The sequence below is a fragment of the Atlantibacter sp. MEI4A-1023 genome (assembly GCF_056155425.1).
The window spans coordinates 4,535,301-4,650,643 of sequence record NZ_CM149568.1 but is presented as its reverse complement, the minus strand read 5'-3'; the positions used below and the strand labels follow the sequence as shown (position 1 = coordinate 4,650,643).

The window sequence follows — 115,343 nt, the reverse complement described above, 5'->3', positions numbered from 1 at the left end:
CCATCATGCAACCAAACACACCGCGCCTTTCTGGGCCTGGTGTAAGTTGCTGTGGGAGCGAATCGATCAGGACAATATGACCACCCTGGCGGGCAACCTGGCCTATGTGTCGTTGCTCTCGCTGGTGCCGTTCGTCGCGGTGGTGTTTGCGCTGTTTGCCGCGTTTCCGATGTTTTCCGACGTCAGTATTCAGTTGCGCCACTTTATCTTCGCCAATTTTATGCCCGCCACGGGCGACATTATTCAGCGCTATATCGAGCAGTTCGTTGCCAACTCCAGCAAGATGACGGCGGTAGGTGCCTGCGGGCTGATCGTCACGGCGCTGCTGTTGATGTACGCGGTGGACAGTGCCCTGAATACCATCTGGCGCAGCAAGCGGGTCCGGCCAAAAATTTATTCGTTCGCGGTTTACTGGATGATTTTAACCCTCGGGCCATTACTGGCGGGGGCCAGCCTGGCGATCAGCTCGTATCTGCTGTCGTTGCGCTGGGTTAGCGGGTTTGATTCGCTGATCGACAACGTGTTGCGCATCTTCCCGTTGCTGCTCTCCTGGCTGTCATTCTGGCTGCTTTACAGCATTGTACCGACCACCCGCGTGCCAGCCCGGGATGCGCTGGTGGGTTCGCTGGTGGCGGCGCTGCTTTTTGAGTTGGGTAAGAAAGGTTTCGCGCTGTATATCACCATGTTCCCTTCCTATCAGCTGATTTACGGCGTGCTTGCGGTGATCCCCATTTTGTTTGTTTGGGTGTACTGGACGTGGTGTATCGTCTTGCTTGGCGCGGAAATTACTGTCACTCTCGGGGACTACCGAGCGTTAAAATTAGCGGCAGAACAAGAATCCGAAGAAGAACCATGATTGCATTAATTCAACGCGTAACGCGTGCCAGCGTCGCCGTTAACGGTGACGTGACGGGTGAAATCGGCCCAGGACTTTTGGTGTTATTAGGTGTCGAAAAGGAAGACAACGCCCAGAAGGCGAACCGGCTGTGCGAACGGGTGCTGGGTTACCGCATTTTCAGCGATGAAAACGGCAAAATGAACCTCAACGTTCAACAGGCGGGCGGCAGCGTTCTGGTGGTATCGCAGTTTACCCTGGCGGCGGATACCAACAGCGGTATGCGCCCGAGCTTTTCCAACGGCGCGGCACCTGCTCTGGCGGAAGAACTGTACGAATATTTCGTCGAGCGTTGCCGCAACCTTGGCACAGAGACACAAACCGGGCGCTTTGCCGCAGATATGCAGGTGTCCCTGGTGAACGACGGCCCCGTCACGTTCTGGCTGCAAGTATGAGCCCGTTAACGGCGCGGCCCCTGGCAACAAGAGAGAGTCCATCTATGTATCATCTTCGCGTACCCCAAACGGAAGAAGAGCTGGAAAGCTACTATCAATTTCGCTGGGAAATGTTGCGTAAACCCCTGCATCAACCTAAAGGTTCCGAGCGCGACGGTTGGGATGCGCTGGCGCATCACCAAATGGTGGTGGATGAAAGCGGCAAACCGGTGGCCGTGGGCAGGCTGTATATCAATGCCGATAATGAAGCCTCCATCCGCTTTATGGCGGTCGACCCGAACGTGCAGGACAAAGGCCTGGGCACGCTGGTGGCGATGACACTGGAATCTGTCGCCCGTCAGGAAGGGGTGAAGCGCGTGACCTGTAGCGCCCGTGAAGACGCTGTGGAATTTTTCGCCAAGCTGGGCTTTGTGAATCAGGGCGAGATCACCACGCCGCAAACCACACCGCTGCGCCACTTTTTGATGATCAAACCTATCGTGCCGCTGGATGATATTTTGCATCGCGCCGACTGGTGCGGGCAGTTGCAGCAGGCCTGGTATCAGCATATTCCGCTCAGCGAGAAGATGGGCGTACGCATTCTGCAATATACCGGGCAGAAATTTGTTACCACCATGCCGGAGGCGGGGAATCAGAATCCGCACCATACGCTGTTCGCGGGAAGCCTGTTTTCCCTTGCCACGCTGACCGGCTGGGGGCTGATTTGGCTGATGCTGCGCGAGCGCCATCTCGGCGGCACCATCATTCTTGCCGATGCGCACATTCGTTATAGCGCGCCGATAACCGGCCGCCCCAGTGCGATTGCCGATCTGGGCTCGTTAAGTGGCGATCTGGACCGGCTGGCGCGCGGGCGTAAAGCTCGGGTGCAGTTGCAGGTGGAACTGATTGGCGACGATACGCTGGGCGCAGTGTTTGAAGGGACTTACATCGTGTTGCCTGCTAAGCCGTTCGGGCCGCTGGAAGAGGGTGGCAACGAAGAGGAGTAAACCCTTCACCGCCACTGGACGGTGAAGGTGCTGCGCTACTGAAAGGGGTTCGCCTGCGGCTGTTCTGTTGTCGAAGGCGCCTCTGGCGTTACAGGCGTACCCGCTACCACGCCCGCTTGCATGGTTTGCTGAATTTGCTGGCCGTTGGCGGCGTTGATAGTCAGGGTCGCGTTCACCGTGGGTTTTAACGGTCTATCCGCGTTAAGCTGGCCCCGGGCGCTGAGCCGCATATTAGCGTCCCCTTGTAACGGCACCTGCGGCCATCCCCAGTTTTCCAGAACGTTGGCCGGTACTGCCCGGCCATTCAGGCTTAAGGCGATTTGCCGCTCTGGTTGTTGCGCAATCGAGGCGGTGGCTTCCAGCATCCCTTTCCCGGCAAAGGCGCTCAGTTCGCTGATGGTAATGTTATTGCTGTTGGCATTAAGCGCGATAGATGGCCTGCGCACATCCACCCGGTTAAAAGTAGCGGCGGCAGCGTTCAGCGTGGCGTTACCGCTCCAGATCCCCCACTGGCGGTTGCGCGCCAGCTCCAGTAAATTGCCGTAGCCGTCCAGCGCCGTAAGCTGGAACGGGAAAGCGGGATCGATATCAATAATCAGGTTGCGGCTGGCGGAGAATTTGGTCACCGTCACGCGGTTCAGCCATTCCGGCAGCGGCGTCATCCACTGCTTTTTCCAGTCCTCTGGCAGGGTATATTCCAGCCCGGCAATCGCCACATCCGCCAGCGTTAGCCCTTTATCATTGCGCGTCCACTCGCCACGGGCGCGGATCATGCCGCCTTCCCAGCGTGACGTCAGCTGGCTGATTTCCACGCCTTTACTGGATAAATTCGCGTTGGCGATAGGGTCGAAGAAATGCAGGGAACCGTAGATAAATTCAGTGGCATCAAGGGACACTCTCCCTTCTTCACTCTGCCAGTCGTTATTGCTGAAGGTGATGTCCCGCAGTGTCATATCCAGATCGGTCACTGCCCAGTTTGGTCCTTCCAGGCGCGCGTTGGTGACGTCTACCCGGCCCAGTTTCAGCGACGGCAGGCTGGTGACGGGGTAGAGCAGGTCGACAAGGCTTTTATCGCTTTGCAGACGGATATCGCTCAGGCGCAGGTTATCCACCTGCCAGCCGCCATCGGCGTTACGGCGTGCGTTGCCGGTGAGCGAGCCGCGCGCCACGTCCGCGCCGAGGGTAGTGAAATTCACTTCGTCATTATCGATATCGCCCTGGATCAGCACATTGCTGACCGGAATGCCGTTTAACGTCAGTGAACCGGCGCTGAGTTCGATTCTGGCTTTGCTGCCCAGAATGCGTCCGGCTTCCGGCAGCCAGGGCGTCAGGCCCCCATTGACCCGCTGGGCGCTGAGGTTCCACGCGCTGTTCGGGCTGTTGAATGCCATGTCGCTGAGCTGTAAACGGTCGGCCTGGAAGGGGATCGAGGCAGTATCCTGGGAAATATTTAACGTGCCTTCTCGGAGGATAATGGCATCAACATGGAAAGGATCGGTGATTTGGCGGCTGCTCAGGCCAATATCTACGCTTTGCGCCACTAACGTCGCGGGCTGGCCGTTACGTCCAAAGGTCACGTTTTTCAGCAACACGTGCGAAGGTGATGAAAAGCGGTGATCCATCTCATCAAAAGTGATGTGGTAGTCGCTGTGCGCGTTGACCCAGTCGGTGATCCAGTCCGCGCCCCAGCGGGTCTGAAGCAAAATGTACAGCCCCAGGATCGCGACCAGAACGGCGACAAGCAGCGCAACGATGAGCTTTCCAAGAAATTTCATTGTCTTCAATCCGATGAATAGCCAATGAAGGAGTTATGCACGATTTATGGCGATTGCTCAAGGCAGAATGGATGCAGAGGAGTAAAAGCCCATCGTAGGATGGGCTTTACTTATTGTATTACAGACGCTCAAACTGAATTGTCAGTGCGCTTTTTACTGCGCCGGCGGTTGCAGTCTGGCCATTAAGTTTGACCATGGCTACGTTAAAGGTATTTACCCATGATTTAGCCAGCATCGTATCTTCATTAATCTTCAGGAGCTTTTTAGTTTCCGAGTCAAAAACGCCGATACCAATGCCTTTGGCAGCGCCAGTAGAAATCTCACTATTTGACAACACGGTACCGTCTGCATCATCTGCAATGCCCATAAATTTATAAGCCAGTTTGCCTTCATCGGCCATCTGCTTACAGGCCGCCGTGCTTGAATTAGCACCGATTGAAACATCAATGCTGGCGCCTGCTTTAAAATCTTCGCCCTGCTTGACAAGGTTTGAAACATCACCAAGTAGCGCGACTGCATTTTTACTGAGGTACATAGAGCATGACTGCGCAATGCTTTGCGTTACAGCTCCAGTAATGGAGAGTGTAGCGCCTACATCTTCAGCTTGCGCGTTACCTTGAGCGCCAGCTATTAAAGATAATGCTGAAAAAAACATCGGGAGCATTTTTTTCATGTTCAATTTCCTTATTTATATTTTGCATTAAAAATGCCCATTAACATGATGGGCATAACTTTGTTAAAGACGCTCGATATCGATAGTCAGTGAACCATGGACTAAACCCGCTACAGGGGTTTGGCCATTAAGTTGAACCATGCTCAGGCCAAAGCCAATGCCTTCAGGGAGCATGACATTATGGTTGTCGTTAACGTTTATTACTTCACCATTCGCATTATAAATCCCAATGCCGACACCCTGTGCCGCATCGCTTCCGGTATGTGTATTGGCCAGCACTGTGCCGTTGGCATCTGCGGTGCCTTTTAATTGAACGCCAATTTGATTGGTATCAATTTTGTCCATGCATTCTTTGTCGCCACTTACCTGAACGGTGAAAGCTGTCGCACTGGAGACAGATTGATTTTGTAGCGGCAGAGCATCGGCTTTTCCTGACAGGGTTATTGAACTGGTAGAAGGAAATACGGTACATGAGCTTTCTGCGCCTGCAGTGACGACGCCAGTAATAGCAAGTGTAGCGGATTGATCTTCCGCCTGAGCTGTACTTACAACGAAAAGTGTAGAGACAGCAAGCCCTAGTAATGTTTTATTCATATCAAACTATCCTTTAATTTTTCCTAATGATTGAAATAATTTAATAATATTCATCTTATTAATAAAAGTGTTGTTCTTCCATATTTATTGGTGATGCTTTAAAATTATTTATAAACTTTTTGCGATGTAAATTTTATAAGAATATTAAATAGTTGTCATGATTCAATAAATATTTATTTGTCCCATTCAATTGTTCTTTAATGAACTCGTAAATATAGAATATTACTATTTACGCAAAACGATACTTAGAGTTTTCAGGGCTGTGTCATTAATTGTGAAATAATATGATTACGCGTCTGCGCTCAGAACATACGCTATAAAAGTAGAATTTGGTTAGATTGCGTTTTAAAGCCCCGGTGTTTTCATGCCAAAAAAAGTAACTCGTCGGTTTTACAAGTGATTACTACCGTGTAACACATACTGATTAATTTTACGGAGATTGCTCAGGACAGAGTAAGTGAAGGGAGGCGGCGATGGCAATTCGATGCCATCACCGTTGAAAATTATGCTTTTTCCGGCGGGAAAATCAGATTCAGGATAATCGCCGTGATGCCGCCTGCGGCAATGCCGGAGGAGAGTAGGTTTTTCAGCCAGTCCGGGGCAAATTGCAAGATCAGCGGCTGTTGGGACACGCCCATACCTACCGCTAACGACAGCGCGATAATCATGATCGCGCGGCGGTTGAGCGGCTCGCGGGACACGATACGTACACCGGATGCCGCAATGGTGCCGAACATCACGATGGTTGCGCCGCCCAGTACCGGCTCAGGGATATGCTGTACAAAACCACTCACCGCCGGGAACAGGCCCAGCGCAATCAGCATCATCGCCACCACAAAACCCACGTAGCGGCTGGCCACGCCGGTCAGTTGGATTACACCGTTATTCTGGCCAAAGCAAGAGTTAGGGAAGGTATTGAACACGGCAGAAACAAAGGAATTCAGGCCATTCGCCAGCACGCCGCCTTTCAGGCGCTTCATATACAGCGGGCCGGAAACCGGCTGTTCAGAAACGTCAGAGGTCGCGGTGATATCGCCGATGGTTTCCAGCGAGGTCACCATAAAAATCAGCATCAGCGGGATCAGCAGGTTCCAGTCAATACTCAGGCCGTAATAGAGCGGCGTCGGAACCATAATCAGCGCGTCGTTGGTCGGTGCGGTGTTTTGCGGCAGCATATCCAGCGCCCAGGCGACGACGTAACCGACAGCCATGGCGATGACCAGCGAGGCAACGCGCAGATAGGGGTTACGCTGGCGGTTAAGCAGGATAATTACCGCCAGCACTACCCCTGCCAGGAACAGATTCATTGGCGCGCCGAAGGTTTTATCGCTCATCGCGGCATAACCGCCGCCAATAGAGGTTAAACCAACCTGAATCAGCGACAGGCCGATAATCATCACCACCACGCCGGAGACCAGCGGAGTAATAATGCGGCGCGCCAGGTGCAGTACCCGGGAGAGCAGCATTTCGGTGCAACTGGCCAGCATTAATGTGCCGAACAGCGCCGCCATCATAGTCGGGATATCCGCGCCGCCATTTTTCAGCGCCAGGCCACCCATAATCAGCGGAGAAACGAAGTTAAAGCTGGTGCCCTGAATAGACAGCAGACCAGAGCCCACTGGACCCCAGGCTTTAATCTGGATAAGGGATGCCACGCCGGAGGCGAACAGCGACATGCTGATGATGTGCTGGGTGTCCTGCGCCGGTAGGCCGAGCGCCTGGCAAATTAACAGCGCGGGCGTGATGACCGCAACAAACATCGCCAGTAAATGCTGGCCAGCGGCGAACAGAGTTTGCGGTAGCGGTGGGCGATCTTCAAGGCGGTAAATCAATTCACTGTTTTGAGTCTGCGCAATCGGTTGCGCATCTTGTGACTCTACGGCGTTAACAGACATCAGAGGCAGTCCCACGGTGGAAAAGCGGGCATTTTATCGGACTGAAGGGTAAAAGCAAACGGTTGCTAACGAAAAGTCTTTGGCGAAACGCCCATCGAAAGATGGGCGTGGAGATTACAGACGTTCGATATCGATAGTAACGTAGGAATTAATATTACCACTCACTGCCTGGCTACCTGTCAGGCGCACCATCTGCAGGCCAAAAGTGGTGTCTTTTTTGACGGTCAGTAAGCCGGTATTCACTGCCACCGGTTTGTTGTCGCCATCAAACATGCCAATTGCTACGCCTTTCGCGGCGCTATCGTCGGTTAACAGGTTTGCAAGCGCGGTTCCGTCACCTTCATCCGCAACGCCAGAAAATCTGAAGGCCATTTTTCCTTCGTCAACCAGGGTTGTGCATTTTGGATCCCCGTTTACAGAGAGGTGAACAATATAAGGTGACGTCGCATTGTCGCCCTGATTAATTAAGTTTTCGGGTAGTTCCAGTAAAGAGACGGAAGTCTCGCTGGATTGTACTGAGCAGACGGTACCCGCTGGTTTGACGGTGCCATCAATTGCCACGGTCGCGGAATTATCTTGCGCCATTGCTGACCCTGTAATAAGCAGAGCGGACATGGCCAGACCTAAAACTGTTTTTTTCATAACGCTAAATCCTTTCAGATTCCAGGTAAAACGAACGTTGAATTACAGCCGTTCGATTTGCACCGTGAGGTTTGTCTGGATATTCCCTGCTGTCGCCACCTGGTTATTCAACTGAACCAGTGAAAAATAGAGCGGGAAAGAGGCCGTCGACGTGGTAGCTTTGCCATCCTGGCTGGCGCCCGGAAAATGCGCAATGGTGACATTCGGCGCAATGATATTGTTAAACATATCGGAAAGCTGCACACCGATCCCCTGAGCGGCGGAACTGCTGGTGTCCGTATTCGCCAGGGAAGTCCCCTGGCTATCATCTGTTGTGCCCAGGAATTTCAGACCAATATTTTTATAGCCTTCGTTGGCATCGCAATTTTCACCACCAAGTTGGACATAGATATGATCGTCTGCGCTTTGCTTATTTATTTGTGATCCCTGAGCAGGTAAATATCGGTCTTCATGCGACAGGTTAAGCAAATATTTACTCATCAGGACGGTACAGCCGCTTTTTGTATTTTCCAGGCGGGCATAAATTGTCATACCCTGCCCGTGGCTGATGATATCTTCAGCCATCGCTGTATTGGTGATGGTCATTAAAGCGCTACTGACCATAAACGCTAGTGCTAATTTTTTCATTGCGTTCTCTCTTTATAGATAATTGATTTATTCCTGTTACCAAAAAGCACGCCCTATTTTCACAGGGCATGCCAACGAGTGACTCAACGATAATTCATCGTTGAGTGGATTCATTTTGGTAATTAATAAGCTGGAATTATCAATTCAATTACAGACGCACCACATCCAGGGTCAATGAACTGTGGACATTACCTGCAACCACCGTTTCTCCACCCAGCGCGACCAACTGCAGTCCAAAGGAGCCCACCGCCGTGGATGGGATAATCTCAGCCACATTCACCGGAAGCGGTGAATTTGTCGTGCCATCATAAACTCCAATAGCAACACCTTTTGCGCCTGCTTCGCTGACATCGGCATTAGCCAGCACATCGGTATAAGCACTGTCTGTTGTACCATGTAACTGGATAGCAACTTTACCTACGCAAGCATTGTTACCATCTGTAGTGCTGCTGCCAATGGAGAAGGGAACATTGGTCGGGTTAGTTGCCACCTGCCCCGGGGTGATCATCTCTCCGACTTTACCCGTCAGAGAGACAGATGCCTGGGTATAAACGGTACATTCAACCGCATCGGCAGTTACCGTACCAGAAATATCCAGCGTTGCGGAATGGTCAGTGGCCTGTGCTGCGCCAATGGAAAACAAGCCAGACAGCGCTAAACCAAGTAATGTTTTTTTCATTTTCAATATCCTTTTGTTTATTCGTAGAATACGAATGCGTGAAATTACAGACGTTCAATCTGTACGGTCAGAGAACCGTTAATAGAACCGGCTTTCGCGGTCTGATTATTCAGTTTCACTACACCAAGCAGAAGCTGTGAAACATTTGAATCAGGTTTAGCGAGCATGGTGTCCTGGTTAACCTTTACGATATTGCCTTCGAGATCGTAAAGCGCGATACCCACGCCGGTTGCGCCATCAACGCCCGCATTGTTTGCCAGTGAAGTCCCGTCACCGCTGTCAGCGATGCCCAGGAATTTATAGGCAATTTTCTGCTCACGCGCGTTATCTGAGCATTCCTGATCGCCAGACAGGCTAATTTCTACAGTCTGGATACTGGCATTACTCAGGCCATTGGCGCCTTGTGCAGTCAGGCTGTCAACGTTATCACTCACATTGACAGTCGGCTTACTCAGGTTAACCATGCAGGCGTATTGATGAGTGACAGAACCGGTCACAGTTAGTGTTGCGGATACATCGTTAGGGCTGACTTCTGCCTGAGCGGCGCCAACCATAACCAGTGTTGAAATCGCTAATCCCAAAAATGACTTTTTCATAATTTAATCCCTAATGTTTTATGAATGAAATAGGTGAAAAATATTCACGAAAGTGAACATCCTTCCCTATTTCCTGGTTAAAGATAATTAATACGCAAAGTGATCTGCGCTTTAACTTTTCCAGTGGAAATTTTTCCCTGTGTTCTGGCATAACGCACGCTAAGAGGCAGGCTATATCCGCTTTGTTGTGGCAATGAAATATCCATAGGCAAACCGGGAACCATCACGTTTTGGTTATAGAGCATTTCTATTCCTACTCCGCTGGCGGGATTATCTTCAGACACATTTTTAAATATTGATGGGCTTTGTGGATCATTGGTGCCTTCAATATTAATGCTGGCTTTTTGGGTGTTCAGGCATAACAAATTTACGCTGACGGGGTGCGCAGCGGCATTACCGCGATTTTCCAGAACCGAGGAATCTACCGGCGGCAGATCGATCTGCGGATTTGGTACCTGGATCGTGCAGTGCGCTTTCGGGGTTAACACTGTCATCGCCAGGTTCACGACCAGAGAATTGTCATTGAGTGCCAGCAGTGACGGTAAATTAATGTTCACCGTGCCGCTCTGGACAATGCCGGTTTTGATCGCTTCAAGGCGTAGTTTGATATCGTCCGTCGAGACCACGGCTTTAGATAAATCCGACATCGGCTCGTTAAACGGCAGCACCCACTCTTTTCTGGGCTGGCCGGGTTTATCAAAAATAACCGTTATCCGCAGGCCCAGGCCGGGCAGTTCGGTAGCAAACACGCCCGATCCCTGTTGCGAGGCGGCGATGCGCCCACTTAACATCTTGTGGATTTTCTCAAGGCACGTGCCAGTGAGGTTGTGGTGAGAACCAGTCAGTTGCGCCAGCGACGCCTCTTTTTTATACAGAACTGTGCCTGTCGCCACATTGGCGGTGCGTAACGGCAACTGTACGGTAAGGGGCACGGTAAGGTTTTGGGCATCAGAATGCCGCGCTTTGCAGTCGCCCGGCTCTGCAGCAAAAGCGGCGGCGTTAAGCGCAAGCGCCAAAAGTAGAGCTGTGGTCAGAATAAAGAATTTGTTCATGGCATCATCACTGGCAATTCACTGAAAGCAACGCGAGGGGTAGCGTGGTATCGCTCGCCGGGATAACAAAGGGCGCAGCGCACTGCTGCTTTTCACCCCAGTCAAATGTCACCGTTCCTTTTTCCGGGGCGGCATTGAGGTAAACCTGCCCCTGGTCGCCAATGTAATAAGTGGCGTCGTTGCCTTCGATGCGGGCGCGGGCACCAAATGGCAAGAAATCACCGTTGTGTTTAACGGTCAGGACCATTTTATGGCCGGTGATCGCGGTAAATTGCGCCAGCACGACGGCGTCTTTGGTTGGTACGACCTGTGTCGCGGTACTGGTGAAATCGACCTGTTTACTGGTTTGCGTGTCAACACGTAGAGGATTGCGGTGATAGGCGCGTAAATCCGGTGCAATGGCATATCCGCGTGAATCCGTGATGGTGTGTTGACCCGAGTCCAGCACCACATCCGGCGCGCCGGGAATAGCAACCAGCGCCTGGCTGCCGCTCGAATAGCGACCCGCAGTAATGCCATGACGATGGGCAATAATGTTGCCCGACGCATTCCATGAGAGGTATTGGTTGTCCCCGGTGTACCAGGTCGCATCAATGTCGCCGTAGCGACCCTGGTAGTTCAGCCCGGCGGAGCCGCTTTTCGTATCATCTTGCCCATTCTGATGCGCATAAGAGACCTGAGTATTCCAGGTGAGATCCTGACGATCGCCGACTCGTCCGGTGATCCCGACCTGCTGGGAAACGTCGTCCTTCAGCCCTGACATGGTGGTCATATTCACCATCGGTTGTGCGTTCGGGAACATTTCGCTGAACGGGATAGATAAGGTTAGGGCAAGCTGTTTATCCCATTCCGCCGCACCATTATCGCGCGTCATACTGTAAGCCAGTGAGAAACTGGCCGATCGCCATGCGCCATTCCAACCCAGTTGCCACATCCGTGATACCGAACTGTCGGCATTTTCGCTTCGGCTTACCGTGGCGAAAAAACTGTGCTCGCTGGTGAGCGACTGGTTGATGGTCATGTTGTATTCACGCCGTTTGGTGGAGTCATCAAACAGCTCGCGTGATTCTGCCCAGTCATTGAACGACAGATAGTCATTCAGGTAATAGCGGCTATCGATCTGAATTTGCGTGTCGGTTTCCGGAATGCTGTTGCGGTAGGTCAGACGCAGCATTTCACCACTGTTTTCCTGGGATCCGCGACGGCGGCTGTTACTACGCGTGACATCCAGCGCAATCCCCCCGGCGCGTTGCAAATCAAATCCGAGGCCCAGACTGTATGCCTGGTAGCGTTCATGATACTGGCTGCCGCCATAGAGCGTGGTATTCAGCGGCAAACCCCATGACAGCGTGGCCTGCACTATGTCGGGATCTTTCTCCACGGCGTTGTCGCCAGAGAGATAGCGCCCGGCCACAAGGTTGTATTTTATCTGCCCGGTACGCAGCAACTGCGGCACATTGGAGTAAGAGATAGTGCTGTGTGACTCTGAACCGTCAGCTTCAGTGATGGTCACATCCAGCTTTCCGCCGTTAGAAACCGAAGACAGATCGCTTATCACGAACGGGCCCGGCGGAACGGATCGCTGATAAATAACATTGCCGTTTTCTCTCACGGTGACCCGGGCGTTACTTTTGGCGATACCGCGAATCAACGGGGCAAAACCCGTTAACTGATCCGGGATCATGTCATCATCGGAACTGAGCTGCGCACCCCGTACCATCACGCTATCAAAAACATCGCTGGGCGTGCTGGCATCGCCGAGGGTAAGCTCGCCTTTCAGGCTGCGAACGGCGGTTTCGACATAGTTGGTGATGTTCTTCCACCCTTCTTCTTTACTCACCGTCGAGTTGTTGCGGTAACGCCAACGCCCCAGATTGAGCCCATTGGTTAAGTTGGCGTAAATCGAGTCTGTTGTGTCGCCATGGTGCGTGATGTACTGCTGCCCGGAGAGCTGATACATGCTGATTAACGCTGGGATACCGTCATCCCACTCTTCAACAGGAACGCCAGTCAGGGTTTCGTCGCGCAATACGGTTTGGGGTAGCGAGATATCCAACTGCAGCTTTGAGAAATCAAAGTTGCTCTTTGAACCGGGCACCTGTTCTTCGATGGGCAAGCAGGTATTTTTGAGCGCGTTGTCTTCTGCTTTTGCATTAAGTTTGCTCATATCCACCCCCAGTTTCTGATAGTCCTGATAAGAAAGGCAGGCGACTAATTGCTTCTTGTTGTCTGCCTCAAACCGGACATCACTCACCATCACGCTCTGGTCATTTACATTGACATGAACCCGATAGGTCCCTGCTGGCTGAAATCCCTGACTGAGCGCACGGGTGTCAGCGATTGCCGCATTACCGTTAACCGCTTGCAAAAGGCCGGGGTCAAAGTATTCGCCCGCCAACGCGGTTTGGACGCATGCCGCCGTCACGGCCAAAGACGTTAGCCATGTTTTTGTTGGACTACCCATAGCGCCCTGTTAATTAGTCAAGGCGTTGGGTAAACGTGTTGGACGTCGTGCCAAAATCATTAATGGCATTCCATTCAACATTTGCTCCGCTTGTTGGCGTATGTTTAAACCGGTATGACTTGTTACCGAAAGGGGGGATAACCGTGTTGTTATCCACCACGGAAACAGGAACCGATTCTTTATCAGAAACGATGCTGCTCAATACCAGATAAAACGGTGAATCGTTTTTTGCCGTTAGGGTATTGCCAGAGCGTGTCCAGTGAAGGTTTTTAATCGCCTCACCGGGCTCGCCTTTTAGGCCCGTTGGGCGATAGAAAAATTTGATACGGTTATTAATCGCCAGCACCATGCGGCTTTCAACTTTTGATTCTTCATCGTTCAGACCCGGCACGCCCTTAACATCCAGCCAGAATAAACTTTCACGATCGGTCGGGAGTCCTTTTCCTAAATAAACGACACGGATAACGTTGTCACTCTTCGGGGCCAGGCGAAATAACGGCGGCGTTACGACAAAAGGCAGATTTTTTTTAACGGTGCTGTCGCCGTCATCAAGCCATGACTGAATAAGATAAGCGCGTTCTTCATCGCTGTGTACAGTTACTGACGCATCACCGTCTTTCTCGTTATAAATTAAACGATCGGCATTCAGCATTAATGCTGCATGTGACATCCCAGATAGAAAAGTGGTAGCGAGGAGCGTTGATAAAAGTAACTTTTTCATTTTTAAATCCAATAAACACCGGAGGAAAGCCCGTTGCTTTAAAAGTAACGGGCAAAGCAACAACAAAAAAGAAGATTAAAGGCGCTCGATCTGTACCGTAATCGATGAATGTACAAGCCCTGGTGCAGGCGTACTGTTGTTCATTTTCACCATGCCAGCGGAAAATAAATATTGCTGGTTCAATGCGATTACCGTGCTGGTGTTCGGTGAAATTACCGAACCATTAGCACCGTATACGCCAATGCCGATACCCTGTGCAGCTGCGCTACCGGTTACCGAGTTGGTAAAGGTGTTACCTTGCTCGGCATCGGCGATACCGATAAACTTAAGCGCCAGATCGGAGCCCGTTTTGCTCAGGCAGCCATCACCGACCAGTCTTGCGACATTGGTTGTAGCAAAATCGGCTTCGTAATGGCCCTGCGTGGGCAGAGTGCTAATATCATGGCGGCCTAAATCCATCGTGCTTCTGTCGAGTTCAACAGTGCAGTTGGCATTACTATGTATATCTCCGGTAATCGCAAGGGTTGCAGATAAATCATTATCCGTCGCGAGGGCGGCGCCGGACAGAAATAATCCGCTTGCAGCGATAACTAATCCTATTTTTTTCATTACACTATCCCTTAGTTAAATTATGCTGTACATGTTGCAGCTATTATTAATCCCTGCTTGCAGAAATTAATAATTTTTAACCCCTGACGATTGTCTTTTTGTTTTTTACCAGAGGTTTAAATCATACGTGATTATCAGGTGCTGGTGAAAATGCTGTCAATCACCCGGCGGATAGCAAAGACGATTTATCTGCGTAATTAATTGACCAAGCCCATAAATTAAAATTCATATACTTAACTTCTTCTGCGTTTAAAGAACTCATTGCGTGGTGATGCAAAAAAAACAGTTCACATAAGAACAGATTCAATTGCTTAGGTGAATTTTCATTGAATTAATATTATATGGTTATATGGATGGTGGCGTTAATGAAGGATGGTTTTATGAGTGAAAGAAATAGATTAAATATCACTTAAAAGTGTAATTGATTATTAAGCATTAGAGTATTTTTCTGTTTCTGGCATCCAGCGTTCAATTAGCGCTGCCGCTTGTTCAGGGTAGCGGTCGTGAATATGGCGCGCAATACGCTGAACTTCTGGTATCAGCGCCTGGTCGCGCAACAGATCCGCGACTCTGAATTCCGCGTTGCCGGTTTGGCGCGTACCTAACAATTCGCCCGGCCCACGAATTTCTAAATCTTTTTGCGCAATGACAAAACCGTCATTGCTGTCGCGCAACACTTGCAATCGCAGCTGCGCTGTTTTTGACAGCGGAGATTTATAGAGCAGCACGCAATGAGAGGCAATTGCACCACGCCCGACGCGGCCCCGAAGCTGGTGAAGCTGCGCAAGGCCGAGACGTTCTGGATTTTCGATAATCATCAGGCTGGCATTGGGGACATCAACGCCGACTTCAATCACCGTCGTCGCCACCAGCAGATGGAGTTCACCCTGTTTAAACGCCTGCATGATACTTTGTTTTTCCTGCGGCTTCATGCGACCGTGTACCAGGCCAACCTTTAATTCTGGCAGCGCGATTTTCAGCTCTTCCCATGTGGCTTCGGCAGCCTGCGCTTCAAGCAGATCGGACTCCTCAATCAGCGTACAAACCCAGTAGGCCTGGCGTCCTTCGTTAATACAGGCGTTACGCACCCGTTCAATAATGTCGGCGCGTCGTGTGTCGGCAATCGCCACGGTAGTCACTGGCGTACGCCCGGGGGGGAGTTCGTCAATGACGGACGTATCTAGATCGGCGTAGGCAGTCATCGCCAGGGTCCGTGGGATCGGCGTGGCGGTCATAATCAACTGGTGAGGATGAAAGCCCTGCTGTTCACCCTTTTCCCACAGCGCTAACCGTTGATGGACGCCAAAGCGATGTTGTTCGTCGATAATTACCAGCGCCAGGCCGTTAAACTGTACGTGCTCCTGGAAAATCGCATGGGTGCCAACCACCATTTGCACCTGGCCGCTGGCGATTGCTTCCTGCTGCGCAATCCGCGCTTTGCCTTTTTGTTTGCCAGCCAGCCAGCCGACCTTAATTCCCAGCGGCTCAAACCAGGCGGTAAAATTGTTGGCGTGCTGTTCGGCAAGCAATTCCGTTGGGGCCATCATCGCCACCTGTTTGCCGTTAGCGATAGCGCGTAGCGCGGCAAGCGCGGCAACCAGCGTTTTACCGGACCCTACATCCCCTTGTACCAGGCGCATCATTGGGAAATCCAGCGCCATATCATGCTCAATTTCCGCGACCACGCGCTGCTGCGCGCCAGTCGGGCTAAAGGGCAGGGCGGCGAGTAATTGCTGTTTCAGTTTATCGTTAGCGGTTAGCGGCTGCGCATGATAACGCTGCGCGCCAGCCCGCAATGCCAGCATACTCAGGTTATGAGACAGCAATTCTTCCAGGATCAGACGGTGCTGTGCGGGATGTTTACCGCTTTCCAGATCGGCTAACTGCATTGAGGGTGGTGGACGATGCAGCGTACGCAACGCTTCTGGCAGGCTCATCATGCCCTGAGCAAGTTCTGGAGGAAGGAGTTCAGCGATGGCACAGGTATCCAGCAACTCCAGTGCCTGATCGGTAAGTTTGCGCAGCGTTGCCTGTTTCACGCCTTCGGTCGTGGGATAAACCGGAGTGAGCGTTTCCTGTAACGCCGGCGCGCTCTGGTCGCCCTGAATGCGGTACTCAGGGTGGATCATCTCTGCACCGTATTTCCCGCGCTTCGCTTCTCCATAGGCCAGCACGCGGCGTCCGGTCGCCAGGCTGTTTTTCATCGCGGCGTTAAAGTTGAAAAACCGCATCGTCAGGATGCCAGTACCATCACTAATCTGACAGGTCATCATGCGACGCCCGCCAAAAGTGATATTGCTGTTCAGGACTTCGCCTTCCACCGTGGCGTAAATGCCTGGCAGAAGCTCGCCGATAGGGTAAAGCTGGGTGCGATCTTCATAGCGCAGGGGGAGATGAAGCAGCAGGTCTTGCACAGTATGCAAGCCGATCTTTGCCAGCTTGCTGCTTTGGCTTGCCCCTACGCCCGTCAGAGCGCTAAGCGGCACGGCGTCGAGCAAGCGGCCTTTCATTTACGCCAGGTCCTTGATAACGCGATGGGCGGGTTTACTACCTGCCTGCATGGTCGTCCACCATGCCTCATCGGCCTCAATCTCACCGAACTCATTCACGCGCGGATAAGGCAGCCCCTTGCGTTTAGCGACTCTCGCCAGCACAGGGTAACCGCCTTCGAACAGCAATCGCTGTTGCTCTTCATCGGCAAGCATACTGTTTTTACGCTGGTACATCCCGGCGTTCTGACGCTGGCGCTGGGCTTCGTAGAGGATTAACGCGCTGGCGACCGATACGTTCAGAGATTGCACCATCCCGATCATCGGAATGATGATGTCCTGATCCGCCAGTTCCAGCGCCTGCTGTGTGATGCCGGTTTTTTCCTGGCCCATCAGAATGCAGGTTGGCCGGGTATAGTCAATTTCGCGGAAATCGACTGCTTTGTCAGACAGATGGGTGGCAAGAATTTGCATGCCGCGGCCTTTTAACTGGCTAACGGCATCCTGAATGGTGCGATGCGTTTTCACTTCGACCCAGCTATTGCTGCCCGCTGCGGAAGAAGCCATGGTGCTCATACGGCTACCCGGCCATACCGCATGGACTTCATGCACGCCGACGGCATCGGCAGTACGAATAATCGCAGAAACGTTATGGGGCTTATGGACCTGCTCCATGCAGACCGTCAGGTCAGGCTGGCGCCTGGCGAGCATCTCCCGGATACGCGCATAACGCTGTGGATTCATAAGGTTAGTTTCGGTTACGGGTGACTTTTATCACATCGGGCATGACGCGGATCTTACGCATAATATTCGCCAGCTGGACGCGGTCACGCGCCGTCAGGCGGATAAATGCGCTGTAAACGCGCCCGTCTTTCTCTTCAGTGTTCAAACTTTGAATATTTGAACCGGCGGTGTTAATCGCCGCAGTGAGATTCGCCAGTGCGCCCTGATGATTGAACATATCGACCTTAATTTCGGTGATAAATTCCTGCTCGGTCTCTTTATCCCATTCCACCGCCATAAACTTCTCGGGCTCTTTTTGATAGCCACGGATATTACGGCAGGATTCGTGATGAATAACCAGGCCCTTGCCAGGACTGACGTGAGCGACAATCGGGTCGCCTGGAATTGGGCGGCAGCACTTAGCAAAGGTGATCAGAACGCCGTCCGCGCCTTTGATCGGTAGTGTGCTATGACCAGATGCGGCAGGCTGCGGTGCGGATGACGCATCGCCCTGGAACAGGTTTTTAGCGACAACAACGCTCATCGCATTGCCAAGACCGATTTCCGCCAGCAGATCGTCGAGCGTTGCCAGCTTCATACGTTCAAGCTCGCGCTGAATATTTTCCGGCGGGATTTCCGCCAGTTTTTTACTTCCACCCAGGGCGTGATTTAGCAGTCGGCGACCCAGGCTGACAGAGTCATCGCGCTTGAGGTTTTTCAACATCTGGCGAATTTTGGCGCGTGCTTTAGAGCTCACCACGAAGTTCAGCCAGGCGGCGTTAGGACGGGCACCCGGCGCGGTAATGATTTCTACGGTCTGGCCGCTGGACAGCGACTGCGACAGCGGATAAGGCTGGCGGTCGACACGCGCGCCGACGCAGGCATGGCCGATGTCGGTATGCACCGCATAGGCGAAATCCACCGGCGTAGCGCCAGCCGGTAATTCGACAATGCGCCCTTCCGGGGTGAAAACGTAAATCTCATCCGGGAACAGATCGGATTTTACGCTCTCGATAAATTCAAACGAACTGCCCGCGCTCTGCTGGAGTTCCAGTAGGCTTTGCATCCAGCGCTGGGCGCGGATTTGCGCGGTGGTGCTGCTTTCGCCGTGCTCTTTATAAGCCCAGTGTGCCGCGACCCCCATTTCTGCCATCTGATCCATATCCTCGGTGCGAATCTGCACTTCGACCGGCACGCCGTGCGGGCCAATCATTGAGGTATGAAGCGACTGATAGCCGTTCGCTTTAGGAATGGCGATATAATCTTTGACGCGGCCCGGACGCGGTTTATACAGACTGTGCATCTGGCCCAGTACGCGATAACAGGTGTCCATATCATGAACAATCACGCGGAAGGCGTAGATATCCATGATGGAGTGGAAACGCTGCTCTTTCAGCACCATTTTGCAGTAAATGGAATACAGGTGTTTTTCGCGACCGCTCACGCGGCAGGGGATACCTGCTTCCTGTAAGCGCCCGTCTATTTCCGCGAGGATTTTCTGGATCATCTCCTTACGGTTGCCGCGTGCAGCTTTCACCACTTCTTTAATCACGCGATAACGGTTCGGATAGAGCGCTTCAAAACCCAGTTCTTCCAGCTCGGTTTTCAGATGATGAATACCAAGACGGTGGGCTAGCGGGCTATAAATTTCCAGGGTTTCACGGGCGATGCGGCGGCGTTTATCCGGACGTAATGAGCCCAGCGTGCGCATATTGTGGGTACGGTCAGCGAGTTTGATGAGAATGACGCGGATATCCTGCACCATCGCCATAATCATCTTGCGAAAGTTTTCGGCCTGCGCCTCTTTCTTATCGCGGAACTTCAGCTTGTCAAGCTTTGACACCCCTTCGACCAGTTCAGCAACGCTTTTGCCAAACAGTTGCTCCATATCCTGGTAAGTCGCAGGGGTATCTTCAATCACATCATGCAGAAGCGCGGCCATCAGCGTTTCGTAGTCGAGTTTCATCTCGGCCAGAATACAGGCGACGGCGACTGGATGAGTGATATAGGGTTCACCGCTTGAACGTGTTTGACCCTCGTGGGCATCACGCGCAACAAGGTATGCCTGCTGCAGACGTTTGATTTGGTCTGGTGGCAGGTAGTGTTGAATCAGTTGATTCAGGCTTTCAAACAGATACAAGGGCGACCCGACAGGTTAATTAACGACGGCCTTCAGCAATAGCGGTCACAGCCTGCAGTTCGGCGGCTTCCTGCTCCTGCTGCTCCTGGCGATCGCGAACATCAAGGATCTGATTGGTGATCAGGCCTTCTTCGATTTCGCGTAGTGCAATCACGGTCGTCTTATCGTTTTCTTCCGGTACCAGCGGATCTTTGCCGCCAACCTGCATCTGACGAGCGCGACGCGCAGCGACAAGTACCAGGTCAAAACGGTTACCAATTTTCTCTACAGCGTCCTGAACAGTTACGCGTGCCATATATAAAAAGCTCCACAGATGAAGAAATGACTGGGCATGATACTGAAACTATCTTCAGTCTGCCAATAGTTTGGTGATTAAAGCGTCATGTCGCTGCTTCTGGCGGCTCATACACAGACGTTCGGCGCGCAGGATAGTTTTTAAATCCGCCAGCGCCGTATCGAAATCATCATTGATGATTAAGTAATCATACTCTGCGTAATGGCTCATCTCAGCAACGGCTTGAGCCATCCGTTTTGCAATAACCTCTTCACTATCCTGTCCACGGCCGCGCAGGCGTCTGTCCAGCTCATCTTTTGACGGCGGCAGAATAAAAATGCTACGCGCCTGCGGCATCTTCTGGCGAATTTGCTGTGCGCCTTGCCAGTCGATATCCAGAAACACATTTACGCCTGTTGATAAGACCTGCTCGATGGTTTCGCGAGAGGTGCCGTAGTAATTTCCGAAAACTTCGGCATGCTCCAGAAAAGCTTCCCGGGCAATCATTGTTCTGAATTCTTCATGGTTCACAAAAAAGTAGTGTTCACCATGCACTTCACCCGGACGTGGATTGCGGGTGGTATGTGAAACAGAAACCTGTGTGTCGTACAGCGGTTGCGTTTTCAATAAAGCCTGAATAAGGCTGGATTTTCCCGCGCCGCTGGGTGCGGAAACAATATAAAGCGTGCCTTGAGCCATGGGTGTCTTAACGATTCGGTATGCAAAAGGAAGAGTGTATACCGGCTTATTATACACGCCGATACGCAACGACGTAGCCCCCGTCACACTTTTCCCACGGTTTCGTTGCTTTTTGCGCGAAATCTCGCGCTTTCCCATGTCGGTTTGCCCTATCCATGAAATGTCCTGGAGGCTTTCTCGCAAAGGTAATTTTTGCAGTATGACGCCGCGCTCCGGCTGCTTTATATCAATGGCATTACTCAGGGGGGCGCTATGAAGGGATACCTAATTATTTTGCTGGTGTTGTTTTCGACGATGGGCTATTGCGATTGCCCTGTGTGGTCAGAAGGACGCGCATCTCAGGAAATGACCGCGCTGAAAAAACAGATAAAAGACTGGGATGACGCATATTGGCAGCAGGGCGAGAGCAAAGTAAGCGATGAAACGTATGATGCTTTGCGCGTGCAGCTGCTGCAATGGGAGGGGTGTTTTCCGCACGTGTTGGATCAGGAAAAAGCGATAACGGCTAAAGGCGGAAACACCCTTCATCCTGTGGCGCATACCGGGGTACGCAAAGCGGCAGACAAAAACGCGCTTGCCGACTGGATGCAGGGGCGCGAGGCGCTCTGGGTCCAACCGAAAGTCGATGGCGTGGCGGTGACGCTGGTCTACCGCAAAGGCAAACTGGTTCAGGCCATTAGCCGGGGCGATGGGCTAAAAGGGCAGTCATGGCTTGAGAAAGTCAACGCGATTCCGGCTATCCCAAAATCAACCACAGGCCCGCTGGCAGACAGCATTTTGCAGGGCGAAATTTTCCTTCGCCAGCCAGAGCACATTCAACAACGATCGGGCGGCGTTAACGCGCGTGCTAAGGTTGCTGGCGCAATGCTACGGCATGGAACATCACCGCTGTTGAGCGAGCTGGATATTTTCATCTGGGGATGGCCTGGCGGTCCGAACACGATGCCTGAGCGGCTACAGCGTCTGGCAGAAGGTGGGTTTCAGTTAGCTCAGCAATGGTCCTGGCCTGTGGAAACCATCAATGATATCGAGAACTGGCGTAAACGCTGGTTTACCAGCCCGTTGCCGTTTGTGACCGATGGCGTGGTGGTCCGGCAGAGCCGGGAACCGCAGGCGCAAAACTGGCAGCCGGGCCAGGGCGACTGGCTTATCGCGTGGAAATACGATCCTGAAGCCCAGACGACACGGGTTCGGGATGTTCAATTTACCGTCGGGCGCAGCGGTAAAATTTCTGTAGTGGCGCTTCTTGAACCGGTAACGGTAGATGATAAAAAGATACAACGGGTCAATATTGGCTCCGTCCGCCGCTGGCAGGAATGGGATATTGCGCCAGGCGATCAGGTACTTGTGAGCCTGGCAGGCCGGGGGATCCCGCAAGTTAAAAGCGTCGTATGGCGCGGTGTTGAGCGGCATAAACCACAACCGCCAGAACAGAACCATTACCACTCGTTAAGCTGCTTTTATGACACGCCGGACTGCCACGAGCAGTTTATATCGCGGCTGGTCTGGATAAGTTCCTCTTCGGCACTGGCAATATCCGGGGTGAATCAGGCGGGCTGGCAACAGTTGGTCGATGCCTTTCACTTTGAGCATGTTTATTCGTGGCTTGAATTGACCCAACAGCAGTTGCAGGGCACACCTGGTTTTTCAGCAAAGCGTGCTCTGGAGACGTGGCATCGGTTTAACCTGGCTCGCCAACAACCTTTTCGGCTGTGGTTGAAATCGCTTGGTCTGCCTTTGCCTGCCGCCGCGTTTACTCTTTTGCCCGATCGTCACTGGGATGAGGTTGTGAACCGGGATGAGTTGAGCTGGCAGCAATTACCAGGCGTAGGGGCGGAAAGAGCGCGTAAAATAATGCAGTTTATACGGCACCCGTACATTGCCGCGCTTGTCGATGTGCTGGCGCACCAGGGGATAACGGGATTTAGCCAGGAATAATGTCTCTGTACCGGATGCAACGGGGTTTTACATTGCAGGCAAAGAATAAACCCGGTAAATACATCTCAACAGAGTAGTTATCAGAATAATTTCAGTGGCTTCACACCAACGGTTAAATCATGCGCGAAGAAGATAAAATGTCAGACGATGTTGCTCTCTCCCCTCATTCCCATGAGCATGGCTTCTGGACCGCTGATGAAGTCGCGCTGGCGGCATCAGGAACGTGGATTCGATCTCCCGTAGAACATTGGGCTGCAACAGGGGTATCGATTTACGCGCCAGCAATGCAGCCGGGGAACATTGCCGTGGTGCGTACCGAACTTGATAAGTGCGGAATGCCTGAAGAGGCCGCGATGCAAATGCATCCTTTGCCCGCCTGTATTATGACCACCGCGCCGGAATTGCTGGGTAAACACCGCGTCCCTGTACTCCAGATTGCCGACGGCACAGAGGCGGTGCTGGGCATGGGGCGTTACGCCCGCGATCGTATACAAGGCCAGATTATTGGTGTGACGGGCAGCGCCGGGAAAACCACCTGCGTGGCAATGCTGGCTGAAGCGCTGATGCCATGGGGGGCGGTGCGCCAGAGCGCTCATAACGCCAATCTTCCGCGCGGTGTGGCCTGGAATCTGGCGTCAATGCCCTGGGACACGCCTTATGTCGTGCTGGAAATGGCCATCGGGCGTATGGCGGTCAGTTCCCGTATGGCGCGTCCGCATGTTGCTGTGTTTACCAATATCCAGCCCGCGCATTTAGGCGAAAAGGATACGCTGCATGATATTGCGGTGACCAAGAGCGCCATTTTCCTGGGTATGGCAGAAGGAAGTATCGCTGTACTTAATCGCGATATGCAGGAGTGGGATACAGTTTATCAGGCCGCTAAAAAGCGCAAACTCACAATTGTTACCTATGGCGTGCACCCGGATTGCGACTTTCAACTGCTTGATTATCAGGCACAGCAGCAGCGCGTTAAGGTACGCGCCAACGATTCGCTACTGGAATATACCCTCAGCGCAGGCGGCAAACATATCGCCCTCAACAGCCTCGCGGTTCTGGCAACGGTAGATGCGCTCAATCTTCCGCTGGAGCCCGCGCTGGACAGGCTTCATCAGTTTAGAGCGCTGGCGGGCAGGGGCGAAGAAAAAGCGCTGAACCTGAAAGGGCGTCAGATCACCATTATTGACGATGCTTACAATGCCAACCCCGGTTCGATGAGCGCCGCATTAGAAAGATTAAGCGACATAGAACCCGCCGGACGGCGCATTGCCGTGTTGGGGGAAATGGCTGAGTTAGGCTCGCATTCTGAGCACTATCATACTGAGCTGGCTGCTCTCATAAACAGATCGCATATCGATTGTGTTTTCATGGTGGGAGAGGCTTATCGGCAATGCTGGGATGCTCTGGTGCCTGAGAAAAAGAACGCGTTTGTGACTGCCCATCTGGAGTTAAGGCCCCTGCTGATTCGCGAAATCAAGGAGGGGGACGTCATCCTGTTTAAAGGATCGCACAGTACCCGTATTTACGATTTAGTGCGCTGGATAAAGGCCGTTGCGGATAGCGAGCCGCTGGCGTGACGGCTCTCGCTGGTTCTTACGCAGTACCGCTAGTGCGCTGAATGCTTGTAATGGAATACTGGTAAGCCGAGTTTGAATCGCAGAGCCAGTAACCGTGCCGTAAAACCAAACAGTAGAGTGCTGATAATAATGACGTCCTGGTTAGAGATGTAATGCTGCAACCCGATATAGAGCACCGCGGCGGCGAACGAGACGCCTGCATAAAGCTCCTTCTGGAAAACTAAAGGGATACGCTTGCAGAACATATCCCGTAGTACGCCGCCAAACACGCCGGTTACCACGGCGGCGATTGATGCGATAACTGGCCCTTCGCCCATATCGAGCGCGATTTGCGCGCCAATAATAGAAAAGACGATTAAGCCCAACGCATCAAGGATCAGAAACAGGCGGCGTAAATGCGGCATCACGGGGGCCACAATCGTGGTCAGTACGGCAGCGACGGCAACAATAACCACATATTCCGGGTTTTTTACCCAGCCTAAAGGATAATGGCCCAGTAAAATGTCTCTTACTGAACCGCCCCCAAGCGCGGTAGCCGTTGCGATGATAATGACGCCAAACGTATCCATACGACGACGTCCTGCTGCCAGCGCGCCGGTCATGGCCTCAGCGGTTATACCAATTAAATACAGAATATGAAGCAGCATGATCACCCCCGAAAATGAGGGTAAAAGAGTAGCGTTTTGTGCTCTGTGTCACGATTGAGATTTTCTAAACTGAACGCTTTCGGATTAGTTTAATTTATGATTTCTGAAGCTGAAGCTTTAGTTCGATAAGCTTTTTATCGATAGCGTCGCATAAGATATTCAGGGGCATATCGCTTATTGCTGGCGTCTCGGTGACTAATTGCACCGCGCCTGGATAGTTAGGAGCCCAAATCTTATAGCCCACCAGCCCCGTGTCTTTAAGGCGGCGGGTGTTATAAACCGCCACTAGCGGTGTATTAAACGTACAGGCCATATGCACGATAGAGGTATCCGGGCTGATCACCAGATCGGCATGCCTGACAATTTCTACAGCGGTATTAATCGTGCTGTCAGGCACAAACTCGGCATTTGCAATCCCCAGGCTTTGCAGTTTATCGCTACGGCCAATAAGCAGAATGCGTACCGCAGCATGATGCTGTTTCAACCAGTTAATTAACCCCTGCACCTGTTCCCGGGAAAAATCTTTGTCTTCCGAACCGGTAAAAGGGTTAATCGCAATAAGCAAGCCATTGGCAGGGCGAGTTAAATAATCATTAATCCCGGCGAGGGCTTTTGGATCGCTGCCCAGATAATACTGGAAGGGCGCATCGGGCAGATTAAATAAAGACAGCACCTTACGGTGCCGTTCCGTGATGTGCTTTTCGCTATTCAGCAATTTAATTTGCTGGGTATATTGCGCGCAGCCGGGCTTGTTAAAACCAATCACATGGCGAGGCGCCAGACGATAAAGCAAATTAAGCCTTTCATGGCTAAACACATCATCAAAATCGATGACGACATCAAAGCGTTGCTGGCGCAGCGGCTGTAAAGACATGCGTCTTTCATAGCGATAGACCTGTTTTACTGCATCGCAATGCTGTAGCAGGCTGGCACAGATGTTACCGGTCAGCACCGAGACTTCATAACCCTGATCGGCCAGGCGTTTAGCCGTCCCGGTGGTCACAATCATATCGCCGATTTTATCGTCCAGACGCAACAGCAGAACGCGTTTTACCTTTTCAGGCTCCCACGGCTGTGGTCGGAATGTGGCGTTCAGCCAGGCATTAAGTAGTTTTAACTTCACAGTGCGCAACGCATCGTTTTTTGCGCGGTTGAATTGTCTTAATGCCTGCATAGAGTTGGATAAACCAGGGGGATATAAAATATTGATGTTCAAGATAACAAAGACGCCCTGGCGCAGCAAGGCAGCGGGCAGGCTAAGTACGGGGTGGGAGGGAGCGAGTAAAGCCTGCATATCTGCAGGCTTTAGGGGGACGATTACTCGATATTCTGGATCTGCTCGCGCATCTGCTCGATCAGCACTTTCAATTCAATTGCGGAATTAGTGACATCGGCATTAATTGATTTTGATGCCAGTGTGTTCGATTCGCGATTGAACTCCTGCATCATAAAATCAAGACGGCGGCCCACGGCCTCTTTTTTCTTGAGGATGTTGTAGGTCTCTTTGACGTGCGCTTCAAGGCGATCCAGCTCTTCCGCCACATCAACGCGCTGCGCCAGCAACACCAGTTCCTGTTCAAGGCGGTTATTTTCTAACTGCACCTGAGCGTCTTCGAGTTTGGCGACCAGCTTGTCGCGCTGCCACTGCATAATTTCCGGCATGTGGGCGCGCACATTTTTCACTTCAGTGCTTACGCCTTCAAGGCGCTGCTCAATCAGGGCTTTTAACGCCTGGCCTTCAGTTTCACGGGCGACGATGAAATCATCCAGCGTGGCGTCCAGAGTGGCGAGGATTTCGGCGGCAATCGCATCCAGATCCTGCTCCTGGGCTGCCATCACGCCAGGCCAGCGCAGAATATCAACCGGGTTGATTTCGCCTTCATCGCTTTGCATTTTCACCCAGTTCGCCGCAGCGACCAGCTGTTTTGCCAGCTTTTCATTGAGGATCAGTTCGCCCTGGGCGCTGGAGTCGGGTTCGTAACGCAGATTACATTCGATTTTGCCACGGGTCAGGCGGCTGCGAATACGCTCGCGAACAACGGGCTCAAGGCTACGAAATTGCTCCGGCAGACGAATATAGGTTTCCAGGTAGCGCTGATTGACGGAGCGCAATTCCCAGGCGGCGCTGCCCCATTCACCCTTGGTTTCACGCCGGGCGTAGGCGGTCATACTGCGGATCATAGATGTTCCCGTTTGATGAGAATGATGAGGGGATTATAGCCACCCATAGCCTGGCAGGATAGGAATAAGCGCCTGAAGTCCGTATAATGCGCAGCCACATTCGTTCTAAGCCGGAGAAAACCCATGCGTCCAGCTGGTCGTAGCGCCAATCAGGTGCGTCCTGTCACTCTGACACGTCATTATACTAAACACGCTGAAGGTTCCGTGCTGGTCGAGTTTGGTGATACCAAAGTTCTCTGTACGGCCTCTATTGATGAAGGCGTACCGCGCTTTTTGAAAGGCCAGGGCCAGGGATGGATCACTGCGGAATACGGCATGTTGCCGCGTTCCACCCATACCCGTAACGCGCGCGAAGCGGCCAAAGGCAAGCAGGGCGGAAGGACGCTGGAAATCCAGCGGCTGATTGCCCGTTCTCTGCGTGCTGCTGTCGATCTCAAGGCGCTGGGCGAATTCACCATTACTCTCGACTGCGATGTCATCCAGGCCGATGGCGGTACCCGTACCGCGTCGATTACCGGTGCCTGCGTGGCGCTGGCGGATGCACTGAATGCGCTGGTGGCGAACGGCAAGCTGAAAAGCAACCCGCTGAAAGGCATGGTGGCTGCGGTGTCCGTTGGGATTGTTGCCGGTGAAGCGGTCTGCGATCTGGAATACGTGGAAGACTCCGCCGCAGAAACCGACATGAACGTGGTGATGACCGAAGATGGTCGCATCATTGAAGTTCAGGGTACCGCTGAAGGCGAACCCTTCACCCACGAAGAGCTGCTTGAGCTGCTGGCGTTAGCCCGTGGGGGAATCGAATCGATTGTCGCGTCGCAGAAGGCGGCGTTAGAAAATTAATCGTTAGGCGACCGGTGAGTCGCCTTTTTTTTGCCATTTATTCGTACACTCATTTGCAAGCTTTAGAAGGAGCAAATCCATGAAACCGTATCAACGCCAGTTTATTGAATTTGCGCTCAACAAACAGGTATTGAAATTTGGCGAGTTTACGCTGAAGTCTGGCCGTAAAAGCCCTTATTTCTTCAATGCCGGACTGTTTAATACTGGCCGTGATCTGGCGTTGTTAGGGCGCTTTTACGCTGAGGCGCTGGTAGATTCCGGCATCGATTTTGATTTGCTGTTTGGACCGGCTTATAAAGGCATTCCGATTGCCACCACTACGGCGGTGGCGCTCGCCGAGCACCATGACCGGGATGTGCCGTACTGCTTCAACCGTAAAGAAGCCAAAGATCACGGTGAGGGCGGAACTCTGGTGGGAAGCCCGCTGGAAGGTCGTATCATGCTGGTTGACGACGTGATTACTGCGGGTACGGCGATCCGCGAATCCATGGAAATTATTCAGGCGCATGGCGCTACGCTTGCGGGCGTGCTGATTTCCCTCGACCGCCAGGAGCGTGGACGCGCGGATATTTCTGCGATTCAGGAAGTAGAGCGCGACTACGGTTGCCAGGTTATCTCCATCATCACGCTGAAAGAGCTGATTGCGTACCTGGAGGAGCGCCCGGAAATGGCCGACCATCTGGCAGCGGTGCAGGCGTATCGCGAGGAATATGGGATTTAAAGAAGTTAAAAAGGCCGGAAACCCGGCCTTATTTACTGAAGCTGTGAAGCCAATAACGGCCAGCGCGCATCGAAATCCGCAGTTGGACTATAGCGAAACTCGCTGCGCACAAAGCGTGACAGCATACCTTCGCAAAACGCCAGTAGTTGACCAGCCAGCAGTGTCTCGTCGTTTTCGTACCCTTCGCCTTCACGCATTTTCCGCTCACGCAACACCTGACGCAACTGAGCTTCAATACGCTCGAACAACTGGTTAATACGCCCTTGCAGGCGATCCTGTTCAAACATTAACGCATGACCAGTCAGAATACGGGTGAGGCCGGGATTTTTTTCGCCGAAACCCAGAATCAACAGCATGATAAGACGCAAGCGCGACGTCGTGTCTTTCTCATCTTTGAGGATCAGGTTAATCCGGGTAATCAGGCTATCTTCGATAAACTCGATAAGGCTATCGAACATACGCGTTTTGCTGGGAAAGTGGCGATAGAGCGCCGCTTCCGAAACGCCAACCGAGGCGGCCAGCTTTGCTGTGGTAATGCGCTGACTGCCATCGCTTGATTCAAGCATTTGTGCCAGAGATTGAAGTATTTCTTCGCGACGATTCCGTTTCGCGGTTTGTTTTTCTGCCATGATCTCAAATACCCCTGAAAAAACGCAATTGTCAGGCGAGCATCCACATTATTACCGCAAGCTATTGCTCGCGGTTTTGTTTGTTATTAATGGGACACGTAACGATAGGGGCGAATTAGCTCCGCCCGGAATGACCGAAGCCGCCTTCTCCACGAAGGGTGGCGTCAAAATCTTCCACCAAATTAAATTCCGCCTGAACGACGGGGACGAAGACCATCTGTGCAACACGTTCGCCCGGCGCGATGGTAAAGCTATCCTGCCCGCGGTTCCAGACAGAGATCATCAACTGACCCTGATAATCGGAATCAATCAATCCCACCAGGTTGCCTAATACCACGCCGTGCTTATGCCCGAGACCGGAACGAGGCAGGATCACCGCCGCCAGTGAAGGGTCAGCGATATGGATAGCCAGCCCGGTCGGCAGCAGCGTGGTCGCGCCTGGCGCCAGTTCAACGGCGGCATCAAGGCAGGCGCGCAGATCAAGACCCGCAGAGCCGGAAGTGGCATAGGTCGGCAACGGGAACTCTTTGCCCACACGCGGGTCCAGGATCTTAACGTCGATTTTTTTTATCATAACGGGTAACTATCTCGTTCAGTAAACGGTGACCAAGCAGCGATTTCTGCTCAAGCGGTAACGTAATTTCGCCATCCTGCCAGAAAAGGTGCAAGGCGTTGCTGTCGCTGTTAAACCCTTGACCGCTTTGCGAGACATCATTCGCGCAAATCAAATCGAGGTTTTTACGAACGCGTTTTTGCCGCGCATATTCTTCCACATTATTCGTTTCGGCGGCAAACCCGACGACATAAGGCCGTTGGTTTTTCAGCGCGGCGACACCGGCAACGATATCCGGGTTCTTCACCATTTTAATGACCAGCTCATCACCCTGTTTTTTGATTTTTTCATCGGCAACGGCGGCGGCGCGGTAGTCCGCCACTGCGGCGCAGCCAATAAAAATCTGCTGCTGCTGCGCGCGCGCCTGCACGGCGGCTTCCATTTCCAGGGCGGTGGTAACATCAATACGCTCAACGCCCGCCGGCGTCGGCAGGGACACCGGGCCGCTCACCAGCGTGACATGGGCACCACGCGCCGCCGCTGCGGCTGCAATGGCGAAGCCCATCTTGCCGGAACTGTGGTTGGTGATGTAACGCACCGGGTCGAGCGGTTCGCGGGTCGGACCGGCGGTTATCATGATGTTCAAATGTTGCAGATCTTTGACAGGTGAAAAATGGGCAACCGCCATATCCACCAGCACCAGCGGATCGAGCATACGCCCCGGTCCAACGTCGCCGCACGCCTGGCTGCCGCTATCCGGCCCCCAAATCATCATGCCGCGCTCGGCGAGCACGTTGAGATTATGCTGGGTAGCGAGATTGCGATACATCTGTTGGTTCATTGCCGGGACGACAGCCACAGGCGCAGGCGTAGCGAGGCAAATCGTGGTGACTAAATCATTCGCCATACCCGCCGCGACGCGAGCGATTAAATCCGCCGTTGCCGGGACGAGCATGACCAAATCCGCCCATTTCCCCAGCTCAATATGGCCCATCGCCGCTTCTGCCGCCGGGTCCAGCAAACTGTCTGACACAGGGTAACCCGATACGGCTTGCAGGCTCATGGGGGTGATAAAGGCTTTAGCCGCCTCCGTCATTGCAACCCGGACATCTGCCCCACGCTCGCGAAGACGCCGCACAAGGTCTGGTGTTTTATAAGCGGCGATGCCGCCGCTTACCCCGAGAACGATTTTTTTACCGGCAATACCCGTCATGACATGTTCCTGTAGCCGTATCGGAAAGTGGCTATTTTATCACAATCCACAAAATGGCGGGCAATGCGCGAAAATGAGTTTGCGAGATGTCGCGCAACCTCATCATCGTCGCGTCGAGAGCGTATAAAAACTGTGCCATGATCCCCTGGTACGGCAAGGAGGGATGATGAGCAAAAGAAAGAAACAACCCTGGGATGGCCCACGCGAGAAGTTACAACGCTCCGGCGTGAAATCTTTGACTGACATTGAGTTGCTGGCGATTTTCCTGCGTACCGGCAAACGAGGGATGACAGTGATGGAACTGGCTGAAAAACTGTATGACCACTTTGGTTCGCTGCGGAGATTGCTGTCAGCCCCACTGGAAAGCTTTCGACCCATTGGTGGGGTCGGCGAGGCGACCTATACGCAACTGCGCGCTATTGCTGAGCTGGCGCGGCGTTATGCCGAGTCAAGGATAGAAGAAGAAAAACCGTTGCTTAGCCCAAATATGACGCGCGAGTTCCTGCAAAGCCAACTGACGGATGAAGAGCGCGAAATATTTATGGTGATCTTTATGGATAATCAGAATCGCGTGATCAAACATAGCCGGATGTTTTCCGGCACGCTCAGCCATGTTGAGGTGCATCCGCGTGAAATTGTGCGGGAAGCCATGAAGATGAACGCCGCAGCGGTGATCCTTGCCCATAACCATCCGTCTGGGTATTCAGAGCCCAGCCAGACAGATAAATCGATAACCGAACGCATCATAAAATGCTGCAATTACATGGATATTCGTGTACTTGATCATCTGGTTATTGGCCGTGGAGAGTACGTTTCGTTTGCGGAACGGGGCTGGATTTAGGTAAGTTTCGGCGATCCAATGGGATCTTTGTCTGTTCGGGACTTGAGCACCCGGCTTACACAGCGTATACTACGCCACCTTTGAGAATCTCGGGTTTGGCATTTGGGCCTGGCAATCGTGGGTTCGCTTAGAACTGCGATAACCGGGCTGTAAAGCCTGACGAGGCGCCAATACCCCATACGAAGCTCGAGCTAATTTGATTTTTGGAGAATAGACATGTCCCGAGTCTGCCAAGTTACTGGCAAGCGTCCGGTGACCGGTAACAACCGTTCCCACGCACTGAACGCGACTAAACGCCGTTTCCTGCCGAACCTGCACTCTCATCGTTTTTGGGTTGAGAGCGAGAAGCGTTTTGTCACCCTGCGCGTATCTGCTAAAGGTATGCGTGTAATCGATAAAAAAGGCATCGATACAGTTCTGTCTGAACTGCGTGCCCGTGGCGAAAAGTACTAAGTACTTAGAGGAAATAAATCATGGCTAAAGGTATTCGTGAGAAAATCAAGCTGGTTTCTTCTGCTGGTACTGGTCACTTCTATACCACTACGAAGAACAAACGTACTAAGCCGGAAAAACTGGAACTGAAAAAGTTCGATCCAGTTGTCCGTCAGCACGTGCTTTACAAAGAAGCTAAAATTAAATAATTTTAGTGCTTTGTATGAAAACCCGGCTTATGCCGGGTTTTTTGCTTTCTGTGACCGTGAAAAGGGGAAACGATGCCTGAATTACCTGAGGTGGAAACCAGCCGTCGCGGTATTGAACCGCATCTGGTCGGTGAAACTATTCTTCACGCTGTTGTGCGTAATTGCCGCCTGCGCTGGCCGGTTTCTGATGAAATCCATGCGCTCAGCGATAAGCCGGTTATCAGCGTGCAGCGGCGCGCCAAATATCTGCTCATCGAATTACCTGATGGCTGGATCATCGTTCACCTGGGCATGTCTGGTAGTCTGCGTGTGTTGCCCCATGAAATGCCCGCGGAAAAGCATGACCACGTTGACCTGTTGATGAGCAACGGTAAAGTGCTGCGTTATACCGACCCGCGTCGCTTCGGCGCATGGCTCTGGACGGCATCGCTGGAAGGGCACAACGTCTTAGCGCACCTCGGCCCGGAACCGCTGAGCGACGAATTTAACGGCGAATACCTTCATCAAAAATGCGCCCGTAAAAAGGTCGCGATTAAGCCCTGGCTGATGGATAACAAACTGGTGGTTGGCGTCGGTAATATTTACGCCAGTGAGTCGCTGTTTGCCGCCGGGATCCATCCCGATAAGCTGGCGCAGGCGCTCTCAAAAGAAGAGTGCGAACTGCTGGCGGCTGCGATAAAAGCCGTGCTGTTGCGTTCCATTGAGCAGGGCGGCACCACGCTACGTGACTTTTTACAAAGTGACGGAAAGCCGGGTTATTTTGCTCAGGAGCTACAGGTTTACGGAAGGGAAGGTGAGCCGTGCCGGGTATGCGGAACGCCAATTCAGGCCGGAAAACACGGGCAACGCCGCACGTACTGGTGCCGACATTGCCAGAAGTAATGCCGATTAGTGCCCGGCCGCCAGTTTACTGAGCAGCGCCTGGCACACTTTCTCCGGTAAAAAGTGCGTGACATCGCCATGATGGCGCGCCACTTCTTTTACCAGCGTGGACGAAATAAACGACCACTCTTTTGAGGGCATCAAAAACACGCTCTCCAGCTCGGGCATTAAATGACGATTCATATGCGCGAGCTGCATTTCATACTCAAAATCTGCCACGGCGCGTAACCCGCGAACCAATACGTTGGCCTGCTGCGCCCGGGCAAAGTTAGCCATTAAATCGCTGAACCCCACCACTTCAATATTGGTTAAATGCGCCGTCGCGTCTTTCGCTAGCGCCACGCGCTCATCAAGCGTGAACATCGGTTTTTTACTTGGGCTGGCGGCAATAGCGATAATCAGCTTATCGAACATGCCTGCAGCGCGGGTAATAATATCGATGTGACCATTGGTGATCGGGTCAAAGGTACCGGGATAAATCGCTTTTGTGCTCATATAGCGGTCTTTTGTGTATAGCCGTGATTCAGCGCCCACAGCTCGGTGTATTTGTTAAATGTGTACTGGGCATTCACCACCGCCAGTAACCACCCTTGTTTGCCGTCCAGCACGCCGCCGCGAATAATCAGGGTTTTGATAAACGCGCCCAGCGTATGGCCCATAATCCCGGCGATAGAGCAGCGTTTGCCTTTCTGATGGCGTTCCTGAGCCCATGCGGTGGCATAGTTAAGCTGCTTTTGCTGGAAGCTGGCGAAATCGCGGCAGGTCAGATGCAATAAATCGCCCTTTAACGCGATAATGTTAGCGCCGGGCGCATCCAGCGATTCGTGCACCAAATTGTCATTATAGCGGTAACGTTCACGCTGATAGAGGCGGGTGACGCGGTCAGGATACCAGCCGCTGTGACGCATAAAGCGGCCAAGGAAATAATTGCGGCGCGCCATGCTGTATACCGTGCCTTGCTGCGGGTTTTCCAGGACAGCAAGAATGGCCTGCTTTAGCTCGGGCGTTACGCGCTCATCGGTATCGATCATCAAAACATAATCACTGGTCGCCAGCGCTTGCGCACGCTGGCGCTGAATACCGTAGCCCGGCCAGTCGGTTGATGAGACAACGGTAACGCCTGCGCCACGGGCGATATCCAGCGTGTTATCGGTGCTGCCGGAATCAAGCAGGATAATTTCATCGGCAAACGCCACCGACGCCAGGCACTCCGCCAGAACATCTCCGGCGTTCTTCGCGATCATCACGACCGACAGGCGCGCAGGCATCAATGGCTCCGCTGCGGCAGATAGGGTTGCAGAAGCTGCAACAAACGCGTCAGCGCGCCCTGGTTCTGATGCAGAACTTCTACCGCATGACGGCCATACCACAAACGGTAGTCTTCATCGGTCAGCAGGGTAGAAATCTCTTTTACCAGCGCTGGCGCATCGTTGACGATAATTAAGCCTCCCGCTTCCAGCAGGCGTCCGCAAATATCTTTGAAGTTGAAAATATGCGGGCCCATCAGCACCGGGATGGCATGTGCGGCGGGTTCCAGCGGGTTATGACCGCCGCGCTCTACCAGGCTGCCGCCGACAAAGGCGAGATCGGCAATGCCGTAAAGCAGCATCAGCTCGCCCATGGTATCGCCAATCACCACCTGGGTGCTGCCGGACGGAATTTCGCCGGTACTGCGCAGGGTGAAGCTGAATCCGGCTTTGTGTACCAGATCGCGGGCATCTTTGAACCGCTCCGGATGGCGCGGCACCAGGATCAGCAATAAGTCCGGGAAGGTTTTGAGCAGCGCTTTGTGCGCCTCAAGGATAATTGCTTCTTCGCCATCGTGAGTGCTGGTGGCGATCCACACCTTACGGCGCGGCGCCCACTGGCGGCGCAGCGTGACGGCCCGGGCCGCCAGCTCTGGCGTCACGGAAATGTCGAATTTCAGGCTGCCGGTAATGGCGAGCTGGTTGCGCTTCAGGCCCAGCTCCAGAAAGCGATTGCCGTCCTCTTCATTTTGCGCAGCGATCAGCGTGATTTTATTCAACAAACGGCGCATAAAACCGCGCAGCTTTTTATAGCCGTTTGCGGAACGCTCAGACAAACGTGCGTTGGCGATCACCAGCGGGATTTTGCGCTGGTGCAGCGCGGCAATCATGTTCGGCCACAGCTCGGTTTCCATTACGATCACCAGCTTGGGGCGAACGTTGTCCAGGAAGCGATTCATGGCGCAGGGTAAATCGTAGGGCAGATAGACGTGATGCACATCTTTGCCGAAGGCAGACTGCACGCGCTCGGAACCGGTTGGCGTCATGGTCGTCACGGTGATCGGCAGCGTCGGGTAGCGATGGCGCAGGGCGCGCACCAGCGGAATAGCCGCCAGCGTCTCACCCACGGAAACGGAGTGCAGCAATATACCGTCAGGCGCCACCTTATTCCGGCAATAACCATAGCGTTCACCCCAGCGTTTACGGTACGCCGGAGCCTTACGGCTGCGAAGCAGCAACCGTACCCAGATGAAGGGCTGAATAAGATAGAGTAAAGCGGTATACAACGATTCCAAGCGAATATCCGTAATTTTCTTAATCGGCGGGCAAATTCTAAGCATTTAAGCCGGTTAAAGCTATTATTTTGGCGCCTTTCAGGCCCGCGCCATTAACTTGCCCATGACTCAGGTTACCCATTTAGCTTAAGGCGCTCTGTCTGTATGGCACCAGGATAAATGTATGAGGATGCGCCTTACGCCTTTAACGCTTTTTTAAGGCGGAAATAGCGGCGGCCCAGACGCCAGCGCAGGCGAAGATCGTGGGCGTTTTTCCAGATCAATCCCCAGATGCCGCGATCGAAAAACTCTTTGATGAGCCCTTTCTTTTTAGCGTCATCCTTCATGCAATCAATGGTATGGATTATCCCCAAGCCTTCTTTGGCGATTTGCCAGCGGCAGGCCGTGATATGCTGGGTTTTGTCGCGATAACGCTCGTTAATCGCATCCAGCATCTCGAGGATCTTCATGTAGTGATGCGCGGAGCGGATCAAGGTGTCATCGGTATCGGGCTTATGCGAAACCGAGGCGGAATGAATGTAATAATCGTAGAACTGCTGGTCGGTATATTGCACGCGTTGCGCCGCCAGCAGCACTTCCGTGGTCCAGGGAATATCCTGATGACGCAGCCCCGGCTCGAAACGGAAGCCATTCTGGTTGATAAATTCACGGCGGTAGATATTAAGCCAGGTGACGTGCAGAAACTTGCGCGAGTCCAGCGCCTGTTTAAGCCACACGTGGCCGGGTAGCACATCGGTGGACGCAAGGCGGTTGAGCGGGAAAATAGGATGGCTTTCGCGGTTTTTTTCGTACACGTAACGGCCATTGCAGGTGGCGACGTCAAGCGCGCCTTTTTCCGCCATCTCCAGCAGAGTGCGGTACATTTGCGGGTAAAGCTTGTCATCGATGTCCGGGAACGTCAGGTATTTACCGGTCGCCAGCTCGAGGCCGCTATTTCGCGCGACCGACACGCCCTGGTTCGCCTGCTGGATGATTTTCACGTTCTGCAAGCGGGGTTGCCACGCTTCCATTATGCTCTGGCTGGCATCGGTTGAGCCATCGTTAACCAAAATCAGCTCGTAGCTTTCAAGCGCCTGTTGTTCAATACATTCAAAGAACTGTGAAAGGAATTGTTCACCGTTGTACACGGCGACCACAATACTGAGTAAAGGTGTTTGACTCATAAACGATCCAGTAAAATCAAAAGGACGTATTTCCCGTCAGGATGGTGACAGCTGACGATACTGATTGCAGATAGTTTCTACGCTGAATTTTTCCAGCCGCTGTGGGTCGATTAGCGGCGGGTTATCATAAATGCTTTGCAGAGTCCGGGCCAGTGCATCGCTGTTCAGGTCTGCGAGACCGCGCGCGAATTCATCGGTGAGGATTTCCGTCACCCCGCCAGGGCAGCGGGTGCTGACCACGGGCGTACCCAGCAACAGCGCCTCCACAAGCACGTTGCCAAACCCTTCGCTGTCCGAGCTGACCACGAGCAATCGCGCATGTTTCATCCATGTCCAGGGATTGGGCTGGAAGCCTTTGAAGACCACCCGCTCACCGACGCCCAGGCGCGCCGCCAGCTCCCGCAGCTTCGCTTCCTGCTCGGGCTTACCCTGGCCGAGCAGCAGCAATGGCGCAGTAATTCCGCTCTTCGCGTAGGCTTCGATTAAACGGTCATGGCGTTTTGCCGGATGAAAACGTCCCACGTGGATCAGATAATCCTGCCCGGCCATCTTGCAGGGCGCTTGTGCGCTGGTGCGAATGGCGGCGATATCAAACGGGTTATAGATCGTTTTAAGCTGCGCAGGCGTAACCCCGCATTGCTCAACCAGGTCACGCCCAACCGCGTTAGATACGGTAATCACGTTGCGATGCTGGTAAACCCGTTTAATCTTCTGCTGCTTCTGCCAGCGGCTGAACCCGGTACGATGCCCCAGATAAGAGGCGGAAAAAACGCCGTGCAGGCAAAACCACAGATTGCGATGAGCCAGAACAGCGCTGCGGGACACGATGCGATCGGTTTTATGGAGATTAGACACCACCAGGTCAAACTGACCCTCTTTTTCCGCTTCTTTAATGGCGTCATCCAGTTGCCGGGCGCGGCGCGATAACTCGGTCATTTTACGCCAGGGCTTACGGCACCGATCGGCAATCACCCGATAGTCGAGAGTCTCCGGCAAGGCGTACTCGCAGACGTCGCGCAGTGAAAACAACGACACGCGTTCACCCTCGCGCAGGAACTGCTCCGCAAGCGTAATCACGACTTTCTCCGCGCCGCCGCCGGGTAAACCATCGATAACAAACAAAATCCGCATGGTTATCTTAATAACTCCTGATAAAAGGCGATGAGCTGCGCAGAAAGATGTTGCGCGGTGCAGCCCATAATACGCTCCCGGGCACGGGCCCCTTGCTGTGAGTCCAGCGCACGCGCGGGTAGCGCCATCACCGCCTGTTGCAGCGCGCCGATATCCAGCGCATCGCACACGTAGCCGTTACGCCCGTTTTCGATAAATTCAGCGCCGCCGCAGCCAGTGCTGGTAATCACCGGCAACCCGCAGGCCATCGCTTCAAGAATAACGTTCGGGAACGGATCGTAGAGCGTGGGCAGCAGCAGGCCGTCCGCCATCTGATAAAACGGCAGCGTTTCCTGCTGCACGCCAAAAAAGTGGACGCGATTATCGCAGTGCAGCGTTTTCGCCAGCGACTGGTAGCGTTTTTGATCCTTATCTTTGCCCACCACGAGCAGGTGGCGATCGGTAGGTGCGATAGCCCGAATTGCGGCATCCAGCCCTTTACGCTCAAAGCCGGAGCCGATGTAAATCAGGCAGGTGGCCTGAATGGGCAATTGCCACTGTTCACGCAGGGCGATAAACGTGGCCGCGTCCGGCGGTGTGAAGCGGGTGTTATCAATGGCGTTATAGATGACCCGGATTTTGCTTTCCGGCACGCCGAAGTTTTCGATGATTTCCCGTTTAATCATTTCGGCGTTACAGATAACGCCGCGTAAGGCGGAATCGGTATACATTTCCCGCTCTGCATTCATCACGTAACGATGATAGCGATCGCTTAACAGCAAACGGCTTTTCCAGCCTGGCAGGATACGGGCGCGCTGCTCAAGCCAGCGGCGATGCACGCCATCTCCGGCGCGATACAAATCGCATCCCGGTATCCGCTCATGGCTTTGCACAATATCGAACTGTTTGGTTTCCCATAGCGCCCGCGCCGCGTTAGCGAAGCCGCGCTCCCGGCTAATCCGCCCCCATTTACGCGGGTTGCAGATATGGATGTGCCAGCCAGGATTTACCGGCCCCTGCCATTCACGGGTGATGACGTTCAGGTCGATATCCTGGTCGTCCAGCGCTTCGAGCGCTCGCGACACAAAGCGTTCAGCGCCGCCGTCCGGGCGGTATTTTTGTCTGACTAACGCCAGGCGGAATTTTTTCATGCCAGTAATCTCCGGGCGGCGTCAATCACGGCCTGGGTAGGGATCATATCGAGATAACGTTGTGAGGTGCCGGTATCGATGGCGTCAGGATCGGGAAGTGAACCATAGTCGCCTGCCCAAATCACGTCCCCCTGTGCCTGCCAGGGCCGCCAGAAAGTGAGTTTCGACGGGCCAAACAGTGCGACCAGCGGTGTATGTAATGCCGCAGCCATATGCATGGGAACGGAATCCACGCCGATAAACAGTCGCGCATGGTCAATTAACGCCGCCAGCTGGCGCAAGGTTAATTTGCCTGCCAGCGAGTGCACGCGGGCGTCAGGGCAACCCCCAAGAATAGTTTCAACCATCTTTAATTCTTTCGCGTCCGGCCCGGAGGTCAGCACAATGGCGTGGCCCTGCGCCGATAGCGAGTTAATCAGCTCGCTCATTTTTGCTTCGCTCCAGCATTTAAAGAACCAGCGCGATGTCGGCTGGATCACCACGTAGCGCTCACGAAAATCACCCGGAAGCAGCGCTTCACATTGCTGCCAGTCGGCGTCGGTATAACCCATTTTTGCCGGGGCGTCATGACTATCCAGACCTAATGGTTGAAGGATAGACAAATTTTGCTCAACGGTATGCTGGCGGTTATGCACCGCGGTAGAGGCCAACAGCGTGTGGCTTTTGCGCCATATCAGGCTGTCGCGTTTAGCAAAGGCGAATCCCACCCGGGTTTGCGCGCCGGTTAATGCGGTAATGATGGCGCTCCGCCACTGGTCCGCCAGGTTCAGCACCAGATCGTACCGACGCTGACGCAGCGCCTGAAGCAGTGCCCACTCCTGTTTAAGCTGGTAAGCGGTGCCCTGCTTTTTCCATTTTCGGTCGATACCGTAGATCTGATGAATATCGCTGTTCGCGGAAAGCATTTCCCGCGTTTCTTCATACAGTAATACGTCCACCTCGGCGGCGGGATAGCGCTGTTTAAGAACGTGGATAAGGGGCGTAATCAATAACATATCGCCGTGATGGCGGAGCTTGATGATTAGAATGCGTGCGGGAACAGAGTGCTTACCGGAGAGGTCGCTTGCGGTCATGATGTATTCTTCATCAGATAACAAGTTGTTGATTCTAGGTTATCACACGCATTGAGAGAAGCCCTGGATTGCACTACCATGACGCGATAACCGGTGTTTAAGGAATTATCCATGCACAATCCTGCATTTCTCATAACGATTGATACAGAGGGCGATAACCTCTGGCAAAATCACGACAGCATCACCACTGAGAATGCGCGCTATTTGCCGCGTTTTCAGGCGCTATGCGAGAAATATGGATTCAAACCGGTCTATTTAACCAACTATGAAATGGCAATCGATCCGTTTTATATCGAGTTTGCCCGGGATGTGATAGCCAGAGGGACCGGTGAGGTCGGGATGCATCTTCATGCATGGAACAGCCCACCGCTGGAGCCGTTAACTGATGATGACTGGCGCTACAAGCCTTATTTAATCGAATACGCCACCGGGATGATGCGTCAGAAAGTGGAATACATGACGCATCTTCTTGAGGATACGTTTCAGACCAAAATGGTCAGCCATCGTGCTGGCCGCTGGGCATTTGATGAGCGCTACGCCCGGCTGCTGGTGGAACAGGGCTATCTTGTCGATTGTTCCGTGACTCCAAAAGTGAACTGGAAAACCGCCAAAGGAAACCCGGCAGGGACCGGGGGAACGGATTACCGCGATTTCCCGACAACAGCCTACTTTCTGGATGAAAATGATATTCGTAAACCGGGCAACTCGCCGTTACTCGAAGTACCCATGAGTATCCAGTATAAGCACTCTGCGATGATGAATAGCATTAAGCAGGGTTACGATCGTTTACGGGGAAAAGTGCGTTCGCCTTCTGTTCACTGGCTACGCCCGATGGGGGGCAATGTGGATACGATGAAAAGCGTCGTGGAGCAAACGCTCGCGCAGGGCAGTGATTACGTGGAGTATATGCTTCACTCCTCAGAATACATGCCCGGCGGGAGCCCCACCTTTAAAACGCAGAGTGATATCGAGCGGTTATACGATGATCTTGAGGCCTTTTTCGCGTGGCTGCAGCCAAAAGCGACGGGACTCACGTTAGCGGAATATTACCAACAAGCGGTAAATAAACGCTAGCCTGATAAAAAAGCCGTCTTGCGACGGCTTTTTTATTATTTAGCGGGGATGTTTTCCCGTTTAAACGTAGTGTTACTGATGACCACCGCAAGGGGCAACCAAAATAATATCCACGACTCACGGGGGTTATTAATAATGAACATTCCCTGGGACATCATGAAAATGATCGAAAACAAAAAAATTGATGCTTCCAGTCGACGGTTATTGATGAATTTAAACCAGGCGCATAATAATCCATAGTTAACGATAACCAGGAACAGCGCCAGGCCAATAATACCGCCCTTAAGGAAAGCGCCGATATAGATGCTATGCGTAGTGGTGATGTGCTCGCCGCTGTAATTGATAAAATCGAGGTTATAGTTAAAGCCTTTGCCGAACCAGATGTTTGACTTCACTAACTCAATGGTATGAGCCCAGATGCTAAGACGTAAACCGCTTTGCTGGCGTAGCGCCTCAAAACGTGAGAGGAATTGCTCCCCAACCTGGGTATAGAAAAGAATTAAGGCCAGCCCGATAACCGCAGCAGCGGTCATAATTAAATGTTTACGCACTATTGTCCGAACGTGGAAAAAAATAATGAGAGATACAATTAATGCAATAAATGGCCCACGGCTTTGAGTCAAAAGCAGCAGAGTGAATAACGGGATTACGGGCAAAAGATACAGAAGTTGAGTTTTCTCTTTATACAATATAAAGCTTAGTAAACAGCCGATTGCGCAGTATCCTGCCAGATCGATGACGTTGGTGGGGCCGGGGTTGGTTTCGGAAACCTGGCGAAGATGTAGCACCAGATTAAAATCGGTGAATAATGTATAAACGGCCAGGACGGTAAGCCCTGAGACAATAGCCGTCATCGCTCTATGGCGGTAACGAGCATCTTCCAGCATGCTGACCAGCATAATGGTATATATCGTGATGTATAAGCCGTGAGTAAACGCCGATCTCAGGGTTTCATCGTTGCCGCCCCAGAAGTTTGAGATGCCAAAATAAATGACAAAAGCGGCGATAGTGCACAGGCCGATTACAAGATTTTTCTTACTTAAAATTTTCTTGCGCACCCCAGAAGAAAAGACAAAAGCGGCAATGAATAATATGCCTGAAATGTGAAAAAGGTTGTTTGTTCTTGTCGAAATGCAAAAAATAGCGCTAAAGAACAAAAATAGCGTAAAGAAAAATAAATAGCATCGCTCTAAAGTGATTTTATTGCTTGAAAAGTACATGCAACTTAACCTTTTTAAAAATCAATTCTGGAACCGCGCTTTCTTGAGAAAGGTTAAAAACATATACACCATGCTGCTCAAGGACTCGTGAAGCCAGTGAGAACGCAGGAAATACTATATTTTCCACTTTGTTTTCAAGATAAGAGGGAAGTCGAGTTTGGTCGTTTTCATAAAAGCGTGGCTGATGAAAATTATTCATATCCAGCCCGCTGATAATGATACGTTTAAAACCTAAGAAAAACAGTACCTGTAATGCCCAGTAAACCACGGTCCCTGCGTCAAAAATACCGTTACGGATATCGGTTGAGAAGCCTATTTTTTTGTTTTGCTCATCAAAGATCGCCGTATTGCTTCCCTGGTAGGCATGCCACTTCGCGTCATCAGCGATTTTTCCCTGATAAATTTTATAGCAAGCATCTTCAATCAATGCGATTTTGCATTTAATCGCTTCACGGGAATGGCGATCGTAAATTTTTGCCACGCCATGGAGTGTTGTAAATAAAAGAATATCGGGATTGCTGACAATCGCCGTTATCATTTCCGGTTTGCGATCGTAAAATTCCATATCCACGACGATATACAAACTGTATTGCAGCTGACCTTGCAGGACATAAGCGCCGTTAACGCCCATGATCGGCAGTGTTTCCGGTACGACGGTAAAATCCATCTCTTTGGTAGAAGGGCCCGTAGCAGTAAGCAGCACATCGCCCTGATAGCGATTTTTCAGTTCGCTAAGCCCAGCCAGAGGAACGGCAACGCCTTTGTAACTTAAGGAACGAATTTCCCCTGTCTCAGCGCGGGAAATTTTTGCATAAGGCCAAAGGTTTTCATTGTGGCGAAAAGCTCGCGGGCGCGTGTAGCGGTAAATTTGCTTAAATAGTGAACCCATCAGACATCCATTAGCCTCTTAATCAGCCTGAATACGTCGTCGGCCTGATTCGCCGCCATGCTACCGTTGTCATGAGACATGACGCTGTGCTGGTTCTTGCCGTATCCGCCGATTAACCCCGGATCGGTTGGCCCGTATAACGTAATATTAGGCCGATCCAGCGCAGCGGTCAGATGACTCAAACCGGTATCCACGGAGACAACGCCTTTCGCGCCCGCCAGAACATAAGCCACCTGTTCCAGGCTGAGCCGTGGCAGCACCTCGACGTAATCAAACCCTTCAGCGAGGCGCCGGGCGCGCGCTTCTTCATGCGGCGCCCCCCAGGGCAATTTTACCTTTAATCCACTGTCAGCCATCAGCGTAATCAGCTCGCGCCAGCGCGCTTCCGGCCAGTGTTTATCATCCCGGGTAGTGGCGTGTAAAAACACCAGATAGGGTTCCAGTGTGTTCTGCGCCTCACCGAGAAAATGTTGTGCGATGGCATAGTCGCCTGTCTGTGCAGGGCGCAAATACCCCAGACTTTTCGCGAACAGTTCACGGGTGCGCTCGACGGCGTGTTGCTGTTTGGCAATGGCATGGCGGTGTTTATAAAACAGTGATGCCAGCGGCTCGCGCGCGCTTTGCCAGTCCATCCCGTGCTTTTCGCCCTGCGCCAGCCGGGTAACCAGCGCCGCGCTCTTAACCAGACCTTGCGCATCAATAACCACATCGTAGCGCACCGATCTTAACAATTTCCGAAACGTCTCTCTTTCTGCCCGGATATCGGATGAAAACCAGGCTTTGCGCCAGCGGCGGATCGCCACAGGGATAACGCGATCGACGGCGGGGTGCCAGCCAGGGATCTGGACGAATCCTTCTTCAACGACCCAGTCGAAGCGGATCCCAGGGATCGCCTGCATGGCGTCCGTCAGGGCCGGGAGGGTATGTAGCACATCCCCCATGGAAGAGGTTTTGACTATCAATACCCGCATGGTTAATTTTCCTGATTGGCCAACAGGCGTGATAACTCATCGTTAACCTGGTCAGGCGTAATGTCGATGAGACTTTGATGATAGCCTTGCTCGCCTTCGCCTTTACGCACTTTGTGGTAGCCGGTTATCAGGCGGATCACGCGTGCTTTATGGGACAGCGGCGGCGTGAAATCGGGGCTGCTTGGGCCATACAGCGCTACCAGCGGGCGATCCAGCGCGGCGGCGATATGCATCAGACCCGAGTCGTTGGATACTACGGCCTGGCAGGCGGCAATCAGCACGACCGCTTGCTCCAGCGCGGTTTCCCCGGCCAGATTGCGGCACCACGGCTGCTGCTCATTCGGCAGCGCGGCGATGATTTGGTTACCCGCCTCGTTGTCTTTCGCCGAGCCAAACAGCGCGATTTGATAGCCCTGGGCGATCAGTTTTTCTGCCAGCGCAGCGTAGTGATAATGCGGCCAGCGCTTCGCCGGACCGAATTCCGCGCCGGGGCAAAAGCCGATAATCGGCCGTTCACCGGAGAGATTGAACGTGGCGCGCATCTGCTGTTTTTCTGCTTCGCTCACCTGCAAACGCGGCCACAGTAGCGGTTGCGGTAAATCACGCGCCGACTGCATCACGCCTTTGTCATAGGCCAGCGCCACATAGCGCTCAACCATCAGCGGCCAGGCGGCTTTATCCAGTACCCGCGCATCGTTCAGCAGGCCGTAACGCATCTCACCGCGCCAGCCGGTGCGCTGAGGGATATTAGCGAAGAAGGGTACTAACGCGGATTTAAACGAGTTTGGCAATACGTAGGCGCGGTCGTAGCGACGATCGCGCAGGCTGAGGCCCAGTTTGCGACGTTCACCCATTTCCAGCGCCCCATGGCCGAGCGGCATGGGGATCGCCTCGTTGACTTCCGGCATACGCGATAACAACGGGCGGCACCACGCGGGTGCCATCACATCGATAATCGCCTCGGGATAGCGCGCCTTGAGCGTGCGATAGAGACTTTGCGACATCATCATGTCGCCCACCCAGGACGGACCGATCACCAATATTTTCATACGGGGTACTTACGCGTCGCGGTTCAGCCAGGCCATATATTCCGTCACACCTTCGGCGACGGTCTTAAATGGCTTATCGTAGCCAGCGGCGCGCAGGTTGGTCAGGTCGGCCTGCGTAAATGCCTGGTAGCGGCCTTTCAGTTTGTCCGGGAACGGGATGTATTCGAGGCTGCCTTTCTGATGATAAGCCAGCGCGGCATCGGCCACGGCCTGGAAGGATTCCGCACGCCCGGTGCCGAGGTTGAAAATGCCAGATACGCCGTTTTCCCAGAACCACAGGTTAACCGCCGCCACATCGCCCACGTAAACGAAGTCGCGTTTGAAACCATCGCTGCCTTCAAACAGTTTCGGGCTTTCGCCGTTGTTCAGTTGGGTGTTCAAATGGAACGCCACGCTCGCCATGCTGCCTTTATGGCCTTCACGCGGCCCGTAAACGTTAAAGTAGCGGAACCCGACGATTTGCGAATTGGCTTCCGGCAGGATCTGGCGCACATATTCGTCGAACAGGAATTTGGAGTAACCGTAGACGTTAAGCGGTTTTTCGTATTCGCGGGACTCGATAAAATCAGAAGTGCGCCCGCCGTAGGTGGCGGCAGACGAGGCGTACAGGAACGGAATTTCACGCTCGAGACAGTAGTGCAGCACTTCTTTGGAGTACTGATAGTTGTTATCCATCATGTACTTGCCATCCCACTCGGTGGTGGAAGAGCAGGCGCCTTCATGGAAAATGGCCTCGATATCGCCAAATTCCTCGCCTGCCATAATCTGGATAAGGAAGTCTTCTTTATCCATATAATCTGCGATGGTCAGGTCAACCAGGTTAACGAATTTGGTGCCGTCCTTAAGGTTATCGACCACCAGAATGTCGGTGATGCCCTTGTCGTTCAACGCCTTAACAATGTTGCTGCCGATAAACCCAGCGCCGCCGGTAACAATGATCATACGTATAACCTTTAAGAAAGTAGGGCCATGAGACTATCTCAGGCGCGAATGGTGATAATCATATCACCACATCGTCTCTCCTTCAGCTTTAGACCTCTTCGCCATCTGTGAAGTTTGTTTCACAGACGTGATTTATGCTGCAAAACGCGCATTCCGCCAATCGTCATCTCGTATCAAATGATTAGTTTGGGTAATATGTGCCGAAATTTGCCCAGCCTGGAGAATTGCAATGCGAGGGGATTTTTACCAACAGTTGAATGCCGACCTGGAAACCGCACGTGCGGAAGGGTTGTATAAAGAAGAACGTATTATCACGTCGGCCCAGCAAGCCGATATCACCGTCGCGGACGGTAGCCACGTTATCAACTTCTGCGCCAATAACTACCTCGGTCTCGCTAACCATCCTGAACTGATCGCTGCCGCCAAACAGGGCATGGACAGCCACGGTTTTGGCATGGCTTCGGTGCGCTTTATCTGCGGCACTCAGGACACGCACAAGCAGCTGGAGCAAAAGCTGGCTGAATTCCTCGGCATGGAAGATGCCATTCTCTATTCTTCCTGCTTCGACGCCAACGGCGGGTTATTTGAAACCCTGCTGGGCGCGGAAGACGCGATCATTTCCGATGCCCTGAACCATGCTTCGATCATCGACGGCGTGCGTCTGTGTAAAGCGAAGCGCTTCCGCTATGCCAATAACGATATGCAGGAGCTGGAAGCACGCCTGAAAGAGGCGCGTGAAGCGGGTGCCCGTCACGTACTGATCGCGACCGACGGCGTGTTCTCTATGGATGGTGTTATCGCTAACCTGAAAGGCGTGTGCGACCTGGCGGATAAATACGACGCGCTGGTGATGGTCGACGACTCCCACGCGGTGGGCTTTGTCGGCGCAAACGGTCGCGGCACGCATGAATACTGTGAAGTGATGGGCCGCGTTGACATCATCACCGGTACGCTCGGTAAAGCGCTGGGCGGCGCGTCTGGTGGCTACACCGCAGCACGTAAAGAAGTGGTGGAGTGGCTGCGCCAGCGTTCCCGTCCGTATCTGTTCTCTAACTCGCTGGCACCGGCAATTGTTTCTGCCTCTATCAAAGTGCTGGAAATGCTGGCCGAAGGCGACGCGCTGCGCGACAGGCTGTGGGCCAACGCGCGTCTGTTCCGCGAAAAAATGACCGCTGCCGGTTTCACCCTGGCGGGCGCAGACCACGCCATCATTCCGGTGATGTTGGGCGATGCGGTTGTGGCGCAGAATTTTGCCCGTGAACTGCAAAAAGAAGGGATTTACGTCACCGGTTTCTTCTATCCGGTGGTGCCGAAAGGGCAGGCGCGTATCCGTACCCAAATGTCTGCGGCGCACAGCACCGAGCAGATTGAGCGTGCGATCGACGCCTTTATTCGTATCGGTAAACAGCTAGGCGTGATTGCCTGAGGATAAGACATGAAAGCATTATCGAAGCTGAAAGCAGAAGAAGGCATCTGGATGGTGAATGATGCCCCCGAGCCGGAAGTGGGACATAACGATCTGTTAATCAAAATCCGCAAAACGGCTATCTGCGGTACCGATGTGCATATTTATAACTGGGACGAATGGTCACAAAAAACCATTCCAGTACCGATGATTGTCGGTCATGAATATGTGGGCGAAGTGGTCGGTATCGGCCAGGAAGTAAAAGGCTTCAAGATTGGCGATCGCGTTTCCGGCGAAGGGCATATCACCTGCGGTCATTGCCGTAACTGCCGTGGTGGCCGTACCCACCTGTGCCGCAACACCATCGGCGTGGGCGTCAACCGTCAGGGCTGCTTTGCGGAGTATCTGGTATTACCCGCGTTTAACGCGTTTAAAATCCCAGATAATATTTCTGATGACTTAGCCTCTATCTTCGACCCGTTCGGCAATGCGGTGCACACGGCATTGTCATTCGATCTGGTGGGCGAAGACGTGCTGGTATCCGGCGCAGGCCCTATCGGTATTATGGCGGCGGCAGTCGCGAAACACGTTGGCGCGCGCCACGTGGTGATCACCGACGTGAACGAATACCGCCTCGAGCTGGCTCGCAAAATGGGCGTCACCCGCGCGGTGAACGTATCCAAAGAGAACCTGCACGATGTGATGAAAGACCTGGGAATGACCGAAGGGTTTGACGTCGGTCTGGAAATGTCCGGCGCGCCGCCGGCGTTCCGCGCCATGCTGGATACCATGAACCACGGCGGGCGTATTGCCATGCTGGGTATTCCGCCGTCGGATATGTCCATCGACTGGAACAAGGTCATCTTCAAGGGCCTGTTCATTAAGGGCATCTATGGCCGCGAAATGTTCGAGACCTGGTACAAAATGGCTGCACTGCTCCAGTCAGGGCTCGACCTTTCGCCTATCATCACTCATCGCTTCACTATCGATGATTTCCAGAAAGGCTTTGACGCTATGCGCTCAGGCCAGTCCGGCAAAGTTATTCTCAGTTGGGATTAACGCCGGGATTAACAATGAAAGCGCCTTCGGGCGCTTTTTCTTATGCTAAATTCTGTAATATCATTTCCTGCGAAAAACCTTATCTAAAATCACACTAAACTCGCCTTTTTTTTCTGATTGATCCTCTATGGTTAATAGGATCCCACAAGACAGAGTCAGGATGATGTTTACACTCTCGGTATGTTTATTAACGCATAACTCCGCACGCTTATTACGTGAAGTTTTACCGCCCCTTATTCGTGTAGCAGATGAAATGGTTGTGGTCGATTCCGGCAGCACCGATGAGACGCTGGAAATCTGCCGCGAATTTGGTATTACGCCTTTTCATCACCCTTATTCAATGCACGGTATGCAGATGAATGTGGCGATTGAGCGCGCCAGCCATGATTGGGTGCTATGCATGGACAGTGATGAAATTATGGATGAACAAACCGTCAATTTCATTCTGGCCCTGAAAGCGGGCGATGAGCCTGCCAAAGATAAAGCCTGGCGTTTGCCGCGTTACTGGTATGTATTAGGCGAGCAGGTCAGAACCCTGTATCCCATCTCTTCTCCAGACTTCCCGGTCCGCTTGTTTAATCGCCAGCATGCGCGATTTAATCTGCGTCCGGTGGATGACCAGGTTGAAGGGCATACCTGTAGCGAAAAAATGCCGGGGCGTGTGCGCCATGATACGTTTTATACGCTTCATGAAGTGATCAATAAACTGAATGGCTATACTACGCGGCTGGTGAAATATACCGCCGTCAGGCCGTCGATTACGCGCGGCTTTATTAGCGCCATTGGCGCATTCTTCAAATGGTATTTATTTAGCGGCGCCTGGCGGCAGGGGCGCGTTGGCGCAGTGACGGGGTTTTACGCCACGCTTTACAGCTTTCTCAAATATTTTAAAGCCTGGTATGCTCATGCCGATAACAAAGCGTCCGTAACCGGGCATGAAACAGACTCCGCCTCTTTGCAAAAATAACCCGCCACGGCGGGTTATTTTATGGCCGGGTTTTTCCAGCCCTGCCACTGGTTCACGATGTACTTCGCCATCCCGCTCTGACTGATGCTTTCACCAATTACGGAGAAATAGCGCGTGGCGTACACCGGCTCAGGCGGCTGTTTGCTGTTGCAAATTTTCACGCCCCGGAACGGATTACGCGGCGTAGTAGAGGGCGGCGGCGTCAGGTTCGGCGTTGAGGTATCGGTTTGTGGCTCATTCAGCAGGCTGCTCGGCCGTACCAGCGTGATATCCGCAGGCAAGCTGTACACCATCTGCTGCAAGACGCGCACGGTGGAAGGGTGGGGATGTCCAATAGCGATGGCAGAGCCGTTGCGCCGCGCCAGCGCTACAGCACGATTAAACTGGGTGCGGATATCGGCTTCGTTTTGGGTGTCGTCGAGAAACACTTTGCGCTTAATGACTTTCACGCTAGTGCCTGCCGCCGCGCGCATTGCCTGGCTGTTGCCGATGGTCATGCTGTCGAGGAAATAGAGGTTATAACGCCCCAGCGCCTGCATCACTTTTTGCATACCGAACAGGCTGGAGGTCATGGCGCTGCCCATATGGTTGTTCAGGCCCACGGCATGCGGCACGTTGCCAACCGCATCGCGGATAATGCGCTCGATTTCATCACTGCTCATTTCTGGTCGCAGCGTGTCTTTTTCCAACGGCTGTTTGCTGAGCGGTGCCATAGGCAAGTGGATCAAGACCTCATGGCCGCTGTTGTGGGCTTTGGTGGCCATTTCCCGGGCGTGCGGCGCATTAGGCAGAACGGCGACGGAAATCGCGGGCGGCATAGCCAGGATCTGGTTTTCGGTTTGTGGGCGATAACCAAAGTCATCAATCACTATCGCCAGTTTGCCCGCCATGGCCGGGGTGAATACCGCCAGACTGGCGGCAAGTGAAAGCAGTAATCGTCGAAATTGAAGCAAAACTTATCTTCCCAACCACGGTTGTGGGTTAACGGCTTGTCCCTGCCGACGAATTTCGAAATAGAGTGAAGGGCGGCCCTGACCGCCGCTGTTGCCTACCAGCGCGATAGGCTGACCGGCGCGAACCTGGGTCCCGACGCTAACCAGCGCGCTTTGGTTGTAACCGTACAGGCTCATATCGCCTTTACCGTGTTCAACCACCACCACAAGGCCATAGCCTTGCAGCCAGTCGGCGAGGATCACGCGGCCATCGGCAATGGCTTTAACTTCCGTGCCTTCCGACGCGCCGATAACAATCCCTTTCCAACGTAGTTCACCTTGTAGCTGTTCGCCATAGCGATGCAGTAAAGAACCGCGTACCGGCCAGTACGCCTGGCCGCGCGGCGAGCCCAGCCCACCGGTGCGCGACATCAGCGACTGTTCGCTTTCGGTCGGCTTGTAGGTGGTGCCTTTACGGCTGGCTTCCTGCTGTTTGCTACGCACTTGCTCGGCTTCGCGGGCTTCCCGTTCGGCGCGAGCCTTAGCCGCTGCTTCCGCACGGGCGATGCTGTTGCGCAAGCGCGATTCGTTCTGGCGCATCTCGCTAAGCTGGTTCTGGCCCTGCTGGATAGAAGATTCCAGACCGCTAATCGTCTTCTTACGCTCGTTACGCGCCTGTTCAAGCTTCGCCTGCTGCGCCTGCTGTTCATACAGCAGGGTTTGCTGCTCGCTCTGCTTCTCTTCAAGCTCGGCTTTCTGCGACGCCACTTCTTCACGGGTCTGGCGCAGCTGCGCGATAGTTTCCTGACGCGCCTGGTTCAGGTAGCCGAAATAGGCCTGCAAACGCTGGCCGCGCTGGCTCTCTTCGCCGCTCAGAATGAGCTGGATGCCGGTGTGCTGGCCCTGGCGGAACGAGGCGTCGAGCTGGGCGGCGAGGTTACGCTCCTGCGAGGCTTTCTGTTTTTCCAGTTTGGCAATAGAGGCGTTCATCACGCTGATCTGGCGATTCAGTTGTGCAAGGCTGTTTTCGGTTTCACGCAAGGCACGGGTGGCGGCGGCGATAGCCTGTTCCTGGGCTTTTAGCTGCGCCAGAAGCGTGCTGCGTTGCTGTTGCTGTTGGCGTACCGCGCGCTCTTTGGCGGCGATATCCTGTTGAATGGATTTGAGCTGATCGCGCTCGTCCGCCGTGGCGGAAAATGGGTATAACAATACGCCAGCGCTAAGCACGCTGGCGTATAGCAGGGGCATTAAACAAAACCGCTGTGGTTTCATGCCCCGAATTGAAAAGTGCACCTTTCCCCTCATGGGGAGGGATTATTCCACGATGAACAGCGGCTTACCAGTCATCTCTTGCGGGATGTCCATGCCCATCAGGGACAGCATTGTCGGCGCGATATCAGACAATTTGCCGCCTTCTACCGCTTTAACCGATTTTTCACCCACATAAATCAGCGGAACTGGCAGGTTGGTATGCGCGGTGTGTGCCTGGCCGGTAGACGGGTCACGCATCTGCTCGGCGTTGCCGTGGTCAGCGGTAATCAGCAGCTGGCCGCCAACAGACTCAACAACTTCAGTCACTTGCGCGATGCAGTTATCCAGCGCTTCCACCGCTTTCACCGCTGCGTCAAACACGCCGGTGTGACCAACCATGTCGCCGTTCGGGTAGTTGCAGATAATGGCGTCATATTGACCGCTGCGGATCGCGGCGGTTAATTTTTCGGTTAATTCTGCAGAGCTCATTTCCGGTTGCAGGTCGTAAGTCGCCACTTTCGGAGAATTGATAAGGATGCGATCTTCGCCCGCGAAGGAATCTTCCACGCCACCGTTAAAGAAGAAAGTGACGTGGGCGTATTTTTCGGTTTCAGAAATACGCAGTTGGGTTTTGTCGTTTTTCGCCATCCATTCGCCGAAGGTGTTAACCAGAGAGCTCGGCGGGTAAGCGCAGGCGGTGTCAATGTTGGCGGCGTATTCGGTCAGCATCACGAAGTTAGAGAACTTCACGACTTTCTTACGGGCGAAACCGTCGAAATCGGCGTTAACAAACGCGCGGGTGATTTGACGGGCGCGGTCGGCACGGAAGTTCATGAAAATCAGCGCATCGCCGTCTTCCATCGCGGCGTCTGGCTGGCCTTCAGCGCGGATCACGGTTGGTTTAACGAATTCGTCGTTTTCGTCACGCGCATACGCAGCTTCCAGAGCGGCAACGGCGCTGTCTGCCTGGTATTCGCCCTGTGCCAGGGTCATCAGATCGTAAGCCAGCTCTACGCGGTCCCAACGGTTGTCGCGGTCCATGGCGTAGTAGCGGCCAATAATAGTGGCGATACGGCCTTTTCCCTGGGCGGCGAAGGTTTCTTCAAAGCGTTTCAGGCTGGATTCGGCGCTGCGCGGCGGGGTGTCGCGTCCGTCCAGGAAAGCGTGCAGGTAGATTTTTTCCGCGCCGCGTTCTGCTGCCAGTTCCACCATCGCCAGGATGTGGTCTTCGTGGCTGTGTACGCCGCCTGCGGAGAGCAGGCCCATGATGTGCACGGCCTTGCCGAAAGCAACTGCGGTATCTACCGCGCTGGTCAGTACCGGGTTAGAGAAGAAAGTACGTTCTTTAATTTCAACGTCCAGACGGGTCAAATCCTGATACACGATGCGGCCCGCGCCCAGGTTAACATGGCCCACTTCGGAGTTGCCCATTTGGCGATCCGGTAGACCCACTTCCAGACCTGATGCGTCAATCAGAGTATGCGGATGTTTTGCCCACAGGCTGTCCATTACCGGTGTTTTAGCGCTGAAAATAGCGTTATCCTGCTGATCTTCACGGTAGCCGTAGCCGTCCAGAATCATCAGGACCATTGGTTTTTTAGAAACCGACATTGCGATAACCTCATTGCTCAAAGATAAAAAATTTGCGTAATTTTACTACAACTTATTGGCACGAATAGCCGCAGAAGATCAAAAAAAGCGGGCGGGTAGTCTGTCCCTTTTGGCGCTTTTGGTCATTTTTTCCGTAACAGCCCGCAGAATATGCATTACCTGTCGCGCGCTGGCTGTAATTGGACCAATGCAAAGGTATACTCCTCACCTGGTTTTTTTCACTTAGTCGGGAGCCTTTACCCCCCATGCAAGAAATTATGCAATTCGTTGGCCGTCACCCCATACTTAGTATCGCCTGGGTCGCGTTACTGGGGGCGGTGCTCTTTACCACGTTCAAAAGCCTTACTTCTAAAGTGAAGGTGATCTCGCGTGGTGAAGCGACGCGTTTAATCAACAAAGAAGACGCAGTGGTGGTGGATATTCGTCAGCGCGACGATTTCCGCAAAGGCCATATCGCCAGCGCCCTGAACGTACTGCCCAATGAAATCAAAGCCAATAACACGGGCGAGCTGGATAAGCATAAAGCGCAGCCGATTATTGTGGTTGATGGCAACGGCATGTCAGCCCAGGAATCTGCTAACGCGCTGATGAAAGCCGGTTTCGAGCGTGTATTCGTGCTGAAAGACGGTGTAGCAGGCTGGAGTGGTGAAAACCTTCCACTGGTGCGCGGAAAATAACTCACGCTAAGGTATCGTCATGGCCAATATCGAAATCTATACCAAAGTGACCTGCCCTTACTGCCATCGTGCAAAAGCATTACTGGCGAGCAAAGGCGTCGCGTTTGAAGAGCTACCCATTGACGGGGACGCTGCTAAACGGGAAGAGATGATTAAGCGCAGTGGCCGCACCACGGTGCCGCAAATTTTTATTGATGCACAGCACATTGGCGGTTGTGACGACTTGTATGCGCTGGATGCGCGTGGTGGACTCGATCCCCTGTTGCGCTAGCGCTGCTTCGCCGTAAGGCACTTTGAAGGACAAACAATAAAGGGTTTACACATGTCAGAACAAAACAACACTGAAATGACCTTTCAGATCCAACGCGTTTACACCAAGGATATCTCTTTTGAAGCACCGAATGCGCCGCATGTGTTTCAGAAAGACTGGCAGCCGGAAGTCAAACTGGACCTGGATACCGCATCCAACCAGTTAGCAGACGACGTTTATGAAGTGGTTCTGCGCGTAACTGTCACCGCTACGCTGGAAAACGACACCGCGTTCCTGTGCGAAGTACAGCAGGCGGGCATCTTCTCCGTTGGCGGCATCGAAGGCACGCAGCTGGCGCATTGCCTGGGCGCATACTGCCCGAATATTCTGTTCCCGTATGCACGTGAATGTATTACTAGCCTGGTTTCCCGCGGCACGTTCCCGCAACTGAACCTTGCGCCGGTTAACTTCGACGCGTTGTTCATGAACTATCTGCAACAGCAGTCCGGCGAAGGTGCGCAAGACCATCAGGATGCCTGATGAATAACACTACTGCTTCAATGACAGTCATCGGTGCCGGCTCTTACGGCACCGCTCTTGCCATTACCCTGGCCAGAAACGGCCACCAGGTTGTGCTCTGGGGCCACGATCCTAAACATATCGCGACGTTAAAGGCTGACCGCTGCAACGCCGCGTTTCTCCCGGATGTGCCTTTCCCCGATTCTCTCCGTCTTGAAAGCGATCTCGCTACCGCGCTGGCGGCCAGCCGCAATATTCTGGTGGTGGTGCCAAGCCATGTGTTCGGCGAAGTGCTGCGCCAGATTAAACCGCTGATGCGCAGTGATGCGCGCGTGGTCTGGGCCACCAAAGGGCTGGAAGCGGAAACCGGGCGTCTGTTGCAGGACGTTGCTCGTGAAGCGCTGGGCGAGGATATCCCGCTGGCGGTGATCTCCGGGCCGACGTTTGCCAAAGAGCTGGCGGCAGGCCTGCCGACGGCGATTTCGCTGGCGTCCACTGATGAAACCTTCACTGAAGATCTTCAACAGCTGCTGCACTGCGGGAAAAGCTTCCGCGTTTACAGCAACCCGGACTTCATCGGCGTGCAGTTGGGCGGCGCGGTGAAAAACGTTATCGCGATTGGCGCCGGGATGTCTGACGGTATCGGTTTTGGCGCGAATGCGCGTACCGCGTTAATTACCCGCGGGCTCACCGAGATGACGCGTCTTGGTGCCGCACTGGGCGCCGATCCCACCACCTTTATGGGGATGGCGGGCCTGGGCGATCTGGTGCTGACCTGTACTGACAATCAGTCCCGTAACCGCCGTTTCGGCATGATGCTTGGACAAGGCATGGACGTCACCACTGCCCAGCAGACCATTGGCCAGGTGGTGGAAGGTTATCGCAACACCAAAGAAGTGCGTGAGTTAGCGGCGCGCTTTGGGGTGGAGATGCCAATAACCGAGGAAATTTATCAAGTATTGTATTGCGGAAAAAATGCGCGCGAGGCAGCATTAACGTTGCTCGGGCGAGCACGCAAGGACGAGAAAAGCAGTCATTAATGGAGCCCCCTGTTACCTTTATTGCGCACCGGTAAGATCGTTTACCGGGCGCTGCTTGTTTTTCTGGAGAGAGCAATGCCGTGTGAAGAACTGGATTTGGTATGGAATAACATAAAAGCCGAAGCGAGGGCGCTCGCCGACTGCGAGCCAATGCTTGCCAGTTTTTACCATGCTACGTTGCTAAAACATGAAAATCTCGGCAGTGCGCTGAGCTATATGCTGGCGAACAAACTGGCGTCACCGATTATGCCCGCCATCGCGATCCGTGAAGTGGTGGAAGAGGCGTATGACGCCGACCCGCAGATGATTGAATCCGCCGCCTGTGATATTCAGGCCGTGCGTACCCGCGACCCGGCGGTAGATAAATACTCCACGCCGCTGCTGTATCTGAAAGGCTTCCATGCGTTGCAGGCGTACCGTATCGGTCACTGGCTGTGGAATCAGGGCCGTCGCGCGCTGGCGATTTTCCTGCAAAACCAGGTGTCGGTTTCCTTCCAGGTGGATATTCACCCGGCGGCGAAAATTGGCCGCGGTATTATGCTCGACCACGCCACCGGCATTGTGATTGGTGAAACCGCCGTGGTGGAAAACGATGTCTCCATCCTGCAATCCGTGACCCTGGGCGGTACCGGTAAAACCAGCGGCGATCGCCATCCGAAAATCCGTGAAGGGGTGATGATTGGCGCGGGGGCGAAAATTCTCGGCAATATTGAGGTCGGGCGCGGCGCGAAAATCGGCGCGGGCTCGGTGGTCTTGCAACCGGTTCCCCCACATACCACCGCCGCAGGCGTACCGGCACGTATCGTCGGCAAGCCGGAAAGCGATAAACCCGCTATGGATATGGATCAGCATTTCAACGGCGTGAATAATGGCTTCGAATACGGCGACGGTATTTAACTGCGCAGTACGGCGCCCGCGTAATCGAGCTGGCGCCACGCTTCATACACCACCACCGACACCGCGTTAGATAAGTTCATGCTGCGGCTGTCCGGCATCATCGGAATACGAATTTTTTGCTGCGCGGGCAGGGCATCCAGCACGCTCGCCGGTAACCCACGCGTCTCCGGGCCAAACACTAAATAATCGCCAGCGGCATAGCTCACTGCGCTGTGGGCGGGCGTGCCTTTGGTGGTTAACGCGAACAGGCGCTCCGGTTTTTGCGCGTCCAGGAAAGTCTCGTAGCTGGCATGACGGGTTACGGCGGCAAACTCATGATAATCCAGACCCGCCCGGCGCAGGCGCTTGTCATCCCAGGTGAATCCCATCGGCTCGATGATATGCAGTTTAAAACCGGTGTTGGCGCACAGGCGGATGATGTTGCCTGTGTTCGGCGGAATTTCAGGTTCGAAAAGTACGATATTAAGCATAAGGCCCCCATCAACAAGGGGCGCAGAATAGCAGAAGTGAGCGGGGAGAAAAACGCGTCTCTCCGTTATGCAGAGAGACGCGGTTATCAGGTGCGGCGATACAGCGGTAGCCAGATCACCAGACGCAGACCGCCGAGCGGGCTGTCTTCGGCTTTGACCCAGCCACGATGCTGCTGAATAGCGGTTTCGACAATCGCCAGGCCAAGCCCGGTGCCGCCGGATTCCCGGTCGCGCGCCTCATCGGTACGGTAGAACGGCCGGAAAATCTGCTCCCGGTCTTCCGGGCTGACGCCAGGACCATCGTCGTCCACCGTGACGGTAATGCCCTCTTTATCCACCGAGAAGCTGACGCAAATCTGGGTGTGCGAATAGCGCAGGGCATTGCGCACAATGTTTTCCAGCGCGCTTTCCAGCGCATTTGGGTTGCCGTACAGCAGCCACGGCCCGGGCGGGTAAGCCACTTCGAACGATTTGCCCATCTGCTCGGCTTCAAACGCGGCGTTATCCAGCACTTCGCGCCACAGCTGGTTGGCCTTCATGGTCTCGCTGACCAGCGCATTTTTTTGCTGATTGCGCGACATCACCAGCAGGTCGTTGATCATGCTGTCCAGCCGGTGGGCTTCCGTTTCAATGCGCTCCAGCTCTTTGCTTTCGCCAGCCCGCCGGCGCAGCAGCGCGGTGCCCAGTTGCAGGCGCGTGAGCGGCGTGCGTAGCTCATGGGAGATATCAGACAGCAACCGCTGCTGGGTGGTCATCATACGTTCAAGCGCCGTCACCATCTGGTTAAAGCTGGCTCCCGCCGCGAGAAACTCTTGCGGCCCGGCTTCCAGTTCCGGGTGCTGGCGTAAATTACCCTGCGCCACTTCATCGGCGGCATTTTTCAGCTTACGCGCCGGTTTCGCCAGGCTCCAGGCCAGCCATAACAACAATGGCGAGCTGACCAGCATGGTAACGATGAGCAGCAATAGCGGGCGGTCGAACAACAGGTTGATAAAGTCAGATTGCGAGTTGCTGGCCGGGCGGATCAGGTAAAGCTGATAGTTGTCTTCACCGTCACGCACGGAAAAGGGGCCGACCATTTCCTGGCGACCGTACTTTTTCTTTTGCGGATGATCGGAGTTATCTGCCTGGCCGATAAAGTTGCGAATGATCTGCATTTCGCTGCGTTCTGCGCCTATCACGCGCCCTTCGCTGGTGACCAGTACCAGGCGTTGACCCGGCGGTGCCCACTTGTCAATGGCGCGGAATAGCCTGCGCCACCACATCAAATCATTGGGCGGGTCGTTAGCCAGTTCAGCTTCGACATGCTGTTCAATCATCACGCCCTGGCGTTGCTCGCTTTCCAGCAGCTCGGTCATTTGACGTGAATCGAGCTTCGGCAACATCAATACCAGCATCAAAACCAGGGCCAGGGTCAGCCAAAAAATCGCAAATATTCGCGCGGTCAGGCTACCAATCATGAAGCGGATACCATCAGGTAACCCCGTCCACGTAAGGTTTTAAACCACGGATGCCCATCTTTACGATCCGGCAGTTTGCGGCGCAGATTAGAAATATGCATATCAATGGCGCGATCGAACGGCGTCAGGCGCTTCCCTAACACTTCCTGGCTGAGATGCTCCCTGGACACCACCTGGCCTAAATGCTGGGCCAGCAGATAAAGCAGGGTGAATTCGGTGCCGGTAAGTTCCAGCGCGGTGCCGTCGAAGCTGGCTTCCTGGCGGCCTGGATTCAGGCTCAGGGCATCAACTTCCAGGTTCGGCGAGCCGTTGTCGCTGTTTTGCTGCTGCTCGCTCCAGTGGGAACGGCGCAGGATAGCGCGAATACGCGCCACCAGTTCACGGTCATTGAACGGCTTCGGTAAATAGTCATCCGCGCCCAGTTCAAGGCCTAACACGCGGTCCAGTTCGCTACCGCGCGCGGTCAGCATGATTACGGGTGTCTGGTGATTCTGACGTAGCTCTTTAAGCGTATCGATACCGTTTTTCTTCGGCATCATCACGTCGAGCAAAAGCAGGTCGATGCTGTCATCCAGAAGATTAAGCGCCTGCTCGCCATCGTGGGCAACCTGCACATTAAAACCTTCCATGTCGAGAAGCTCTTTTAAAAGAGAAGTGAGTTCACGATCATCATCAACTAACAGGATTTTATTCATTGTTAATACCTCCGAGGCAAAAATTACGTCATCAAGGCCCGGTAATCCATGACTTTACGTTGTTTTACACCCCCTGACGCATGTTTGCAGCCTGAATCGTAAACTGGTCCTCGTTGAATCGCAGCACCCAAGTTTCCAGGAGTCAGTGATGCGCAAAGTTACCGTTGCCGTCATGGCCTCAACACTGGCATTAAGTACGTTCGCAAGCCAGGCTGCTGAAGTCGTTACAGGCGATAACTGGCACCCCGCAGAAGGGCTGGCGCAACGAAACAGTGTGCAGAGCCATATGTTTGACGGCATTCGATTAACCGAAAAGCAACGTCAACAGATGCGCGACCTCATGCAGCAGGCGAAGCATGAACAGCCGCCTGTTAATGTTAGCGAAATGGAGACCATGCATCGCCTGGTCACCGCAGAAAATTTTGATGAAACCGCTGTGCGGGCTCAGGCCGAAAAGATGGCACAAGAGCAGGTGGCGCGCCAGGTCGAGATGGCGAAAGTGCGCAACCAAATGTACCGGCTGTTAACGCCGGAGCAGCAAGCGGTTTTAAACGAGAAGCACCAGTATCGCATGCTTCAGTTGCGGGAAGTCTCGCAAATGCAACGGTCCTCCTCGGCAAACGTGTTTAGTAGCAGTACCCGTAGTAACCAGTAACAACCCTGTTTTCCTTGCCATAGACACCATCCCTGTCTTCCCCTCCCTAACCGGAGGGGTTTTTTTTGCGTCATTTTCAGCGTTACAAGTCCAGTACCTCACCGCCAGCGAAAAAATTATACCGCCAGTTTGCCTAAAAAATAGCGCATCGCGGGGTGAAATGCTGCGTATTTATGGTGCGGTAAATAATCATCCTTCGGCTAATTTACAGTCATTGCTGGCGGATAAGGCGAGTAATTTTGTTTACCTGTCGCATATCGATGCTGACAGATGAACAAATATCGGTTCAAAGGAAAAATCTTTTTTCGAGAGATTATTCATTCCCGATTAACCGGCATACTCCATAATAGAAAGAAGGATATTATCATGGCACTCCCGATTCCTCCTGCCCCGGCACCGCGTGCACCTGTCGTACAAGGTATTGATATTAATAATGCTCTGGTTATTGATCACATTAATAAATATGAATTGATGCTGGCCAATATCTCACCAAGTATGACTCAGCAAAATGCCATTATTATCGCCAACCCATTTAATACTGCGCCATTGTGCCTCTACCTGGGCTTCTACTGGCCGACAGCGGCTGAAACAGTGACGATTACCGTGGCGGATAAAGCCGAGATTAATATTCCGCTGACATTTACCCAGCCTGTGGTTCCCGGCGCGAACCTGGTGCCTGTTGCGGGTTTAATTCCTGATACCAGTAATATCATCACCCTGAAAACATCTGCCGCAACCACGCAGCATGAATATATCACCAGCGCATTACCGCCCACTGATGCGGATTCACCGACGGGCTTTCAGAAATTCCCGGTGATCTCTCTGGTTAAACCGGTTGTTGATCCTGCGGCTCTGGCACCGGGCCTGTATTTTACCACCCATTTTAACCGTTATAATTTAGCCATTGATTATCAGGCGGTTGTCCGCTGGTACACTTCGCAGGAAATCCCGTCGTACAATATGATGCGTTTACCGAATGGGCATTTTCTTTCCGCAGCGCAGAATTTCAACGCATTTAAAACGATGTACGAATTTGACATGATGGGGCGCGTCTGGGCAGTCTATGAACTGGATAACGAACTTCACCATTCGTTATTTCTGCGGCCTAACGGCCAGTTGGTCGTAGGGTCTGAATATTCCGGTTTACGCCCTGACGGCACCCACTCAGTGGAAGATGGGGTCTCGTTTATCGACCTGAGCACCGGCTATGAAACCGCATATTACGATATGAATTATGTAATGGATCGTAATCGTCCAACACGCCCTTCCGCCGCTGACGCCACGCTTAACGACTGGCTGCATATTAACCAGTGTTACGTTAATGAGACCAATCAAATTCTGGTGTGTTCTTCACGTCATCAGAGTGCGGTATTTGGTGTCGATCTTGCTACTTCGCAGCTCGTTTTTATTTTGGGTAACCATGAAAACTGGTCAGCAGATTATGCCGATTATCTGCTAACGCCTTGCGACGAGAATAATCAACCGCTGGACTGGACGCAGGATGAACTGAATCAAAATTACTGGAACTGGGGTCAGCATAACGCGATTGAGGTGGCGAACAGTAATATTGGCTTCCTGGATATCTCATTATTTAATAATAGTAATTATCGTTCCAACGATGATTCGAAAAGCGTCGAATCTGTTGATAACCAAAGCCGTATCGATCATTTCCGGATCGATCTTAATGCCAAAACGGTGTCTAAATTATCGGAAGTCTCTGGCGGCAACAAAGGTTACAGCAGCCTGTGCGGCGCAAAAGAAATCCAGTCCAATGGTAATATCGTCGTGCATTATGGCGGCGCAACGTTTGATGAAAAAGGACAGGCAATTACCTGTGATCCCGGTGCCAGCGATATTATTTATGCCGGATGGGGTGATACCGCAGAAGGAATTTTGCCGTTGCAGGAGATTTCCAGTACGGGTGAAATCTTATTCGATGTGACCTTCCGCTCTGGTCGGGCAAAAAGCGAGGCTGTCGACGGCCCAGGCTTCCGCTATGACATGACGGCATTTCGCGTTTATAAAATGCCGCTGTTTTAAACCGACGCGGTTGTCATTTATTGCAGGGTGCTTAGGCACCCTGTTTTTGTTGCGTGAATGCGTGATATTTCAATGCCCCGCACCTCCTCTGGCATCTTGTTAACCATGCGACGCGCCTAAGCGCTATCCGTTATACTGGCATCATTAATTACGGGAGCGTTTATGATTGAGTCATATGGGCGTCTGGTCAGTCGCGCCGCCATTGCCGCTACGGTCATGGCGTCGCTGCTGCTGATTGTCAAAATCTTTGCCTGGTGGAAAACCGGCTCGGTCAGTATTCTGGCTGCACTGGTGGATTCGCTGGTGGATATCGCCGCCTCGCTGACCAACCTGCTGGTGGTGCGCTACTCCTTACAGCCTGCCGATGACGAACATGCGTTCGGCCACGGTAAAGCCGAGTCGCTGGCCGCTCTGGCGCAGAGCATGTTTATCTCCGGCTCGGCGCTGTTTCTGTTTCTTACCGGTTTCGAGCGGCTGGCGAACCCCGCGCCGATGGAATCACCGCAGATTGGTATCAGCGTTACCGTTATTGCCCTGATCAGCACCCTGATCCTGGTGACGTTTCAGCGCTGGGTGGTGCGTAAGACAAAAAGCCAGGCGGTGCGGGCAGATATGCTTCATTATCAATCTGATGTTATGATGAACGGCGCTATTCTGGTTGCGCTTGCGCTTTCCTGGTATGGCTGGCATCGGGCTGATGCCTTGTTTGCGCTGGGTATTGGCATCTATATATTATATAGCGCGTTACGAATGGGCTATGAAGCCGTCCAGTCACTGCTGGACCGCGCATTACCGGATGATGAACATCAGGTCATCATCGACATTGTTTCATCGTGGCCTGGTGTCCGGGGCGCACACGATCTTCGCACGCGGCAGTCAGGGCCGACCCGCTTTATTCAAATCCATCTGGAAATGGACGACAACTTACCGCTGGTTCAGGCGCATATTGTGGCTGAGCAAGTGGAACAAGCGATCCTGGGGCGTTTTCCGGGATCGGACGTGATTATTCATCAGGATCCCTGCTCTGTTGTGCCGCAGGGGCGACAGGGAAATTTCCAGCTTTAATTGCCGCTGGAAAAGTGAGCCAAACGGCTTTTTTTGTATAATTTACCGCCGTTCGGTCTGACCTGAATCAATTCAGCTGGAAGCTATTGATATACTATCTGCATCATTAGCCCATCGCCTGGTGATGCAGGTGTTTCCGGCAACAGGATTCAATATTGTATTCTACGTTCAGAGGTAGTCATGATTAAGAAAATCGGGGTATTGACGAGTGGCGGTGATGCGCCAGGCATGAACGCCGCCATTCGCGGCGTGGTGCGCGCCGCGCTGACAGAAGGTCTGGAAGTTTTTGGTATTTATGACGGCTATCTCGGCCTGTATGAAGACCGTATGGTTCAGCTCGACCGTTACAGTGTGTCTGACATGATTAACCGTGGCGGCACATTCCTGGGTTCCGCTCGTTTTCCTGAGTTCCGCGAAGAACACATTCGCGCAGTGGCTATCGAGAACATGAAAAAACGCGGTCTGGACGCGCTGGTGGTTATCGGCGGCGACGGCTCCTATATGGGTGCGAAGCGCCTGACCGAAATGGGCTTCCCGTGCATCGGCCTGCCGGGCACCATTGATAACGACGTTGCCGGTACTGACTACACCATCGGTTACTTCACCGCGCTGAGCACCGTGGTTGAAGCTATCGACCGTCTGCGTGATACCTCTACCTCTCACCAGCGTATTTCTATCGTTGAAGTGATGGGCCGTTACTGCGGCGACCTGACCCTGGCGGCAGCGATTGCCGGTGGTTGCGAATTTATCGTTCTGCCGGAAGTGGAATTCAACCGCGACGACCTGGTGGCGGAAATCAAAGCCGGTATCGCGAAAGGCAAGAAACACGCCATTGTGGCCATTACCGAGCACATCTGTGATATCGATGAACTGGCGCGCTACATTGAAGCCGAAACCCAGCGTGAGACTCGCGCTACAGTACTGGGCCACATCCAGCGTGGCGGTTCTCCAGTGCCTTACGACCGTATTCTGGCTTCCCGTATGGGCGCATATTCCATTGAACTGCTGCTCCAGGGCCATGGCGGTCGCTGCGTGGGCATTCAGAACGAAAAGATGGTTCACCACGACATCATCGACGCTATCGAAAATATGAAGCGTACCTTCAAAGGCGACTGGCTCGACTGCGCCAAAAAACTTTACTGATCAAAAAGCCGGGTTCGCCCGGCTTTTTATTGCCTGATGTTATTCCCCAAAGTTATAGCCAATCTTTTTTTATTCTTTAATCATCTCAGGCATTTCTGGCAGGCTATTTTCATACACACAATTTAGAAGAGAGCGTGCGATGAATAAGTTTGGCGTGGGATTAACATTGCTTCTGGCATCGACCAGCGTACTGGCGAAGGATATTCAATTACTTAACGTGTCTTATGACCCGACGCGTGAACTGTACGATCAATACAATAAAGCCTTTAGCGAGCACTGGAAAAAAGAGACCGGCGATAACGTGTTGATCCGCCAGTCACACGGCGGTTCGGGCAAACAGGCGACTTCCGTCATCAACGGGATTGAAGCCGACGTCGTGACCCTGGCGCTGGCCTATGATGTTGACGCCATCGCCGAGCGTGGCCGCATTGATAAAAACTGGATCAAACGCCTGCCGGACAACTCCGCGCCTTACACTTCCACCATTGTTTTCCTGGTGCGCAAAGGCAACCCGAAACAAATCAAAGACTGGAATGATCTGGTGAAACCGGGCGTTTCCGTGATCACGCCAAACCCGAAAAGCTCCGGCGGCGCGCGCTGGAACTATCTGGGCGCCTGGGGTTACGCGCTCCATCAGAACAACGGCGATCAGGCTAAAGCACAGGAATTCGTTAAAGCGCTGTTCAAAAACGTTGAAGTGCTGGATTCCGGCGCACGCGGCTCAACCAATACCTTCGTTGAGCGCGGTATCGGCGACGTGCTGATTGCCTGGGAAAACGAAGCGTTGCTGGCAACCAACGAATTAGGCAAAGACAAATTTGAGATCGTTACCCCGAGCGAATCTATCCTGGCTGAACCGACCGTATCGGTAGTCGATAAAGTGGTAGAGAAGAAAGGCACTCAGGCCGTGGCCGAAGCCTATCTGAAATATCTCTACACGCCGGAAGGCCAGGAGATCGCCGCGAAAAACTTCTACCGCCCGCGTGATGAGCAAGTTGCGAAGAAATATGAAAGCGAGTTTCCGAAACTGAAGCTGTTCACCATTGACGAGGTGTTTGGCGGCTGGACCAAAGCCCAGAAAGAGCACTTCTCCAACGGCGGCACCTTCGACCAAATCAGTAAACGCTAAATCAGACGGCCCTTCGGGGCCGTTTTTGTGCCAGACTTCATCTTCACGAAGGCAAAGGGCATGAAGATGAAAAAAGCGCTGACCGTTCTGGTCTGTCTCCTGCTGATTATCGCCGCGATAGCGGGCGGCCTGTGGTTTTACTTCAAAGGCCAGTCAGACGCCCTGCGCGATATCGTGTTTCATCAGTGCGTGCCCAATCAACAGCGGCACGACAATCCTGCCCCCTGCGAAGAAGTGAAGATGGATGCCGGCTTTGTGATTTTTAAAGACCGCAACGGCCCGCTGCAATATTTGCTTATGCCCACCTGGCGTATTAACGGCATCGAAAGCCCGATGCTGCTGCATCCCAAAACCCCGAATTATTTCTGGCAAGCCTGGCAGGCACGGCGCGTAATGAGCGAGCGGCACGGCGCGGCGGTGCCGAATAACGTTGTCTCGCTAACCTTAAATTCGACACTGGGTCGCACCCAGAACCACCTGCATATTCATATTTCCTGCCTGCGCCCGGACGTGCGTGTAAAGCTAAACAGCGAAGCGGCGCGTATCAGCAGTCAGTGGCTGCCGCTGCCTGGCGGCATTGATGACACGCCGTATCTGGTGCGCCGGGTCAGCGAGGCGGAACTGGTTCGGCGCAGCCCTTTCATCATGCTGGCCCAGGAAGTACCGGGCGCGCGTGCCCATATGGGGCGCTTCGCGCTGGCCATGGCGCAGCAGCCCGACGGCTCTTTTGTGTTACTGGCGACCGAACGCAATCTGCTTAACCTCAATCTCGCCAATGCCGAACAGTTGCAGGATCACGACTGCGCACTGCTCAATTCACAATAATTTTTCTGCGCTTTATGGCGTGTCGTGGATACCGGCGGCACGCACACCCGTTTTTGCCAACGCGATCGCATTATCAGGCTGGATAAATCAGCCTGAGTGATATTTATTGTGAAACCGATCAAAAGATATAAAGGTATACCTTTATATCTTTTAAACGATCCCTACACTGACTGTGTGCCGCAAATAAACGGCGCACTGCTCATCACCAGGCAACTTTAACCGTTTCACTTTCAGGTAGTTAAATAAAACCCACAGCCATGCGTCTTCAGACCGGGCTCACCAGGGATACCGTCATGAAACTTTCTATCGTGGAAAAAATAGGTTTTGGCGCAGGGGATATGGCGATTAATGTCGTTATCATCGCCATGCAGCTCTTGCTCGCCTACTTCTATACCGACATTTACGGCCTGCGGGCGGCGGATGTCGGCGTGCTGTTTGTTGTCGTGCGCATGATCGACGCGATTATCGATCCGGCCATGGGGATTCTCACCGATAAATTTACTACCCGCTGGGGCCGCTACCGCCCGTGGATGATCTGGTTCGCCATCCCTTTCGGCTTTGCGGTGTATCTGATGTTCATCACTCCCGACGTGGCCTACACCGCCAAACTGGCGTGGGCGTACTTTACCTACATTCTGATGACGCTGGTCTATACCGCCATCACCATCCCTTATATTTCACTGATCGGGGTGATTACCGATGATCCGGTAGAACGCCTGAGCGCCAACGGCTATCGCTTCGTAATGACCAAAATCGCCGCGTTCCTGGTGACCATCGTGGTTCCGATGCTGGCGGTATGGCTGGGGCAGGGCAATAAGGCGCTGGGCTATCAGCTCTCTATGGGCCTGATGGGCATTATGGGTGCGCTGCTGTTCGTGTTCTGCTTCTTCACTACCCGCGAGCGCAGCGAACCGGAAATCCCGTCAATGTCGCTGAAAACGCAATTCACCTATCTGCTGCGTAACGATCAGTGGATTATTCTCGGTGTGGTCATTCTGCTGTTGATGTGCGGCTACGTGATCCGCGGCTCGGTTGCGGCCTATTACGCAAAATACTTTCTCGGCGGCGGCGACAGCCTGATCTCTCCATTCCTGACCGTAGGCGTCGTGGCCTCGATACTGGCGATGATCGTCACCACCTGGGTTACCAAGTTCTACGACAAAATCAAAATGTTCCGTTATACCCAACTGATGACCTTCGTGCTGAGTATCGCCATGTATTTCGTGGTGGGGCGTGAAAACCTGATCCTCGCATTTGTTTTCTATTTCCTGATCAACTTCTTCTGCGACATGCAAATGCCGGTGTTCTGGTCGTCGATTGCGGAAGCGGTGGATTACGGCGAGAAAAAGAACGGCCTCCGTGTCTCTGGCCTGGCGTTTGGCGGCATTCTGTTCTTCCAGAAATTTGGCATGGGCATCGCGGGCGGCATCCTCGGCTTCTTGCTGAGCTATTTCGGTTATCAGGCGGATGCGGTACAGAGCGACCGGGCGCTGATGGGTATTGCGCTGATGATGACCCTGATCCCGGCGGTGTTCCATCTGGTGATTGGTTTGCTGATGAAAAAGTACCTGATCAATAACGACTATTACCGGGAAATCCGCGCTGAGCTTACCCAGCGTGCGGTGTAAGGAGGCGCATATGCAACCCGTTAAAAAGGTTTGGGTTATTGGCGATGCCTCGGTGGATTTAGTGCCGGACACCGACAAAACCTATCTGAAATGCCCCGGCGGCGCGTCGGCAAACGTGACGGCTTGTATCGCGCGCCAGGGCGGAAACTGCGGATTCATTGGCCGCCTGGGCGACGATGACGCCGGGCGGTTTCTGAAGGATGTCCTGCAAAAAGAGGGCGCGGACGTCACGCAGTTGCGGCTTGATGCGCGCCTCACCAGTGCGGTGCTGATCGTCAATTTATCGCCTGACGGCGAGCGCAGCTTCACCTACCTGGTGAAGCCCAGCGCCGACACCTTTGTCGACATCGCTGATTTGCCGGTTTTCCAGCCCGGCGAGTGGTTCTACTTCAGTTCAATTGGGCTCACGGATTCACCCGCGCGGGAAGCCTGCCTGGAAGGCGCGCGGCGCATGCGCGCAGCAGGCGGCCAGGTGATGTTTGACGTCAATCTGCGGGAGAGCATGTGGCGCGACGCCAGCGAGATCCCGGCGCTCATGGCGCAGTCCGTGGCGCTGGCCAGCATCTGCAAAGTGTCTGCCGATGAGCTGTGCCGTCTGGGCAATGTGGCTCGCTGGCAGGACGCGCGCTACCTGCTGCGGGAAATGGGCTGCGGCACCACCGTGATTTCACTGGGCGCGGCGGGTGCGTATCTGATTTGCCCGCAGGGCGAGCAGCATTTCCCGGCCCCGCAGGTTCCTGTCATCGACACCACCGGCGCGGGCGACGCGTTTGTCGGCGGCCTGCTGTTGCACCTTTCCCGGTGCGAAAGCTGGGGAATGACGGAGCTTGCCGGGGCCATCCGCCACGCCAACGCCTGCGGCGCGCTGGTGGTTACCGCCAAAGGAGCGATGACCGCGCTACCGTACCCCCACCAGTTAACCGATTTTCTCGCCGCGCATCCGTGCGGCGTAGACCCCGTTCATTCGTAAAGGAGTTAGTCATGCACGTTGATCACAATAAAATTTTAGGTTGTTTAGTGGGGGCCGCCGCCGCTGATGCCATGGGCGCGGCGACGGAAGTCAGAACCCAGCAGCAGATTAAAGACTATTTTGGCGGCTGGGTGACCACCTTCCAGAAACCGCCTGCGGATACCTTTGGCCGCTGTAACGACGCAGGAATGTGCACCGATGACTTTATCCAGGCGAAATACATTATCGACGCGCTGTTGAACCACCAGCGCCAGGTCACCGACGAGGTGATGCGCGAAGCCTTTACCCGCTGGCTGGCCTATCCCTTCTACGCCAACTTCACCGGCCCAACGACCCGGGCGGCCATGAAAGCGCTGTTCAACGATAATCGCGCGTCATTGCAGGGCGAACTGGAAGGCGAAAAGCAGTCAGTGCAGATCGTCAACAAAGGGAATGCCGAAGCCACTAACGGCGCGGCGATGAAAATCTGGCCGGCGGCGGTTCTGCATCCTGGCGATCTGGAGCAGGCGATCGATGCGGCGCTGAAGATTACCCGCTTCACCCATAACAACGTGCTGGCGATGTCCGGCGCTGCGGCAATGGCGGCGGCGACCAGCGAAGCGCTGCGGGCGACTACCAGCGCCGATAGCATTATTGCGGCGGGCATTTACGGTGCCGATCGCGGCTACGCACTGGCCCAGCAGCAGGGGGCGATGATGGTCGCCGGTCCGTCGGTGGCGCGGCGTATCGAACTGGCGGTGGCCATCGGTAAACGGCACGCCAGTTGGGAAACCGCGATTGTGGAAATCAGCGATATCATCGGCACTGGCCTGCATGTCAGCGAAGCGGTGCCCGCCGCCTTTGGCCTGTTCGCGTGTTGTCCCGATTCTGCGGTTGATGCTATCATTTCCGCCGTTAATATCGGCAATGACACCGATACCGTTGCCACCATGGTTGGGGCACTTTCCGGCGCATTCCACGGCGCGAATGCCTTCCCTGACGATTATTTAACGACCGTCAATCGAATGAATAATTTCGATTTGGCTGAGCTTGCCAGGCAGATTGCGGGGTAGCCGAGCGTTTACCTTGCCGGGGACGGGTTAACCGTCCCCCTGCTGGCGGAAATTCGAGGTAAACAGGTTGCAGGTCGATAAGGCAAGTTTCACACCGCTCTACAAGCAGCTGTTCTACATCATCTGCCAGCATATTCAGGATGGAACCTGGGCCTTAGGCAGCCAGCTTCCGACCCAGAAAGAGATTGCCCGCACCTATAACGTTTCGTTAATCGTGGTGAAACAGGCCTGGAGCGAACTGATCAACGCCGGGGTGATCACGTCCCAGCGCGGCAGCGGTTCGGTAGTCAGCGCAGTACCGGAAGGCGTCAGCTACGGTCATACGTTTCGCGGCATTACCAGCGACTTACGCGATGCCAGCGTGGCAATCGAAAACCGCATTCTTGATATCGGCCCGCGTCGCGCCAGGGATGCGCTGGCGGATGGCCTGAGTCTGCCGTCGCACCACCACTTCCTGTTTATTTCCCGCATTCGTTACCTGAACCAGCGCCCGTTCAACCACGAAAAAATCTATCTGGATCTGTCGTTCTTTCCGGGGCTCAGCCTCACTGCGGACGATCTGGCCAATACGTCGCTCTACAGTTTGCTGAATGTCAGCAGCGATTCTGCGACGGAAAAAGTCGACGCTATTCTCCCCACGCCCGATTTGTGCGAAAAGCTGCAAATCCCGGAAAATAAACCGCTGCTCTCCGTGGCGCGGCAGACCTTTCTGGCGGGCCAGGAACGCCCGTTTGAATACTGCCGCTATTACGTCCTGTCTGACTACTTCGGTGAGATTCATTATCACTAACCTGCCGGTTCTGGTGGGGAAGGTGAGATTTACTTAACCCAGGGCTGCCCGTAGACTTGCTGCAAAAAACGACAGGAGACAGGTATGTCGCTTTGGCTTTCCCACCCGCTATTCCTTCCTTCGCTGGTGATTGGCATCACCATTGTGCTCTGGGCCACCTCGCTATTGCCGGAGTTTATTACCGCATTGCTGTTCTTCACCGTGGCGATGGTGGCGAAAATCGCTCCGGCAGACACGCTGTTCGGCGGCTTCGCCTCGTCGGCGTTCTGGCTGGTATTCAGCGGCTTTGTGCTGGGCGTGGCAATCCGTAAAACCGGCCTGGCTGACAGAGTGGCGAGGGCGCTGTCGGCGCGGCTTAACGACTCCTGGTGGCTGATGGTGGCAAGCGTAGTGCTGCTCAGCTATGCGCTGGCGTTTGTTATGCCGTCTAACATGGGCCGCATCGCGCTGTTAATGCCTGTCGTGGCGGCGATGGCGAAACGCTTTGGCATTGAAGACGGCACCCGCAGCTGGTACGGGCTGGCGCTGGCGGTCGGTTTCGGCACGTTCCAGCTTTCCGCCACCATTCTGCCCGCTAACGTGCCTAACCTGGTGATGAGCGGCGCGGCGGAGGGCTCGTATGGCATTCATCTTAACTATCTGCCCTATTTGCTGCTGCATACACCGGTGCTCGGCCTGCTGAAAGGCTTTTTGCTGATCGTACTGATTTGCTGGATGTTCCCCGGCAAGCCGACGCCGCCGAAAACCCTCGCGCCAATGGGGCCGATAAGCGGCGCGGAAAAACGCCTGGCCTGGATGCTGCTGGTGGTACTGACGCTGTGGGTTACCGAAAGCTGGCACGGCGTTGGGCCAGCCTGGACCGGGCTGGCGGCGGCGGTCATTACGCTGCTGCCGCGTGTGGGCTTTATCAATGGCGATGAGTTCGCCAGCGGGGTGAACTTCCGCACCTGTATTTATGTCGCCGGGATCCTCGGGCTGGCGATCACCGTGACGGAAACCGGCCTGGGGCGCGTGGTAGGGGAATCGTTATTGAAAGTAATGCCGCTTGACCCGCAACGGCCCTTTACCAGCTTTGTGGCGCTGACCGGCATTACCTCGGCGCTGAACTTCATTATGACCGCCAACGGCGTCCCGGCGCTGTTTACCACACTAGCACAGAGTTTCTCACAGGCGACGGGCTTCCCGCTGCTGTCGGTAATTATGATTCAGGTGCTGGGCTATTCAACACCGCTGCTGCCGTATCAGGCGTCGCCCATCGTAGTGGCAATGGCGCTGGGTAAAGTGCCTGCCAGGGCGGGGATCAAGCTGTGTCTGGCGCTGGCGGTGGTCACGTTCCTGATTTTACTGCCGCTGGATTACGCCTGGTTCCGGCTATTGCACCAGCTATAAAAACAAAAAACCCTGCCTCGGCAGGGTTTTTTTATGGCAGCGTAATTACGCTTTTTTCGCTTCAGCCGCTGCTTTCACGATTACCGCAAAAGCATCCGCTTTCAGGGACGCGCCGCCAACCAGCGCGCCGTCGATATCCGGCTGGGTGAACAGTTCTGCTGCGTTCGCTGCGTTAACGGAACCGCCGTACTGAATGATCACTTGATTAGCGATGTCAGCGTCAACTTTAGCGATATGGTCACGGATGAATTTGTGAACCGCCTGAGCCTGCGCCGGGGTAGCCGATTTGCCGGTACCGATAGCCCATACTGGCTCGTAAGCGATAACCACGCCTTCGAACGCGCTTGCGCCCTGGGTTTTCAGCACCGCGTCGATTTGACGTGCGCAAACTTCTTCCGTTTTGCCCGCTTCGTTTTCCGCTTCGGTCTCACCGATGCACAGAACCGGGATCAGACCCTGCTCTTTCAGAACAGCGAATTTTTTAGCGATGAACTCGTCGGATTCAGCGTGATAAGTACGACGCTCGGAGTGACCGATGATGATGTATTTCGCACCGATATCTTTCAGCATTTCGGCAGAAGTTTCGCCGGTGAATGCGCCAGACAGGTTAACGTCAACGTTTTGCGCGCCGAGGGCGATATGGCTGCCGGACACGGCATGTTTAGCCTGATCCAGGTAGATTGCCGGCGGGGCAATCGCCACACCGCAGCCGTCCACGCCAGAAAGCTCTTTACGCAGGTTGGCGATCAGCTCGTTTACCATATGGCGGCTGCCGTTCAGTTTCCAGTTACCCATCACTAAAGGATGTCGCATTTCAATTCTCCACGCGGTCAAGCGAATTAAGGAAGATTGCTGCCATTCCGGCAGCGCGGTCTGTCAAACAGTATAGAGATTCACGCCTGGAATGGCTTTGCTTTTTGTCATTTATTGTTTCCTTCCAGGTTATCAGATAGCGCCAGCTTAATCGGTTCAATGGCGAACGTTAGCCCCTTTTCGCCGTTATCTGCTACTACATAGCGGATGGCGCCTTCCGTTTGCTGGTAATAGCGCTTGTTTTTCGCGGAGGTCAGCAGCGTAGTCATTCTTTTCTGGCTTTGGGCTTTGCTGAACGGCACGAAAACGCGCATCACCGCCGCCATATATTCCAGCGCTTTGGCTTTCGCGGCTTTTTGTTCCGGCCCCTGAATCGGCAGCCAGGTGATTTGCATCGATTTAATCTTCAGCGTGCCGCGCTCCAGGGCGCTGGAAGCATACAGATTCTCGTTGATCTTGGTGGCGGCGCGGGTAATCGCGTCTTTATCCTGACTTGAGGTAATGGCGCGGAACTCGCTGAGCGCCAGCGGGGCGCTATCCTGATTAAATCTTTCGCGGAACTGGGAAATCGTCAGGTCGAAAGAGGGCGCGCCAGGCAGCAGATAGGGCGCTTTTCCCGGCTGATCCGCGTCGTCGTTTTCCGGCGCGGCAAGGCCTGCCGCCAGCGGCAAGCAGAGTAATAAGATAGCGAACAGTGACTTTATCAAACCTGGCTCCCGATAACTGGTTACAGCGATTAAAACGATAACGAGGCGGCTTGTCAAAATTGACCGGGTTCAGGGTAAACTACGCCACATGATGATGATAAGGATAATTTATGACCCTACAGCAATGGCTGTTCTCATTTAAGGGGCGCATTGGGCGTCGCGATTTCTGGATTTGGATTGGTTTGTGGCTGATGGCAATGGCGTTGCTGTTTATCCTGGTCGCCAACGGCATCCTTGACGCGCAAACGGGGGCATTTGTGCTGGTCTGCCTGCTGTGGCCGACATCCGCCGTGGTGGTAAAACGCCTGCACGATCGTGGGAAATCCGGCCTGTGGGCGCTGTTTATGATTCTGGCGTGGATGCTGCTGGCCGGGAACTGGGCGGTGCTGGGCGGCATGTGGCAGTGGGTGGTCGGGCGCTTTGTTCCCACGCTGATTATGGTGATGCTGCTGCTCGACCTGGGGGCGTTTATCGGCACCCCCGGCGAGAATAAATACGGTAAAGACACGCTGGATGTGAAATACCGTTGATTTACCAGTAATGCTCCGCCGTCATATGGCCCGGACGGCGGCGCAGGTGTTTGGTCATTTGCCGGGTCTCTTTCAGCAACTGCTGGGTATCCCGCACCATCTGCGGGTTGCCGCACAGCATCACATGGCTGTTTTCGGGCAGCATCGTCAGGCCCACCGCTTTTTCCAGCTCGCCATTGTCAATCAGCGCCGGAACGCGCCCGGTCAGCGAGCCTGGAACGGTTTCACGGCTGACCACGGTCTGGATCCGCAGCTTCCCTTCGTAACGCTGCTCAAGCGCCTGCATCAGCGGCAAATAGCTTAAATCGGCGGCATAACGCGCGGCGTGTACCAGCACGATGTGTTTAAAGCGCTCGAGATCTTTGCCGTACTGGAGAATCGACAGATAGGGGCCAATGGCGGTGCCGGTCGCAAGCATCCACAGCGTGTCGCAGTCTGGCACTTCTTCCAGCACGAAAAAGCCCGCCGCGTCGCTGACGATATTGATTTCATCGCCAGGCTGCATGACATGAAGACGCGGGCTGAGTTTGCCTTCCGGCACGTTGACCAGATAAAACTCCAGCGCCGGATTATCAGGCGCGTTGACGTAAGAGTAAGCGCGCTGCACCCGTTCGCCGTCGATTTCCAGCCCCAGCTTGGCGAACTGCCCGGCCGTAAACGGGGCGACCGGCGCGTCGATGGTGAGACTAAACAGTGCGTCAGTCCAGTGCTGAACCTGTGTGACTTTGCCTTTTACCCATTCCGCCATGATTTACTCCACCGATGAATACCCTTTTATCTTGCTGAGGTGAGCCGCAGATTTCCAGCCCTGGCGGGCCGGAAAGCTCATTCAGACAAACGATTACAGTATATGCGCCTGAACGTTGGCGTCTTTGCGATCGAGATAATGAATGGATTTAATACGCCGAATGGTGCGCGATTTACCGCGAATCAGCAGGGTTTCCGTGGTGGCGATATTCCCTTTACGGCTGATGCCGTCCAGCAAATCGCCTTTGGTGATGCCGGTGGCCGAGAAAATCACATTATCGCTGCGCGCCATATCGTCGAGGCGCAATACGCTGTTGGCTTCAATGCCCATCGCCTTACAGCGCTCAAGCTCCTGCTCGCCGATGCGGCGGTTCTCTTCGCTGTCGCCTTTCACCTGATGGCGCGCCAGCAGGCGGCCATGCATATCGCCGTCCAGCGCGCGGATCACCGCAGCGGAGACCACGCCTTCCGGCGCGCCGCCGATGCCGTACAGCACGTCCACTTCACTGTCGGGCATGCAGGTTAAAATCGAGGCCGCCACATCGCCGTCAGGAATGGCGAAAACGCGCACGCCAAGCTGCTGCATCTCTGCAATGGTGTCATCGTGGCGCGGTTTCGCCAGAATGGTGACGGTCAGCTCGCTCAGCGGCTTTTTCAGCGCCTGGGCGATGTTTTGCAGATTAGTGGCGAGCGGCAGATTGAGGTCGATAACGCCTTTCGCGCCCGGCCCGACAATCAGCTTTTCCATGTACATATCAGGCGCGTTCAGGAACGTGCCTTTATCGCCCACCGCCAGCACCGCCAGCGCGTTGGCCTGGCCCATCGCCGTCATGCGCGTGCCTTCAATCGGATCAACCGCAATGTCTACCGCATCGCCCTGGCCAGTACCGACGCGCTCGCCGATATACAACATCGGCGCTTCGTCGATTTCCCCTTCGCCGATCACAATCTGCCCGTCGATATTGACCTGGTTAAGCATAATGCGCATGGCGTGGACCGCTGCGCCGTCAGCGGTATTTTTATCTCCACGGCCCAACCATTTGTAACCCGCCAGCGCGGCGGCTTCGGTTACGCGGGAAAATTCGATGGCAAGTTCTCGTCTCATAGCTCACTCATTCACAGAAGAAATTGTTGCGGAGTGTAGCACAGGGGGAATAAGGCTGAAATTTGTACGCGAAGGGGATAATAAAAGGGACGCCAGCGGCGTCCCTGAGAGGTTGATTAGTCGTGCTCTTCCCACGCCAGGGCGCGTTTAACGGCTTTTTTCCAGCCTGCGTAGCGGAAGTTACGCTCGGTGGTTTCGATGCCTGGACGGAATTCGCGTTCAATGACCGCTTTTTCCTGCAACTCATCCAGGTTCTGCCAGAAACCGACCGCCAGGCCGGCGAGGTAAGCCGCGCCCAGCGCGGTGACTTCACGCACTTCCGGGCGCTCAACGCGGGTGCCCAGAATGTCGGACTGGAACTGCATCAGGAAGTTGTTGGCGACCGCGCCGCCGTCCACGCGCAGGGCGTGCAGACGAATGCCGGAGTCTGCCTGCATCGCTTCCAGCACGTCGCGGGTCTGGAAGGCGATGGATTCCAGGGTCGCGCGGATGATGTGGCAGGAATTAACGCCGCGCGTCAGGCCGAAGATCGCGCCACGGGCATACGGGTCCCAGTACGGTGCGCCGAGCCCGGTGAACGCCGGAACCACGTAGACACCGTTGGTGTCTTTCACTTTATTGGCGAAGTATTCAGAGTCGAATGCGTCGTTGATCAGTTTCATCTCATCACGCAGCCACTGAATAGACGCACCCGCCATAAACACCGCGCCTTCCAGCGCGTAGTTCACTTCGCCGCTCGGGCCGCAGGCGATGGTGGTCAGCAGGCCGTTTTCCGACGCCACGGCTTTTTCGCCGGTGTTCATCAGCATAAAACAGCCGGTGCCGTAGGTGTTTTTCGCCATCCCTTCCTTCACGCACAGCTGGCCGAACAGCGCCGCCTGCTGGTCGCCCGCGATACCGGCGATAGGAATACGGGTGCCGCCTTTACCCCCGATGTTGGTCTGGCCGTAGACTTCCGAGGATTTACGCACTTCCGGCAGCATGGCGCGTGGAATATCCAGCACTTCCAGCATACGGTCGTCCCAGTCCAGGCTGTGAATGTTGAACAGCATGGTACGGGAGGCGTTGGTGTAATCGGTAACGTGAACACGTCCCTGGGTCATTTTCCAGATAAGCCAGGTATCCACGGTGCCGAACAGCAGTTCGCCACGGCGGGCACGCTCGCGGGAGCCTTCTACGTGATCCAGGATCCACTTCACTTTGGTGCCGGAGAAATACGGGTCCACCACCAGGCCGGTGTTTTTGCGGATATACTCTTCCATGCCGTCGCGCTTGAGCTGTTCGCAAATGTCCGCAGTACGGCGGCACTGCCAGACGATGGCGTTATAAATCGGCTTACCGGTTTCACGCTCCCAGACAATGGCGGTTTCACGCTGGTTGGTGATACCGATGCCGGCGATTTCATCAGAGTTGATATCGGCTTTCGCCAACACTTCGACTAATACCGAGCTTTGGGTGGCCCAAATTTCCATCGGGTCATGTTCAACCCAGCCGGCTTTCGGGTAGATCTGCTGAAATTCACGCTGTGATACGCTCACGATATTCGCGCTGTGATCCATCACCACGGCACGGGAGCTGGTGGTGCCCTGGTCGAGCGCAACGATATATTTTTTCTCAGTCATGTTTCTTGTCCCTTCAGTCTTATTACAGCGTAGCTTTTTGTTGCGCGCTGGAGGTTGCCGATTCTTTTTCATCTTCCACAGCGCAGACATCGCAAGGTAAGTGGCGGCCAATCAGTTTACGATAACCGAAGGCACCCAATGCTGCACCTGCCACCGGGCCAAGCAGCGGCACCAGGAAGTAAGGAATATCTTTCGCGCCGGTAAAGGCGACGTTGCCCCAGCCCGCAAGCCAGGCGAAGGCTTTCGGTCCGATATCACGCGCCGGGTTCATCGCGAAGCCGGTCAACGGGCCCATGGACGCGCCGATCACGGCGATCAGCAGGCCAATCAACAGTGGGCCGAGCGGGCCGCGTGGAATGCCGTTACCGTCATCCGTGAGCGCCAGGATCAGTCCCATCAGAATCGCCGTGATCACCATCTCGACGGCAAAGGCCTGGAAGAAATTGATGTGCGGGTTAGGGTAGGTTGAGAACACGCCTGCCAGATCGAGGCTTTCAACGCTGCCGCGCACCATATTGTGAGTCTGTTCGTAATCGTAGAAAAGATTGTAATAAAGCCCGTAAACCAACGCGGCGGCGCAAAAGGCGCCTGCAAATTGAGACACAATGTAGGGGACGACTTTACGTTTATCAAAGCAAGCAAATAACCACAGCGCAAGCGTGACGGCGGGATTGAGGTGCGCACCGGAAACGCCCGCGGTCAGGTAGATAGCCATGGCTACCCCTAACCCCCAAATCACGCTGATTTCCCACTGGCCGAAACTGGCACCCGCCACTTTTAACGCGGCGACGCAGCCCACACCAAAGAAAATCAACAACCCGGTACCGAGGAACTCGGCGATGCACTGGCCTTTTAAGGTTGATGTTTGACTCATAATCGGGTCCTGAAGGTAAAAGTGATGATTATTGTTATTTCGGGTGCGATATCACCCGTTATGTCCTGTAGACATGGTGTTAATTTATCGTTAACGAGCAAAAACGAGAAATATCGAAATTAAAATGTGTGTAGTTCGTCAATAAAACGCGCGTTTTCGCGCGAATTTTGCTGGGGGCGCGCACGGAATTTAAAACCGCTGTCTGGCGTCATTTGTTAACATTTGCCGGGAATTTTGCTGGAACGCATTCGGCATAGGCTGAAAAGTGTTGCATTTCGCAAACAGCATGGTGTGTTGCTGGACACTGGCGGCAACGCTCCATACAATCGGACTCATGTGGTGCGCACGTATTAATAAGGCGTCACCGGAGACGGTAGGGATAGCATTCTATCAACGCCTTGCAATTCTGGAGAGGTATGACGATGTCATTTGAAGTGTTTGAGAAACTGGAAGCAAAAGTACAGCAGGCTGTTGATACCATCACCCTGTTACAGATGGAAATCGAAGAACTGAAAGAAAAGAACAACAGCCTGGCGCAGGAAGTGCAACACGCGCAGGGCAGCCGTGAAGAGCTGGAGCGCGAAAACCACCAGCTGAAAGAGCAACAGCACGTGTGGCAGGAACGTCTGCAGGCGCTGCTGGGCCGCATGGAAGAAGTGTAATCTTCTATATTTTCAATCTGGCGCCTGCGGGATCCCCTGAAACATTATCAATACACCATGATGATGTTTCTGTAGGCCCTCGCCATACCGGCATACACCCTGTCGGGGTTCTTCCCCGACAGTAATCCCGGTGACTGGCGGAAGGCATTTTCACTCAGTGTCAGATACCACAACACCCGTCCTGATTTCACACTGTTCGCCTGAAACCAGCGATTTATTCCCTTATTTTCAAGAAAATATACCGTCAGCCACATAATGATACTGTAACGAGTGGCCACCAGATACAGCACAGACCCCGGCTTTAACTGGCCAGTAGCTTTTTTGTGAACCGTAGAGATGCCTGTCTTTATTTATGGGGAGCCGTCAGGCCGAAAGGCACCTTTTTATATAGCTTATTTTTAATCACTACTTGTAGCTGACAATACGATTCTTTTTGCTTCTTCAGCATATTTGTCAGTTGAATTACTATCGATCGTAATGGATATAGCCACAATAGCACCTTGCTTATTTTTCAGCATATAGGTTATATGTGTTTTTTTTGCGTTGTTATATGACAGTACTATTTCCTGATATCGACATGTAAAATCGTTAATCTCACATGAATGAAATTGAAATTTTTTTTCATCATACTGCGCCGGGAGAGATAATTTCTGTTTGTCTTTATAATCCTCTATAACATCATCAATATTCTGCGAATCAGTCACGGGTAAAGAATAGATGGACGCTTTTCCATCCATCGTCATCAATGCTTCTTTTATCCATGTTTCTTTATATTTTGCTTTAATATAAACGGCTTGCCATAGACGGTTTGGTACTGATACAGAAATTTTTGTGGCTTTAAAAGTATATTTCCAGGACATAGGTGTCCGAAGAGAATTGCCTATGCTAGCCAAAAGCATAATACCTAGTATCCAGCATGAACAATGAATAAAACGAGTCACATTCATTTTTCTGGTAATAGCGCATATAATTGCAGAAATGATTACAGTAAATATAATCGGGCCGAGTAATGTAGCGCCTATATATGTACTGACATCAACTGAATTGCCTGATAAAAGATAGCTATTTTGGTAATGATTTAGTAAAGTAACAACAATCCATAGAATAAATAGCAAAACATATTTCATAAATATCCTTATATGAGTTCTTTAACTCAGTCATGTCTTAAAATAGGCCAGCGTAATAATGTATTTAATACCGTTTTATATAAAATTGGGATAGTTATTTTCTTATTTTTGGTTTACAAAGGTTATTTTGTTTGTATTGTGATTATCTTTTATTTGTTGCGCGTTTATGTAAATCACAGTGTAACAAAAGTTGTTAATTGCAAAAACTATTGTTATCAGAGTGGCTTATTACCGGAAAACTGTAAGGCATTGATACCTTATCAAGAAGAAAGCGTGGCCTTATGCTTTTTTGTTCTTGCCCATTCCTTTTCGTTTTTTATCCCGCTTCGCTAATCTCGCTATAGTCGTTTCTGGCGGAATTGACGCGTAAACAAGGATAACAACAATGAAACTGGGGATGTCTCGTGGCCGGATGGCCGCTGCGGTACTACTGACCGGCCTGCTGCTGGCGGGTTGCGACCAACAAAGCGATAGCGCCAAACACATCAAAGTAGGCGTAATTAACGGTGCGGAACAGGATGTGGCCGAAGTCGCCAAAAAAGTCGCCAAAGATAAATATGACCTGGATGTCGAACTGGTAGGTTTCAGCGGTTCGCTGCTGCCGAACGATGCCACTAATCAGGGCGAACTGGATGCCAACGTGTTCCAGCACCGTCCGTTCCTCGAACAGGATAACAAGGCGCATAACTACAAGCTGGTGGCGGTAGGCAATACCTTTGTCTTCCCAATGGCCGGTTATTCCCGCCAGATTAAATCGGTTGATGAGCTAAAAGATGGCGCAACCGTCGCGATACCCAACGATCCGACCAATCTGGGCCGCGCGCTGCTGCTGTTGCAAAAAGAGCAGCTGATTACCCTGAAGCCGAATATCGGCTTGCTGCCGACGGCGCTGGATATTACCGATAACCCACGTCACCTGAAAATCATGGAGCTGGAAGGCGCACAGCTGCCGCGCGTGCTGGACGACCCGAAAGTCGACGTGGCGATCATCAGCACCACCTACATTCAGCAGCTGAACCTGTCGCCGGTGCATGACAGCGTGTTTATTGAAGATAAAAACTCGCCATACGTAAACATCATCGTGACGCGTGAAGACAATAAAGACGCGGAAAACGTGAAGAAATTTATTCAGTCGTATCAGTCGCCTGAAGTGGCGAAAGCGGCGGAAAAAATCTTTAACGGCGGGGCGGTGCCTGGCTGGTAAGCATAAACAATCAGGCCATCCGCTAAGGGATGGCCTGAATGAGGATTATTCGATATCGAGCGGGTCTTCCGAAAGGATCATACCGGTGTTATCGGCATACAGGTGGTCGCCGGAGAAGAAGGTCACACCGCCGAAATTGACGCGCACGTCGCTTTCACCAATGCCTTCGCCGGATGCGCCAACCGGAATGGCGGCCAGGGCCTGAATGCCGAGGTCCAGCTCTTCCAGATCGTCCACCTGGCGCACCGCACCGTAGATGACCACGCCTTCCCATTCGTTTTGCACCGCCAGACGCGCCAGTTCGGCGTCAAGCAATGCGCGACGAACGGAACCGCCGCCGTCCACCAGTAAAATGCGTCCGCGGCCATTTTGCTCGAGTAGCTCGTACAGCAACCCGTTGTCCTCGAAACATTTCACGGTAATGATCTGTCCGCCAAAAGATGAGCGCCCGCCGAAGTTGGAGAACAGCGGCTCCACCACATTGACTTCTTCATGATAAATGTCACAAAGCTCAGAAGTATCGTATTTCATAGGCTTAAGGTTTCGTTGCTGCGAGAGTTTTCAGTATATCGCTTTCAGTCGATTGTTGGCAAAATCATCAATTGTTAATTGATATTTGTCAGTTAAAAATGGGCCTGACTCAAAATAACTCCTATTGCAAACAATAGGTTAGTGAGCAGTGCACCTTTTACCGTACGTTCCAGCATTGGGCGCATCGCGACCGGATCGCGTTCCCGCACCACATATTGCGCCTGTCTGACCAGCATCGGCGCTGCCAGAATAAACAGCCAGCCCCACGGGCTTTGCAGTGAAAACAGGTTAAACAGCGCCAGGCACACCAGCGTGCCGATCAGCAAAAATGCGTGATAGCGACGGGCGCGCTCTGGCCCAAGCCGTACTGCCAGGGTGTTTTTACCGTTGATTCGGTCGCTGTCGATATCGCGCAGGTTATTAATATTCAGCACGGCGGTTGCCAGCAGCCCACAAGCGGTGGCGGGCAGGAAAATCGCCGGGATCAGCGTATGCGCCTGCAAATACCAGGTGCCCATCACGCTCAGCCAGCCGAAGAAAATCAGTACCGAAATATCCCCAAGGCCGAGATAGCCGTAAGGCCGGGTCCCGACCGTATAGGTAATGGCGGCGATAATCGACAGCAACCCCAGCAGCAAAAAGCCCAGGAGATCACTGAAGGTCCGGCAGGCCACCCACACCAGCGCGAAGCCGGACAGGCAAATCAGTACCACGGTGATGATTAACGCACGTTTCATCTGAGCCTGGGTAATCACGCCTTTTTGCATCCCGCGCAGCGGACCGATGCGGTCCGGCTTGTCGCTGCCTTTTACCGCATCGCCGTAGTCATTGGCGAGGTTGGACAGGATTTGCAGCAGGCCCGCCGTAAGTAGCGCAAGGAAAGCGACCACCGGATCGAAGACGCCCTGCCACCAGGCGAGCGCGCTACCGACCACAATGGAGGCGAACGCGAGGGGAAGAGTACGTGGGCGCAGGCTTTCCAGCCAGGCTTGCGTACGGCTCAGTGTTTGTGAGTCAGTCATAGTAATAAGCTAACCAATAAAAAATGGGGGCGAATTGCCCCCATCGTAAATGATGAAATTGCACTGAGCGCGATTATAACCACAACAACCGGTAAGTTGCAGAGGTGTCGCCGAACTCTGTTAAGCGAGGCGTACGCCCTACCTCTTTTGGGTATATCCGCCAACCCTCAGACAATTACAGAATGAAGCGACTCAAATCTTCATCTGCCACCAGTTCATCCAGGTGTTTACCAACGTATTCCGCATCGATGAGGATTGTCTGGCCGTTGAGATCGCTGGCGTCATAGGAAATTTCTTCCATCAGACGCTCCAGTACCGTGTGCAGACGACGCGCGCCGATGTTTTCGGTGCTCTCGTTGACCTGCCACGCCGCCTGGGCGATGCGTTTGATGCCGTCGTCAGTGAAGTCGATATTCACCCCTTCGGTTGCCATCAGCGCTTTGTACTGCACGGTGACAGACGCGTTCGGTTCGGTCAGGATGCGTTCAAAGTCTTCTGCAGTCAGCGCCTGTAACTCAACGCGGATCGGCAGACGGCCCTGCAATTCCGGGATCAGGTCAGACGGGCTGGCCACCTGGAACGCGCCGGACGCGATAAACAGGATATGGTCGGTTTTCACCATGCCGTGCTTGGTTGAGACCGTACAGCCTTCTACCAGCGGCAGCAGGTCGCGCTGCACGCCTTCACGGGACACATCCGGGCCGGACACATTGCCGCCGCGCTTACAGATTTTGTCGATCTCATCAATAAATACGATGCCGTGCTGTTCAACCGCGTCAATCGCGTCTTGCTTCAGCTCTTCCGGGTTTACCAGCTTGGCGGCTTCTTCTTCCACCAGCAGCTTCATCGCGTCTTTGATTTTCAGCTTACGCGGCTTTTGCTTTTGCCCGCCCAGATTCTGGAACATGGACTGGAGCTGGTTGGTCATCTCTTCCATGCCCGGAGGCGCCATGATTTCTACGCCCATCGGCGCAGCGGCGAGATTGATTTCAATCTCTTTATCGTCCAACTGGCCTTCACGCAGTTTCTTACGGAATGCCTGACGCGCCGCTGAAGGCTCCTGCGCCTGTTCAGCCTGGCCCCAGTTGTTTTTAGCCGGTGGGATCAGCACGTCGAGAATGCGCTCTTCCGCCATCTCTTCGGCGCGATAGCGGTTCTTTTCGATGGACTGCATGCGCACCATCTTTATCGCCGCATCGGTCAGATCGCGGATGATCGAGTCCACTTCTTTACCGACATAGCCCACTTCGGTGAATTTCGTGGCTTCAACTTTGATAAACGGCGCATGGGCCAGTTTTGCCAGGCGACGGGCAATCTCGGTTTTACCGACGCCGGTTGGGCCGATCATCAGAATGTTTTTCGGTGTCACTTCATGACGCAGCTCTTCATCAAGCTGCATACGGCGCCAGCGGTTACGCAGCGCGATGGCAACAGAACGCTTCGCCGCGTCCTGGCCGATAATATGTTTGTCGAGTTCGCTGACAATTTCGCGTGGGGTCATTTCAGACATGGGAAATCCTTACGCTTTAGAGGAGAGTTCTTCGATGGTCAGGAAGTGGTTGGTGTAGATGCAAATATCACCTGCAATCCCCAGCGACTTCTCAACAATTTCACGGGCGTTCAGTTCGGTGTTTTCCAGCAGGGCGCGTGCCGCAGCCTGGGCATACGGGCCACCCGAACCAATCGCAATCAGGTCGTTTTCCGGCTGGATCACATCGCCGTTACCGGTGATGATCAGGGAGGCCGTTTCATCCGCCACCGCCAGCAGCGCTTCCAGACGGCGCAGCATCCGGTCGGTACGCCAGTCTTTGGCAAGCTCAACCGCCGCTTTCACCAGATGGCCCTGATGCATTTCCAGTTTGCGTTCGAAGAGTTCAAACAGCGTGAAGGCATCCGCTGTGCCGCCCGCGAAACCCGCAATGACTTTATCGTTGTAAAGGCGACGCACTTTTTTAACGTTGCCTTTCATTACGGTGTTGCCCAATGTGGCCTGTCCATCGCCACCAATCACCACCTGTCCGTTGCGGCGTACGCTTACTATTGTTGTCACTGACAGACCCCTTTTCGATAGCTGAATACAGGCCCCGCGCCAGGCGCGGGGCAGAATGCAATTATAGATGGGGGGTGATTCAGGGGTTTCAACCCCCAGCGGCGAGACGAATGCAGTTAGTGTGACCGGCAAGCTTCAGGCGGGTGAGGGTGCCGTCGGCGTTTTCTTTGCCTTTCACCGGGCCGATCACCACGCGGTTCCAGCCGTTATTGGCGGTAATGCGTGAATCAAAGCCCTCAAACGCCAGCTGCGCACGCACAGTTTCCGCCTGCTCGGCGCCTTTAAATGAACCGCACTGTACCATCCAGCGACGGTCATCTTTTTTCTCGGCGGCCGGTTTTTCTGGTGCGGTTTCACGTGTGACCGGCGCGGCCTGGGCGGTCGCCTTCGGCTGCGCCGGTTCACGCTGGGCGGTATGCGGCGGCGTTTGCAGCAGATCCTGATAAGGCTGCTGGCTGGTAGTGGTGCGGTTGGTTTGCTGCGCGGCAGGTTTCTGCGTTTGCGCGCTGCGTACCGGCTGCTCCTGAACCGTGGTCGTGCGCACCTGCTGGGGTTGCTGGTACGGCTGTTCGACGCGCGGCGGGGTACGCTGCTGCGCGACGGTGTTCTGTTGCTGCTGGAGCTGTTTCTGGCGCTGAAGCGTTTGCTGGCGCTGGGCAGGTGTTTGCTCGTTCCACGGCACTTCGTTCAGTTGCGTGGGCTGCTGGCGCATATCCGCCTGCATCTGAGCCAGTAGCTGACGCTGTTCGTTGGTCAGCTGATCCTGGTTCATGATTTCCCCACCGGCAGACGGCTCGGTCGGGGTACGCACGCCTGGCTGGCGGTTTTCCAGCTCTTTAATGTAGCGCCAGCGCTCTTCTGGTTTCGGCGGCAAGCCATTTCCCGTCACTTTGTGACCCGGGATGACCTCAACTTCTTCAGATTTATGATGGGTAATAAAGTACAGGCCACCGATAAAGGTCACCAGAACGGCGGCCGCGATAGCGACCATGGCCGGGGAAACAGCAGGCAGGTTACGTTGCTTTTTGCGGGTAGTCGGTTTCTTGCGCCGCGCGGGGCTCGGCTGTCCGCGGCGTACATAATCTCGTTGTGCCACTATCGTTTCGCTGTATTTATTCGTTTATCAGCCCGTCATGTTACTTAAGGGACGGGCTTTTGACCAGTGAGGTGAGTCCTAATCGAAACTATTTTGCCGCCTTGCGGGCACGCGTGGAGCCGCGAACGATAAGCTCGCAATCCAGCAGGCGCGAACCGCTGCTCACGACCTGGCCCTGTAGCTGATCCAACAGCAGCAGCATAGCCTCGCGGCCAATCTCAAAACGCGGCTGGGAAATCGTGGTTAACGGTGGGTCGCAGAACTCCGCGAGCGCGATATTATCAAAGCCGACAATCGACAAATCTTCCGGCACTTTATAGCCGCGGCGCTTGGCCTGAGACAGTGCCCCCAGCGCCATTACATCGCTGTGGCAGAAGATTGCCGTGGGTGGATTGGGCAGGTTCAGCAGCTGATCCAGCGCCTGTGCGCCAGCGTTAAACGTAAAATCGCCCCGGGCGATATAGTGCGGATCGACCTGCATCCCACTGCGGCGCAACGCCTGAACGTAACCCTGCAACCGGTAATGGCACAGCGGCATCTCCTCTGGCCCGGCGATGCAGGCAATCTGGTCATGGCCCAGTTCGTGCAGATAATTGACGGCATTAAAGGCGGCGGTCAGGTTATCGATATGCACCGTCGGCAGTTCCAGCTCCGGCGCGAATTCGTTAGCCATCACCATCGGCGGCAGGTTGCGCTGCTCTTCTTTACTGGCGTCGAACGGCAGACGCGAGCCGAGCAGCAACATGCCGTCGATCTGCTTGGTGATAATCAGGTCAATAAAGGTTTTTTCTTGCTGATTCTGGTGCGCGCAGTCGCCAATCAGCACCAGATAACCCTGGTCGGCGGCGGTGATTTCAATACCGCGAATAATTTCGCTGAAAAACGGATCGCAGATATCCGGAACAATCACCAAAATAGTGCGTGACTCATTACGTTTTAAATTGCGGTTCAGAGAGCCAGGCAAATAACCCACGTCTATAGCAGCTTGCTCTACCTTGTTACGGGTAGCCTGAGAGACTTTCTCAGGATTCATTAATGCACGAGATACCGTGGCGGTTGAGACATTTGCCCGCTCGGCAACATCTTTCATGGTTGCGGCAACAACCTGTTTCTTCGGGTTCAACTTCTTCTCCTCGCAAACTATCGCGGGCGCAGCCACGTCCTGTGGTCTGGCTTGACCGATCATTCTTATCAGATATTTACACCGTGCGGTTACAAATATTGCATAAGAAATGTGATCAATATTTTATTTTTCGAACTCTGGCGCTTTGCACTGAAGATTTAGCTCTCGATAGGATCGACATCCAGCGTCCATTTGACTTTGCGCGCCTCCGGTAAGGTGTTTACCAGCGCCAGACTCTGGCTAAGGATATGTTGCAGCTTCAGGCGGGAAGGGTGCTGCAACAGGATTTGCCAGCGAAAGCGCCCGCCGCGCTTCGGCTGTAACGCCGGGACCGGGCCGAGTATCCACAGTTTGTCATCCGCCAGCGGGCTGGCCTGCAAAAGGTTACGCAACTGCTGTAAAAACAGCGCTGCCTGCTGGTTGTTATGGTCCTCGGCGCGGATCATCACGTGGCTGCTGTAAGGCGGAAGCCAGACCTGGCTACGGGTGCGCAGCGCCTCTTCGGCAAAGGCGTCGTAGCCCTGGCTGAGTAGCGTTTGCAGTAAGGGGTGTTCCGGGTGGTGGGTTTGCAGGATCACTTCGCCCTGTTTACCCGCACGCCCGGCACGTCCGGCAACTTGGGTATACAACTGGGCGAAACGCTCCGGGGAACGGAAATCTGCCGAGAACAGCGCGCCGTCCACGTCCAACAGCGCCACCAGCGTCACATCGGGAAAGTGATGGCCTTTCGCCAGCATTTGTGTGCCAATCAGAATACGCGCGCCGCCGCGATGCACGTCCGCCAGATGCTGCTCCAGCGCGCCTTTGCGGCTGGTAGTGTCGCGGTCGATACGCGACAGCGGCACGCCGGGGAACAACGGGCTTAACGCCTGCTCCAGTTGCTCGGTTCCCAGGCCGACCGGCACCGTGTGCGTGGAGCCGCACTGCGGGCACTGGCGCGGCACCGGGCGCTGGCTGTCGCAGTGGTGGCAGCGCAACTGATGCTGCGCCTGATGCAACGTGTAGTAATGGTCGCAGCGCGGGCATTCGGCGATCCATCCACAATCGTGGCAGAGCAGCGCCGGGGCGAAACCACGCCGGTTAAGAAATAAAATGACCTGGTTATCGGCCTGAAGATGCTGGCGCATCCGGGCGATCAGCGCCGGGGCAAGGCCCGCCTGCACCGGCTGGCCTTTTAAATCCACCAGGTGCTGCATTGCCGGGCGCGCATTGCCCGCGCGGCGGGTGAGTTTAAGTTCGCGGTATTTCTTTACCCGAACGTTATGCAAGGTTTCCAGCGCCGGGGTTGCTGAGCCGAGGATAATCGGGATCTGCTCGCGGTGGGCACGATACACTGCCAGGTCGCGGGCATGGTAGCGCCAGCCTTCCTGCTGTTTATAGGAGCTGTCATGCTCCTCATCAATCACAATCACGCCCAACTGTTTAAATGGCGTAAACAGCGCCGAGCGGGTGCCGATGACAATCGCCGCCTCGCCGTTTTTCGCTTTCAGCCAGGCCGCCAGCCGCTCGCTGTCATTCAGGGCCGAGTGTAGCACTTCTACCGGGACGTTAAAGCGTTCCCTGAAACGCGCGATGGTCTGCGGCGTCAGGCCGATTTCCGGCACCAGTACCAGCGCCTGTTTGCCCTGAGCCAGCACATTTTCTAGGACGCTGAGATAAACCTCGGTTTTCCCTGAGCCGGTTACGCCCGCTAACAGCCAGGCGGAAAACTCATCGGACGCGCTGTGGATCGCCCCCACGGCGGTGGCCTGCTCGGTGTTCAGCCGCAGCCGCTCGCCGGAAACGCTAAAGCCGGGCCGCCAGTCGGTTTGCTCGGGCAATTGTGCCCGTAAATCGCATAATCCTTTGGTGCGCAACGCCTGAAACGTCGCATCGCTCAGGTCCATCTCGCTAAGCTGGTGGCGCAGAATCGGCTGTTGGCGCAGCAACGCCAGCGCCTGCTGCTGTTTAGGGGCGCGTTTCAGGCTGTTGATGTCGATGGTTTGGCCATCTTCTGTGGCGAACCAGGTCCAGAGCGGCGTCCCGCTGGCGGGCTTCCCCTGGCGCAACAGTACTGGCAGCGCATGGAATAACACATCGCCGATCGGATGGTGGTAGTACTCCGCCGCCCATAACAACAGTTGCCATAAAGAAGGAGAAAACAGCGACTTGCCGTCGAGCGGCTCCAGCACCGATTTCAGCTCCTCGCGCGGCAGTTCGCTGTGCTCGCTGACGGACACCACGATACCAACGCGCTGCTGCTTGCCAAACGGCACCAACACGCGACAACCCGCCGTCACCGGCATCCCGACGGGAAGCAGATAATCAAAGGTGCGGGGCAGTGGCACCGCCAGGGCAATATGGGCAACAGACATCCGGGCTCCCGGCTGAGAAAATGACGGCATAGTGTACACTGTGAGAAAGACAATTTGCGGATCAGTTTGCATACGCTGATTAATTTCTGTATGATTCGCCGCCTTTGATGCACAAAGCGTGCAGTCAAATCGACGTATTTCCCCGGCGCGTCGTCTTGCAGTGAACACACCCGCAGGACGGCATGAGACGGGGAATTTATCAACATCGCGTGGTGTCTGGCGTTAGGGCCGGAAGAGCGACGCGGCCTTAACTGAGGTTTCCCATGAAAAAAGGTATTCACCCGAATTACACTGAAATTACTGCAACCTGTTCTTGCGGTAATGTGATCAAAACTCACTCAACTGTGGGCCACGATCTGAACCTGGACGTTTGTGGCAAATGCCACCCGTTCTACACCGGCAAACAGCGTGATGTTGCTACCGGTGGCCGTGTTGACCGCTTCAACAAGCGTTTCAGCATCCCGGGCGCTAAATAAGCACCACGGAAAGAAAAGGCGCCGCAAGGCGCCTTTTTTGTCTCTGTTTGCCAATCAGTATTCCCACGTCTCCGGGTCGATGCCCAGCTCACGCATAATCACTTTCGCCTCTTCCGGGATTTCATCACTGCGCTCTTTACGCAGATCTTCATCATTCGGTAACGGCTGTCCGGTAAATGCATGCAAAAACGCTTCACACAGCAGTTCGCTGTTGGTGGCGTGACGCAAGTTATTCACCTGACGACGGGTACGTTCATCAGTGAGGATTTTTAACACCTTCAGAGGAATGGAAACCGTAATTTTTTTTACTTGTTCACTCTTCTTACCGTGCTCAGCGTATGGGCTGATATATTCGCCGCTCCATTCAGCCATGTTATACCTTTCATCCTCTCATTATTGATAGTGGGCCGGGGCCAGTCTGGCGGGCCACAGCCATAAACGCGATAGTGCCGCGCACAGGGAAATCCATTGCACGGCTGCTCTAAACACACAATTTTAACGGCTAATTTGGTTTTGCTCAATCTATACGCAAAGAAGTTTAGATGTCCAGATGTATTGACGTCCATTTCTTCTGTGGTTACTCTGTGGGCAGACTTTGAACCGATTCCCGATTATCCCGCGAAAACGCCGGGATCAGTCCTTCAGCCAGGAAGCCGCTCAACATGACACGTAAACAGGCCACCATCGCAGTACGTAGCGGATTAAACGATGACGAACAGTACGGCTGCGTTGTCCCGCCCATCCATCTTTCCAGCACCTACAACTTCACCGGTTTCAACGAGCCGCGCGCGCATGACTATTCTCGCCGCGGTAACCCTACGCGCGATGTGACCCAGCGCGCACTGGCGGAACTTGAAGGCGGCGCGGGCGCGGTATTGACCAACACGGGCATGTCGGCAATCCATTTGGTCACCACGGTGTACCTGAATCCGGGCGATCTGCTGGTTGCGCCGCACGACTGTTACGGCGGCAGCTACCGTCTGTTCGATAGCCTGGCGAAACGCGGCTGTTACCGGGTGCTGTTTGTCGATCAAAACGATGAAGCGGCACTGAAAGCGGCGCTGGCGGAGAAACCGAAACTGGTCCTGATCGAAACGCCGAGCAACCCGTTACTGCGCGTGGTGGATATCGAAAAAATCTGCCGCCTGGTACGTGAAGCCGGGGCGGTAAGCGTAGTGGATAACACTTTCCTGAGCCCGGCGCTGCAAAATCCGCTGTCGCTCGGTGCCGATTTAGTGCTGCACTCCTGCACCAAATACCTCAACGGCCATTCCGACGTGGTGGCTGGCGTGGTGATTTCCCGTGATGAAGAGACCGCCGTTAATCTGGCCTGGTGGGCGAATAATATTGGCGTGACCGCTGCGGCGTTTGACAGCTATTTGCTGCTGCGTGGCCTCCGCACGTTGGTGCCGCGTATGGATATCGCGCAGCGTAACGCGCTGGCGATTGTTGACTATCTGAAGACCCAACCGCTGGTGAAAAAGCTGTATCATCCTTCTCTGCCGGAAAACCAGGGCCACGACATTGCGGCTCGCCAGCAGAAAGGGTTTGGCGCGATGCTGAGCTTTGAAATCGACGGCGATGAAGAGACGCTGCGCCGCTTCCTTGGCGCGCTGGAGCTGTTTACACTGGCGGAATCGTTAGGTGGGGTGGAAAGCCTGATTTCCCATGCCGCGACCATGACCCATGCGGGCATGGCGCCTGAAGCGCGTGCCGCCGCAGGCATTTCCGAGACGCTGCTGCGTATCTCGACCGGTATTGAAGACAGTGAAGATTTACTTGCTGACCTGGAAAATGGCTTCCGGGCAGCGGCTAAGGGGTAAGCATGAGTGTTTCAGCGCCTGCAGGGGCGAAAGGTCGTCAGCTGCATAAATTTGGTGGTAGTAGCCTTGCGGATGTGAAGTGTTATCTGCGCGTGGCCGGGATCATGGCCGAGTATTCGCAGCCGGACGACATGATGGTGGTTTCCGCCGCAGGTAGCACCACCAACCAGTTGATCAGTTGGTTGAAACTGAGCCAGACGGATCGTCTGTCCGCCCATCAGGTTCAGCAGGCGCTGCGCCGTTATCAGACCGAATTAATCAGCGGCCTGTTGCCCGCCGATAAAGCGGATGAACTGATTAGCGGCTTTATTCACGATCTCGAACGGCTGGCGGCGCTACTCGACGGCACCATTACCGATGCGGTGTATGCCGAAGTGGTCGGCCACGGCGAAATCTGGTCGGCGCGGTTGATGTCCGCCGTACTGAACCTTCAGGGCATTGACGCCACCTGGCTGGACGCGCGCGAATTTTTACGCGCCGAGCGCAGCGCGCAGCCGCAGGTGGATGAAGGGCTCTCTTACCCTCTACTGCAACAGCTTTTGGTCCAGCATTCCGGCAAACGCGTCGTGGTGACGGGCTTTATCTGCCGCAATAACGCGGGTGAGACCGTGCTGCTGGGGCGTAACGGCTCTGACTACTCCGCGACCCAAATCGGTGCGCTGGGCGGCGTTTCCCGCGTCACCATCTGGAGCGACGTGGCGGGCGTTTACAGCGCCGACCCGCGTAAAGTGAAAGACGCCTGCCTGCTGCCGCTACTGCGCCTCGATGAAGCCAGCGAACTGGCGCGCCTCGCCGCTCCGGTGCTCCACGCCCGTACTCTTCAGCCAGTTTCCGGCAGCGATATCGATTTGCAGCTACGTTGCAGCTATAACCCGGAGCAGGGCTCCACGCGTATCGAGCGCGTACTGGCGTCCGGCACCGGCGCGCGCATTGTCACCAGCCATGATGACGTGTGCCTGATTGAACTGCTGGTGGCTCCGGATCAGGATTTCAAGCTGGCGCATCAGGAAACGCTAAACGTACTAAAGCGCGCGCAAATCCGCCCGCTGTCGATTGGCGTCCATCCGGATCGCCGTTTACTGCAACTGTGCTACACCTCGGAAGTGGTGGGCAGCGCATTCAGCACGTTAGAAGCTGCCGCCTTGTCGGGTGAACTGCGTTTGCGCGAAGGGTTAGCGCTGGTGGCGATGGTCGGTGCAGGCGTGTGCCGCAATCCGTTGCACAGCCACCGTTTCTGGCAGCAGCTAAAAGATCAGCCGGTCGAGTTTATCTGGCAATCGGAAGAGGGCATCAGCCTGGTGGCCGTACTGCGCGTTGGCCCCACCGAAAGCCTGATTCAGGGCCTGCACCAGACGCTGTTCCGCGCGGAAAAACGCATCGGCCTGATGCTGTTCGGCAAAGGCAATATTGGTTCCCGCTGGCTGGAGCTGTTCGCCCGCGAGCAGGAAACGCTTTCCGCCCGCACTGGTTTTGAATTTGTGCTGGCCGGCGTGGTGGATAGCCGCCGCAGCCTGCTGAATGACCAGGGGCTGGACGCCAGCCGCGCCTTAGCCTTCTTTAATGACGAGGCCCAGGATCACGATGAAGAGTCACTGTTCCTGTGGATGCGTAACCATCCGTATGATGATTTGGTCGTGCTGGACGTGACGGCAAGCGAAGAGCTGGCCGATCAGTATCTGGATTTCGCCAGCCACGGCTTCCACGTCATCAGCGCCAACAAACTGGCGGGCGCGAGCACCAGCAACAAATACCGCCAGATCCGCGATGCGTTCGCCAAAACGGGCCGTCACTGGCTGTACAACGCCACCGTCGGCGCAGGTTTGCCGGTTAACCATACCGTGCGCGATCTACGCGACAGCGGTGATTCGATTCTGGCTATCAGCGGCATTTTCTCTGGGACGCTGTCATGGCTGTTCCTGCAATTTGATGGCAGCGTGCCGTTTACCGACCTGGTGGATCAGGCCTGGCAGCAGGGCTTAACCGAGCCGGACCCGCGCGTCGACCTGTCTGGTAAAGACGTCATGCGCAAGCTGGTGATCCTGGCGCGCGAAGCCGGTTACGACATCGAACCTGACCAGGTACGCGTAGAATCGCTGGTGCCGCAGGGTTGCGAAGACGGGTCGGTGGATCATTTCTTTGAAAACGGTGACGCGCTAAACGACCAGATGGTGCAACGTCTGGAAGCCGCCCGGGAAATGGGGCTGGTGCTGCGCTATGTGGCGCGTTTCGACGCCAACGGCAAGGCACGCGTCGGCGTGGAAGCGGTACGTCCCGAGCATCCACTGGCCTCGCTGCTGCCGTGCGATAACGTGTTCGCCATCGAAAGCCGCTGGTATCGCGATAACCCGCTGGTGATCCGTGGCCCGGGTGCCGGACGCGATGTCACCGCCGGGGCCATTCAGTCCGATCTCAACCGCCTGGCCCAACTGCTGTAACCTGATATGCGCCTTTTGCCTCTGCTGGCAAAAGGCGTTTATCCTTTCTGTGACGCTCCATCCTGAATTTTTTTCACGTTCGCTGAATATTCCTCATTCATTCTGGTGATTTTTCAGTTGACGCGATGTCGCTTTTCCGTCATTTTTACATCTGGACGTCTAAACGTATAGAAGTCAAAAAACACAACAGCCAATAATGACAAGCGAGTGATGAGGTAAGGGTATGAGCTTTTTTCACGCCAACCAGCGGGAAGCATTGAACCAGAGTCTGGCCGAGGTCGCCGGGCGCATTAACGTTTCCTTTGAGTTTTTCCCGCCGCGCACCAGTGAAATGGAACAGACCCTGTGGAATTCCATCGATCGTTTGAGCAGCCTGAAGCCGAAATTCGTTTCCGTCACTTATGGCGCGAACTCCGGCGAGCGCGACCGCACCCACAGCATCATCAAAGGCATTAAAGATCGCACCGGTCTGGAAGCGGCACCGCACCTGACTTGCATCGACGCTACCCGCGATGAGCTGCGCACCATCGCCCGCGACTACTGGGAAAACGGCATTCGCCATATTGTGGCCCTGCGCGGCGATTTACCGCCGGGCAGCGGTAAGCCGGACATGTATGCCGCCGATCTGGTGGGCCTGCTGAAAGAGGTGGCGGATTTTGATATTTCCGTGGCGGCGTACCCGGAAGTGCATCCAGAAGCGAAAAGCGCCCAGGCGGATTTACTGAATCTGAAACGTAAAATTGATGCGGGTGCCAACCGCGCCATCACCCAGTTCTTCTTTGATGTGGAAAGCTATCTGCGATTCCGTGACCGCTGCGCGGCGACCGGGATTGACGTAGAAATCATTCCGGGGATCCTGCCGGTGTCTAACTTCAAACAGGCGAAAAAATTCGCGGATATGACCAACGTGCGTATCCCGGCGTGGATGGCCCAGATGTTCTCCGGCCTGGATGACGATGCGGAAACCCGCAAGCTGGTGGGCGCAAATATCGCCATGGACATGGTGAAAATCCTCAGCCGCGAAGGGGTGAAAGACTTCCATTTCTATACCCTGAACCGCGCGGAAATGAGCTACGCCATTTGTCATACGCTGGGCGTGCGCCCGGCGGTATAAGGCCTCAAAAAATGCCCGGCGCTTAACGCAGCCGGGCATATTTATGTTACTGCCAGTTTTTCAAAAAGCCCTGACCGTACTGGTCGGCCACCAACAGCGCCGCATACACCTGCTCGGCTGTCGCGCCGCCCGGCATATTGTGAATGGTTTCCCCTTCGGCGCAGGCGGCTTCAGCGACGATGCGCATTTTGGCGGGAATATCGCTTTCAATATCCAACTCCGCCAGCGTGATCGGCAATCCTACGGCAAAGCACAGCGAGGCGACGGTTTCGAGCTCCTCCAGCGGCGCGTTTTCCAGCACCAACTGCACCAGCGTACCAAACGCGACCTTTTCACCATGATAAAAATGATGCGCATCCGGGATAGCGGTTAAACCGTTGTGGATCGCGTGCGCCGCCGCCAGGCCGCCGCTTTCAAAACCGACGCCGCTCAGATAGGTATTGGCTTCCACCACCCGTTCCAGCGCCGGGGTAACCACATGCTGTTCCGCCGCCAGCATCGCTTTTTCGCCCTGTTCCAGCAGCGTGTTGTAGCACAGCTCCGCCAGGGCCAGCGCGGCCTGGGTACACTGGCCGCCAGCCATGGTGGTTGCGCCGCTGCGTGAACAGGCGCGCGCCTCGAACCAGGTCGCCAGCGCATCGCCAATCCCTGCCGCCAGCAGACGCGCCGGTGCGCCCGCCACAATTTTGGTATCAACGATCACCATGTTCGGGTTGTGCGGCAATAACAGGTAGCGGTCAAATTCACCGTCATCGGTATAAATGACCGACAGGGCGCTGCAAGGCGCGTCGGTGGAGGCGATGGTTGGCGCGATAGCCACCGGAACCGCCATGTAATGCGCCAGCGCTTTGGCGGTATCCAGCGTTTTACCGCCGCCAATTCCGACGACCGCATCGCAGCGCGCGTTTTCCGCCACGGCGCGCAGGCGGTCGATCTCATTCTGCGAACACTCGCCGCCAAACGGCGCAATTTCAAATGCCAACCCGGCAGCGCTCAGGCTGTGTTGCAGGCTTTCCTGGGCAAAGCCCAAAACGAATTTATCACCGACCACCAGCCAGCGTTCGGCCATAGGTTTAAGGTAATCCCCGAGGCGGCTAAGCACATCGGCGCCCTGGATGTATTTACCCGGTGACTGAATGATGTGATCCATACATCTTCTCCTGTTACAGATTTAAATTTCCACATTTTCTGCGCCTGATAGCCAGGCGCAGAGACATGGCAAACCTTACCCGTCAGGATAAAAAAAGACCATATCTGATGTATGGCCTTTAAGATTGTGGAGCATATGCCGCATTTTTTTAACCGCTAACCTCATTCATTTATGCCGGGTGTTTCACCCTTAACATTAATGCTTCCATGCGTTCGCGCACGCTTTGATCCGGCTCACGGGCAAGGCAGTGCTCAAGAAACGTCAGGTGAGGAGACAACTGCTCCGGGGCCCATTCCTGTAACGCGTTGATAGCCATATTGCGGTTGCGGATCACCGGGCTCTGTAGTCCTGCGTTGAGGGCTTCCCAGCCGATTCCCGGGAAACGTTTGAGATCCTGTAACACAAAATCAAACGCATTGTGCGCCCGCCATTCTACCCCGATGCCGTTGTTTAACGCCGGGCCGCTGGCGATAGCCGCGAGATCGAATTGCTGCTGCGCCAGTTCCACCACCTTAACGATATTCTTAACATCATCGGTTTGCATAAGCTGATACCAGTGGCTGGCCTGGCTGTCGCTCATTTGCTTGTGATAAATGGCGGGCCACGGGTCCTGATTACGCAGGCGACTGGCGCGTATCGCCAGGTTAAAGCGGTACGCATCATCGCGCGCCAGCGCTTGTTCAATCGCCGTATCCCATTGCTGCTGCGTCAGGACCCGGTCAGCTAACGTTATCAGCTGGTGGCGTAAGTCGTCATCGCAAAACTCGCTGTCATCAGCCTGTGCCCGGATATCATGAGCCGCCAGATAGTGCAGCGGATCGGCGGCGGGTTGCGCCAGCAAATGGTTTAAATAATGGAAGAAGGCTTCTGGCGCATCGCTGTAATAATCAATACCTTTTCCAGGTTCCCCGGCCATTATGGCCTGAAACATTTCCGCCGCGCCGCACAGCAGGGCGTCATCCCGTTGCTGCTTTAGCGCTTCCAGCAACTGCCCGTAGAACGCGCAATCCCAGGCGGTATACTCAACCATCACACTATTGGAATAACCGCTGCGCAGCAGCCAGTGACGCACCTCTTCACCGGGCTGTTCCGGTAGGCGTTCAATAAGATGAATGCGCCCCCAGCCATCTACCCGCTGCGCCATTTCAAACCACACGTGCTCATAATCCTCCGGCGCAAGGAAGGAGCGCAGCGCCACAATCGCGTAAAGCGTAAATTCGTCGTGGCGGCCCAGCACCGTCAGGATCTGCTGGCTTTGCGGTGAAGGGAAAAACGCCAGCAACGCCATGGCCGCTTTCACAACGTTGGCGTCCGGGCTATTCATGGCCAGCCATACCACCAGTTCGTTAAGCGCGGCCGCATCCAGATTTTTCCGGGCAGGTAGCGCCGTTAATAGCTTGTCAATGTAGCTCAGGGGCGAACCGGCGCTGAGCAATCTGTACAGATCTGCGGTATCTGCGGGCTGGCGGTGCTGCAAGGTTTTCTCCAGCGCGATCGTGATGGCGGCAGACGGATCGTCATCCGATCCCAGCCCGAAATGGTGGATCGCCACGCCATCCAGCGCGCCCGGTGCCCAGCGGATTTCCTGGCTTTCGCCCAGCGGCGGGTCGATAAGCGGGTTTTGCTCAGCGTTGAGTGGTGCCAGCGTCTCCATTGTCGGTAACAGAAGCGCATAAATCGCGGGCTGCTGCGCATCCCACACGACCGGGAATGCGGATTTTGTGCCTTTACCGAACAGTTTTGCCAACCATGTTTTCATTGTTATGTCCTTATTGTTTGTTTATCCCGGTATTTACCCTTTCACACAGACTACCTGACGCAGCGTGTGCACGATCTCAACCAGCGACGACTGCGCCGCCATCACGGCGTCGATGTCTTTATACGCCATAGGGATTTCGTCAATCACCTCGCTGTCTTTACGGCATTCTACATGTGCGGTGGCACGGATTTGGTCGTCAACCGTAAAGCGCTTTTTAGCGGCGCTGCGGCTCATGGTGCGGCCTGCGCCGTGGCTGCATGAGCAGAAGCTGTCTTCATTCCCGAGGCCGCGCACGATAAAGCTTTTCGCCCCCATTGAGCCGGGGATAATCCCCATTTGCCCTTTCTGCGCCGATACCGCCCCTTTACGGGTAACCAGTACCGACTCGCCGAAATGCGTTTCTTTCTGAACGTAGTTATGGTGGCAGTTAACGGCTTCCTGCTGGGTTGCGAAGGGTTTGGTGATAATTTTAGAGAGCGCCGCCAGGACGCGGTTCATCATCACTTCGCGGTTGTGATGGGCGTAATCCTGCGCCCAACTGACGGCTTCCATGTAGTCGTTAAAATGTTTACTGCCTTCCTCGAAATAGGCCAGATCGCGGTCGGGCAGATTGCTGATATGGCGTTGCATATCTTTTTGCGCCAGTGCGATAAACAGCGTCCCGATGGCGTTGCCGACGCCGCGAGAACCGCTGTGTAGCATCACCCAGACCCGCTGCTGCTCATCCAGACAGACTTCAATAAAATGATTACCGGTGCCAAGTGTCCCCAGGTGCTGATGGTTATTGGTTTTCAGCAGTTGGGGGTATTTGTCGGTGAGTTTTTTAAAACGCGGCGCAAGATGTGCCCAGTGCGCATCGACATCTTCCGGCGTACGGTTCCATGCGCCTTTATCGCGTTGGGCGCGGCCAACGGTGCGGCCATGAGGAACGGCGTGTTCGATGGCGCTGCGTAACCCCGCAAGGTTATCAGGCAAGTCGCTCGCCGTGAGTGAGGTACGCACGGCAATCATGCCGCAGCCGATATCCACGCCCACTGCCGCCGGGATAATCGCGCCGCGCGTCGGGATCACGCTGCCGATGGTGGAACCTTTACCGAGATGCACGTCAGGCATGACGGCCAGATGTTTAAAGATAAACGGCATGCTGGCGGTTTTGAGCAGTTGCTGTTTGGCTTCGCCTTCAACCGGCACGCCTTTGGTCCACATTTTGATCGGCGTTGTGGAGGGTGCGGTCAGCAATTCGTACTGTTGAGTCATGCTTATCTCCTCCCGGTTTTATTACCGTAAAAGATAAGTATGGGATGTGAAGTCGCCAGCGGCGAGAAATAAACGCCCCGGACGGTGCCGGGGCGTAGAGGCATTAACCGGTGTTACGCATACCCGCCGCGACGCCGGCGATAGTGACCATCAGCGCCTGTTCAACGCGCGGGTCCGGCTCTTTGCCCGCTTCTTCCGTCAGGCGGGAGCGGTGCAGAAGCTCGGCCTGGAGAACGTTTAGCGGGTCGGTGTAGATATTGCGCAACTGAATCGACTCGGCAATCCACGGCAGATCCGCCATCAGATGAGAGTCGTTGGCGATATCCAGCACCACTTTGATGTCCGCTTCCAGCAGCTCGCGCAGCTCTTTACCGAGCGGCCACAGCTCTTTCTTCACCAGGCGCTGATCGTAGTATTCCGCCAGCCACAGGTCAGCTTTGGAGAATACCATTTCCAGCATGCCGAGGCGGGTCGAGAAGAACGGCCAGTCGCGGCACATGGCTTCAAGCTGGCCCTGCTTACCGTCTTCCACTACTTTCTGCAACGCCGCGCCTGCGCCCAGCCAGGCGGGCAGCATCAGGCGGTTTTGCGTCCAGGCGAAAATCCACGGAATGGCGCGCAGGGATTCCACGCCGCCGTTCGGGCGACGCTTCGCCGGGCGCGAACCCAGCGGCAGTTTGCCCAGCTCCAGTTCCGGCGTTGCGGAGCGGAAATAGGGCACGAAGTCGGCGTTTTCACGCACGTAGCCGCGATACATATTGCAGGAAATGGTCGACAGCTCGTCCATGATATGACGCCATTCGGCTTTTGGTTCCGGCGGCGGCAGCAGGTTAGCTTCGAGGATCGCACCGGTATACAGCGACAGGCTGCTGATGGTGATTTCCGGCAGGCCGTATTTAAAGCGGATCATTTCGCCCTGTTCGGTCACGCGCAGGCCGCCTTTCAGGCTACCCGGCGGTTGAGAGAGCAGCGCTGCATGGGCAGGCGCGCCGCCGCGACCGATGGAGCCGCCGCGTCCGTGGAACAGCGTCAGGGCGATGCCCGCTTTCTCACAGGTTTTGATTAACGCGTCCTGTGCCTGGTATTGCGCCCAGGAGGCCGCCATCACGCCTGCGTCTTTCGCCGAGTCGGAATAGCCAATCATCACCATCTGTTTGCCCTGGATAAAGCCGCGATACCAGTCGATATTCAGCAACTGGGTCATCACGTCATTAGCGTTATTCAGGTCGTCGAGGGTTTCGAACAGCGGCGCAACCGGCAGCGCAAAACCGATGCCCGCCTCTTTCAGCAGCAGATGTACCGCCAGCACATCGGACGGGGTTTTCGCCATCGAAATCACGTAGGCGGCGATAGAGCCCTGCGGCGCTTCGGCGATCACCCGGCAGGTGTCCAGCACTTCGCGGGTTTCTTCGCTCGGTTCCCACTGGCGCGGCAGCAGCGGACGTTTGGAATTCAGTTCGCGGATCAGGAAGGCCTGTTTGTCGGCTTCTGACCAGCTTTCGTAATCGCCAATGCCCAGGTAGCGGGTCAGTTCGCCCAGCGCTTCGGTATGGCGGGTGCTTTCCTGGCGGATATCAATACGTACCAGCGGCACGCCGAAACACTTCACGCGGCGCAGCGTATCAAGCAGTTCGCCGTTGGCGATAATGCCCATGCCGCAGGCCTGTAGTGACTGATAGCAGGCGTACAGCGGTTCCCACAACTGCTCGTTTTGGGTCAGCAAGCCTTGTGGCTTCGGTAGTTTCTGGCCTTTCAGGCGCGCTTCCAGCCAGGCCTGGGTAGCGGTGAGCTGGCTGCGAATGCCTTTCAGCAGATAGCGATATGGCTCGGACGCGCCCGCTTCGCCGACGCGATCGCGTAGTTCGTCGGTACACTCCACCATCGACAGTTCGGAAATCAGGACGTGAATATCTTTCAGGAACAGGTCGGTGGCTTTCCAGCGGCTCAGCAGCAGCACGTGACGGGTGATATCGGCAGTGACGTTCGGGTTGCCGTCGCGGTCGCCGCCCATCCAGGAGGTAAAGCGCACCGGTACAAAATCCACCGGCAGTTTGTAATCCAGGTGCTCCTGCAACTGTTCGTTCAGTTCACGCAGATAGCTGGGAATACCTTCCCACAGGCTATTTTCTACCACCGCAAAGCCCCATTTCGCTTCGTCGATAGGCGATGGGCGGTTTTTACGAATTTCATCGGTATGCCAGGACTGGGCAATCAGCTGGCGCAGACGGCGGGTGATCTGGTTGCGTTCGTAATCGGCGATATCTTTATGGTCGAGCTGATGCAGGCAGTTATTCACTTCGCCCATTTTGTGGATCAGCGTACGACGGGTGATTTCAGTGGGGTGTGCGGTCAGCACCAGCTCCAGGGAAAGCGACTCTACGGCCTGTTTAATCGCCGCTTCGCTCAGGTCCGGCTGGTCTTTGAGTTTACGCAGCGTGCGGGCAATCACTTCCGGGTTGCTGGCGGCTTCCCCTTTGGGAGAGATGCTGTGGTATTGCTCGGCGGTATTGGCCAGGTTCAGAAACTGGCTAAAGGCGCGGGCCACCGGAAGTAACTCATCGTTGGACAGATTTTGCAGCGTGGTCAGCAGCTCTTGCCGATTTGCTTCATTGCCAGCACGTGAGGACTTCGACAATTTGCGGATTGTTTCTACGCGGTCAAGGATGTTCTCTCCGAGAGCATCCTTGATGGTATCCCCGAGCAGCTTGCCGAGCATACTGACATTACTACGCAAAGCGGAATATTGTTCGTTCATTACTCCAGACACCCCATCTCATATGTATATGTCCTCAATATTTCGAACCACAGCCGCGTTGGCAGCGCCCCCGAAATCTTTCGGACTTGAACTACGTCTTTTCTTTTATAAAGCCACGTAAACCACCATTCGTCAATTGCGGCGAAATCGCTTCAGCAAACCAATAAATCGCGACAATTCACGAAATTTAATTCATTTCGTGCCAGATAAGCGTTACTTATGGAAATGTGACAAAAGTCACCCTCCGACGTGACAGGAAGGTGATGCAGATCAGTGCCAGCAGAAGTGATGAACAACCTGGGTAATCAGTTCACGGGTCGGTTTAATAAACCGGGTTTCCAGATATTCATCCGGTTGATGCGCCTGGTTAATGGAACCGGGGCCAAGCACCAGCGTCGGGCAGAGCGTCTGAATAAACGGCGCTTCGGTGCAGTAGTTCACCACGTCGGTTTGCGCGCCGAGCAACGCTTCCACCACTTTCACCAGATGATGATCCGGCGGGCATTCGTAGCCTGGGATCGGCGGGTGCAGTTCTGCAACGTTCAGGCGGCCCGGCCAGCGGCTGCTGACCGGCTCCAGGGCTTCTTCCAGCAATCCATTAAGATCGTTAAGGGTCATCCCCGGCAGCGGGCGAATATCCAGGTGCAGCTCGCAGCAGGCGCAAATGCGGTTGGCGGCATCACCACCGTGAATGTGGCCAAGGTTGAGCGTTGGATACGGCACGGTAAACGCGTCATAGTGATAGCGCTCTTTCAGGTTATCGCGCAGCTCCAGAATACGGCCAATGGCGTCATGCATCAGTTCAATGGCATTGACGCCTCGCGCCGGATCGCTGGAATGGCCCGACTGGCCCAGTACCCGAATCGCGCTGGAGATATGCCCTTTATGCGCGCGGATCGGCTGCAAAGAGGTCGGTTCGCCGATAATCGCGCAGTCCGGGCGCAGCTGGGTGGTTTCGGCAAAATAGCGCGCCCCCGCCATGCTGGTCTCTTCATCCGCCGTCGCCAGAATGTAGAGCGGTTTTTTCAGTTGCGTCACGTCGACGTCACGTAGCGCATCGAGAATAAAGGCGAAAAAGCCTTTCATGTCGGCGGTGCCCAGGCCGTACAGCTTGTTGTCGTGCTCGGTCAGGGTGAAGGGATCGCGCGTCCAGCGTCCGTCGTCAAACGGCACCGTGTCGGTGTGGCCTGCCAGCAGTAATCCGCCCGCGCCCTGGCCGATGCTCGCCAACATATTGAATTTATTGCGGGTTCCTGGAACCGGCTGAACTTCTACGTTAAAACCCAGATCGCCAAACCAGGACGCCAGTAAATTGATTAAAGACGCATTACTCTGATCTAACGCGGCTTCGGTCGCACTGATGGACGGAGTCGCGATTAATGCGCGGTAAATCTCGATAAACGGCGGTAATTTCATTTTCACTGTTGACATACCTTAGGTCGTGATAGTATCAATATTCATGCAAATTAAGTGAATAAAAATACATTAACGGTGAGCAAAAAGGAACCGCATCGCGCAGCCTCCTGAAAACGCTCGCTAACGTGGCAGAAGCAGGCGCTTTTGCCCCAGGTAACTTCTCGTGACGATAAAAGAAGGTGAACAGCCCCGATGTTGAATACGCTGATTGTTGGCGCCAGTGGTTATACCGGCGCAGAGCTCGCGACCTATGTCAATCGCCATCCACATATGAACATAACCGCATTGACGGTCTCAGCGCAAAGCAATGATGCAGGAAAATTACTCTCCGATTTGCATCCTCAACTGAAAGGCATTGTTGATATGCCGCTGATGCCGATGTCTGACATCAGCGAGTTCACTCAGGGCGTTGACGTGGTGTTTCTGGCGACGGCGCACGAAGTGAGTCACGACCTGGCGCCGCAGTTCCTTGACGCAGGCTGTGTGGTGTTCGATTTATCCGGCGCGTACCGGGTGAACGATGCGGCGTTTTACGAAAAATTCTACGGTTTCACCCATCAGCATCCGCAACTGCTGGAGCAGGCGGTGTATGGCCTGGCCGAGTGGGGCCGCGACGCGCTGAAAGAAGCCAAACTGGTTGCCGTGCCGGGTTGCTACCCGACGGCGGCGCAGTTGTCGCTCAAGCCGCTGATCGACAACGATCTGCTGGATTTGGCCCAGTGGCCGGTGATCAACGCCACCAGCGGCGTGAGCGGCGCAGGGCGCAAAGCCGCGATGTCTAACAGCTTCTGCGAAGTGAGCCTGCAACCCTATGGCGTATTTACCCACCGCCATCAGCCGGAAATCGCGACCCATCTGGGCGCGCAGGTCATTTTCACTCCGCATCTGGGCAACTTCCCGCGCGGGATTTTAGAAACCATCACCTGCCGCCTGAAACCGGGCGTGACGGCTGAACAGGTGGCGCAGACGTTCAATGACGCCTACGGTGATAAACCGCTGGTGCGTCTGTATCAGAAGGGCGTTCCGGCGCTGAAAAATGTGGTGGGCTTGCCGTTCTGCGATATCGGTTTCGCTGTTCAGGGCGAGCATCTGATTGTGGTGGCCACGGAAGATAACCTGCTGAAAGGCGCTGCGGCGCAGGCAGTGCAGTGTGCCAATATTCGTTTCGGCTTCGCTGAAACTCAGTCACTTATTTAACGGTGCAATAATGAATCCATTAATTATCAAATTAGGTGGCGTACTGCTGGATAGCGAAGAGGCGCTGGAACGTCTGTTCACCGCGCTGGTGAATTATCGCGAGACCCACGAGCGCCCGCTGGTAATCGTTCATGGCGGCGGCTGCGTGGTGGACGAGCTGATGAAAAAACTCAATCTGCCGGTGAAAAAGAAAAATGGCCTGCGCGTTACGCCAGCCGATCAGATCGACATCATCACCGGTGCGCTGGCGGGCAGCGCCAACAAAACGCTGCTGGCCTGGGCGAAGAAACATCAACTGCCGGCGGTGGGCCTGTATCTCGGCGATGGCGACAGCGTAAAAGTGAGCCAACTGGATGATGAACTTGGCCACGTCGGCAAAGCCGAACCGGGTTCAGCCAAACTGATTACGACCCTGCTGGGCGCTGGCTTTATGCCGGTGGTCAGCTCTATCGGCGTCACCGAGGCGGGCGAGCTGATGAACGTCAACGCTGACCAGGCCGCTACGGCGCTGGCCGCCACCCTCGGTGCAGATCTGATCCTGCTTTCCGACGTCAGCGGCATTCTGGACGGCAAAGGGCAGCGCATTGCTGAGATGACTGCCGCAAAAGCCGAACAGCTGATTGCCCAGGGCATCATCACCGATGGTATGGTGGTGAAAGTGAATGCGGCGCTGGACGCGGCGCGCACGCTGGGCCGCCCGGTGGATATCGCCTCCTGGCGCCATGCCGAGCAGTTACCTTCTTTGTTTAACGGGACAGCCATCGGCACCCGGATCTTAGCCTAATTAAAGCTTCAAAAAGGAAAAAGAAAATGCAAAACCACGGCATCAAAAAAGTTGTTCTCGCTTACTCCGGCGGCCTGGATACCTCCGCGATCATTCCATGGCTGAAAGAAAACTATGAAGGTTGCGAAGTGGTGGCCTGCGTGGTGGATATCGGCCAGGACCGTGACGATCTGAAAGGTGTTGAGCAAAAAGCCCTGCGCACCGGCGCGAGCGAGTGCTATGTGGTCGATGCGCGTGAAGAGTTCATCAAAAATTACGTGTATCCGGTGCTGCAAACCGGCGCGCTGTACGAAGGCAGCTACCTGCTGGGTACCTCTATGGCGCGCCCGCTGATCGCGAAGGCGCTGGCGGATGTGGCGATTAAAGTGGGCGCAGATGCGCTGTGCCACGGCGCGACCGGTAAAGGCAACGACCAGGTGCGTTTTGAATCCGCCTGGGCGGCGCTGGTCCCCAACCTGAAAGTCATCGCCCCGTGGCGTGAGTGGAACCTGCGTTCCCGTGAAGCGCTGCTGGACTACCTGAAAGAGCGCGACATCCCGACCACCGCGTCGCTGGAAAAAATCTACAGCCGTGATGAGAACGCCTGGCACATCTCTACTGAAGGCGGCGTGCTGGAAAGCCCGTGGAATGCGTCCAACAAAGATTGCTGGGTCTGGACCGTCGATCCGCAGGAAGCGCCGGACGCACCTGAGCAAGTCACCGTCACCGTTGAGAAAGGCAAAGTGGTTGCCGTAAACGGCGAATTCCTGAGCCCGTTCCAGTGCCTGGAAGCGCTGAACAAACTCGGCGCGAAACATGGCGTGGGCCGTATCGATATCGTGGAAAACCGTCTGGTGGGCATTAAATCCCGCGGCTGCTACGAAACCCCAGGGGGCACCATCATGATGGCGGCGCTGCGCGGCGTTGAGCAGCTGGTGCTGGACCGCGATAGCTTCAAATGGCGTGAGCAGGTTGGCCTGGAGATGTCTTACGTGGTGTACGATGGCCGCTGGTTCGCGCCGCTGCGTCAGTCGCTACAAGCGGCGGCAGAATCGCTGGCGGAAGGCGTTAACGGTGAAGTGGTACTGCAACTCTATAAAGGCCAGGTGACGGCGATCCAGAAGAAATCCGCTAACAGCCTGTACAGCGAAGAGTTCGCGACCTTCGGTGAAGACGAAGTGTATGACCACAGCCACGCGGGCGGCTTTATCCGTCTGTTCTCGCTGTCATCACGTATCCGTGCGCTGAACGAGCAGAAAAAATAATCAGACGTTTTGTCTTAAGCGTTAACGGAGCAAACCTGGCGGGTAGCGATATCCGCCTTGATTTTATCGACTGGATTAACATTTACGGAGCGGGTTATGGCACTTTGGGGTGGGCGTTTTACTCAGGCAGCGGATCAGCGGTTTAAACAGTTCAACGACTCGTTGCGATTCGATTACCGCCTGGCGGAGCAGGATATTGTGGGCTCTGTCGCCTGGTCTAAAGCGCTGGTGACCGTAGGCGTTCTGACTGCCGATGAGCAGGTGCAGCTTGAGCAGGCGCTGCAAACGCTGCTGCAAGAAGTGCAGGCGAACCCGCAGCAAATTCTTGAAAGCGATGCGGAAGATATTCATAGCTGGGTGGAAGGCAAACTGATCGATAAAGTCGGTCAACTGGGTAAAAAACTTCACACCGGGCGTAGCCGTAACGATCAGGTCGCCACCGACCTGAAACTGTGGTGCAAAATGACCGTTGGTGAGCTGCTGAACGCGACCCGCGAACTGCAACGCGCGCTGGTGGAAACCGCCGCCAGTAACCAGGACGCGGTGATGCCGGGTTATACCCACCTTCAGCGCGCCCAGCCGGTGACATTTGCCCACTGGTGCCTGGCCTACGTTGAGATGCTGGCCCGCGATGAAAGCCGTTTGCAGGATACGCTGAAGCGCCTGGACGTCAGCCCGCTGGGCTGCGGCGCGCTGGCGGGCACCGCTTACGACATCGATCGTGAGCAGTTGGCCGGATGGCTGGGTTTTGCCTCCGCGACCCGTAACAGCCTGGATAGCGTGTCTGACCGCGACCACGTGCTGGAGCTGCTGTCCGATGCCTCTATTGGCATGGTGCATCTTTCCCGTTTCGCCGAAGACCTGATTTTCTTCAACACCGGCGAAGCGGCGTTTGTTGAGCTGTCGGATCGCGTGACTTCGGGTTCATCCCTGATGCCGCAGAAGAAGAATCCGGATGCGCTGGAGCTGATCCGGGGCAAATGTGGCCGTGTGCAGGGTGCGTTAACCGGCATGATGATGACCCTGAAAGGGCTGCCGCTGGCTTACAACAAAGATATGCAGGAAGACAAAGAAGGGTTGTTCGACGCGCTCGACACTTGGTTTGACTGCCTGCAAATGGCCACGCTGGTGCTGGATGGCATCCAGGTAAAACGTCCCCGCTGCCAGGAAGCGGCGCAGCAGGGCTACGCTAACGCAACCGAACTGGCCGACTATTTGGTCGCCAAAGGCGTACCGTTCCGCGAAGCGCACCATATCGTGGGCGAAACCGTGGTAGAAGCGATTCGCCAGGGCAAAGCGCTGGAGGCGCTGCCGCTGACCGATTTACAGAAATTCAGTACCGTGATTGGCGAGGACGTTTATCCGATCCTGTCGTTGCAGTCTTGCCTTGATAAGCGCTCGGCAAAAGGCGGCGTATCGCCACAACAGGTCGCAACCGCAATTAGCGAGGCGAAAGCGCGTTTAGCGTAATCGCATTTTGCTCCACTCGGCCTGGCGTGGTGCCAGGCTTTTTTTTGCAAAAAAAAAGCGGACATCAAGTCCGCTAAAAATTTACGTTGGCTTTAGTTATTCCGTTAAGGGTTTTTCAGCTCACATTGCGGGGTAAGGCAGTGTCGCTTCGTTGTTGGCTATTATTTGTCATTTCGCTTGATAGGGATAATCGTTGGTTGCTATTCTATCTATCGCCATGGGCTATCGTGGCGGCGGAGGATGATTAATGAATATTCGTGATCTTGAATACCTGGTCGCACTGGCCGAGCACCGTCATTTTCGACGTGCTGCCGATGCGTGCCATGTCAGCCAGCCGACCTTAAGCGGACAAATCCGCAAGCTGGAGGACGAACTGGGTGTGATGTTGCTGGAACGCACCAGCCGCAAGGTGCTGTTTACTCAGGCCGGATTGCTGCTGGTGGATCAGGCGCGCACCGTATTACGCGAAGTCAAAGTGCTAAAGGAAATGGCCAGTCAACAGGGCGAGGCGATGTCCGGCCCGCTGCATATTGGCTTAATCCCGACCGTAGGCCCGTATTTGCTGCCGCACATCATTCCGATGTTGCACCAGACTTTCCCGAAACTCGAAATGTACCTGCATGAAGCGCAGACCCATCAACTGCTGGCGCAACTGGATAGCGGCAAGCTCGACTGCGCGATTCTGGCGCTGGTGAAAGAGAGCGAAGCCTTTATCGAGGTGCCGCTGTTTGATGAGCCGATGCTGTTGGCGGTGTATGAAGATCATCCGTGGGCAACGCGCGAGCGCGTACCGATGTCCGATCTGGCGGGCGAAAAATTGCTGATGCTGGAAGACGGTCACTGCTTACGCGACCAGGCGATGGGCTTCTGCTTTGAAGCGGGCGCGGATGAAGATACCCATTTCCGCGCAACCAGCCTGGAAACGCTGCGTAACATGGTGGCGGCAGGCAGTGGGATTACGTTGCTGCCCGCGCTGGCGGTGCCGAATGAGCGCCGCCGCGACGGCGTGGTGTATCTGCAATGCTTTAAGCCGGAGCCGCGTCGCACCGTGGGCCTGGTTTACCGTCCGGGCTCGCCGCTGCGTAACCGCTACGAGCAACTGGCGGAGGCCATCCGTACAAAAATGGATGGCCATTTCGACCCGGCGTTAAAACAGGCGGTTTAAGCCGTTTAGCGCCGCTACCCGATAGGCTTCCGCCATGGTCGGGTAGTTAAAGGTGGTGTTAACGAAGTATTCGATGGTGTTGCCGCCACCTTTTTGCTCCATTATCGCCTGGCCGATATGAATAATTTCGGCCGCGCGCTCGCCAAAGCAGTGAATACCCAAAATCTCTTTCGTCTCGCGATGGAAGAGGATCTTCAGCGTACCCACGTTCATCCCGACGATTTGCGCCCGCGCCAGATGCTTAAACTGCGCCCGGCCCACTTCGTACGGCACTTTCATCGCGGTGAGCTGCTGCTCGGTTTTACCCACTGAGCTGATCTCCGGAATGGTGTAAATACCGGTCGGGATATCTTCCACCAGATGCGCGCTGGCTTCGCCTTTGATCATCGCCTGCGCGGCGATACGCCCCTGGTCATATGCCGCTGACGCCAGGCTCGGATAGCCAATCACATCGCCCACTGCATAAACGTGCGGCAGTGCGGTCTGGTACATGCTGTTAACCTTCAACAGCCCGCGACCGTCGGCTTCAAGACCGATGTTGCCCAGCGCCAGCGAATCGGTATTCCCGGTGCGGCCGTTGGCATACAGCAGGCAGTCGGCTTTGACTTTTTTACCGGATTTCAGGTGCATGATCACCCCGTCGTCCAGCCCTTCGATGCGCTCGTACTCTTCGTTGTGGCGAATCACCACGCCGCTATTCCAGAAGTGGTAGGAGAGCGAATCGGACATCTCCTGATCGAGGAACGCCAGCAGCCGGTCGCGGGTGTTAATCAGATCGACCTTGACGTTCATCCCGCGGAAAATCGACGCGTATTCGCAGCCGATGACCCCCGCGCCGTAAATAATCACGTGGCGTGGTTCGTGGTGCAGGCTGAGGATCGAGTCGCTGTCGTAAACGCGCGGGTGGGTGAAGTCGACATCGTCCGGGTGATACGGGCGCGAGCCGCAAGCAATGACGAACTGCGCGGCGGTGAGATTTTCCACCGTGCCGTCATGGCACTCCAGGGCGAGGGTGTGTTCATCCACAAAATGGGCATCGCCCTGCAAAATCTCGCAGCGGTTGCGCTCGTAAAAGCCCTGTCGCATACGGGTTTGCTGGTTAATCACGCTGTCGGCGTGGTTAAGGATATCGGCGAAGGAGGAACGAAGTAATCGGGTGTGATCGCTGTAAAGCGGGTTTTGGTTAAATTCAATAATGCGGCTGACGGCATGACGGAGTGCTTTCGAGGGGATGGTGCCCCAGTGGGTGCAACCGCCGCCGACGTTGTGGTAGCGCTCAATGACCGCGACCCGTGCTCCTTGCTTAACCAGTCCCATAGCAGCGCCTTCGCCGCCAGGGCCGGAACCAATCACTATTGCGTCATAATCGTAGGTGTGTGGCATGGTAAGGCAGACCTGTTCTTATACATAAAAACAACAGAATGGTAACATTATCGGTGCGATAACCCAATTGTTACTGTGCTTTTTCCTGAGGAACGCGAGACAGCTCGCGTAAACAGTCATTCACAATCCAGTATAAACCCGGTAATTTTATTGGCTGGCAGTGTGCCATTCGACAGGAAGGATTCAGGCAACGTGATGGGTGTAAGAGCGCAACAGAAAGAACGTACCCGGCGGTCGCTCGTAGAAGCGGCGTTCAGCCAACTGAGCGCTGAAAGAAGTTTTGCCAGTCTGAGCCTGCGTGAAGTCGCCCGTGAGGCGGGTATTGCGCCCACCTCCTTTTATCGGCATTTCAGAGATGTGGATGAACTGGGGCTGACCATGGTGGATGAAAGCGGTTTGATGCTGCGCCAGCTGATGCGACAGGCGCGCCAGCGCATCGCGAAAGGTGGCAGCGTGATCCGCACCTCTGTTTCCACATTCATGGAATTTATCGGCAACAACCCTAACGCGTTTCGTCTGCTGTTGCGGGAGCGCTCCGGCACATCGGCGGCGTTTCGTGCGGCGGTGGCCAGGGAAATCCAGCATTTTATTGCGGAACTTGCCGACTATCTGGAACTCGAAAGTCACATGCCGCGAAGTTTTACTGAAGCGCAGGCGGAAGCGATGGTCACCATTGTGTTTAGCGCCGGCGCGGAAGCCCTCGACGTTGGTCCCGAGCAGCGTCGTCAACTCGAAGAGCGGCTGGTATTGCAACTGCGGATGATCTCCAAAGGCGCGTATTACTGGTATCGCCGCGAACAAGAAAAGTTAGCGCAACATTCCGACTAGTGAAGGACGAGCAATGAAACCGTCATATCAAGAAAAAGGCACCTTACTGCTGGCATTAATCGCCGGCCTCTCTGTTAATGGCACATTCGCGGCGCTGTTCAGCTCCGTGGTGCCGTTTTCTGTCTTCCCGATTATCGCACTGGTTCTGACGGTGTATTGCCTGCATCAACGTTACCAGGACCGCACCATGCCGGTGGGCCTGCCGAGCCTCGCCGCTGGCTGCTTCATCCTGGGCGTGCTGGTTTACAGCGCGGTCGTGCGCGCGGAATACCCGGCAATCGGCTCTAACTTCCTGCCGTCCGTGCTGGCGGTGGCGCTGCTGTTCTGGATTGGTTACCGCCTGCGTAACCGCCCAACCCATGTCACTGAATAATCTGGCCGGATACAAAAAACCCCAAAAACACGTTTTTGGGGTTTTGTCTTTTTAGCAGTGCTTCGCGCTGAGCAGTACGCCACATTCCATATGGTGGGTGTATGAAGTTAAGCATTCCGCATAATTCCATACTGTTGCGTTGTTTTAATTTAACAATATGATATTTATTATTTTTATCATTTTTGAGTAAAATAAATTCCGTATTAATCCATTTTTATATCCCATCATCCAAGAAAAATATGTACCCTGATATGTACCATTTTTGATCTCGGGGCATTGTTATGTCTGAAACGGAGAAACGCCCGTTATTAAATGCGCAAGCATTTAAAAGCGTTAAACCGGAAGATAAAGAATTTTTTCAGAGAGCTGGCGAGGTGCCTGGCCTGTTTCTGCGTGTGCGTCCTTCCGGCGCTATGAGCTGGGTTTATCGTTTTAGACTGCATAGTAAGCCGGATAAGGTGACGCTTGGCCCTGCTGATCCGTCAGGAAGGAAAGGGCTTACCTTAAAAGAAGCGCGCGATTTGGCTGGTAACCATCGCAAGCTTGTTTTCGCAGGTAAGAACCCACGTTTTGAGGTTGAACGAAAACTCGCACAAGAAAAGGCAAATACAGTTTCGTTTGCGCAGGTTTTTGACGATCTATATCAGGGTGGTACACATGGAGAATCACGGCCAGAGGAAAGCATCCAAATTTTTGCCCGCGATCTTCGTGCTGGGCTTAAAGCAGTACCCATTGTTGATTTTGGACCGAGTCACTTTGCCAAAATAACTTCCGGCCCTACCTGGCGACATCCTACTGGTTCACTTAAGCATGGCAAAATTGCAGCTGCATACCGGCTTATAAAGAAAACTATCCGCCATGCGATTAGCCGTGGGCTGCTTACTGATGATCCATTGCGCTTTTCACCTGCAAAATCGTTTGGTGGCAAGACAGGGGTAGAAGAGCGGAACTTAGGAATGTCTGAGATTCGAAATCTCTTAACACAGTTGACGTTTTGGCATACTCGTGAGGCTAATCGTCGATTACTAAAGTTCACTCTCGCCTGCGGGCAACGTATCAGCGCTGTCCTTGAGATGCGCCGTAGTGAAGTGGATGTCGAAAGCGGAACCTGGCGAATCCCGAAAACAGCAGCCGATCGAAGAACGAAATCAAAAGGATCGAGAGTTCTTCCTTTGAGCCAGTATATGCTCCAGCTTTTACATGCACAGCTCGCTGTTGTTGGTACAAGTAATGAGTTGGTTTGGCCCGCCACGAATGGAAAGCAAATTTTTCCGGCTTCAGTGCGGCGTTGCGTAGAAGACAATCTCTCTGGAATTGAAGGTTTCACTCCGCACGATCTTCGTCGCACCTTTATCAGTAGGCTTCATGAGCGGGCTGCACAACTAAGAATTAATGCTGCTGATATTGAGAGGGTGGTAGGCCATGTACTGCCTGGAATGATGGCAATTTACTCGCATCCTGACCCAGATGATCCACTTGGTGGGCAACGCGACGTTCTTAATGCATGGGGAAATATACTCATGAAAATAGAAAATTCACGTATTCGATCGATTATTCGTTCATGGAATGGTGCTCGTGGTGCGCTCAGAAGGGTTCCGTGGATCTAGATTTTAGCTGTAGTATGGAGTGAACCCGTTCCCGTAGACATTCACTGTCCTCACGACGAGGCCTTTTCGAAGGCCTCTGGACTGACACCTCCCAGATGGCTGTGGCGTCGGGTCCGGTTGTAGAACACTTCGATATAATCAAAGATATCAGCCCAGGCCATGTCCTGGATTTTATAGATCCGCTTTCTGATGCGCTCTTTTTTAGCGAACTGAAGAAGGATTCTGCCACTGCATTATCCCAGCAGTTGCCGCGCCGGCTCATGCTGGGTGACAGGTTATTAGCTTGGCAGAACCGTCGCCAGTCATCGCTGCCATACTGGCTGCCCTGGCCGCTGTGTACGATAACGGTTTCCTCAGGCCTTCGTCGCCAGACGGCCATCAGGAGAGGATCCAGCGCCAGTTCGCGCGACAGTGAGGGTTTCATTGACCAGCCCACCACATTGCGGGCAAACAGGTCTATCACCACAGCCAGATACGGCCAGCCCTGCCAGGTCCGTATGTAGGTAATATCCGTTACCCAGACTTGGTGCGGTTTAACGACTGTGAACTCCCGCTGTACCCGGTTAGGAGCAATGACTGACGGACGTCCCCGCGCTCCTCGCGGGATTTTATAGCCATGTCCGGCCTTGATTCTGTTCTGCCGCATAATTTTCGCTACCCTGTTTTTACTGCATACCTCTCCGATTTCTCGCAGGTGTACCCATAGACGCCGCCACTCAGGGTATAAGAGTCGCGGATAAACGTCAGCAGCCGCTGATTATCCTGCTCTCCAGCTGATACCGGGCAGTGGAGCCAGACGTAAAAACCGGAACGGGCAACCTTTAGAACCCGACACATCAGTGCAATCGA

The 115,343-nt window shown here is 54.3% G+C and carries 108 protein-coding genes and 2 pseudogenes (2 of these 110 cut by a window edge); 46 read left to right on the top strand and 64 right to left on the bottom strand.

Annotated features, from left to right (window positions below; translation table 11 throughout):
* The 3 genes in view from ACVV26_RS22055 to fabY are tightly spaced (at most 44 nt apart) and all read left to right on the top strand, a layout consistent with a single transcriptional unit that may run on beyond the window.
* On the top strand, positions 1-856 hold the 3' portion of the coding sequence (locus ACVV26_RS22055) for a virulence factor BrkB family protein (RefSeq protein ID WP_312983311.1). 17 nt of this gene lie to the left of the window's left edge; only the last 856 of its 873 coding nucleotides appear in the window; its start codon lies off the left edge, out of view; the stop codon is at positions 854-856.
* Complete coding sequence (gene dtd, locus ACVV26_RS22050) at positions 853-1,290, top strand: D-aminoacyl-tRNA deacylase (protein WP_474799361.1); 438 nt, start codon at positions 853-855, stop codon at positions 1,288-1,290. Before ACVV26_RS22055 ends, dtd begins: the two co-directional genes overlap by 4 nt.
* A 44-nt stretch (positions 1,291-1,334) precedes the next feature.
* Positions 1,335-2,276, top strand: a complete 942-nt coding sequence (fabY, locus tag ACVV26_RS22045; protein ID WP_474799360.1) for a fatty acid biosynthesis protein FabY — start codon at positions 1,335-1,337, stop codon at positions 2,274-2,276.
* A gap of 35 nt (positions 2,277-2,311) precedes the next feature.
* Here fabY and ACVV26_RS22040 read toward each other — a convergent pair whose 3' ends face one another.
* From ACVV26_RS22040 to gmk, 17 genes are all read right to left on the bottom strand, one after another.
* Positions 2,312-4,051 carry an AsmA family protein gene (locus ACVV26_RS22040; protein ID WP_474799359.1) on the bottom strand — a complete coding sequence of 580 codons (1,740 nt, stop codon included), beginning with the start codon at positions 4,049-4,051 and terminating at the stop codon, positions 2,312-2,314.
* Positions 4,052-4,169: 118 nt separating this feature from the next.
* On the bottom strand, positions 4,170-4,724 hold the full coding sequence (locus tag ACVV26_RS22035) for a fimbrial protein (protein ID WP_474799358.1): 555 nt from the start codon (positions 4,722-4,724) through the stop codon (positions 4,170-4,172).
* A 63-nt stretch (positions 4,725-4,787) separates the two neighbouring features.
* On the bottom strand, positions 4,788-5,318 hold the full coding sequence (locus ACVV26_RS22030) for a fimbrial protein (RefSeq protein ID WP_474799357.1): 531 nt from the start codon (positions 5,316-5,318) through the stop codon (positions 4,788-4,790).
* Between the two features lie 503 nt (positions 5,319-5,821).
* Entirely contained in the window at positions 5,822-7,213 is a 1,392-nt protein-coding gene (locus ACVV26_RS22025; protein WP_151602980.1) for a nucleobase:cation symporter-2 family protein, read from the bottom strand.
* A 114-nt stretch (positions 7,214-7,327) separates the two neighbouring features.
* Positions 7,328-7,855 carry a fimbrial protein gene (locus ACVV26_RS22020; RefSeq protein WP_474799355.1) on the bottom strand — a complete coding sequence of 176 codons (528 nt, stop codon included), beginning with the start codon at positions 7,853-7,855 and terminating at the stop codon, positions 7,328-7,330.
* A 42-nt stretch (positions 7,856-7,897) separates the two neighbouring features.
* A complete protein-coding gene (locus ACVV26_RS22015; protein WP_474799354.1) occupies positions 7,898-8,482 on the bottom strand; it encodes a fimbrial protein in 585 nt (194 codons plus the stop codon).
* Between the two features lie 148 nt (positions 8,483-8,630).
* Positions 8,631-9,161: a fimbrial protein gene (locus ACVV26_RS22010; RefSeq protein WP_474799353.1), complete on the bottom strand. Its 531-nt coding sequence runs from the start codon at positions 9,159-9,161 to the stop codon at positions 8,631-8,633.
* Between the two features lie 44 nt (positions 9,162-9,205).
* Positions 9,206-9,757 carry a fimbrial protein gene (locus ACVV26_RS22005; protein WP_474799352.1) on the bottom strand — a complete coding sequence of 184 codons (552 nt, stop codon included), beginning with the start codon at positions 9,755-9,757 and terminating at the stop codon, positions 9,206-9,208.
* 77 nt (positions 9,758-9,834) lie between these two features.
* A complete protein-coding gene (locus tag ACVV26_RS22000; RefSeq protein WP_474799351.1) occupies positions 9,835-10,809 on the bottom strand; it encodes a fimbrial protein in 975 nt (324 codons plus the stop codon).
* A 7-nt stretch (positions 10,810-10,816) separates the two neighbouring features.
* On the bottom strand, positions 10,817-13,273 hold the full coding sequence (locus ACVV26_RS21995; RefSeq protein ID WP_474799349.1) for a fimbria/pilus outer membrane usher protein: 2,457 nt from the start codon (positions 13,271-13,273) through the stop codon (positions 10,817-10,819).
* 13 nt (positions 13,274-13,286) lie between these two features.
* Positions 13,287-13,994, bottom strand: a complete 708-nt coding sequence (locus tag ACVV26_RS21990; protein WP_474799347.1) for a fimbrial biogenesis chaperone — start codon at positions 13,992-13,994, stop codon at positions 13,287-13,289.
* 75 nt (positions 13,995-14,069) lie between these two features.
* On the bottom strand, positions 14,070-14,603 hold the full coding sequence (locus ACVV26_RS21985) for a fimbrial protein (RefSeq protein ID WP_474799346.1): 534 nt from the start codon (positions 14,601-14,603) through the stop codon (positions 14,070-14,072).
* Positions 14,604-15,031: 428 nt separating this feature from the next.
* Positions 15,032-17,113: an ATP-dependent DNA helicase RecG gene (gene recG, locus ACVV26_RS21980; protein ID WP_474799344.1), complete on the bottom strand. Its 2,082-nt coding sequence runs from the start codon at positions 17,111-17,113 to the stop codon at positions 15,032-15,034.
* Entirely contained in the window at positions 17,114-17,836 is a 723-nt protein-coding gene (trmH, locus tag ACVV26_RS21975) for a tRNA (guanosine(18)-2'-O)-methyltransferase TrmH (protein ID WP_474799343.1), read from the bottom strand. It abuts the gene before it with no gap.
* Positions 17,837-17,840: 4 nt separating this feature from the next.
* On the bottom strand, positions 17,841-19,955 hold the full coding sequence (gene spoT / locus ACVV26_RS21970) for a bifunctional GTP diphosphokinase/guanosine-3',5'-bis pyrophosphate 3'-pyrophosphohydrolase (RefSeq protein ID WP_312983278.1): 2,115 nt from the start codon (positions 19,953-19,955) through the stop codon (positions 17,841-17,843).
* A 19-nt stretch (positions 19,956-19,974) separates the two neighbouring features.
* A complete protein-coding gene (gene rpoZ, locus ACVV26_RS21965; RefSeq protein WP_002436668.1) occupies positions 19,975-20,250 on the bottom strand; it encodes a DNA-directed RNA polymerase subunit omega in 276 nt (91 codons plus the stop codon).
* A 54-nt stretch (positions 20,251-20,304) separates the two neighbouring features.
* Entirely contained in the window at positions 20,305-20,928 is a 624-nt protein-coding gene (gmk, locus tag ACVV26_RS21960; protein ID WP_474801969.1) for a guanylate kinase, read from the bottom strand.
* Between the two features lie 252 nt (positions 20,929-21,180).
* Between gmk and ligB the strand changes: the two genes are divergently transcribed.
* Positions 21,181-22,866, top strand: a complete 1,686-nt coding sequence (gene ligB, locus ACVV26_RS21955; RefSeq protein ID WP_474799342.1) for an NAD-dependent DNA ligase LigB — start codon at positions 21,181-21,183, stop codon at positions 22,864-22,866.
* A gap of 137 nt (positions 22,867-23,003) precedes the next feature.
* Entirely contained in the window at positions 23,004-24,440 is a 1,437-nt protein-coding gene (locus ACVV26_RS21950) for a UDP-N-acetylmuramoyl-tripeptide--D-alanyl-D-alanine ligase (protein ID WP_474799340.1), read from the top strand.
* Between the two features lie 29 nt (positions 24,441-24,469).
* Here the strand turns inward: ACVV26_RS21950 and ACVV26_RS21945 are convergent, their stop codons facing one another.
* From ACVV26_RS21945 to ACVV26_RS21935, 3 genes are all read right to left on the bottom strand, one after another.
* A complete protein-coding gene (locus ACVV26_RS21945; protein WP_474799338.1) occupies positions 24,470-25,087 on the bottom strand; it encodes a trimeric intracellular cation channel family protein in 618 nt (205 codons plus the stop codon).
* A gap of 94 nt (positions 25,088-25,181) precedes the next feature.
* Positions 25,182-26,210, bottom strand: a complete 1,029-nt coding sequence (locus ACVV26_RS21940) for a glycosyltransferase family 9 protein (protein WP_474799336.1) — start codon at positions 26,208-26,210, stop codon at positions 25,182-25,184.
* Between the two features lie 194 nt (positions 26,211-26,404).
* Positions 26,405-27,268: a YicC/YloC family endoribonuclease gene (locus ACVV26_RS21935; protein WP_474799334.1), complete on the bottom strand. Its 864-nt coding sequence runs from the start codon at positions 27,266-27,268 to the stop codon at positions 26,405-26,407.
* Between the two features lie 123 nt (positions 27,269-27,391).
* Here ACVV26_RS21935 and rph point away from each other — a divergent pair, with 123 nt between their 5' ends.
* Both rph and pyrE read left to right on the top strand, forming a co-directional pair.
* The gene (rph, locus tag ACVV26_RS21930) at positions 27,392-28,108 is read left to right on the top strand and encodes a ribonuclease PH (protein WP_312983267.1); all 717 of its coding nucleotides are present in this window, start codon (positions 27,392-27,394) and stop codon (positions 28,106-28,108) included.
* 79 nt (positions 28,109-28,187) lie between these two features.
* Complete coding sequence (gene pyrE, locus ACVV26_RS21925; protein ID WP_312983265.1) at positions 28,188-28,829, top strand: orotate phosphoribosyltransferase; 642 nt, start codon at positions 28,188-28,190, stop codon at positions 28,827-28,829.
* Positions 28,830-28,861: 32 nt separating this feature from the next.
* On the opposite strand, the gene slmA is transcribed toward pyrE, so the two are convergent.
* The 3 genes from slmA to coaBC all read right to left on the bottom strand — a co-directional run bounded on the left by slmA (position 28,862) and on the right by coaBC (position 31,224).
* Entirely contained in the window at positions 28,862-29,458 is a 597-nt protein-coding gene (gene slmA, locus ACVV26_RS21920) for a nucleoid occlusion factor SlmA (RefSeq protein ID WP_312983263.1), read from the bottom strand.
* 115 nt (positions 29,459-29,573) lie between these two features.
* On the bottom strand, positions 29,574-30,032 hold the full coding sequence (gene dut, locus ACVV26_RS21915) for a dUTP diphosphatase (protein ID WP_474799332.1): 459 nt from the start codon (positions 30,030-30,032) through the stop codon (positions 29,574-29,576).
* The gene (coaBC, locus tag ACVV26_RS21910) at positions 30,010-31,224 is read right to left on the bottom strand and encodes a bifunctional phosphopantothenoylcysteine decarboxylase/phosphopantothenate--cysteine ligase CoaBC (protein ID WP_474799330.1); all 1,215 of its coding nucleotides are present in this window, start codon (positions 31,222-31,224) and stop codon (positions 30,010-30,012) included. Before coaBC ends, dut begins: the two co-directional genes overlap by 23 nt.
* Positions 31,225-31,390: 166 nt before the next feature.
* On the opposite strand from coaBC, the gene radC reads away from it, so the two are divergent.
* The 4 genes from radC (at position 31,391) to mutM (ending at position 33,588) form a co-directional block, all read left to right on the top strand.
* Entirely contained in the window at positions 31,391-32,065 is a 675-nt protein-coding gene (gene radC / locus ACVV26_RS21905) for a RadC family protein (RefSeq protein ID WP_474801966.1), read from the top strand.
* Between the two features lie 216 nt (positions 32,066-32,281).
* Positions 32,282-32,518, top strand: a complete 237-nt coding sequence (rpmB, locus tag ACVV26_RS21900) for a 50S ribosomal protein L28 (RefSeq protein WP_002436699.1) — start codon at positions 32,282-32,284, stop codon at positions 32,516-32,518.
* A 20-nt stretch (positions 32,519-32,538) separates the two neighbouring features.
* Entirely contained in the window at positions 32,539-32,706 is a 168-nt protein-coding gene (gene rpmG, locus ACVV26_RS21895; RefSeq protein ID WP_003024094.1) for a 50S ribosomal protein L33, read from the top strand.
* A 72-nt stretch (positions 32,707-32,778) separates the two neighbouring features.
* Positions 32,779-33,588: a bifunctional DNA-formamidopyrimidine glycosylase/DNA-(apurinic or apyrimidinic site) lyase gene (mutM, locus tag ACVV26_RS21890; RefSeq protein ID WP_474799328.1), complete on the top strand. Its 810-nt coding sequence runs from the start codon at positions 32,779-32,781 to the stop codon at positions 33,586-33,588.
* A gap of 6 nt (positions 33,589-33,594) precedes the next feature.
* On the opposite strand, the gene coaD is transcribed toward mutM, so the two are convergent.
* The 7 genes from coaD to rfaQ form a co-directional block, all read right to left on the bottom strand.
* Positions 33,595-34,083 carry a pantetheine-phosphate adenylyltransferase gene (gene coaD, locus ACVV26_RS21885; protein WP_312983255.1) on the bottom strand — a complete coding sequence of 163 codons (489 nt, stop codon included), beginning with the start codon at positions 34,081-34,083 and terminating at the stop codon, positions 33,595-33,597.
* Positions 34,080-34,856, bottom strand: coding sequence for a glycosyltransferase family 2 protein (locus ACVV26_RS21880; RefSeq protein ID WP_474799326.1), 777 nt, complete (start codon positions 34,854-34,856; stop codon positions 34,080-34,082). The genes coaD and ACVV26_RS21880 overlap by 4 nt, the downstream gene beginning before the upstream one ends.
* Positions 34,856-36,130 (bottom strand): lipid IV(A) 3-deoxy-D-manno-octulosonic acid transferase, encoded by a 1,275-nt coding sequence (gene waaA, locus ACVV26_RS21875; protein WP_312983251.1) that lies wholly within the window; start codon positions 36,128-36,130, stop codon positions 34,856-34,858. The genes ACVV26_RS21880 and waaA overlap by 1 nt, the downstream gene beginning before the upstream one ends.
* Positions 36,131-36,306: 176 nt before the next feature.
* Complete coding sequence (locus ACVV26_RS21870) at positions 36,307-37,293, bottom strand: glycosyltransferase (protein WP_474799325.1); 987 nt, start codon at positions 37,291-37,293, stop codon at positions 36,307-36,309.
* A gap of 36 nt (positions 37,294-37,329) precedes the next feature.
* A complete protein-coding gene (locus ACVV26_RS21865) occupies positions 37,330-38,424 on the bottom strand; it encodes a glycosyltransferase (RefSeq protein WP_474799323.1) in 1,095 nt (364 codons plus the stop codon).
* Positions 38,425-38,426: 2 nt separating this feature from the next.
* Positions 38,427-39,554, bottom strand: coding sequence for a glycosyltransferase family 4 protein (locus ACVV26_RS21860; protein WP_474799321.1), 1,128 nt, complete (start codon positions 39,552-39,554; stop codon positions 38,427-38,429).
* Complete coding sequence (gene rfaQ, locus ACVV26_RS21855) at positions 39,551-40,627, bottom strand: putative lipopolysaccharide heptosyltransferase III (protein WP_474799319.1); 1,077 nt, start codon at positions 40,625-40,627, stop codon at positions 39,551-39,553. Before rfaQ ends, ACVV26_RS21860 begins: the two co-directional genes overlap by 4 nt.
* 111 nt (positions 40,628-40,738) lie before the next feature.
* On the opposite strand from rfaQ, the gene ACVV26_RS21850 reads away from it, so the two are divergent.
* Positions 40,739-41,701: a polysaccharide deacetylase family protein gene (locus ACVV26_RS21850; protein WP_474799318.1), complete on the top strand. Its 963-nt coding sequence runs from the start codon at positions 40,739-40,741 to the stop codon at positions 41,699-41,701.
* Positions 41,702-41,736: 35 nt separating this feature from the next.
* Here ACVV26_RS21850 and ACVV26_RS21845 read toward each other — a convergent pair whose 3' ends face one another.
* The 5 genes from ACVV26_RS21845 to rfaD are packed head-to-tail and all read right to left on the bottom strand — an operon-like array spanning position 41,737 to position 46,772.
* Positions 41,737-42,921: an O-antigen ligase family protein gene (locus ACVV26_RS21845; protein ID WP_474799316.1), complete on the bottom strand. Its 1,185-nt coding sequence runs from the start codon at positions 42,919-42,921 to the stop codon at positions 41,737-41,739.
* Positions 42,902-43,810: a WaaZ-like lipopolysaccharide core biosynthesis protein gene (locus tag ACVV26_RS21840; RefSeq protein ID WP_474799314.1), complete on the bottom strand. Its 909-nt coding sequence runs from the start codon at positions 43,808-43,810 to the stop codon at positions 42,902-42,904. Before ACVV26_RS21840 ends, ACVV26_RS21845 begins: the two co-directional genes overlap by 20 nt.
* On the bottom strand, positions 43,810-44,781 hold the full coding sequence (gene rfaC / locus ACVV26_RS21835; RefSeq protein WP_474799312.1) for a lipopolysaccharide heptosyltransferase RfaC: 972 nt from the start codon (positions 44,779-44,781) through the stop codon (positions 43,810-43,812). Before rfaC ends, ACVV26_RS21840 begins: the two co-directional genes overlap by 1 nt.
* Before the next feature lie 2 nt (positions 44,782-44,783).
* Positions 44,784-45,830 (bottom strand): ADP-heptose--LPS heptosyltransferase RfaF, encoded by a 1,047-nt coding sequence (gene rfaF / locus ACVV26_RS21830; RefSeq protein WP_474799311.1) that lies wholly within the window; start codon positions 45,828-45,830, stop codon positions 44,784-44,786.
* 9 nt (positions 45,831-45,839) lie between these two features.
* The gene (rfaD, locus tag ACVV26_RS21825; protein ID WP_474799309.1) at positions 45,840-46,772 is read right to left on the bottom strand and encodes an ADP-glyceromanno-heptose 6-epimerase; all 933 of its coding nucleotides are present in this window, start codon (positions 46,770-46,772) and stop codon (positions 45,840-45,842) included.
* Positions 46,773-47,001: 229 nt separating this feature from the next.
* On the opposite strand from rfaD, the gene kbl reads away from it, so the two are divergent.
* From kbl to ACVV26_RS21810, 3 genes are all read left to right on the top strand, one after another.
* A complete protein-coding gene (kbl, locus tag ACVV26_RS21820) occupies positions 47,002-48,198 on the top strand; it encodes a glycine C-acetyltransferase (RefSeq protein WP_254487420.1) in 1,197 nt (398 codons plus the stop codon).
* A 9-nt stretch (positions 48,199-48,207) separates the two neighbouring features.
* On the top strand, positions 48,208-49,236 hold the full coding sequence (tdh, locus tag ACVV26_RS21815) for an L-threonine 3-dehydrogenase (protein WP_474799307.1): 1,029 nt from the start codon (positions 48,208-48,210) through the stop codon (positions 49,234-49,236).
* Between the two features lie 163 nt (positions 49,237-49,399).
* Positions 49,400-50,203 (top strand): glycosyltransferase family 2 protein, encoded by an 804-nt coding sequence (locus tag ACVV26_RS21810; protein ID WP_474801963.1) that lies wholly within the window; start codon positions 49,400-49,402, stop codon positions 50,201-50,203.
* Between the two features lie 14 nt (positions 50,204-50,217).
* On the opposite strand, the gene ACVV26_RS21805 is transcribed toward ACVV26_RS21810, so the two are convergent.
* Genes ACVV26_RS21805 through gpmM form a run of 3 tightly spaced genes read right to left on the bottom strand, consistent with a single transcriptional unit; the run spans position 50,218 to position 53,997 of the window.
* Positions 50,218-51,156 carry a divergent polysaccharide deacetylase family protein gene (locus ACVV26_RS21805; protein WP_474799306.1) on the bottom strand — a complete coding sequence of 313 codons (939 nt, stop codon included), beginning with the start codon at positions 51,154-51,156 and terminating at the stop codon, positions 50,218-50,220.
* A gap of 3 nt (positions 51,157-51,159) precedes the next feature.
* Positions 51,160-52,440, bottom strand: coding sequence for a murein hydrolase activator EnvC (gene envC / locus ACVV26_RS21800; RefSeq protein ID WP_474799304.1), 1,281 nt, complete (start codon positions 52,438-52,440; stop codon positions 51,160-51,162).
* Between the two features lie 9 nt (positions 52,441-52,449).
* A complete protein-coding gene (gene gpmM, locus ACVV26_RS21795; RefSeq protein WP_474799302.1) occupies positions 52,450-53,997 on the bottom strand; it encodes a 2,3-bisphosphoglycerate-independent phosphoglycerate mutase in 1,548 nt (515 codons plus the stop codon).
* Positions 53,998-54,242: 245 nt separating this feature from the next.
* Here gpmM and ACVV26_RS21790 point away from each other — a divergent pair, with 245 nt between their 5' ends.
* The 5 genes from ACVV26_RS21790 to cysE all read left to right on the top strand — a co-directional run bounded on the left by ACVV26_RS21790 (position 54,243) and on the right by cysE (position 57,380).
* Complete coding sequence (locus ACVV26_RS21790; protein WP_161659563.1) at positions 54,243-54,674, top strand: rhodanese-like domain-containing protein; 432 nt, start codon at positions 54,243-54,245, stop codon at positions 54,672-54,674.
* A 19-nt stretch (positions 54,675-54,693) separates the two neighbouring features.
* Entirely contained in the window at positions 54,694-54,945 is a 252-nt protein-coding gene (gene grxC, locus ACVV26_RS21785; RefSeq protein ID WP_125294979.1) for a glutaredoxin 3, read from the top strand.
* Positions 54,946-54,996: 51 nt separating this feature from the next.
* Positions 54,997-55,464 carry a protein-export chaperone SecB gene (secB, locus tag ACVV26_RS21780; RefSeq protein WP_002436726.1) on the top strand — a complete coding sequence of 156 codons (468 nt, stop codon included), beginning with the start codon at positions 54,997-54,999 and terminating at the stop codon, positions 55,462-55,464.
* Positions 55,464-56,483 carry an NAD(P)H-dependent glycerol-3-phosphate dehydrogenase gene (gene gpsA / locus ACVV26_RS21775; RefSeq protein ID WP_474799301.1) on the top strand — a complete coding sequence of 340 codons (1,020 nt, stop codon included), beginning with the start codon at positions 55,464-55,466 and terminating at the stop codon, positions 56,481-56,483. The genes secB and gpsA overlap by 1 nt, the downstream gene beginning before the upstream one ends.
* 75 nt (positions 56,484-56,558) lie before the next feature.
* A complete protein-coding gene (cysE, locus tag ACVV26_RS21770; protein ID WP_312983219.1) occupies positions 56,559-57,380 on the top strand; it encodes a serine O-acetyltransferase in 822 nt (273 codons plus the stop codon).
* On the opposite strand, the gene trmL is transcribed toward cysE, so the two are convergent.
* The 3 genes from trmL to cpxR form a co-directional block, all read right to left on the bottom strand.
* Positions 57,377-57,850 (bottom strand): tRNA (uridine(34)/cytosine(34)/5-carboxymethylaminomethyluridine(34)-2'-O)-methyltransferase TrmL, encoded by a 474-nt coding sequence (gene trmL / locus ACVV26_RS21765; RefSeq protein ID WP_474799300.1) that lies wholly within the window; start codon positions 57,848-57,850, stop codon positions 57,377-57,379. The genes cysE and trmL overlap by 4 nt on opposite strands.
* An 86-nt stretch (positions 57,851-57,936) precedes the next feature.
* Positions 57,937-59,310: an envelope stress sensor histidine kinase CpxA gene (gene cpxA, locus ACVV26_RS21760; RefSeq protein ID WP_312983215.1), complete on the bottom strand. Its 1,374-nt coding sequence runs from the start codon at positions 59,308-59,310 to the stop codon at positions 57,937-57,939.
* Positions 59,307-60,005, bottom strand: coding sequence for an envelope stress response regulator transcription factor CpxR (cpxR, locus tag ACVV26_RS21755; RefSeq protein WP_474799299.1), 699 nt, complete (start codon positions 60,003-60,005; stop codon positions 59,307-59,309). Before cpxR ends, cpxA begins: the two co-directional genes overlap by 4 nt.
* A 148-nt stretch (positions 60,006-60,153) precedes the next feature.
* On the opposite strand from cpxR, the gene cpxP reads away from it, so the two are divergent.
* The 11 genes from cpxP to ACVV26_RS21700 all read left to right on the top strand — a co-directional run bounded on the left by cpxP (position 60,154) and on the right by ACVV26_RS21700 (position 72,691).
* A complete protein-coding gene (gene cpxP, locus ACVV26_RS21750) occupies positions 60,154-60,660 on the top strand; it encodes a cell-envelope stress modulator CpxP (protein WP_474799297.1) in 507 nt (168 codons plus the stop codon).
* Between the two features lie 270 nt (positions 60,661-60,930).
* A complete protein-coding gene (locus ACVV26_RS21745; RefSeq protein ID WP_474799296.1) occupies positions 60,931-62,700 on the top strand; it encodes an aryl-sulfate sulfotransferase in 1,770 nt (589 codons plus the stop codon).
* 162 nt (positions 62,701-62,862) lie between these two features.
* Positions 62,863-63,765 carry a CDF family cation-efflux transporter FieF gene (gene fieF, locus ACVV26_RS21740; protein WP_474799295.1) on the top strand — a complete coding sequence of 301 codons (903 nt, stop codon included), beginning with the start codon at positions 62,863-62,865 and terminating at the stop codon, positions 63,763-63,765.
* Between the two features lie 180 nt (positions 63,766-63,945).
* A complete protein-coding gene (gene pfkA, locus ACVV26_RS21735) occupies positions 63,946-64,908 on the top strand; it encodes a 6-phosphofructokinase (protein ID WP_312983211.1) in 963 nt (320 codons plus the stop codon).
* A 139-nt stretch (positions 64,909-65,047) separates the two neighbouring features.
* On the top strand, positions 65,048-66,037 hold the full coding sequence (locus tag ACVV26_RS21730; protein ID WP_474799294.1) for a sulfate ABC transporter substrate-binding protein: 990 nt from the start codon (positions 65,048-65,050) through the stop codon (positions 66,035-66,037).
* A 60-nt stretch (positions 66,038-66,097) separates the two neighbouring features.
* The gene (locus tag ACVV26_RS21725) at positions 66,098-66,862 is read left to right on the top strand and encodes a CDP-diacylglycerol diphosphatase (protein ID WP_474799293.1); all 765 of its coding nucleotides are present in this window, start codon (positions 66,098-66,100) and stop codon (positions 66,860-66,862) included.
* Between the two features lie 293 nt (positions 66,863-67,155).
* Entirely contained in the window at positions 67,156-68,490 is a 1,335-nt protein-coding gene (locus ACVV26_RS21720) for an MFS transporter (RefSeq protein WP_474799291.1), read from the top strand.
* A 10-nt stretch (positions 68,491-68,500) separates the two neighbouring features.
* Entirely contained in the window at positions 68,501-69,460 is a 960-nt protein-coding gene (locus ACVV26_RS21715) for a PfkB family carbohydrate kinase (protein ID WP_474799290.1), read from the top strand.
* An 11-nt stretch (positions 69,461-69,471) separates the two neighbouring features.
* Complete coding sequence (locus tag ACVV26_RS21710; protein WP_474799289.1) at positions 69,472-70,512, top strand: ADP-ribosylglycohydrolase family protein; 1,041 nt, start codon at positions 69,472-69,474, stop codon at positions 70,510-70,512.
* 67 nt (positions 70,513-70,579) lie between these two features.
* Positions 70,580-71,302, top strand: a complete 723-nt coding sequence (locus tag ACVV26_RS21705) for a GntR family transcriptional regulator (protein ID WP_312983201.1) — start codon at positions 70,580-70,582, stop codon at positions 71,300-71,302.
* A gap of 84 nt (positions 71,303-71,386) precedes the next feature.
* Positions 71,387-72,691, top strand: a complete 1,305-nt coding sequence (locus ACVV26_RS21700; RefSeq protein WP_474799288.1) for an SLC13 family permease — start codon at positions 71,387-71,389, stop codon at positions 72,689-72,691.
* Positions 72,692-72,736: 45 nt separating this feature from the next.
* Here the strand turns inward: ACVV26_RS21700 and tpiA are convergent, their stop codons facing one another.
* Both tpiA and ACVV26_RS21690 read right to left on the bottom strand, forming a co-directional pair.
* Positions 72,737-73,504, bottom strand: a complete 768-nt coding sequence (tpiA, locus tag ACVV26_RS21695) for a triose-phosphate isomerase (RefSeq protein WP_002436761.1) — start codon at positions 73,502-73,504, stop codon at positions 72,737-72,739.
* Between the two features lie 107 nt (positions 73,505-73,611).
* Positions 73,612-74,208 carry a DUF1454 family protein gene (locus ACVV26_RS21690; RefSeq protein WP_312985658.1) on the bottom strand — a complete coding sequence of 199 codons (597 nt, stop codon included), beginning with the start codon at positions 74,206-74,208 and terminating at the stop codon, positions 73,612-73,614.
* Between the two features lie 113 nt (positions 74,209-74,321).
* Between ACVV26_RS21690 and ACVV26_RS21685 the strand changes: the two genes are divergently transcribed.
* Entirely contained in the window at positions 74,322-74,741 is a 420-nt protein-coding gene (locus tag ACVV26_RS21685) for a DUF805 domain-containing protein (RefSeq protein ID WP_474799287.1), read from the top strand.
* Position 74,742: 1 nt separating this feature from the next.
* On the opposite strand, the gene fpr is transcribed toward ACVV26_RS21685, so the two are convergent.
* From fpr to ACVV26_RS21665, 4 genes are all read right to left on the bottom strand, one after another.
* A complete protein-coding gene (fpr, locus tag ACVV26_RS21680) occupies positions 74,743-75,489 on the bottom strand; it encodes a ferredoxin--NADP(+) reductase (protein WP_474799286.1) in 747 nt (248 codons plus the stop codon).
* A 93-nt stretch (positions 75,490-75,582) separates the two neighbouring features.
* Positions 75,583-76,593, bottom strand: a complete 1,011-nt coding sequence (glpX, locus tag ACVV26_RS21675; RefSeq protein WP_474799285.1) for a class II fructose-bisphosphatase — start codon at positions 76,591-76,593, stop codon at positions 75,583-75,585.
* Positions 76,594-76,709: 116 nt separating this feature from the next.
* A complete protein-coding gene (gene glpK / locus ACVV26_RS21670) occupies positions 76,710-78,215 on the bottom strand; it encodes a glycerol kinase GlpK (RefSeq protein WP_474799284.1) in 1,506 nt (501 codons plus the stop codon).
* A gap of 22 nt (positions 78,216-78,237) precedes the next feature.
* Positions 78,238-79,089, bottom strand: a complete 852-nt coding sequence (locus ACVV26_RS21665; protein ID WP_474799283.1) for an MIP/aquaporin family protein — start codon at positions 79,087-79,089, stop codon at positions 78,238-78,240.
* Between the two features lie 416 nt (positions 79,090-79,505).
* Here ACVV26_RS21665 and zapB point away from each other — a divergent pair, with 416 nt between their 5' ends.
* A complete protein-coding gene (gene zapB / locus ACVV26_RS21660; RefSeq protein WP_125294945.1) occupies positions 79,506-79,751 on the top strand; it encodes a septal ring assembly protein ZapB in 246 nt (81 codons plus the stop codon).
* Between the two features lie 47 nt (positions 79,752-79,798).
* On the opposite strand, the pseudogene ACVV26_RS21655 reads toward zapB, so the two are convergent.
* Both ACVV26_RS21655 and ACVV26_RS21650 read right to left on the bottom strand, forming a co-directional pair.
* A pseudogene (locus tag ACVV26_RS21655) lies at positions 79,799-80,053 on the bottom strand (IS4 family transposase); the annotation flags it as partial.
* 96 nt (positions 80,054-80,149) lie between these two features.
* Positions 80,150-80,878: a hypothetical protein gene (locus tag ACVV26_RS21650; protein ID WP_474799282.1), complete on the bottom strand. Its 729-nt coding sequence runs from the start codon at positions 80,876-80,878 to the stop codon at positions 80,150-80,152.
* A gap of 385 nt (positions 80,879-81,263) precedes the next feature.
* Between ACVV26_RS21650 and nlpA the strand changes: the two genes are divergently transcribed.
* Positions 81,264-82,082, top strand: a complete 819-nt coding sequence (gene nlpA, locus ACVV26_RS21645; RefSeq protein WP_474799281.1) for a lipoprotein NlpA — start codon at positions 81,264-81,266, stop codon at positions 82,080-82,082.
* A 45-nt stretch (positions 82,083-82,127) separates the two neighbouring features.
* On the opposite strand, the gene rraA is transcribed toward nlpA, so the two are convergent.
* From rraA to priA, 7 genes are all read right to left on the bottom strand, one after another.
* On the bottom strand, positions 82,128-82,613 hold the full coding sequence (gene rraA, locus ACVV26_RS21640) for a ribonuclease E activity regulator RraA (protein WP_125294943.1): 486 nt from the start codon (positions 82,611-82,613) through the stop codon (positions 82,128-82,130).
* Positions 82,614-82,705: 92 nt separating this feature from the next.
* On the bottom strand, positions 82,706-83,635 hold the full coding sequence (gene menA / locus ACVV26_RS21635) for a 1,4-dihydroxy-2-naphthoate polyprenyltransferase (RefSeq protein WP_474799280.1): 930 nt from the start codon (positions 83,633-83,635) through the stop codon (positions 82,706-82,708).
* A 175-nt stretch (positions 83,636-83,810) separates the two neighbouring features.
* Positions 83,811-85,145 (bottom strand): ATP-dependent protease ATPase subunit HslU, encoded by a 1,335-nt coding sequence (gene hslU / locus ACVV26_RS21630; protein WP_474799278.1) that lies wholly within the window; start codon positions 85,143-85,145, stop codon positions 83,811-83,813.
* A gap of 9 nt (positions 85,146-85,154) precedes the next feature.
* Positions 85,155-85,685 (bottom strand): ATP-dependent protease subunit HslV, encoded by a 531-nt coding sequence (gene hslV, locus ACVV26_RS21625; RefSeq protein ID WP_002436777.1) that lies wholly within the window; start codon positions 85,683-85,685, stop codon positions 85,155-85,157.
* 88 nt (positions 85,686-85,773) lie between these two features.
* Positions 85,774-86,781 carry a cell division protein FtsN gene (gene ftsN, locus ACVV26_RS21620; protein ID WP_474799277.1) on the bottom strand — a complete coding sequence of 336 codons (1,008 nt, stop codon included), beginning with the start codon at positions 86,779-86,781 and terminating at the stop codon, positions 85,774-85,776.
* An 88-nt stretch (positions 86,782-86,869) separates the two neighbouring features.
* Positions 86,870-87,904: a DNA-binding transcriptional regulator CytR gene (gene cytR / locus ACVV26_RS21615; protein WP_312985636.1), complete on the bottom strand. Its 1,035-nt coding sequence runs from the start codon at positions 87,902-87,904 to the stop codon at positions 86,870-86,872.
* Positions 87,905-88,062: 158 nt separating this feature from the next.
* Complete coding sequence (priA, locus tag ACVV26_RS21610) at positions 88,063-90,258, bottom strand: primosomal protein N' (protein ID WP_474799275.1); 2,196 nt, start codon at positions 90,256-90,258, stop codon at positions 88,063-88,065.
* Between the two features lie 263 nt (positions 90,259-90,521).
* Between priA and rpmE the strand changes: the two genes are divergently transcribed.
* Positions 90,522-90,734 (top strand): 50S ribosomal protein L31, encoded by a 213-nt coding sequence (gene rpmE / locus ACVV26_RS21605; RefSeq protein ID WP_161659587.1) that lies wholly within the window; start codon positions 90,522-90,524, stop codon positions 90,732-90,734.
* A 54-nt stretch (positions 90,735-90,788) separates the two neighbouring features.
* Here rpmE and metJ read toward each other — a convergent pair whose 3' ends face one another.
* Positions 90,789-91,106 (bottom strand): met regulon transcriptional regulator MetJ, encoded by a 318-nt coding sequence (gene metJ / locus ACVV26_RS21600; protein WP_015966498.1) that lies wholly within the window; start codon positions 91,104-91,106, stop codon positions 90,789-90,791.
* A 290-nt stretch (positions 91,107-91,396) separates the two neighbouring features.
* Here metJ and metB point away from each other — a divergent pair, with 290 nt between their 5' ends.
* From metB to metF, 3 genes are all read left to right on the top strand, one after another.
* Entirely contained in the window at positions 91,397-92,557 is a 1,161-nt protein-coding gene (gene metB / locus ACVV26_RS21595) for a cystathionine gamma-synthase (protein WP_474799274.1), read from the top strand.
* A 2-nt stretch (positions 92,558-92,559) separates the two neighbouring features.
* The gene (locus tag ACVV26_RS21590; RefSeq protein WP_474799273.1) at positions 92,560-94,992 is read left to right on the top strand and encodes a bifunctional aspartate kinase/homoserine dehydrogenase II; all 2,433 of its coding nucleotides are present in this window, start codon (positions 92,560-92,562) and stop codon (positions 94,990-94,992) included.
* A 223-nt stretch (positions 94,993-95,215) separates the two neighbouring features.
* Positions 95,216-96,106 carry a methylenetetrahydrofolate reductase gene (metF, locus tag ACVV26_RS21585; protein WP_203120802.1) on the top strand — a complete coding sequence of 297 codons (891 nt, stop codon included), beginning with the start codon at positions 95,216-95,218 and terminating at the stop codon, positions 96,104-96,106.
* Positions 96,107-96,152: 46 nt separating this feature from the next.
* On the opposite strand, the gene gldA is transcribed toward metF, so the two are convergent.
* The 5 genes from gldA to argE all read right to left on the bottom strand — a co-directional run bounded on the left by gldA (position 96,153) and on the right by argE (position 104,449).
* Positions 96,153-97,256, bottom strand: a complete 1,104-nt coding sequence (gene gldA / locus ACVV26_RS21580) for a bifunctional L-1,2-propanediol dehydrogenase/glycerol dehydrogenase (RefSeq protein WP_474799272.1) — start codon at positions 97,254-97,256, stop codon at positions 96,153-96,155.
* 169 nt (positions 97,257-97,425) lie between these two features.
* On the bottom strand, positions 97,426-99,015 hold the full coding sequence (locus ACVV26_RS21575; RefSeq protein WP_474799271.1) for a hypothetical protein: 1,590 nt from the start codon (positions 99,013-99,015) through the stop codon (positions 97,426-97,428).
* A 33-nt stretch (positions 99,016-99,048) separates the two neighbouring features.
* Entirely contained in the window at positions 99,049-100,272 is a 1,224-nt protein-coding gene (locus ACVV26_RS21570; RefSeq protein ID WP_474799270.1) for an RtcB family protein, read from the bottom strand.
* 103 nt (positions 100,273-100,375) lie between these two features.
* Positions 100,376-103,027 carry a phosphoenolpyruvate carboxylase gene (gene ppc, locus ACVV26_RS21565; protein ID WP_474799269.1) on the bottom strand — a complete coding sequence of 884 codons (2,652 nt, stop codon included), beginning with the start codon at positions 103,025-103,027 and terminating at the stop codon, positions 100,376-100,378.
* Positions 103,028-103,297: 270 nt separating this feature from the next.
* Positions 103,298-104,449 carry an acetylornithine deacetylase gene (gene argE, locus ACVV26_RS21560; RefSeq protein ID WP_474799268.1) on the bottom strand — a complete coding sequence of 384 codons (1,152 nt, stop codon included), beginning with the start codon at positions 104,447-104,449 and terminating at the stop codon, positions 103,298-103,300.
* A 186-nt stretch (positions 104,450-104,635) separates the two neighbouring features.
* On the opposite strand from argE, the gene argC reads away from it, so the two are divergent.
* From argC to oxyR, 5 genes are all read left to right on the top strand, one after another.
* Positions 104,636-105,640, top strand: coding sequence for an N-acetyl-gamma-glutamyl-phosphate reductase (gene argC, locus ACVV26_RS21555; protein ID WP_474799266.1), 1,005 nt, complete (start codon positions 104,636-104,638; stop codon positions 105,638-105,640).
* 7 nt (positions 105,641-105,647) lie between these two features.
* Positions 105,648-106,424 (top strand): acetylglutamate kinase, encoded by a 777-nt coding sequence (gene argB, locus ACVV26_RS21550; RefSeq protein WP_474801960.1) that lies wholly within the window; start codon positions 105,648-105,650, stop codon positions 106,422-106,424.
* A gap of 26 nt (positions 106,425-106,450) precedes the next feature.
* Positions 106,451-107,668 carry an argininosuccinate synthase gene (locus ACVV26_RS21545; RefSeq protein WP_474799265.1) on the top strand — a complete coding sequence of 406 codons (1,218 nt, stop codon included), beginning with the start codon at positions 106,451-106,453 and terminating at the stop codon, positions 107,666-107,668.
* 96 nt (positions 107,669-107,764) lie between these two features.
* Entirely contained in the window at positions 107,765-109,138 is a 1,374-nt protein-coding gene (gene argH / locus ACVV26_RS21540; protein WP_474799264.1) for an argininosuccinate lyase, read from the top strand.
* A 247-nt stretch (positions 109,139-109,385) separates the two neighbouring features.
* Positions 109,386-110,303 (top strand): DNA-binding transcriptional regulator OxyR, encoded by a 918-nt coding sequence (gene oxyR / locus ACVV26_RS21535; RefSeq protein WP_312985614.1) that lies wholly within the window; start codon positions 109,386-109,388, stop codon positions 110,301-110,303.
* Here oxyR and sthA read toward each other — a convergent pair.
* Complete coding sequence (sthA, locus tag ACVV26_RS21530; RefSeq protein WP_474799262.1) at positions 110,286-111,686, bottom strand: Si-specific NAD(P)(+) transhydrogenase; 1,401 nt, start codon at positions 111,684-111,686, stop codon at positions 110,286-110,288. The genes oxyR and sthA overlap by 18 nt on opposite strands.
* A gap of 192 nt (positions 111,687-111,878) precedes the next feature.
* Here sthA and fabR point away from each other — a divergent pair, with 192 nt between their 5' ends.
* The 3 genes from fabR to ACVV26_RS21515 all read left to right on the top strand — a co-directional run bounded on the left by fabR (position 111,879) and on the right by ACVV26_RS21515 (position 114,494).
* Complete coding sequence (gene fabR, locus ACVV26_RS21525) at positions 111,879-112,514, top strand: HTH-type transcriptional repressor FabR (protein ID WP_040460042.1); 636 nt, start codon at positions 111,879-111,881, stop codon at positions 112,512-112,514.
* Between the two features lie 13 nt (positions 112,515-112,527).
* A complete protein-coding gene (locus ACVV26_RS21520; RefSeq protein WP_151603042.1) occupies positions 112,528-112,887 on the top strand; it encodes a YijD family membrane protein in 360 nt (119 codons plus the stop codon).
* Between the two features lie 281 nt (positions 112,888-113,168).
* Complete coding sequence (locus ACVV26_RS21515; protein WP_313049508.1) at positions 113,169-114,494, top strand: tyrosine-type recombinase/integrase; 1,326 nt, start codon at positions 113,169-113,171, stop codon at positions 114,492-114,494.
* Positions 114,495-114,544: 50 nt separating this feature from the next.
* Here ACVV26_RS21515 and ACVV26_RS21510 read toward each other — a convergent pair.
* Positions 114,545-115,343: pseudogene (locus ACVV26_RS21510) on the bottom strand (IS3 family transposase) (it continues 320 nt past the right edge of the window).

Bases quoted from the DNA above. Each gene is read 5' to 3' on its own strand.
- dtd (WP_474799361.1), top strand. From the start codon at position 853: ATGATTGCATTAATTCAACGCGTAACGCGTGCCAGCGTCGCCGTTAAC.
- fabY (WP_474799360.1), top strand. From the start codon at position 1,335: ATGTATCATCTTCGCGTACCCCAAACGGAAGAAGAGCTGGAAAGCTAC.
- ACVV26_RS22040 (WP_474799359.1), bottom strand. From the start codon at position 4,051: ATGAAATTTCTTGGAAAGCTCATCGTTGCGCTGCTTGTCGCCGTTCTG.
- ACVV26_RS22035 (WP_474799358.1), bottom strand. From the start codon at position 4,724: ATGAAAAAAATGCTCCCGATGTTTTTTTCAGCATTATCTTTAATAGCT.
- ACVV26_RS22030 (WP_474799357.1), bottom strand. From the start codon at position 5,318: ATGAATAAAACATTACTAGGGCTTGCTGTCTCTACACTTTTCGTTGTA.
- ACVV26_RS22025 (WP_151602980.1), bottom strand. From the start codon at position 7,213: ATGTCTGTTAACGCCGTAGAGTCACAAGATGCGCAACCGATTGCGCAG.
- ACVV26_RS22020 (WP_474799355.1), bottom strand. From the start codon at position 7,855: ATGAAAAAAACAGTTTTAGGTCTGGCCATGTCCGCTCTGCTTATTACA.
- ACVV26_RS22015 (WP_474799354.1), bottom strand. From the start codon at position 8,482: ATGAAAAAATTAGCACTAGCGTTTATGGTCAGTAGCGCTTTAATGACC.
- ACVV26_RS22010 (WP_474799353.1), bottom strand. From the start codon at position 9,161: ATGAAAAAAACATTACTTGGTTTAGCGCTGTCTGGCTTGTTTTCCATT.
- ACVV26_RS22005 (WP_474799352.1), bottom strand. From the start codon at position 9,757: ATGAAAAAGTCATTTTTGGGATTAGCGATTTCAACACTGGTTATGGTT.
- ACVV26_RS22000 (WP_474799351.1), bottom strand. From the start codon at position 10,809: ATGAACAAATTCTTTATTCTGACCACAGCTCTACTTTTGGCGCTTGCG.
- ACVV26_RS21995 (WP_474799349.1), bottom strand. From the start codon at position 13,273: ATGGGTAGTCCAACAAAAACATGGCTAACGTCTTTGGCCGTGACGGCG.
- ACVV26_RS21990 (WP_474799347.1), bottom strand. From the start codon at position 13,994: ATGAAAAAGTTACTTTTATCAACGCTCCTCGCTACCACTTTTCTATCT.
- ACVV26_RS21985 (WP_474799346.1), bottom strand. From the start codon at position 14,603: ATGAAAAAAATAGGATTAGTTATCGCTGCAAGCGGATTATTTCTGTCC.
- recG (WP_474799344.1), bottom strand. From the start codon at position 17,113: ATGAAAGGCCGCTTGCTCGACGCCGTGCCGCTTAGCGCTCTGACGGGC.
- trmH (WP_474799343.1), bottom strand. From the start codon at position 17,836: ATGAATCCACAGCGTTATGCGCGTATCCGGGAGATGCTCGCCAGGCGC.
- rpoZ (WP_002436668.1), bottom strand. From the start codon at position 20,250: ATGGCACGCGTAACTGTTCAGGACGCTGTAGAGAAAATTGGTAACCGT.
- gmk (WP_474801969.1), bottom strand. From the start codon at position 20,928: ATGGCTCAAGGCACGCTTTATATTGTTTCCGCACCCAGCGGCGCGGGA.
- ligB (WP_474799342.1), top strand. From the start codon at position 21,181: ATGAAGGGATACCTAATTATTTTGCTGGTGTTGTTTTCGACGATGGGC.
- ACVV26_RS21950 (WP_474799340.1), top strand. From the start codon at position 23,004: ATGTCAGACGATGTTGCTCTCTCCCCTCATTCCCATGAGCATGGCTTC.
- ACVV26_RS21945 (WP_474799338.1), bottom strand. From the start codon at position 25,087: ATGCTGCTTCATATTCTGTATTTAATTGGTATAACCGCTGAGGCCATG.
- ACVV26_RS21935 (WP_474799334.1), bottom strand. From the start codon at position 27,268: ATGATCCGCAGTATGACCGCCTACGCCCGGCGTGAAACCAAGGGTGAA.
- rph (WP_312983267.1), top strand. From the start codon at position 27,392: ATGCGTCCAGCTGGTCGTAGCGCCAATCAGGTGCGTCCTGTCACTCTG.
- pyrE (WP_312983265.1), top strand. From the start codon at position 28,188: ATGAAACCGTATCAACGCCAGTTTATTGAATTTGCGCTCAACAAACAG.
- slmA (WP_312983263.1), bottom strand. From the start codon at position 29,458: ATGGCAGAAAAACAAACCGCGAAACGGAATCGTCGCGAAGAAATACTT.
- dut (WP_474799332.1), bottom strand. From the start codon at position 30,032: ATGATAAAAAAAATCGACGTTAAGATCCTGGACCCGCGTGTGGGCAAA.
- coaBC (WP_474799330.1), bottom strand. From the start codon at position 31,224: ATGACGGGTATTGCCGGTAAAAAAATCGTTCTCGGGGTAAGCGGCGGC.
- radC (WP_474801966.1), top strand. From the start codon at position 31,391: ATGAGCAAAAGAAAGAAACAACCCTGGGATGGCCCACGCGAGAAGTTA.
- rpmB (WP_002436699.1), top strand. From the start codon at position 32,282: ATGTCCCGAGTCTGCCAAGTTACTGGCAAGCGTCCGGTGACCGGTAAC.
- rpmG (WP_003024094.1), top strand. From the start codon at position 32,539: ATGGCTAAAGGTATTCGTGAGAAAATCAAGCTGGTTTCTTCTGCTGGT.
- mutM (WP_474799328.1), top strand. From the start codon at position 32,779: ATGCCTGAATTACCTGAGGTGGAAACCAGCCGTCGCGGTATTGAACCG.
- coaD (WP_312983255.1), bottom strand. From the start codon at position 34,083: ATGAGCACAAAAGCGATTTATCCCGGTACCTTTGACCCGATCACCAAT.
- ACVV26_RS21880 (WP_474799326.1), bottom strand. From the start codon at position 34,856: ATGCCTGCGCGCCTGTCGGTCGTGATGATCGCGAAGAACGCCGGAGAT.
- ACVV26_RS21870 (WP_474799325.1), bottom strand. From the start codon at position 37,293: ATGAGTCAAACACCTTTACTCAGTATTGTGGTCGCCGTGTACAACGGT.
- ACVV26_RS21865 (WP_474799323.1), bottom strand. From the start codon at position 38,424: ATGCGGATTTTGTTTGTTATCGATGGTTTACCCGGCGGCGGCGCGGAG.
- ACVV26_RS21860 (WP_474799321.1), bottom strand. From the start codon at position 39,554: ATGAAAAAATTCCGCCTGGCGTTAGTCAGACAAAAATACCGCCCGGAC.
- rfaQ (WP_474799319.1), bottom strand. From the start codon at position 40,627: ATGACCGCAAGCGACCTCTCCGGTAAGCACTCTGTTCCCGCACGCATT.
- ACVV26_RS21850 (WP_474799318.1), top strand. From the start codon at position 40,739: ATGCACAATCCTGCATTTCTCATAACGATTGATACAGAGGGCGATAAC.
- ACVV26_RS21845 (WP_474799316.1), bottom strand. From the start codon at position 42,921: ATGTACTTTTCAAGCAATAAAATCACTTTAGAGCGATGCTATTTATTT.
- ACVV26_RS21840 (WP_474799314.1), bottom strand. From the start codon at position 43,810: ATGGGTTCACTATTTAAGCAAATTTACCGCTACACGCGCCCGCGAGCT.
- rfaC (WP_474799312.1), bottom strand. From the start codon at position 44,781: ATGCGGGTATTGATAGTCAAAACCTCTTCCATGGGGGATGTGCTACAT.
- rfaF (WP_474799311.1), bottom strand. From the start codon at position 45,830: ATGAAAATATTGGTGATCGGTCCGTCCTGGGTGGGCGACATGATGATG.
- rfaD (WP_474799309.1), bottom strand. From the start codon at position 46,772: ATGATCATTGTTACCGGCGGCGCTGGGTTTATCGGCAGCAACATTGTT.
- kbl (WP_254487420.1), top strand. From the start codon at position 47,002: ATGCGAGGGGATTTTTACCAACAGTTGAATGCCGACCTGGAAACCGCA.
- tdh (WP_474799307.1), top strand. From the start codon at position 48,208: ATGAAAGCATTATCGAAGCTGAAAGCAGAAGAAGGCATCTGGATGGTG.
- ACVV26_RS21810 (WP_474801963.1), top strand. From the start codon at position 49,400: ATGTTTACACTCTCGGTATGTTTATTAACGCATAACTCCGCACGCTTA.
- envC (WP_474799304.1), bottom strand. From the start codon at position 52,440: ATGAGGGGAAAGGTGCACTTTTCAATTCGGGGCATGAAACCACAGCGG.
- gpmM (WP_474799302.1), bottom strand. From the start codon at position 53,997: ATGTCGGTTTCTAAAAAACCAATGGTCCTGATGATTCTGGACGGCTAC.
- ACVV26_RS21790 (WP_161659563.1), top strand. From the start codon at position 54,243: ATGCAAGAAATTATGCAATTCGTTGGCCGTCACCCCATACTTAGTATC.
- grxC (WP_125294979.1), top strand. From the start codon at position 54,694: ATGGCCAATATCGAAATCTATACCAAAGTGACCTGCCCTTACTGCCAT.
- secB (WP_002436726.1), top strand. From the start codon at position 54,997: ATGTCAGAACAAAACAACACTGAAATGACCTTTCAGATCCAACGCGTT.
- gpsA (WP_474799301.1), top strand. From the start codon at position 55,464: ATGAATAACACTACTGCTTCAATGACAGTCATCGGTGCCGGCTCTTAC.
- cysE (WP_312983219.1), top strand. From the start codon at position 56,559: ATGCCGTGTGAAGAACTGGATTTGGTATGGAATAACATAAAAGCCGAA.
- trmL (WP_474799300.1), bottom strand. From the start codon at position 57,850: ATGCTTAATATCGTACTTTTCGAACCTGAAATTCCGCCGAACACAGGC.
- cpxA (WP_312983215.1), bottom strand. From the start codon at position 59,310: ATGATTGGTAGCCTGACCGCGCGAATATTTGCGATTTTTTGGCTGACC.
- cpxR (WP_474799299.1), bottom strand. From the start codon at position 60,005: ATGAATAAAATCCTGTTAGTTGATGATGATCGTGAACTCACTTCTCTT.
- cpxP (WP_474799297.1), top strand. From the start codon at position 60,154: ATGCGCAAAGTTACCGTTGCCGTCATGGCCTCAACACTGGCATTAAGT.
- ACVV26_RS21745 (WP_474799296.1), top strand. From the start codon at position 60,931: ATGAACAAATATCGGTTCAAAGGAAAAATCTTTTTTCGAGAGATTATT.
- fieF (WP_474799295.1), top strand. From the start codon at position 62,863: ATGATTGAGTCATATGGGCGTCTGGTCAGTCGCGCCGCCATTGCCGCT.
- pfkA (WP_312983211.1), top strand. From the start codon at position 63,946: ATGATTAAGAAAATCGGGGTATTGACGAGTGGCGGTGATGCGCCAGGC.
- ACVV26_RS21730 (WP_474799294.1), top strand. From the start codon at position 65,048: ATGAATAAGTTTGGCGTGGGATTAACATTGCTTCTGGCATCGACCAGC.
- ACVV26_RS21725 (WP_474799293.1), top strand. From the start codon at position 66,098: ATGAAGATGAAAAAAGCGCTGACCGTTCTGGTCTGTCTCCTGCTGATT.
- ACVV26_RS21720 (WP_474799291.1), top strand. From the start codon at position 67,156: ATGAAACTTTCTATCGTGGAAAAAATAGGTTTTGGCGCAGGGGATATG.
- ACVV26_RS21715 (WP_474799290.1), top strand. From the start codon at position 68,501: ATGCAACCCGTTAAAAAGGTTTGGGTTATTGGCGATGCCTCGGTGGAT.
- ACVV26_RS21710 (WP_474799289.1), top strand. From the start codon at position 69,472: ATGCACGTTGATCACAATAAAATTTTAGGTTGTTTAGTGGGGGCCGCC.
- ACVV26_RS21700 (WP_474799288.1), top strand. From the start codon at position 71,387: ATGTCGCTTTGGCTTTCCCACCCGCTATTCCTTCCTTCGCTGGTGATT.
- tpiA (WP_002436761.1), bottom strand. From the start codon at position 73,504: ATGCGACATCCTTTAGTGATGGGTAACTGGAAACTGAACGGCAGCCGC.
- ACVV26_RS21685 (WP_474799287.1), top strand. From the start codon at position 74,322: ATGACCCTACAGCAATGGCTGTTCTCATTTAAGGGGCGCATTGGGCGT.
- fpr (WP_474799286.1), bottom strand. From the start codon at position 75,489: ATGGCGGAATGGGTAAAAGGCAAAGTCACACAGGTTCAGCACTGGACT.
- glpX (WP_474799285.1), bottom strand. From the start codon at position 76,593: ATGAGACGAGAACTTGCCATCGAATTTTCCCGCGTAACCGAAGCCGCC.
- glpK (WP_474799284.1), bottom strand. From the start codon at position 78,215: ATGACTGAGAAAAAATATATCGTTGCGCTCGACCAGGGCACCACCAGC.
- ACVV26_RS21665 (WP_474799283.1), bottom strand. From the start codon at position 79,089: ATGAGTCAAACATCAACCTTAAAAGGCCAGTGCATCGCCGAGTTCCTC.
- zapB (WP_125294945.1), top strand. From the start codon at position 79,506: ATGACGATGTCATTTGAAGTGTTTGAGAAACTGGAAGCAAAAGTACAG.
- ACVV26_RS21650 (WP_474799282.1), bottom strand. From the start codon at position 80,878: ATGAAATATGTTTTGCTATTTATTCTATGGATTGTTGTTACTTTACTA.
- nlpA (WP_474799281.1), top strand. From the start codon at position 81,264: ATGAAACTGGGGATGTCTCGTGGCCGGATGGCCGCTGCGGTACTACTG.
- rraA (WP_125294943.1), bottom strand. From the start codon at position 82,613: ATGAAATACGATACTTCTGAGCTTTGTGACATTTATCATGAAGAAGTC.
- menA (WP_474799280.1), bottom strand. From the start codon at position 83,635: ATGACTGACTCACAAACACTGAGCCGTACGCAAGCCTGGCTGGAAAGC.
- hslU (WP_474799278.1), bottom strand. From the start codon at position 85,145: ATGTCTGAAATGACCCCACGCGAAATTGTCAGCGAACTCGACAAACAT.
- priA (WP_474799275.1), bottom strand. From the start codon at position 90,258: ATGTCTGTTGCCCATATTGCCCTGGCGGTGCCACTGCCCCGCACCTTT.
- rpmE (WP_161659587.1), top strand. From the start codon at position 90,522: ATGAAAAAAGGTATTCACCCGAATTACACTGAAATTACTGCAACCTGT.
- metJ (WP_015966498.1), bottom strand. From the start codon at position 91,106: ATGGCTGAATGGAGCGGCGAATATATCAGCCCATACGCTGAGCACGGT.
- metB (WP_474799274.1), top strand. From the start codon at position 91,397: ATGACACGTAAACAGGCCACCATCGCAGTACGTAGCGGATTAAACGAT.
- ACVV26_RS21590 (WP_474799273.1), top strand. From the start codon at position 92,560: ATGAGTGTTTCAGCGCCTGCAGGGGCGAAAGGTCGTCAGCTGCATAAA.
- metF (WP_203120802.1), top strand. From the start codon at position 95,216: ATGAGCTTTTTTCACGCCAACCAGCGGGAAGCATTGAACCAGAGTCTG.
- gldA (WP_474799272.1), bottom strand. From the start codon at position 97,256: ATGGATCACATCATTCAGTCACCGGGTAAATACATCCAGGGCGCCGAT.
- ACVV26_RS21575 (WP_474799271.1), bottom strand. From the start codon at position 99,015: ATGAAAACATGGTTGGCAAAACTGTTCGGTAAAGGCACAAAATCCGCA.
- ACVV26_RS21570 (WP_474799270.1), bottom strand. From the start codon at position 100,272: ATGACTCAACAGTACGAATTGCTGACCGCACCCTCCACAACGCCGATC.
- ppc (WP_474799269.1), bottom strand. From the start codon at position 103,027: ATGAACGAACAATATTCCGCTTTGCGTAGTAATGTCAGTATGCTCGGC.
- argC (WP_474799266.1), top strand. From the start codon at position 104,636: ATGTTGAATACGCTGATTGTTGGCGCCAGTGGTTATACCGGCGCAGAG.
- ACVV26_RS21545 (WP_474799265.1), top strand. From the start codon at position 106,451: ATGCAAAACCACGGCATCAAAAAAGTTGTTCTCGCTTACTCCGGCGGC.
- argH (WP_474799264.1), top strand. From the start codon at position 107,765: ATGGCACTTTGGGGTGGGCGTTTTACTCAGGCAGCGGATCAGCGGTTT.
- oxyR (WP_312985614.1), top strand. From the start codon at position 109,386: ATGAATATTCGTGATCTTGAATACCTGGTCGCACTGGCCGAGCACCGT.
- sthA (WP_474799262.1), bottom strand. From the start codon at position 111,686: ATGCCACACACCTACGATTATGACGCAATAGTGATTGGTTCCGGCCCT.
- ACVV26_RS21520 (WP_151603042.1), top strand. From the start codon at position 112,528: ATGAAACCGTCATATCAAGAAAAAGGCACCTTACTGCTGGCATTAATC.
- ACVV26_RS21515 (WP_313049508.1), top strand. From the start codon at position 113,169: ATGTCTGAAACGGAGAAACGCCCGTTATTAAATGCGCAAGCATTTAAA.